Origin of the sequence: Enteractinococcus helveticum, from assembly GCF_001657475.1 — a bacterium.
GTDB lineage: Bacteria > Actinomycetota > Actinomycetes > Actinomycetales > Micrococcaceae > Yaniella > Yaniella helvetica.
The window spans coordinates 57,672-139,167 of sequence record NZ_LXEY01000015.1; the positions used below are offsets into that span (position 1 = coordinate 57,672).

69 protein-coding genes and 6 tRNA genes are annotated in these 81,496 nt (G+C 56.5%); 31 read left to right on the top strand and 44 right to left on the bottom strand.

Translation table 11 applies throughout. The features are described 5' to 3' along the window. Positions 1 to 193 precede the first annotated feature (193 nt). From A6F49_RS05185 to A6F49_RS05200, 4 genes are all read right to left on the bottom strand, one after another. Positions 194 to 955: an SDR family oxidoreductase gene (locus tag A6F49_RS05185; protein ID WP_043057349.1), complete on the bottom strand. Its 762-nt coding sequence runs from the start codon at positions 953 to 955 to the stop codon at positions 194 to 196. 63 nt (positions 956 to 1,018) lie between these two features. Then, a complete protein-coding gene (locus A6F49_RS05190) occupies positions 1,019 to 3,046 on the bottom strand; it encodes an acetoacetate--CoA ligase (RefSeq protein ID WP_043057348.1) in 2,028 nt (675 codons plus the stop codon). Positions 3,047 to 3,110: 64 nt separating this feature from the next. Further along, positions 3,111 to 4,472, bottom strand: coding sequence for an MFS transporter (locus tag A6F49_RS05195; protein ID WP_043057347.1), 1,362 nt, complete (start codon positions 4,470 to 4,472; stop codon positions 3,111 to 3,113). 232 nt (positions 4,473 to 4,704) lie between these two features. After that, positions 4,705 to 5,517 (bottom strand): IclR family transcriptional regulator, encoded by an 813-nt coding sequence (locus tag A6F49_RS05200; protein ID WP_043057346.1) that lies wholly within the window; start codon positions 5,515 to 5,517, stop codon positions 4,705 to 4,707. Positions 5,518 to 6,290: 773 nt separating this feature from the next. Between A6F49_RS05200 and A6F49_RS05205 the strand changes: the two genes are divergently transcribed. The 6 genes from A6F49_RS05205 to A6F49_RS05225 all read left to right on the top strand — a co-directional run bounded on the left by A6F49_RS05205 (position 6,291) and on the right by A6F49_RS05225 (position 12,344). Continuing rightward, the gene (locus A6F49_RS05205; protein WP_456072987.1) at positions 6,291 to 7,574 is read left to right on the top strand and encodes an L-lactate MFS transporter; all 1,284 of its coding nucleotides are present in this window, start codon (positions 6,291 to 6,293) and stop codon (positions 7,572 to 7,574) included. A gap of 8 nt (positions 7,575 to 7,582) precedes the next feature. Further along, a complete protein-coding gene (locus tag A6F49_RS17990; protein WP_161485772.1) occupies positions 7,583 to 7,738 on the top strand; it encodes a hypothetical protein in 156 nt (51 codons plus the stop codon). A 47-nt stretch (positions 7,739 to 7,785) separates the two neighbouring features. Then, a complete protein-coding gene (locus A6F49_RS05210) occupies positions 7,786 to 9,075 on the top strand; it encodes an amidase family protein (RefSeq protein ID WP_067605624.1) in 1,290 nt (429 codons plus the stop codon). A gap of 26 nt (positions 9,076 to 9,101) precedes the next feature. Then, on the top strand, positions 9,102 to 10,184 hold the full coding sequence (locus A6F49_RS05215; RefSeq protein ID WP_043057345.1) for a YdcF family protein: 1,083 nt from the start codon (positions 9,102 to 9,104) through the stop codon (positions 10,182 to 10,184). Between the two features lie 96 nt (positions 10,185 to 10,280). Further along, positions 10,281 to 11,381 carry a Fic family protein gene (locus tag A6F49_RS05220; RefSeq protein WP_082911605.1) on the top strand — a complete coding sequence of 367 codons (1,101 nt, stop codon included), beginning with the start codon at positions 10,281 to 10,283 and terminating at the stop codon, positions 11,379 to 11,381. Positions 11,382 to 11,450: 69 nt separating this feature from the next. After that, entirely contained in the window at positions 11,451 to 12,344 is an 894-nt protein-coding gene (locus A6F49_RS05225; protein ID WP_043057344.1) for a fibroblast growth factor, read from the top strand. A 292-nt stretch (positions 12,345 to 12,636) separates the two neighbouring features. Here the strand turns inward: A6F49_RS05225 and A6F49_RS05230 are convergent, their stop codons facing one another. Further along, complete coding sequence (locus A6F49_RS05230; RefSeq protein ID WP_052504761.1) at positions 12,637 to 13,386, bottom strand: DUF1345 domain-containing protein; 750 nt, start codon at positions 13,384 to 13,386, stop codon at positions 12,637 to 12,639. A 215-nt stretch (positions 13,387 to 13,601) separates the two neighbouring features. Continuing rightward, entirely contained in the window at positions 13,602 to 15,563 is a 1,962-nt protein-coding gene (locus A6F49_RS05235; protein ID WP_043057341.1) for an FAD-dependent monooxygenase, read from the bottom strand. A 159-nt stretch (positions 15,564 to 15,722) separates the two neighbouring features. On the opposite strand from A6F49_RS05235, the gene A6F49_RS05240 reads away from it, so the two are divergent. After that, positions 15,723 to 16,394 (top strand): IclR family transcriptional regulator, encoded by a 672-nt coding sequence (locus A6F49_RS05240; protein ID WP_043057340.1) that lies wholly within the window; start codon positions 15,723 to 15,725, stop codon positions 16,392 to 16,394. Here the strand turns inward: A6F49_RS05240 and A6F49_RS05245 are convergent. Together A6F49_RS05245 and A6F49_RS05250 are read right to left on the bottom strand one after the other, a co-directional pair. Beyond that, on the bottom strand, positions 16,391 to 16,771 hold the full coding sequence (locus A6F49_RS05245) for a RidA family protein (protein WP_235604871.1): 381 nt from the start codon (positions 16,769 to 16,771) through the stop codon (positions 16,391 to 16,393). The two genes, A6F49_RS05240 and A6F49_RS05245, sit on opposite strands and share 4 nt — an antisense overlap. A 23-nt stretch (positions 16,772 to 16,794) precedes the next feature. After that, positions 16,795 to 17,424 (bottom strand): PaaI family thioesterase, encoded by a 630-nt coding sequence (locus tag A6F49_RS05250; RefSeq protein ID WP_052504760.1) that lies wholly within the window; start codon positions 17,422 to 17,424, stop codon positions 16,795 to 16,797. A 244-nt stretch (positions 17,425 to 17,668) separates the two neighbouring features. Here A6F49_RS05250 and A6F49_RS18395 point away from each other — a divergent pair, with 244 nt between their 5' ends. Next, positions 17,669 to 19,228 (top strand): helix-turn-helix transcriptional regulator, encoded by a 1,560-nt coding sequence (locus A6F49_RS18395; RefSeq protein ID WP_043057338.1) that lies wholly within the window; start codon positions 17,669 to 17,671, stop codon positions 19,226 to 19,228. 23 nt (positions 19,229 to 19,251) lie between these two features. Here the strand turns inward: A6F49_RS18395 and A6F49_RS05260 are convergent. The 3 genes from A6F49_RS05260 to A6F49_RS05270 all read right to left on the bottom strand — a co-directional run bounded on the left by A6F49_RS05260 (position 19,252) and on the right by A6F49_RS05270 (position 19,573). After that, positions 19,252 to 19,324: transfer RNA gene (locus tag A6F49_RS05260), tRNA-Phe, on the bottom strand. A gap of 64 nt (positions 19,325 to 19,388) precedes the next feature. Further along, positions 19,389 to 19,462: transfer RNA gene (locus A6F49_RS05265), tRNA-Asp, on the bottom strand. A gap of 38 nt (positions 19,463 to 19,500) precedes the next feature. Continuing rightward, a tRNA-Glu gene (locus A6F49_RS05270) sits at positions 19,501 to 19,573 on the bottom strand. 399 nt (positions 19,574 to 19,972) lie between these two features. On the opposite strand from A6F49_RS05270, the gene A6F49_RS05275 reads away from it, so the two are divergent. The 3 genes from A6F49_RS05275 (at position 19,973) to A6F49_RS05285 (ending at position 23,190) form a co-directional block, all read left to right on the top strand. Continuing rightward, complete coding sequence (locus A6F49_RS05275) at positions 19,973 to 21,526, top strand: response regulator transcription factor (protein ID WP_043057337.1); 1,554 nt, start codon at positions 19,973 to 19,975, stop codon at positions 21,524 to 21,526. Between the two features lie 350 nt (positions 21,527 to 21,876). Beyond that, positions 21,877 to 22,020: a hypothetical protein gene (locus tag A6F49_RS17995; RefSeq protein ID WP_161485773.1), complete on the top strand. Its 144-nt coding sequence runs from the start codon at positions 21,877 to 21,879 to the stop codon at positions 22,018 to 22,020. A gap of 621 nt (positions 22,021 to 22,641) precedes the next feature. Beyond that, positions 22,642 to 23,190 carry a helix-turn-helix transcriptional regulator gene (locus tag A6F49_RS05285; protein ID WP_067605629.1) on the top strand — a complete coding sequence of 183 codons (549 nt, stop codon included), beginning with the start codon at positions 22,642 to 22,644 and terminating at the stop codon, positions 23,188 to 23,190. A gap of 116 nt (positions 23,191 to 23,306) precedes the next feature. On the opposite strand, the gene A6F49_RS05290 is transcribed toward A6F49_RS05285, so the two are convergent. Then, positions 23,307 to 29,324 (bottom strand): SdrD B-like domain-containing protein, encoded by a 6,018-nt coding sequence (locus A6F49_RS05290; RefSeq protein ID WP_161485774.1) that lies wholly within the window; start codon positions 29,322 to 29,324, stop codon positions 23,307 to 23,309. A gap of 529 nt (positions 29,325 to 29,853) precedes the next feature. On the opposite strand from A6F49_RS05290, the gene A6F49_RS05295 reads away from it, so the two are divergent. Continuing rightward, positions 29,854 to 31,140, top strand: coding sequence for an MFS transporter (locus A6F49_RS05295; protein ID WP_043057334.1), 1,287 nt, complete (start codon positions 29,854 to 29,856; stop codon positions 31,138 to 31,140). A gap of 130 nt (positions 31,141 to 31,270) precedes the next feature. Here A6F49_RS05295 and A6F49_RS05300 read toward each other — a convergent pair whose 3' ends face one another. The 4 genes from A6F49_RS05300 to A6F49_RS05315 all read right to left on the bottom strand — a co-directional run bounded on the left by A6F49_RS05300 (position 31,271) and on the right by A6F49_RS05315 (position 32,556). Further along, a complete protein-coding gene (locus tag A6F49_RS05300; protein ID WP_043057333.1) occupies positions 31,271 to 32,011 on the bottom strand; it encodes an SRPBCC family protein in 741 nt (246 codons plus the stop codon). Positions 32,012 to 32,232: 221 nt separating this feature from the next. Continuing rightward, positions 32,233 to 32,305: transfer RNA gene (locus A6F49_RS05305), tRNA-Phe, on the bottom strand. 62 nt (positions 32,306 to 32,367) lie between these two features. Further along, positions 32,368 to 32,441: transfer RNA gene (locus tag A6F49_RS05310), tRNA-Asp, on the bottom strand. 42 nt (positions 32,442 to 32,483) lie between these two features. Beyond that, positions 32,484 to 32,556, bottom strand: a tRNA-Glu gene (locus A6F49_RS05315). Between the two features lie 307 nt (positions 32,557 to 32,863). Here A6F49_RS05315 and A6F49_RS05320 point away from each other — a divergent pair. Together A6F49_RS05320 and A6F49_RS18000 are read left to right on the top strand one after the other, a co-directional pair. Beyond that, positions 32,864 to 33,628, top strand: coding sequence for a GntR family transcriptional regulator (locus A6F49_RS05320; protein ID WP_052504759.1), 765 nt, complete (start codon positions 32,864 to 32,866; stop codon positions 33,626 to 33,628). A 297-nt stretch (positions 33,629 to 33,925) separates the two neighbouring features. Continuing rightward, positions 33,926 to 35,443, top strand: coding sequence for a C40 family peptidase (locus tag A6F49_RS18000; RefSeq protein WP_052504758.1), 1,518 nt, complete (start codon positions 33,926 to 33,928; stop codon positions 35,441 to 35,443). A 133-nt stretch (positions 35,444 to 35,576) separates the two neighbouring features. On the opposite strand, the gene A6F49_RS05330 is transcribed toward A6F49_RS18000, so the two are convergent. The 4 genes from A6F49_RS05330 to A6F49_RS05345 form a co-directional block, all read right to left on the bottom strand. Beyond that, complete coding sequence (locus A6F49_RS05330) at positions 35,577 to 36,593, bottom strand: universal stress protein (protein WP_043057332.1); 1,017 nt, start codon at positions 36,591 to 36,593, stop codon at positions 35,577 to 35,579. 96 nt (positions 36,594 to 36,689) lie between these two features. Further along, positions 36,690 to 37,577, bottom strand: a complete 888-nt coding sequence (locus tag A6F49_RS05335; RefSeq protein WP_043057331.1) for a spermidine synthase — start codon at positions 37,575 to 37,577, stop codon at positions 36,690 to 36,692. Continuing rightward, positions 37,574 to 38,134, bottom strand: coding sequence for a hypothetical protein (locus tag A6F49_RS05340; RefSeq protein ID WP_052504757.1), 561 nt, complete (start codon positions 38,132 to 38,134; stop codon positions 37,574 to 37,576). The genes A6F49_RS05335 and A6F49_RS05340 overlap by 4 nt, the downstream gene beginning before the upstream one ends. After that, complete coding sequence (locus A6F49_RS05345; protein ID WP_043057330.1) at positions 38,131 to 38,484, bottom strand: thiamine-binding protein; 354 nt, start codon at positions 38,482 to 38,484, stop codon at positions 38,131 to 38,133. Before A6F49_RS05345 ends, A6F49_RS05340 begins: the two co-directional genes overlap by 4 nt. Before the next feature lie 274 nt (positions 38,485 to 38,758). Between A6F49_RS05345 and pta the strand changes: the two genes are divergently transcribed. The 5 genes from pta to A6F49_RS05370 all read left to right on the top strand — a co-directional run bounded on the left by pta (position 38,759) and on the right by A6F49_RS05370 (position 45,880). Continuing rightward, a complete protein-coding gene (gene pta, locus A6F49_RS05350; RefSeq protein WP_043057329.1) occupies positions 38,759 to 40,831 on the top strand; it encodes a phosphate acetyltransferase in 2,073 nt (690 codons plus the stop codon). A gap of 22 nt (positions 40,832 to 40,853) precedes the next feature. Then, entirely contained in the window at positions 40,854 to 42,035 is a 1,182-nt protein-coding gene (locus tag A6F49_RS05355) for an acetate/propionate family kinase (protein ID WP_043057328.1), read from the top strand. A 282-nt stretch (positions 42,036 to 42,317) separates the two neighbouring features. After that, on the top strand, positions 42,318 to 43,232 hold the full coding sequence (locus A6F49_RS05360) for a proline dehydrogenase family protein (RefSeq protein WP_043057327.1): 915 nt from the start codon (positions 42,318 to 42,320) through the stop codon (positions 43,230 to 43,232). Between the two features lie 148 nt (positions 43,233 to 43,380). Then, positions 43,381 to 45,006, top strand: a complete 1,626-nt coding sequence (pruA, locus tag A6F49_RS05365) for an L-glutamate gamma-semialdehyde dehydrogenase (RefSeq protein ID WP_043057402.1) — start codon at positions 43,381 to 43,383, stop codon at positions 45,004 to 45,006. A gap of 142 nt (positions 45,007 to 45,148) precedes the next feature. Beyond that, entirely contained in the window at positions 45,149 to 45,880 is a 732-nt protein-coding gene (locus A6F49_RS05370; RefSeq protein WP_043057326.1) for a GntR family transcriptional regulator, read from the top strand. 66 nt (positions 45,881 to 45,946) lie between these two features. On the opposite strand, the gene A6F49_RS05375 is transcribed toward A6F49_RS05370, so the two are convergent. The 3 genes from A6F49_RS05375 to ku form a co-directional block, all read right to left on the bottom strand. After that, complete coding sequence (locus A6F49_RS05375) at positions 45,947 to 46,270, bottom strand: hypothetical protein (protein ID WP_052504756.1); 324 nt, start codon at positions 46,268 to 46,270, stop codon at positions 45,947 to 45,949. A gap of 2 nt (positions 46,271 to 46,272) precedes the next feature. Continuing rightward, positions 46,273 to 46,473, bottom strand: coding sequence for a hypothetical protein (locus tag A6F49_RS17670; protein ID WP_052504755.1), 201 nt, complete (start codon positions 46,471 to 46,473; stop codon positions 46,273 to 46,275). Between the two features lie 124 nt (positions 46,474 to 46,597). Continuing rightward, complete coding sequence (gene ku / locus A6F49_RS05380) at positions 46,598 to 47,440, bottom strand: non-homologous end joining protein Ku (protein WP_235604872.1); 843 nt, start codon at positions 47,438 to 47,440, stop codon at positions 46,598 to 46,600. A gap of 157 nt (positions 47,441 to 47,597) precedes the next feature. Between ku and A6F49_RS05385 the strand changes: the two genes are divergently transcribed. Then, the gene (locus A6F49_RS05385) at positions 47,598 to 50,117 is read left to right on the top strand and encodes an ATP-dependent DNA ligase (protein ID WP_043057324.1); all 2,520 of its coding nucleotides are present in this window, start codon (positions 47,598 to 47,600) and stop codon (positions 50,115 to 50,117) included. Between the two features lie 64 nt (positions 50,118 to 50,181). Here the strand turns inward: A6F49_RS05385 and A6F49_RS18005 are convergent, their stop codons facing one another. From A6F49_RS18005 to pdxS, 6 genes are all read right to left on the bottom strand, one after another. After that, entirely contained in the window at positions 50,182 to 51,081 is a 900-nt protein-coding gene (locus tag A6F49_RS18005; protein ID WP_052504754.1) for a hypothetical protein, read from the bottom strand. 2 nt (positions 51,082 to 51,083) lie between these two features. After that, positions 51,084 to 51,701, bottom strand: coding sequence for an alpha/beta hydrolase (locus A6F49_RS05395; protein WP_052504753.1), 618 nt, complete (start codon positions 51,699 to 51,701; stop codon positions 51,084 to 51,086). Between the two features lie 13 nt (positions 51,702 to 51,714). Next, complete coding sequence (locus A6F49_RS05400; protein ID WP_235604873.1) at positions 51,715 to 52,212, bottom strand: DUF456 domain-containing protein; 498 nt, start codon at positions 52,210 to 52,212, stop codon at positions 51,715 to 51,717. Positions 52,213 to 52,221: 9 nt separating this feature from the next. Beyond that, the gene (locus A6F49_RS05405) at positions 52,222 to 53,580 is read right to left on the bottom strand and encodes an endonuclease/exonuclease/phosphatase family protein (RefSeq protein WP_150119402.1); all 1,359 of its coding nucleotides are present in this window, start codon (positions 53,578 to 53,580) and stop codon (positions 52,222 to 52,224) included. A 403-nt stretch (positions 53,581 to 53,983) separates the two neighbouring features. Beyond that, positions 53,984 to 54,916 (bottom strand): EamA family transporter, encoded by a 933-nt coding sequence (locus A6F49_RS05410; RefSeq protein ID WP_052504751.1) that lies wholly within the window; start codon positions 54,914 to 54,916, stop codon positions 53,984 to 53,986. Positions 54,917 to 54,946: 30 nt separating this feature from the next. Then, positions 54,947 to 55,825 (bottom strand): pyridoxal 5'-phosphate synthase lyase subunit PdxS, encoded by an 879-nt coding sequence (pdxS, locus tag A6F49_RS05415; RefSeq protein ID WP_043057323.1) that lies wholly within the window; start codon positions 55,823 to 55,825, stop codon positions 54,947 to 54,949. A gap of 128 nt (positions 55,826 to 55,953) precedes the next feature. Here pdxS and A6F49_RS05420 point away from each other — a divergent pair, with 128 nt between their 5' ends. The 4 genes from A6F49_RS05420 (at position 55,954) to A6F49_RS05435 (ending at position 59,259) form a co-directional block, all read left to right on the top strand. Further along, on the top strand, positions 55,954 to 56,688 hold the full coding sequence (locus A6F49_RS05420; RefSeq protein ID WP_043057322.1) for an AzlC family ABC transporter permease: 735 nt from the start codon (positions 55,954 to 55,956) through the stop codon (positions 56,686 to 56,688). Further along, entirely contained in the window at positions 56,669 to 57,028 is a 360-nt protein-coding gene (locus A6F49_RS05425) for a branched-chain amino acid transporter permease (RefSeq protein WP_043057321.1), read from the top strand. Before A6F49_RS05420 ends, A6F49_RS05425 begins: the two co-directional genes overlap by 20 nt. Positions 57,029 to 57,100: 72 nt before the next feature. Continuing rightward, entirely contained in the window at positions 57,101 to 58,324 is a 1,224-nt protein-coding gene (locus A6F49_RS05430) for an MFS transporter (protein ID WP_043057320.1), read from the top strand. 176 nt (positions 58,325 to 58,500) lie between these two features. After that, on the top strand, positions 58,501 to 59,259 hold the full coding sequence (locus tag A6F49_RS05435; RefSeq protein ID WP_043057319.1) for an SDR family NAD(P)-dependent oxidoreductase: 759 nt from the start codon (positions 58,501 to 58,503) through the stop codon (positions 59,257 to 59,259). 250 nt (positions 59,260 to 59,509) lie between these two features. Here the strand turns inward: A6F49_RS05435 and A6F49_RS05440 are convergent, their stop codons facing one another. The 3 genes from A6F49_RS05440 to A6F49_RS05450 form a co-directional block, all read right to left on the bottom strand. Then, entirely contained in the window at positions 59,510 to 61,228 is a 1,719-nt protein-coding gene (locus A6F49_RS05440; RefSeq protein ID WP_043057318.1) for a DUF5635 domain-containing protein, read from the bottom strand. A gap of 227 nt (positions 61,229 to 61,455) precedes the next feature. Then, positions 61,456 to 62,118, bottom strand: coding sequence for a 4a-hydroxytetrahydrobiopterin dehydratase (locus tag A6F49_RS05445; RefSeq protein WP_043057317.1), 663 nt, complete (start codon positions 62,116 to 62,118; stop codon positions 61,456 to 61,458). A 162-nt stretch (positions 62,119 to 62,280) separates the two neighbouring features. Beyond that, positions 62,281 to 62,715 (bottom strand): LPXTG cell wall anchor domain-containing protein, encoded by a 435-nt coding sequence (locus tag A6F49_RS05450; protein WP_043057316.1) that lies wholly within the window; start codon positions 62,713 to 62,715, stop codon positions 62,281 to 62,283. A 264-nt stretch (positions 62,716 to 62,979) separates the two neighbouring features. Between A6F49_RS05450 and A6F49_RS05455 the strand changes: the two genes are divergently transcribed. Beyond that, on the top strand, positions 62,980 to 64,629 hold the full coding sequence (locus tag A6F49_RS05455) for an ABC-F family ATP-binding cassette domain-containing protein (RefSeq protein ID WP_043057315.1): 1,650 nt from the start codon (positions 62,980 to 62,982) through the stop codon (positions 64,627 to 64,629). Between the two features lie 58 nt (positions 64,630 to 64,687). Here A6F49_RS05455 and A6F49_RS05460 read toward each other — a convergent pair whose 3' ends face one another. The 5 genes from A6F49_RS05460 to A6F49_RS05480 form a co-directional block, all read right to left on the bottom strand. Continuing rightward, positions 64,688 to 65,419 (bottom strand): hypothetical protein, encoded by a 732-nt coding sequence (locus A6F49_RS05460; RefSeq protein ID WP_052504750.1) that lies wholly within the window; start codon positions 65,417 to 65,419, stop codon positions 64,688 to 64,690. Then, entirely contained in the window at positions 65,419 to 66,042 is a 624-nt protein-coding gene (locus tag A6F49_RS05465; RefSeq protein ID WP_043057314.1) for a SatD family protein, read from the bottom strand. The genes A6F49_RS05460 and A6F49_RS05465 overlap by 1 nt, the downstream gene beginning before the upstream one ends. Before the next feature lie 58 nt (positions 66,043 to 66,100). Beyond that, entirely contained in the window at positions 66,101 to 67,546 is a 1,446-nt protein-coding gene (locus A6F49_RS05470; protein WP_235604874.1) for an L-lactate permease, read from the bottom strand. Between the two features lie 241 nt (positions 67,547 to 67,787). Beyond that, complete coding sequence (locus A6F49_RS05475) at positions 67,788 to 69,641, bottom strand: hypothetical protein (protein WP_043057312.1); 1,854 nt, start codon at positions 69,639 to 69,641, stop codon at positions 67,788 to 67,790. Positions 69,642 to 69,702: 61 nt separating this feature from the next. Then, positions 69,703 to 70,269, bottom strand: coding sequence for a hypothetical protein (locus tag A6F49_RS05480; protein ID WP_043057393.1), 567 nt, complete (start codon positions 70,267 to 70,269; stop codon positions 69,703 to 69,705). Between the two features lie 121 nt (positions 70,270 to 70,390). Here A6F49_RS05480 and A6F49_RS05485 point away from each other — a divergent pair, with 121 nt between their 5' ends. Further along, positions 70,391 to 71,083, top strand: a complete 693-nt coding sequence (locus A6F49_RS05485; protein ID WP_052504749.1) for an HD domain-containing protein — start codon at positions 70,391 to 70,393, stop codon at positions 71,081 to 71,083. On the opposite strand, the gene A6F49_RS05490 is transcribed toward A6F49_RS05485, so the two are convergent. The 3 genes from A6F49_RS05490 to A6F49_RS05500 form a co-directional block, all read right to left on the bottom strand. Next, on the bottom strand, positions 71,080 to 71,349 hold the full coding sequence (locus A6F49_RS05490; RefSeq protein WP_043057311.1) for a DUF6480 family protein: 270 nt from the start codon (positions 71,347 to 71,349) through the stop codon (positions 71,080 to 71,082). The genes A6F49_RS05485 and A6F49_RS05490 overlap by 4 nt on opposite strands. Positions 71,350 to 71,501: 152 nt before the next feature. After that, positions 71,502 to 72,542, bottom strand: a complete 1,041-nt coding sequence (locus tag A6F49_RS05495; RefSeq protein ID WP_043057310.1) for an LLM class flavin-dependent oxidoreductase — start codon at positions 72,540 to 72,542, stop codon at positions 71,502 to 71,504. A gap of 27 nt (positions 72,543 to 72,569) precedes the next feature. After that, complete coding sequence (locus A6F49_RS05500; protein ID WP_235604875.1) at positions 72,570 to 73,232, bottom strand: NADPH-dependent F420 reductase; 663 nt, start codon at positions 73,230 to 73,232, stop codon at positions 72,570 to 72,572. Positions 73,233 to 73,350: 118 nt separating this feature from the next. On the opposite strand from A6F49_RS05500, the gene A6F49_RS05505 reads away from it, so the two are divergent. Then, positions 73,351 to 73,860, top strand: a complete 510-nt coding sequence (locus A6F49_RS05505; protein WP_043057309.1) for a MarR family winged helix-turn-helix transcriptional regulator — start codon at positions 73,351 to 73,353, stop codon at positions 73,858 to 73,860. 74 nt (positions 73,861 to 73,934) lie between these two features. Here A6F49_RS05505 and A6F49_RS05510 read toward each other — a convergent pair whose 3' ends face one another. Further along, complete coding sequence (locus tag A6F49_RS05510) at positions 73,935 to 74,198, bottom strand: hypothetical protein (protein ID WP_043057308.1); 264 nt, start codon at positions 74,196 to 74,198, stop codon at positions 73,935 to 73,937. Between the two features lie 346 nt (positions 74,199 to 74,544). On the opposite strand from A6F49_RS05510, the gene A6F49_RS05515 reads away from it, so the two are divergent. Then, positions 74,545 to 75,939, top strand: coding sequence for a short-chain fatty acid transporter (locus tag A6F49_RS05515; RefSeq protein ID WP_082911611.1), 1,395 nt, complete (start codon positions 74,545 to 74,547; stop codon positions 75,937 to 75,939). Here the strand turns inward: A6F49_RS05515 and A6F49_RS05520 are convergent. The 3 genes from A6F49_RS05520 to A6F49_RS05530 are packed head-to-tail and all read right to left on the bottom strand — an operon-like array spanning position 75,936 to position 77,619. After that, a complete protein-coding gene (locus A6F49_RS05520) occupies positions 75,936 to 76,319 on the bottom strand; it encodes a nuclear transport factor 2 family protein (protein ID WP_043057390.1) in 384 nt (127 codons plus the stop codon). The genes A6F49_RS05515 and A6F49_RS05520 overlap by 4 nt on opposite strands. A gap of 49 nt (positions 76,320 to 76,368) precedes the next feature. Continuing rightward, a complete protein-coding gene (gene aroQ, locus A6F49_RS05525) occupies positions 76,369 to 76,821 on the bottom strand; it encodes a type II 3-dehydroquinate dehydratase (RefSeq protein ID WP_043057306.1) in 453 nt (150 codons plus the stop codon). Between the two features lie 30 nt (positions 76,822 to 76,851). Beyond that, on the bottom strand, positions 76,852 to 77,619 hold the full coding sequence (locus tag A6F49_RS05530) for an IclR family transcriptional regulator (protein WP_043057305.1): 768 nt from the start codon (positions 77,617 to 77,619) through the stop codon (positions 76,852 to 76,854). A gap of 160 nt (positions 77,620 to 77,779) precedes the next feature. Here A6F49_RS05530 and A6F49_RS05535 point away from each other — a divergent pair, with 160 nt between their 5' ends. From A6F49_RS05535 to A6F49_RS05545, 3 genes are read left to right on the top strand one after another with little or no spacing between them, the layout of a single operon-like run. Next, a complete protein-coding gene (locus A6F49_RS05535; RefSeq protein ID WP_043057304.1) occupies positions 77,780 to 79,156 on the top strand; it encodes an MFS transporter in 1,377 nt (458 codons plus the stop codon). Continuing rightward, the gene (locus A6F49_RS05540; protein WP_043057303.1) at positions 79,153 to 80,049 is read left to right on the top strand and encodes a shikimate dehydrogenase; all 897 of its coding nucleotides are present in this window, start codon (positions 79,153 to 79,155) and stop codon (positions 80,047 to 80,049) included. The genes A6F49_RS05535 and A6F49_RS05540 overlap by 4 nt, the downstream gene beginning before the upstream one ends. Beyond that, the gene (locus A6F49_RS05545; protein ID WP_052504748.1) at positions 80,046 to 81,374 is read left to right on the top strand and encodes a sugar phosphate isomerase/epimerase and 4-hydroxyphenylpyruvate domain-containing protein; all 1,329 of its coding nucleotides are present in this window, start codon (positions 80,046 to 80,048) and stop codon (positions 81,372 to 81,374) included. The genes A6F49_RS05540 and A6F49_RS05545 overlap by 4 nt, the downstream gene beginning before the upstream one ends. The last annotated feature ends 122 nt before the right edge of the window (positions 81,375 to 81,496 follow it).

Below are 81,496 nucleotides of genomic sequence, written 5' to 3' on the forward strand. Positions count from 1 at the left end.
GCGTCCTGGGTTTTATTCCAGTCGGATATGAGAATCTGGTAGGACATGACTTAAAGGAACCGGTCTTATGCCATGTCAGGACCGATGCGGCAACGACATGTCTGGCTTCCGATAATGACCTTATGCCAGCCGTGGAGCTCGTCAGGTGCCGTTAGGCATCTGGTGGGATTGCAATACGAAATAGCTAGAAGTTCTATTGTGCAGCTTTGGAATCTCCATCGATCGAGAACTGCTGACCCGAGATTGTTCGAGCGTGCGGACCACAGAGGAACACTGCGAGTGCACCGATGTCCGCAGGGTTTGTAAACGATTTGATCGCCTGGTTCTCTAACCCCGCGGCTTTCTCATCCTCGACACTGCGCCCCGAGAGTTGGGCACGGCCCTCAAACACCTGCTCCAGACGGTTGCCTTCTACTGCCCCGGGGTGGATCGAGTTGACCGTAATGTCATGGGGCCCCAGTTCCAGCGACAGCGTTTTGGTAAATCCGACTAACCCCCACTTGGTGGTGGAGTAGGCGACGCGGTTTGGATAGCCGAAGCGGCCGGCGAGTGAAGACATGATCAAGATGGAGCCACCACCATTTTTCTTTAGCAGCGGCACGACCCGATGAGCCACATTGAAGGAGCCGTTGAGGTTGACATCGACCACCGATTTCCAGGCGGCGAAATCATAGTCCTCTACTGGGGCGGTGGGACCGGCGATACCAGCATTGCTAACCAGAACATCAAGCCCGTTCCACCTGTCGTCCAGGTTTTGGGCCAATTGGGCAACATCCTCTGTGGAGGTCACGTCGCCGACGCTGCCGCTGAGGTTCGAGTCAGTGTCTAGAGCCTTTTCCATGGCATCTTGATCGAGGTCAAAGAGGTGTACTTTGCTTCCTTGAGCCAGGAATGCCTTAGCGATCGCCCATCCGATTCCGCTGGCACCAGCTGTGATTAGGACTCGCTGGGTCATAATTTTCTACTCCAAATCTGAAGGTATTGGTGAACCGTCCCCATCGGACGAATACTCTGCTACTTATCCGCGACGGCGTGACTGCGCGAAATTCCGGAACCAGTCCAGGGCTTTCGGATTTTTCACCGAGTCACGGTTGATCAGATTGTCACTCGGACCCCAGCTAAACATCCGTTTCAATGGCACCTCAAGACGTTTCATCGTCTGGGTCACAGGGATCTCCGGGGCCTCAATAATCTCGTCGGGGACGTGTCGAGCGCTCGCCCTGTTGCGCAGCGTGTCACGGATACGATCCCGCAAGGCGTCATCTAGAACGGCGTCCTCTGCAAGGACGACAAACAGCGGCATCCAGTAACCACCGTTTTCCTCCTCCACTCCCAGCACCATGCAGTCCTCGATTTCTTTGACAGCCTGCAAAGCATCATAGATGTCGGAGGGGCCAATGCGAACGCCCTGCCGGTTCAACGTGGCATCCGCACGCCCATGGACGACGTAACGCCCCTCTGCTGTGCGGGTGATCCAATCACCGTGCATCCAGATACCTGGTTGCGCAGTGAAATAGGACGAACGGTAGCGCTTCCCGGATTCATCGCCCCAGAAGAAGAGCGGCATCGACGGTAGCGGCCTTGTCACCGCCATCTCTCCGACCTCTCCCACGAGTGGCTTCCCATTCTCGTTGTGGGCCTCCGCGGCGACCCCCAGCAGGGGGCCCTGTAAGTATCCGAGATGCACCGGCTCCATCGGATTGGAACCTAAGAAGCCGCCGCAGATGTCGGTACCACCGGAATCCGAGCCCAAATGGACGTCCTGTTTGATCGCGGCGTGAACCCACAGCCAGGTACTCGATGGCAACGGCGAGCCGGTCGAGAGAATGGAACGAAGGGTTGAAAGATCACGTCCACGCTGGGGATCGAGGCCGGACTTCTCCACCATGGTCAGATATGCTGCTCCGGTGGCAAATTGGGTGACCTTCAGGTCCGAGATGATCTGGAAATGATGGTCCTTGTCCGTCGCCTTCGGTGACCCGGCGTAGGTGACAACGCTTGCGCCGGCAAGCAGGTTGTGAACTAGCGTGTTCCACACCATCCAAGAGGTATTGGCGGCCACGTAGTAGACATCGCCTGGGCCCATGTCCTGATGCAACGCGATGCCCTTGAGTCCGTCGAGTGTCATACCGCCGTGACCGTGCACGATCCCCTTCGGTTCTCCGGTGGTGCCGGAGGAGAACAAGATCCACAGTGGAGCGCTGAAGGGCACCCGTTCGTACTGTGCCGCAGTCGGGGTGCACTCGGCCTCATCGAAGGCTATCCGCGGGCGCCCCCCATGGCTCGGACCATGCATCTCACCGGCCGCGCGGCTCGGTTGCAAAGTACGGACCAGCACAGTGGCTACCAGCGACGGCAGGTTTGTCTCGATCTCTGCGGTATGTGTTCGTCGCTCCTGCTCCTTGCCGTTAAAAACATAACCATCGCAGGTGACGAGGACTTTTGGTTCTAGCTGCTCAACTCGCCTCACACTCGCCTCTGCGGAGAGATCTGGGGAGTTGATGGTCCACACCGCGCCTATCGAGGCCGCCGCCAGCAAACCGATGATGGCCTCTGGGATATTCGGCAGTACCGCGGCCACACGGTCGCCCGGCTCCACCCCCAATTCACGGAAGGTCTGTGCTAGGGAGGCGACGCGAGCCTCCAACTCGGACCAGGTGACCGGCGTTTGGCTGCCGTCTTCGCGCACGTCCACGATGGCCTCATGATGGCGCAGCGCAGGGTTGGCAGCATGGCGCAGCACGTTCTCGGCAAAGTTCAATCGTGCATCCGGAAACCACGTGGCAAACGGCATGGAATCATCCACCAGCACGGGACTCTCGTCGAAACCGTCGCCCAGAACATCGAAGTACTCCGGGATCGCTCGCCAGAACTCGTCGGTTTGTGTAACGGACCAGTCCCACAAGGCGCGGAAATCCGGCAGCGTGCGTTCAAAACGCTGCTCGGACCATCGCGCGAAGCGACTCATCTGACAGTTCTCGAGTTGTTGCTCGGTCGGTGACCAAGTGACGGGGGCATCATGTGAGGTATCGATGGAAGTAGACATGGTTTCCTCCGGAAAGGGGTAGGCATACGAGAACGATTTCAACAAGGGACATCCCAGTTGGGGGTTAGCCGGCCATGGTGGCAGTCCGGCGCCCGATCAACAGGGACACAGCGGCCGCGCCGGCGATGATTAACGGCACCGCGAACGCGATAAAGACCCGTTCGGGCGGCATCCCGGTGGCTAGAATGTAGCCGACCAGGATCGGTGCGGCGACAGATACCAGTCGACCAAGGCCGATCATCCAGCCGATGCCGGAAGCCCGCGCCCGCGCGGAATAGATAGTCGGGGCGACCGCGTAGAAACCGGCGATGGCGGCCGTAGTCAGCATACCGAGCAGGAACCCGACGACAACGGCGACGGGAACGATGCTGAAGATCAGCCCAAACAGCAAATACGCACCGGCTGCGGCGAACAGCGTCAGATACAACAGAGTACGACCACTGAAGCGGGTGGCGAGGACGGCGAAAATGAAGCACCCCAACACACCACCGAGATTGGCACCAATGCCCATGATGTTGCCCAGCTGCGGGTCACCGCTGGCATTGGTCAGAATGGTCGGGATCCAGGTGTTAGCAAAGTAGTAGGAGGCAGTGAGTAACCCATAACCAACCCAGAGGGCTATGGTGAGGCGTAGTACCGGCGGGGTGAGGACTTCGCGGATGGCTCCCTTGTTTTCGGCTGAGCCTGAACCAACACGATCCTCCACCGGCAGGTCAGCCAGCTGCTCTAGATGCATCCTGTCGAGGATCCTGTTAGTGCGATTCAGGGCATTGGTAGGGCGCCGCCCCAGCAAATAATCGAGAGACTCTGGCAGCAGTACCCAGGCAGCGAGCAACGCGCCAGCGGCCAATATAGTGCCTACGATGAATATCGACCGCCACCCGAACAGGGGGATCAACGGTCCAGCAACGACGCCGGCGATAGTGGCGCCGATAGGATAACCAGCAGCGTAGATTGCGATGGCAGTGGTGCGACGAGCGTCGGAGGAGTATTCTGCTACCAGTGCATTGAGGTTAGCCATCATCCCGCCGATACCAAGACCGGTCAGCACTCGCCACACGATTAGCATCCCGGCATTCGGGGCTGTAATGGTGAGCCCCATACCGAGCACGATCAAAATCAACATCGCCAGGGTCAGAGGACGGCGGCCGAAGCGGTCAGCAAGCGGGGTCAGGAAGATCGAGCCGATCGCCATGCCGAACAGGCTGGCGCTTAAAACGTAGCCTAGGACATCGGGGCTGATCGCCATCTGCTCCTGGATTTCTGGGGCGGCAAATGCCATTATGCCGACCTCGAAGCCATCCAAGATCACAAGTAGCAGTGCGATGGAGACCGCCGTAATCTGGAATCGAGACATCCGGCCCTGCCGGACGTCAGCGAGGACCTCCGCTGGTCCCCGATTTGAGCGTTGGGTGTTGATTGTCATTGGTACCTTCCGTTAAAACCAGAATGCGACTGCTTACTGTCCCATCCCTATGGCGTGATATGGACCATATTGAGGTCCGCGTCACGCAGTCAACGTTTTTGTGGAAGATTCCTCCTAGAGGAATACCAAGTCTTTCACCACGCCCACTTAAGGGGTATGCAGTCATTTTTCCGCCACAAACTAAAGACGCTTCATCCCCAGCGATGAAAACTCGCTGCTGACTATTCCGCACTCAGGAATGTCTGACAGAACTGGATCCGAATAGTTCGTCTTGGACGCGTTGTGCGGCGGCTTGCAGCGCAGCCACGTATTCCGGTACCAGAGCTCGCCGAAAGCGCGCACTCGGGATCGCGATAGTCAGCGCACCCACCGGCCGGGCGTCAGGCCCGACCACACTTACCCCGACACCGGCAACCCCCTGCTCGGTCTCTTCCGCGCTTAGAGCGTAGCCTCTCTGGCGCACCTGGGTTAACATCCGCTTAAGCATTTGCATGGTCTGCACGCGCCGCGTGGGCCAGGCCATCAAGCCCCGGCGATAGATCTCCTCCACCTCCTGATTGGACAATCGGCCGAGGATTGCTTTGCCACCGGCGGAGACAAATGCGGGCATTTCATCGTCGACGCGCCTACTCACACGCAGGACCGCCTCCGGCTCCAGTCCGTCGAGGAATCGGATGTTGCCACCACGCAGCACCATAACCTGCACGGTTTCACCCACTCTCGCCTGCAGCTCCGCCAATGGCTGCTCAGCAGCTGCCACAAGCATGGACCCAGTTACCCGCCCCGGGTCTTCGATCGACAGCGCCGTCCCCATCCGGTAACGACGTGCGAAGTCTTGGACGATGAATTTTCGACGTATGAGAGTCGACAGCAGCCGGTGCGCCGTTGAGGCTGCGATACCAAGATGTGCGGCAGCCTCCTTCACCGAGATCGAGTCATGATCGCGCAGATACAGCAGGAGACGGAGCGCACGGTCAACTGATTCCACGGGGGCCGGCGACTCTTCGGCGAGTTCCCCCGATGGCCCGCTGTCCCAGGATGACATAGGTGCTCGACCCTTCCATTTGCCAGACAACATGAGGGGACTTGAGCATGTGCAAGCCCCGACAAGCTCAACACTACCTCTACAACCAAGCCGTCATCGCCCTCGCCAGGCGCAGATCAGACGTGCTCTTGGGCCCCTTCGCCCTGCTCCGAGATGGCGCTTTCTACGAATCTCGCCAGCCCAACTAGCTCCAGCTTGACGAACACTATAGAAGCACCCCCCACACACACGCTCGACAGTGCTAAGCCACCTGTTGGGGCGTGCAGGCGGGTTCTTCTCACCGGCCTGCACCACTGCCATGGGAAACATGTCCGGCTCAATCCATTCTGGTGCCAGGATCATCATGCTCCACGGCCACTGGGACTTATCGCGCGCCGTGATAAAAACGTTCATGTCGTGTGCCCACCACAAACCTTCTCATGGGGGGGACGACGTCGTCGCGCCCCAATTCGCGTGTAGATGCAAACTTCATTTTGCAGGCCACGATGGCGCCACGCGGAGCGTGCTGATTCCATTGTGACAGAATCCGCCACATTCCAGCAGTTGCCGCTTGGAGGCTGCACCGCTCGGGTAAGGTTTGACTGTTCTTTGATATTTTTGTGACGAACTCTACGAACTATATGAGTGTTGACACATGTATGTGGCTAAAATATGCTCAGTTTGTTTGACGATTCAAGCTGATGACTTTCATACTCGCAGCGAGAGGACCCATATGGCCAGCGTTTTAGACAAATCCGGCAATAGTAGCGCCAAAGAAATTTAATCGGTGGTTCATTCCTGCCGCCGCCTTGGCCATCCACTTATGTATCGGCCAAGTCTATGCCTTCAGTGTCTTCAAAATCCCCCTGATGTCGCGGTTTGACGTCGGCGAGGTGTCTGTCGGCTGGATCTTCTCGGTAGCCATAGCCATGCTGGGGCTGTCGGCAGCCTTTGGTGGCACCTGGGTTGAAAAAGCCGGACCCCGCAAGTCAATGATCGTCGCCGGGACCGCATGGGTCGTGGGTTTCTTCGTCGCAGCACTCGGCATTGCGACTGGCCAGTTATGGATGGTCTACTTCGGTTACGGGTTCATCGGCGGTATCGGACTGGGCATCGGCTACATTGCCCCGGTCTCCACGCTCATGAAATGGTTCCCGGACCGTCCCGGGCTGGCCACGGGCCTTGCCATCATGGGCTTTGGTGGCGGAGCGCTGATCGCAAGCCCCATGTCCAACTCACTGATGGCACTATTCGGTGGCGGAACCGAAACCGAAAACCTTGCCGCCGGCCTGGTGCCAACGTTTATCACCCTGGCCATTAGCTACGCATTCATTATCGCTGCCGGAGCCTACGTCATCCGTCTACCCCACCCCGACTGGAAACCCGAGGGCTGGGACCCAGCAGCTGCCGAAGCCGCCCCAATGCAAACCAACCTCAACGTCTCGGCCAACCAGGCGCTGAAGACCCCACAGTTCTGGTTCTTGTGGATCATGCTGTTTACCAACGTCACCGCAGGCATCGGCATCTTGGAAAACGCCGCCCCCATGATCCAGGACTACTTCCCCGGCGTCACCGCAGCAGCCGCCGCCGGCTTCGTAGGCATCCTGTCGCTTGCCAACATGGCCGGCCGCTTCGTCTGGTCCACCGCCTCCGACTACATCGGACGCAAAAACATCTACCTGCTCTACCTAGGCGTCGGCGTCCTATTCTACCTACTCATCGCCTTTGTCGGCAACAGCTCGCTGATCATCTTCATCCTCTCCGCAATCTTCATCCTGTCCTTCTACGGCGGCGGCTTCTCCACCATGCCCGCCTACCTGCGCGACATGTTCGGCTACTACCAAGTCGGCGCCATCCACGGTCGCATCCTCACCGCCTGGGCCGCCGCCGGCATCGCCGGACCACTGATCGTCAACAGCGTGGTCGAATCCCAAGCCACCGCAGGCGCCCAAGGCCCCGACCTCTACACCGTATCTATGTACATCATGGTCGGCCTCCTGGCCATCGGGCTGATCGCCAACATTTTGATGCGCCCGGTCGCCGAAAAACACACCATCGAATACGACCTACACCACTAGGAGTCCCCATGAGCACCTCACCACAATTCACCGAAGCCTCCACCACCGAAGTCAGCCAGACCTACCGCACCATCGCCGTCGTGCTGGCCCTGATCGTCATCATGGGCCTGGGCTACGGCCTCGTCGACACCGCCATCAAAGCCGGCGCGTTATTCACAGAGTAAACACATCCGCCGACGACGACGCCGCCCTTGTGCCTATACTTCAGGACATGGCTGCCTCGAACTACCTGGTAACGAATCCCACCGACGGCGTCTGGATCCAAGTCGCCAATGAGTACCAGATCCAAAAACAACTCGATGCACTGGCAGCCAGGAATCCAGCCCATACACCCCGGAGCCTGGCGGTCAAAGCCTATATTGGGGTAGATGGGTTGTCCCGGTCGGCCGGGTGCCAAGCGCTATTCTTCGACCTGCCCGACGCCGATGCACCCGTAGTTGCCGCCCTGAAAAACGCCGGGCACGTGGTCGTGGGCATGACCAACATGCACGAACTGGCCTTCGGTATCACCTCGGAAAACGCCGCCTACGGTCCCGTGCGACTGCCCGGCCATCCGGATCGCTCCGCCGGCGGATCCTCGGGCGGCAGTGCCGCCGCCGTTGCCGAAGGTACCGTCGATATTGCACTGGGTACCGACACGGGCGGGTCCGTTTCCATTCCCGCCAGCCACTGCGGTGTCTACGGCTTCCGGCCCTCCACCGGCCGCTGGCCTACCGCCGAAATCACCGGGTTATCGTGGACCCGCGACACCCCGGGCATCTTCGCCCGCACCTTCGAAGACATCACAGACATTGACACGCTCATCACCGGTCAGCCGCAGCCCACCTCCGCGACACCACTACGGATCGGGGTACCCAAACAATTGCATCAGGCATTGGACCCCCACACAAAACGTGCCGTTGATGACGCGTTGTGCCAGCTCGAAAACCACGCCACGGTCATCGAGGTGGACTACCGGGCACTGCTGGAACTCACCAATCCCGTCGAAGCACCGATCGTCTGGTGGGAAGCGCCCCGACTGTTGGCCGCCACCGCCGCACCCGTTTTCGACACCACCCCCGACGACGCGCTGGAACAGCTGGCCGAAGAAGTTGACAGCCCAGATGTCGCCGACGCATTGGCCGCCGCCCTGGCCGATCCGGTCACCGCCGCCGACTATGCGACAGCCCAGCAAGACGTCGTCACGGCCCGAAATCTCTATGCTGCGCTGCTTGTCCAGCACAACCTTGATGCGCTGGTCTTTCCGGCAACACCTGCTCCTGCTCCGGTCATCGGGTCACAAGGTGTGGTCACTCATCTGGGCCAACCCACCGCCGTCTTCCCGCTCTATACTCGCAATACAGTTCAAGGCACCGTGCTCGGTGCACCGATGGCAACCCTCCCGCTGCCCGTCGCCACCGGCGAGCTGCCCGTGGGCCTGACAGTACAAGGTGCTCGCTTTGCCGACCCACAGCTCCTGACCACAGCACAACACCTTCAGAGCGTATTAAACTTCAGCTAAAACTCCTAGACAGTACACTGACGTCCATGACCATAATCACGGTAGTCACGGCCGTATTCGGCATCCTGGGCCTGTTGGCAACCGGCCTCGGAATCAACCGCATTTCCAACGATCCCCGTCGCATCGCCGCCTACAGTTACACCATCATCGGCACCGGCGCCACGCTCTTGGCCGCAGGCCTCCTGCTGTACCTGCTCGCCAACTGGCCCATCCTGTTGGTCATCACCCTGGGCGCCTCGCTCATTGCCATCGGACTGGGCACCGCTCTCGGCTACCCGCTGCTTGTGGGCTTCCTGTTGTGGGCCGGGATCACCACCCTGCGCCGTGAATCCCGCAGCCTGGGCAACATGCTCTCGCTGCTTGCCGGCCTTGCGCTTTTCTTCCTGCCCACCGCCCTAGCGTTGATTGAACCCGCCGAAATCGTCCGCGATGACCTGGCCTACCACCTGCAATACGGCATCTACACAGCCCTGCTCCTGCTCATCACCTACATCGCCAGCTGCTTCGCCGCATTCATTATCGCTTCCCTGGCCTACCGCTGGCGCAAACCAAAACACCCGTCCACCGCCGTCATTGTCCTGGGCGCCGGGCTGCTCAACGGCAAAGTTCCACCATTGCTGGCCTCCCGGTTGAAACGTGGAATCAGAGCACAGCACGACGACGCCGGCGAACCCATCATGATCACTTCGGGTGGCAAAGGCGACGACGAACCCGTGGCCGAAGGTGTTGCTATGCGTGACTATGTCATTGAACAAGGTGTTGCCCCCGACGACGTCGTCGCCGAAGACCAATCAACCAATACCGAAGAAAACCTGCAGTTTTCGCGCAAGCTACTGCCCGATACCAGCGCACCCGTCACGGTAGTGACCAGCAGCTATCATGTCTTCCGTGCCGCACTGTTAACTCGCGAACTCGGACTGCGAGCGCATGTCATCGGTGCACCCACCGCCTGGTATTACCTGCCCAGTGCGATCATTCGGGAGTTTATTGCCGTGATGCGCGATCATTTGAAAGTTCATCTGGTCGCAACCGTCGGCATCATCGTGCTGACTATTGCATTTACCATCTGGGTCGTACCGGCGATGGTTCTGCCCACCGGTGCAGTCTGACAGAGTATCCACATTCCAAAAGGAGCTTGAGCCACTGGTGAGAAAAATGGTCTAGATTTTCTCACCAGTAGGTAGTTTCACAAAAGGAAGACCACCATGGCGTCGAGTTGGCCAGTAGTAGCTCAAGAACTGAGATCACGATCTACCGTGGTGCCGGCCATCAGCACCCAACGGATACCGCCGCTTGGAAGTCTTGGCCAGCACATTCGTGCAACGCTAGAACGTCTCGAGCGGTTCAATACACAATATCGTCAGACTGCTCTGCCTGCTTTGATGATCTGGTGTGAAGCCTCAGCAAGCTCGGCACTCGAGCATCTGCATGCGCCATTTCAACATATCGCGATCGCACGGCTGGCGGCACAATCACAACCGACGGCAAGTTTAATCGTTGACAATATTGATGCCGTAGAAGCTGCTTTACAGCACCCTGCACCACTGAGCCTTGATGCCCTGTTGGCCACCCATCATGTGCTGATGCGAAACACCGTGCCTACGCAGGCCGGTCGTGTTCGGAACCAAGCTGTCTGGTTGGGCGGGACCAATCCGCAGACCGCCGCATTTGTTCCACCACCTTGTACTCAAGTGCCAGCCGCGCTGGCTGATCTGAAGAATTTTCTGCAACGCACCGACATCGATCCACTGACGCAAGCCGCCATCGCCCACGCACAATACGAAACCATCCATCCCCACACCGATGGCAACGGCAGAACGGGCAGGGCGCTGATCGCCAGTGTCCTGAAAGCTCGTGGGACGTCGCCAGAATTTGTGCTGCCGATATCCTCCGGTCTGTTAGGGAGCCGCTTCTCATATGTGGATGCTTTGACTCAATACCGCCGTGGGGATCCTCTTGACATCATTGAGCTGATCGCCGTTGCTGCGCATCGCGCTATCAGCAACGCAAAATTGCTCCACCAAGATCTTCAAGCACTCGAAGAATCAATCTACGCCGCAGCATCTCGGGTGAGTTCGAATTTTCAGATCGTGACACAACTTTGTCTTCGCGAACCGGTCTTTACCGCTGCACGAGCCCAACAACTTGGTGTGCCACTATCCACTGCCTATCGCATTATTCAACGCCTCGAGACACAAGAGGTGCTGGCAGTGGAAGAAAAGATCCGTGGACAATCCGTGTGGTCGGTGAAAGGACTCACACAAGCTCTCGACGCGTTTCTTCGAAGAGCACGCCGACCCTACTAGACCCGGACACCACCATCGACATGACGATATGGTGAAGCTAATCCCAAGCCCCGCTGTCAGGAGTGTGTCATGGTTCAACTACTCGCTTTAGCCCGCGATGAGCACCGCATTGAAATGATCGACGTAACAACCGGCACCCACCGGACGATTATCACCGACACCGGGCTACACCCAGATGGCATTGTGTGCGATGGCACCACCATTTATTGGACCACGATGGGTGAGGGCACCGGCACCAACGCGTTCGGCGAAGCGATCTACGCCAATGATGACGGCGGAGTGCACGCCACCAATGTGGATAGCACGAATCGACGCGACATCATTCCGGTTGGTGGCACCACCACCGGCAAACAGTTGGCGATGGATAGCCGTGGCAATTTGTACTGGGGCAACCGTGAAGGCTTCGCGCTGACTACCGCTAAGAAAGATGGCAGCCAACAACGCGATCTCGTGAAATACGACGGGTCTGGACAGGAACGTGACTGGATTCTCGGAGTCGCTATAGATGAGGCCAATGGGTATGTCTACTGGTCACAGAAGGGCTCATCTGAGGGTGGCGACGGGAAGATTCTGCGTGCCCGTCTGGAGATACCGACGGGTGAGACTGCGGAAAACCGCACCGATATTCAGGTCGTTTGGGATGATCTGCCTGCACCGATTGATCTCGAGCTGGAGGGTGATCGCTTATTTTGGACCGACCGAGGACGCCAACCCGGCGGGGATTCTTTGAACCGGGCTCCCCTGCCACCATCCGGTGAACGCGGTGAAGATCCAGAAGTGCTCACCGATGCGTTTCAAGATCCCATCGGTCTGGCGGTCGATGCTGAAGCCTCCCTGGCGTATGTTGCTGACTTGGCTGGTCGCATATGGGTAGTCCCGGGACCTGGTCGCAAGGATATGACCACGCACATCGCCGTCGATCTGGGCTTTCCGCTCACCGGGCTGAACCTGATTCGGGATTAACCACAGCTTTGTAGTGGGCCCGATCGATGCGAAACCTAATGGGGTAGCTACCCTGGTCGCAGTCTGGGACGCAAGCTGAAATGTGTCTTACCGAGAGCTTCCCACTCAGCTTCCTACTTAACATCCCACAGTGGGAAGTAAGTGGGATGTTAAGTAGGAAGCTCGGTGTGAGACCACCAGCATCCTGCGGCTGACAAGGGTTAAGCAGCGTCATCCTTACGAAGGAAATCATCACCCCGGGTGTCACGGCATAGCCCCTTTCAAGGATGCGGGCACATTCTGCGCCAGGTGCTTAGGTTGAGAGCATGAGGGTTGCCAGTGATGCGATGACCATCGAGTTAAATGCGAAACTCACCAACGCGTGCCAGCGGACGGTCGTTCGGACGCGTCGACCCTTTAACTGGGCATCTGCTGGTCCAAGCATGGTCGAGATACCCAGGGCCAGAGAAAAGTAGTCACCCCAGACCGCATCTGTGGTCCCCGCAAATCGAACGGCGGCACCGCCGATATCTTGTGCTTGAACTCGCGCATACGCCAGCGTCTGCGTGACAACCACGGCCACCCAGTTGCTAAACGAGACAAGCAAAGCGATCACTTTCATCATAAATTCGCCTCGGAAATCAGGGACCGTCATGACGACCACGGTAAAGACGAGCGCCAGCAAGGACATCTGCAGCGAGATGGACATGGTACCATCCGATCGGATGACCGCCGTGGACAGTTTCCGTCGCTCATGAACTCCACGAGAGGTGGTGCGCAGTTTTTCATGGAACGGCACCGAGGCTAAGCGGGAAAACCACCAGATCGTGATCGCACAGTAAAACACCGTGTAAATGAACCAGTACACGCCCATATAGATGACCACAAACAGCGGACTGATGCCATCGGGTCGCAACATATCGGAAAACCGGTCGGTCACCATTGTGTTGAGCGGGAAGCTCAGCGGAAAGAACATCAGGAATGAAAACAACGCCACCAGGGTGATGCGGCCGTTATCGGAATCCAATGCCCGCCGGGTCCAGGTTTGGATTGTGGTTCGCACGCTCATGTTGTATTAGGTACTCGGTTCAACCCTGGACTGACGTTGTACTACCTCAATACCACTTCTTAGTGGGAAAATCCGTTGAGATTTTCCCACTAAGAAGCGGTTCTTTAAAATGCAAAGCGGTGCGACACCCAACAGGTCCATGGGCGTCGCACCGCTTTGTGGATGAGGTCCTGATAGTAATCAGGACACGTTGTTATGCGTCGTCGTTATTAGTCTTCGACGTGGATAGCCAGCGCGGCACGCTCAGCGATTTCGAGGTCGTTGATATATTCGGCTGGAGCAGTTTCTTCTGCTTCGATCATGTTGTTAGCAAAGAATTCAACGAGTTCTTCGCGAGCATCCAGCGGCAGCACACCAGCAACGTACTGATCTGGGCGCACGATGACAATCGCGCCGTTACTGCTGATTTCACGCTCGCGGAAAATATCGCGACCATGACCGGCAGCATAGATCTGATTGATATCGATCAGACCGTATGGCACCTTGACCGGTTGGAACGCAGCTGGCACGTTGTAGTGTTCCACTTCGGTGTAGTCCTGCTGGTAGATCACCTTGGTGTCGAAGACCGCGTCGGTGTCACCATTGGCTGGGGTGTAGACCACGCGTGGTGAGGCTGGGTCCTCTTGCCACCAGTTGGCGAACTCGGCAGTTGGCGTGCCTTCCAGTGCAGGAGCGGCCGAATCAGCAAAGACATAGACGCGCCAGCGACCATCGGCTTCGTGGAAGTGGCCCAGGTGGCGCCAGCGGTTATCCGCACGACGGATAACTTCGGCGGACTTGAAGCGCTTACCCACCGGGAAACCTGCTGCCAGCTCCTGGTGCTGGGTGCCCAGAGTGACCTGGTTTTCGGTGTATTCGGTCATGAAGCCGGCGGGGAATTCGAAGGTCTTGGTGTAGAACTCTTCAACCTCGGAGGAGTCATCGCCCTGGGTTGCCATGATGCTGGACCACTGCTTATCGAAGTTGATCAGATCATGTGCGACAACGGAGCGCTCTTCGGCGTAGGTGTTCAGCAGGCTGGCTGGTGCGCGGTTTTCGAGCACGGCACCCAGTTTCCACCCGAGGTTGAACCCGTCCTGCATGGACACGTTCATACCCTGACCGGCCTTGGCCGAGTGGGTGTGGCAGGCATCGCCCATGATGAAGGCATGCGGGGTGCGGGTATCGCGTTCGCCCTCTGGGACGTCGTCGAACCCGGTGGCAACGCGGTGGGCAACCTCGTACACCGACCACCAGGCAACCGATTTCACATCCAAGGTGTACGGGCTCAACACGGCGTTGGCGGTGTCAATAATGTCCTGGACCGGCGTCGAACGAATGGTTTTGGCATTGGCTTCGGTGACTTCACCCAGGTCAACGTACATGCGCACCAGGTAGCCACCCTCACGTGGGATCAACAGGATGTTGCCCTTATCGTGCGACTGGATCGAGCACTTGAGCTGAATGTCTGGGAAGTCGGTGTTGGCCATGATGTCAATGACGCCCCAGGCGTGCATCGAGGCGTCACCCTCAAGGCGGTGGCCAAGGGTCTTGCGCACGGTTGACCGGGCGCCGTCGCCACCAACCAGGTACTTGGCTTTCACGGTGCGTTCTTCACCCAGGCGCTCACCGGCAACATAGCGGATGGTTGCGGTGACGGGGTATACGGCGTCCGGATCAATTTGCGCGGTGACAAATTCCACGCCGTAGTCCGGGGTGGCACGGCCTGGTGCACGCTCGGCGTCACGCAGGAAGTAGTCCAGAATGCGCGACTGGTTCACATAGATGTGTGGGAATTCGGAGATACCGGTGGCATCGTCGGGGCTGCGCGAGGAACGCACAATCTTGGTTGGGTCCTCTTTATCCGGTGCCCAGAACGCCATCTCAACGTTGCGATAGGACTCAGCAATCACCTCTTCGGCGAAACCGAATGCCTGGAAGGTCTCAACCGAGCGGGCCTGAATACCATCAGCCTGACCGACCTCGAGACGTCCCGGGCGCTTTTCAATCGCGCGCACGTTAATTGATGGGAAACGTGACAGCTGTGCCAGCACAACGGCCGCAGCGGGGCCGGTACCCACGATCAGGACATCCATCTCATCTGGGATCTCCTCCGGGCGGTCTACACCGTAACCGGCTGCCGGTTTAATACGTGGGTCTTCAGAGTTGTAACCCCGGTAATGAAATTGCATCGACTACTCCTTGTGAACACACTGACACGGCGGACGCCGTCGTGGGCGGAGGCTTGCACCCAACCCCACCTGTCTCTATAGTTGAGACATCATTCTATTTATAGATACAAGAATAGCGATGTGGCGTTGAACGCGCAACATTTTAACGAGGATCACAGCATGACGAGCACTACCAAACAGACTACGGGCGGATCGCAGACGCTAGCTCGCGGCCTGCATGCCCTGGCATTGATCGGTGAGTCAAATACGCCCTTGACAGTTCCCGAAGTCGCCGAGCAGCTGGGGATCCATCGCTCAATGGCCTACCGGTTAGTGCGCACCTTACAAGACTTTGGTTTTGTTGAACGCGATCCCACCGGGCGCCTCGAAATCGGTGTGCGCATGGCCACCTTGACCCGCAGCATCGCTCGAGATCTGCAAGCCGCCGCCAGCCCCGAGCTCGTGGCATTGGCCAACTCCTTGGGCATGACCGCTTTTATTGTTGCCTACGACGGCGAACAGGCCGTTACGCTGCTGGCCGTGGAACCCCAAAACGCCGTCACCACGGTGGCCCAGCGCCCGGGCAGTCGCCACCCGATTGATCACGGCGCCCCGGGCAGAGTGATTCGATCCCAGTTGAAACCCGACGCATTCCCGGCCAAACGTTACGAGTTTAGCCAGGACGAAGTGTTCTCTGGCTTATCGTCGATCGCGGTGCCGTTGCGTACCGCAGATGAGCGCCCGGCGTCGTTAGCCATTCTGTACGTCATGAGTGACCTGGACGTCGAAGAAGTTGCCAATAAACTGGAAGAATCGGCTGGCCGAATCGAGAGCTTATTGACCACGCACTAACGCGCCTCGTCGATGATCGCCAATAGGTCAGCCTGGATCAGGGCACCACGGTCCAGTGTTGCCGCCATGACCTGGCGCGCCGGACGCGAGGCAGGATCCGGAAACATCCGCTGCCAGTGTTCATTGAGTGCCGCCCGGTTGCGATATTCGACCATGTGGACGTTGAGTTTTAAAATATCATCCGGGCTGCCGCCAGCCGCCTGCATCACGTTGCGAATGTGGGTAAACACGTTGGCAACCTGGGAGTCCAAATCGGCGGGCAGCTGCTGCGTGTCAGGATCGCGGCCGGTCAACACTCCTGAGGCAAGATAGGGGCCAATTTTACTGGCCACTGGGATCGGATTGTCATGACCGAAGCCTTCGGTATAGATACTCACGCGCGACGCCATAGGGCCCTCCCCTACTGGTGACCCGAACGCACCGCAACAAACAGTGCATCGGCTTCGGCACACAGGGTTTCGCCGTGCAAAATCTGCGCGGACACGAACCGCTTGCGTCCCTCAACCAACTCCAGCCGGGCACGTAATTCCAATCGCACATCAACCGGGGCGACATTGCGATACTGCGTCTTCAGATACGCCGTGCGACACGGAATACCCTGGGGACCTGCGGCCATGCGGCCCATCGCCGAGTCAAAGATCAGCGAAATCACCCCACCGTGCATCGCCTGGTTCATGCCCATGGCAAACTGGCCGGGCTGAAAGTGGGCGCGGAGTTCGTCTTCGTCAAAATGATCCACGGTCAGCGGTGGGACCAGGGCTTGCGACGGCGAAATTCCCATGTCACCCAGCGCATACAGCCGCTCGTGCTCCGGTACCTCAAGCGTGGTCAGCAGCTCGGTGAGTTCAGCCAGCTTGGCCTGAATCAACTGCGCCTGAGCAACGTCCGGATTGGCCGCCACCAGGGCGTCTTGGAATTGCCGGACCTGCGTCATCATTTCCAGATAGGCCGTCGCCTGGTCGGTTTCAGGGAACGGGCGACGACGATGCTGAGTCATTTCAATGGCATCCATGCGCTGTGAAGTGGTCATTGCACCAGGATAGCAAGCCTGCCCCGAAATACTGCCGCTGCAACCGCCCAGCCAGCATGGGCTACCAAGACCCCGGCCAGTCAGCACTTTACGGCACCATGTTTCGGTCCACATCAACCACAAATTCATGGCTGAAGTATTTCTAATCTGTAACACTATACGAAACTTGAGAGGCAACGTATGATGAACACAACGAACACTTTTTAACAGCAAAGCCAGTCGGTTTAGTGCAATTGAGTGAGGTATGCAAGACGTCGATGACCTTCTTCCCGATGAAGGTGAACCATCTTCTCTAGACGGGCTTGCTCAGTTCGTCTACCAGGTGGAAGATGTGCTTGCTCAGAAGGATTATGCCACAGCTGCCTCCCTCGTCGAAGAGAACATCGCTGCAGCCTGGTTTGGCTTTGAACCTGCACGCATCTCAGAAATTCTCAAACTCCTGGCATACGAAGTCGGTGATGCAGCGCCCTTAGTCACTGCAGCCTACAAAATCCTCTCCGCTTCCAAAGCCGGACTCACTAACACCCAAGCACTGCAGGACCAGCTCGACAGTGACGACCCAAAGCAAATGTTTGTGCTGGCAATGTTTCGGATGAGTGACTACCGGGTGCATGGGATGATCAGTCGGGCACTCGAACAAGCCGATGTGATCGAGACCTATCTGGCCAAAATGCGACCGAGCCTGACCCCACGCGGCGGCTGGTTGTTACAAGCCCCCGGGCAAATCGGCATTACCGCCATGCTAGCCGGAGATTTTTCACGGGCGCTGAGTTCGTTGATGCATGCACAATTACGACCTGCCAATCCAAAGTTCGTTTTTCTGGAGCGCGAAGCACTCGTAAAATCGGCCCTGATTCACGCTACATTTGGCAATGCTGCCACTGCGACGGGGCTTCTGACTCGGGCCGCTCAGGTTCCCCGCACGTCCAGTTGGGTTGAACAGCGTGTTGATGTCCAAGCGGAATTCGCCGACATCCTGTTAGACCAGGGCGATTTAGAAGACATGATCGACCGGCTTGAAGTCATCAGCCTGCATGAAGTGGGAGAAATGTGGCCCTTTTATGTCGTCGCGCTGCACCGCCTGTTGGTGGCAGCTGGGCACCACGATGAAGTTGAGCATCGACTTGAAATGCTTGATTCACTACCGCTGCCACGAATAGACGGAGAAGGATTTACCGGTAGCGTGCTTCCACTGAAGCGAGCGCTGGTAGCGCTCAGCGTTGGGCGCGGTTCGGAAGCTGTGCGACCACTGGAGCGGGCTGACCATTCCCTAACCTATACAAAGCTGGTCAGTGCCGCAGCCGACCTGTATGTGGGACGCTTACACCACGCGTTGGACCATATCAGGGGCTTACAATATGCGACGCGGGGCTTTCGACTTCTGGAAATCCGTAGGCTCTCGGTGCTCGCCGCCGCCCAGTACATGCTGGGCCATACTGATGAAAGTATTGCTGCGTTGAAACATGCCGCTGAGATGCCACGAGGTTTGACCCCGCAAGAAAAATTGCTCTTCGGTGAAGAAATCCAACAGTTTGCCGAAAAGCATGTGCCCTCATGGCCCAAAGAATCTAACGGCAAAGCGATCTTCTTACCGCAGTTGCCACAACGCGGTCACTCACTGACCCAGAGAGAAATTGAAATTCTCGAGCACCTTGCGCTGGGCCTGACCAGAGTAGAGATTGCAGAGCGGTTGTTCGTCAGTCTCAGTACGGTCAAGACCCAACTGCAGTCGATCTACAGAAAACTTGAAGTGTCTTCGGCAGCGGACGCAGTATTTGAAGGAGAGCGACGGGGCATCATTTAGCCCATGATGTTGCGGCAGCGTTGTGGTCCCGACCGGCGTCGATCCGGTGACCTTTCGATTTTCAGTCGAACGCTCTACCAACTGAGCTAGAGGACCTGACGAGCCTGCAGCTCATCATGGACAAAGAGCCCGTCCGTATGGACAGGCTCTTCAAAATCCGCGACCCTGACGGGACTTGAACCCGCGACCTCCGCCGTGACAGGGCGGCGCGCTAACCAACTGCGCTACAGGGCCATGAGAAAAACATCTTCCTCAAGCCAATAAGTGGCTTGTACCCCCAACGGGATTCGAACCCGTGCCGCCGCCGTGAAAGGGCGGTGTCCTAGGCCACTAGACGATGGGGGCCTTTCTAATCTCGAGCACCAAACCGGCTCGAAGTTAGAACCACAATCATAAAGGCAACTGCCCACCATAATCAAATCACTCAAAAATCGCTCCGGTTGTCACATATCGCAGCAACTTCAACCTCCTTAACGTGTCATGACATAACCCACCCCCGACTCGACCGACATCTCCCTAGTCCACACCGACACTACTATCGACACAAGACCTAATGACCTCAATGCGGTCGGAAGAGTGGGCGCGTCTAGACATTTCCTCTTGTTCAAGCATATAATCTAGACTTTCGTCGAGAACGGTCCAGTGCTTCTTCTAGACACACAGGCATTATCCGCCTAGTTACCGGTTAGTATTACCTTGAAGCATTCCCATGGTGGGTAGAAAGTCAAGCAGAAAGGGAAGGCCATGTCTGACCAGATGCATTCCGGCCAGCATATTTCCTTTCGTACTGATGACCTCTCGTTGCTCGCCGAGGAAATTGAAACTACTCTAGCGCGGCAAGAGTTTGATGAAACTGCCAAGCTCCTCGCGCGCGACGTTACATCCACCTGGTTTGCGCTGCGCCCATCGAGGGCCCTGGAAATCATCCAGATCCTGGCAGCAAAAGATCCTGCCCCCTCGCCTTTTCTCAAAGCCGCATTGAAAGTCTTCTCTGAAGACACTCCGGGCACGATTGACTCACCTACGGCCCTGTCCGGCATCCGGCTCAATGAGCCACGCGATATGTACGTACTATCCCTGTTACGCGTGGGCGATTTCAGGCTCAAGGGGCGCAGTCGTGACGCATTGCAGCAAAGCTTCGAAATGGAAAAGCATCTGGGCAAGATGCAGCCGCTGCTTGATTCACATGATGGATGGACGCTGAACACCTCCGTGCAAGTTGGTGTCTCAGCAATGCTTGCTGGTGACTTTACCCGTGCCCTGACGAACTTCACGCGAGCACAGATGCACGTCCCGGTGCCGAAGTTTGCCTTCCTTACCCGCGACGCCCTAGCTAAGTCTGCGTTGATTCACGCATGTTTTGGTAATGCGACGACAGCGAAATCACTCATCCAACGAGCTGACCGCATTTCGCGCACCTCGAGCTGGACTGAATCACACATCGACTCACACCGGGACTTCGCCAACGTGCTCGTCTCATTTGAAAATTATGAAGAAGCACTAGAGCAACTGGAAGCCATTAGCCTGCACGACATCGGCGAAATGTGGCCTTTCTATATCCTGGCCGTCCACCGCGTTCTGGAAGGCGGCGGGTATCATGATGAGCTAGAACATCGTCTGGAAATGTTCGACACGATGCCCTTTCCTCGCCTGGATGGCGATGGATTCACTGGCAGTATCATTCCGCTAAAGCGCGCCATGCTAGCAATGAAAGCCGGTCGTGGTACTGAAGCACATGATTTCTTAGAGCGAGCCGATCAAAGCCTGCCCTACACCCAACTGTTCCAGGCCGCATCGAATATATATGCTGGCCGCACCCAGCAGGCGATCCAACAGGTCTCTCGACTGAGAACAGATACCCGCGGCTTTCGCATGATGGAGGTGCGTCGGCTTTCTATTTTGGCGGCGGCACAGTATCAGTCTGATGAGAATGAAGAGTGCATCGATACTCTCAAACGTGCCGCAGAGCTTCCTCGAGGGCTAACTCAAACGGAAGTCCAGCTGTTTAGTCCCGAGACTCGTGAACTTGCTGCAAAACATGTGCCGAATTGGCCGGCTGATAATCACGGTCCGTCCGCGTTTCTTACCGGGTTACCCAAGCCCGGCCTGGCACTGACTGACCGCGAAGTTGAAATCATTAAACACCTTGCCGAAGGGCACACGCGGGCCAAGATGGCAGAAGCGATGTTCATCTCACTGAACACCTTGAAGACTCACCTAAAATCGATCTATAAAAAGCTTGATGTGTCTTCTGCCGATGACGCAATTCTCGGAGCCCAGCGGCGCGGCCTTATTTGATGGCCTGACTGCAACGGAAACTCTAACCGTGTCTGTGCCAATGACTATTTATTGACACTGAACTTGAAGTCTAAACCTTGCTGATTTTTCAACTGCGACTGGTGAGCCAGTAGGAGCCTTAACATCAATGTTGTACCAAGCCAGTATCCGCCACGATAGGTTGGCTACCGTCGCAGAAGAAATGAATCGGGCATACGACGAGGCCGACTATGAACGCATCCATCGCCTGATCATCACGGAGACCTCCCGCGGTATGGTTCGGTCTGGAAACCGAACGTTTCTTCCACATCATACGAGCGCTCATCAAACATTATCCAGCCACCGATATTTTGATCCGAACCTGTTATGAGATGCTGGCTGCTCGTGGACCGGGCGGTTTCGATAAGGCCGAGATCGTCGACTCGCTGGATCCTGATAATCCAACGCAGATGTTCTTCTTGACCCTTTTCGCATGTTTGAGTATCGGCTGCATGGCCACCCAGTCCAAGCATTAGAACAAAGCCAAATCCTACGCCGGCATCTTGGCAAAATGCATCCCTTTGCTGTTAGCAGGGCTGGGTGGAAACTTCATGTTCCCGTTCAGGTAGGTGTTTCCGGAATTCTAGCGGGTGATTTCACTTGCGCTCTGACGGCCTTTACCGAAGCACAACTCCACCCGCCTCTTCCCGCGTTTTCTTTCTTGTCACGAGATGCCCTTGTGAAAACTGCGCTCATTCATGCCGCTTTCGGTAACGTCACTACCGCAAAAGCGCATCTTGAGCGTGCTGACCAGCTGCCGAGGACCTCAAGCTGGATTGAGTCCCAAATTGATGCGCACCACGACTTCGCATCTCTCCTGTCAGAAGTCGATGCACAACACCAGCCGTTAGAATCACTGCAGAGTATTAATCTTCACGACGTCGGAGAAATGTGGCCGTTTTACGTGCTCGCCACATCCCAGTTATGTCAATCCTTCGGCCAGTATGACGAGCTAGAACATCGTCTCAACATGTTGGATGCCATGTCGTTTCCCAAAGTCGACGGGGAAGGCTTCTCCGGCAGTATCATCCCTCTCGAAAAAGCTCTGCTTGCGATGCGTAGCGGGCGGGTAGCTGAAGCCCAAGAACTCATTAATCGTGGCAGATACGCAATTTGCTTATGCTCAACTCGTCCAGGCCGCGCTGTATCTCTATGCCGGGCACCCGAAACGGGCCATCCAAGAGGCCCTGCAGCTCCACGAGGAAACCCGCGGGTTCAGGAAAATCGAACTGCGAAGATTATGCATTCTTGCCCCAGCTCATCACCAGACAAACGATACAAAAAGTGCCACAGACGTCTTGGCATATGCTGCTGACTTCCCTGGGGGCTTATTGACGAATGAAGCCACATTCTTTAGTCCAGAATGTCGTGAACTAGCGCAGGAAGAAGTACCTCAATGGCCAGCTGAAAATCCTGCGGCATCCGTGTTTTTGACGAACCTTCCAAAACCGGGATTGGCGCTGACGGACCGAGAAATCGAAGTAGTCGCCCAACTTGCTGCCGGTCATACACGATCAACCATCGCAGAGAACTTGTCCATCTCACTCAACACATTGAAAACCCAACTGCGATCAATTTACCGAAAACTCAATGTGTCTTCTCGAGAGGATGCCGTCCATGGTGCTCAGCGCCGAGGGCTCATCTAGGTTTCTACGACGACAATATCGGCGTTCAGCGCATGAATCTTGTCGTTAAAGCACTCGGCGCTGGCAACCACAATTCTTGTGACTGCCAGCGCCTTGCGCATTTAGCTACCTAATATTTAGGATTCGTTGCTCTTACGGTGACGCGCGTAGAGAGCACCGCCGGTTCCAAGCAACAGCAGACCAATCATGCCGAAGATCTGTGCAAAGTTCGCACCGGTTCTCGACAGTTCGCCGTCCTTGTCTCCAGGGCTTTCCTCGCTCGGATCTTTCGGATCCGATGGATCAGAGGCGTCTGGAGTCTCACCGGGTTTGGTTGGTTCCGATGGAGTTGGAGTCGGATCTACTGGCTTCTCAGGTATCAGTACAACACCAGCATCCCAGGTCGGGTCGATACCTAGAGCTGCTCCGAATTCTTGATACTCATAGTCGAGAGTCAAGTTTTGGTTATCCGATCCCAGAGCGAATACTCCAGAGAAGCCCAGGTAGCCAGCGTTGGAATCAACCTTGCTGTCCGAGCCCTCACGGAGTTTGGTGAATTCATAGAGTTCTGCCTGTTCCTCCGTCAAAATGAAGCGCACTTCGTAGTCACCAGCGTTGAGGTAGTCGAAGAGATAACGACCGTTCTCATCAGTGGTTGTACGTGCGATCTCGTTGGTGTCACCGTCATACAGAATAACGGTTACACCTTCAAGAGGTTCTTCGCCTTCATCCTGGATCCCGTCGCGGTTGGTATCAATCCAGACGTAGTCACCGATGGCATACGGTTTCAGCTGTACACCAGCGTCCCAAGTTGGGTCGATGCCTTCCGATGCTTCAACGGTGTTGAACTCGTAGTCATTGTCGGAAACCAGCGGGTTATCAGGGCCCAGAGTGAATATCGCTGAACGGCCGTTTTCACCGGCATTGGAGTCCAAAGCAGGATCGTCGCCTTCAGTGTAAGACGTGAAGTTGTACTGACGATTCTGTTCCTCAGTCAGTTCGAAACCAACCTGGTAATCACCAGACGGCAGGTTGTCGAAAATGTAACGACCGTTCTCATCGGTAGTGGTGCGATCAATTTCCTCGCCGTCACCGTCATATAGAACAACAGTCACATCTGCCAGAGGATTCTCGCCCTCATCCTGGACACCATCACGGTCTTCGTCAACCCAAACGTAGTCACCAATGGCGTAGGTTTTCTCTACGACACCAGCGTCCCAGGTTGGGTCGATGCCTTCCGATGCTTCAACGGTGTTGAACTCGTAGTCATCATCTGACGTCAGCGGGCTGTCTTCACCAAGGGTAAAGACTGCTGAGCGACCGTTTTCACCAGCGTTGGAGTCCGAAGCAGGATCGTCGCCTTCAGTGTAAGACGTGAAGTTGTATTGACGTTCCTGTTCCTCAGTCAGTTCGAAACCAACCTGGTAATCACCTGATGGCAGGTTATCGAAGATGTAACGACCATTCTCGTCGGTGGTGGTGCGATAGATTTCTTCGCCCTCACCGTCATACAGCACAACAGTCACATCTGCTAGAGGATTCTCGTTCTCATCCTGGATACCGTCGCGGTTGGTGTCAACCCAGACGTAGTCACCGATCGCATATGTCGGATCAGCGTGGTACGTGGTTGGGTCTTCGTCTTCCACTGGGTCACCAGAGATGACCCCGTTTGCATCGACCACTACGTTGTCGCGGTGGGTCTGACCAGCGTCTACCTGGACCACACCATTGACGGTGTATGAGTCGCCTGGTTCAAGAACCAGGTCGGTCAAACCGGCTAGATCCTCTTCATTCCAAACAACGTCATGGCCATCTTCGGTGGTGTCTTCGAACGCGAAGTCTTCAAGTGCTTCATTACCAGCATTGGTAACGGTGACTACGACATCATGTTCACCTGCGACTACCTGGTGCTCGTCATCGCCTGCTTCGTTCTTAGCGACATCAAGTTCAGGATTGAGGATCTCTACGACTCCGGCATCCCAGGTTGGGTCAATACCCTCGGTTGCCTGAACAGTGTTGTGCTCGTAGTTCTCATTCGATGTCAAGAACTCGTTGTCCTCACCAAGAATGATCACGCCTGAACGTCCTTGTTCACCCGCGTCAGAATCAACTTCGACATCTTCTTCAGCAGTGTACAAGGTGAACTCGTAGCGTTCAGCCTGTTCCTCAGTCAATTCGAAGCCAACAGAGTATTCGCCAGCTTCGAGGTTGTCGAAGATGTAACGACCAGCTGCGTTAGTGGTGGTGCGATCAAGTTCTTCGCCCGCACTGTCGTAGAGCACAACGGTCACGTCATTCAGTGGCGACTCATCGTCGTCCTGAATGCCGTCACGGTTGGTGTCAATCCAGACGTAGTCACCGATAGCGTAGGTTGGCTCTTCCGGTACTGGAAGCAGGACAACGCCAGCATCCCAGGTTGGGTCGATACCTTCGGTGGCTTCAACGGTGAAATGCTCGTAGTTCTCATTCGAGGTTAGGAACGCATTGTCCTCACCCAGCGTGGTGGTGGACGAGAAACCGTTGAATCCGGCGTCAGAGTCGACTTCAACGTCGTCTCCAACTGTGGAGTCGGTGAACTCGTAGATGGCGGCCTGTTCATCGGTCAGGATGAAGCGGACCTGGTAGTCACCAGCTTCGAGGTTGTCGAAGATGTAACGACCATCAGAGTTGGTTTCGGTGCGATCGATTTCGCTGCCTTCACCATCGAAGAGCACGACGGTCACGTCAGCAAGAGGTTCTTCTCCGTCGTCTTGCACACCATTATTATTGGCGTCAATCCAGACGTAGTCACCAATAGCGTAGGTGCGCTGTTCTGGTGGAGTCGCGTTGTATGGATCGTCGTCTTCAACTGGAGTACCTGAAGCTGCACCGGCAGCATCAACCGATGCCAGGTTCGTGTGCAGTTCTTCACCCGCAGCAAGAGTCAACGTTGCCACACCGGTGATTGTGTCACCAACAGCCCAGGGGCCATCCCATGCAGCAGTCAACACACCATCTTCATCAGTAGTTGCCTCGATGGTGTCACCGTTTGGCAACGTCCACACCAGGTTTTCGATGTCAGAACCGGACTGCGTTTCATCAGTCAGGACCACATCAACCAGATCCTCGTTACCAGTGTTTTCGACAGTGATCACAATGTCACGAGTTTCCCCGTCCGCATAGGCCACTGCATCATCTTCGGTATTGGCATCATTCTCAATAGTGCCAGCCTCAGCGTCACCATCGCCCTTGACAATTGATACCGCAGGCTCAGGATCCTCTTGTTCCTCAGTTGGGACGTTCGGGAATGTCACGTGTGAAGATGAACCGTCTTCGTTCACAGTTACCTGGATGCGTTGTTCAGAAAGTTCGTAACCTTCAGGAGCTACGGTTTCTTCAACGTAGTAGATTCCTGGTTCGCGAACAACCAGCCCTGTGACATTACCTTGTTCGGTGAGTGCACGGAGTTGTCCATTCTCAACGAAGACGTTTTCAATGACAACGTTATCTTCTGAGTCAAGGACACGGAAGCGCGAGTTGGGATCGTCAATTACAACTTCGTCGTCTTCAGAGTCAACCTTTGCGATGGAAATTGGGTATCCATCGGAAGGGGTGTAGATCGTCGAAGAATTACCGAAAAAGTTGGCTACAGGCACATCCTCTTCGAATTTGACAATTCGGACCAGCACGTTAGCGCTGATGTTCGGTTGCTGTTCTAGGAGAGTGCCGTCCTTTTGCTGGACGGTGACCGTGTGAGTATCTGCATCGTATACAGCTTCAAGGTTACCGCCGATATCCTGGGGACCTTCGACTGGATTGTCGCCGCTATCTACGTTGTCGTTAGTTACGAAACCTAGGAACTCGACTTCGTCCGGCAATTCGTCCAGCACAGGGCTGATGGTTACCGCAGAGTAATTCCCGTGCGGAATAAATGCCAGGTTATAAACGTATTCATCTTGGATGAGTTCGCCGTCTTCACCGATTTCAACACGGAGGTTTTGTGTCCACTCTCCGTTTGCCGAATCGCGGATACTCTTGCGAACCTCTGCTTCGTTACCGAATGAACTGGCTTCGCTTGTGGTTTCCGACCAGTAGAGTGCTTCATCGTCCGAGCCATACAGCGTTGCATGGTTTTTGATGTTGACAGTTTGTTTGCTATCAAATTCAACGGTGGTCAATGGCAGATTCACTACCAGACGACCATTGAAGCCTTCACCGACCATGTCAACACCATCGTCACTGAGCCGCACGACTAGGTTGCCGTCTTCGTTGACGCTAACGTCAAAGTGCTCGGAACCCATATTCACCCACCAGCTGTGCTGACCGGTGATACTTTCTTGGATTTCGGCAAGCGTTGCTTCGTCTGAGAAGTCGAAGATATTTCCATCGCGTTCATCGACGATGTAGCTGTTCGTGACATCTACACCCTCGACGATGAACTGGTAATCGATGGTCAGTGACTCACCGATATCGACGTATTCAATGCCATCGGACTGAGCATTTTTCGAGAAACGATTGGGATCGTTCACTCCACCGGAAGTGTCGCCCCGATCGACGAGATTTACTTCGTGCTCATCGGTATGTGGATTCCCGTCTGAGTAGGTAAATGTCGCCGAGTTTTTCAAAGCATAGAAAATGAACCCGGTGTTGGGCTGTTCCCACGGCCAAATGCCGTCGAGCGTGGTGATCAGTGCTTTCGCGGAAACCGTTGCGTTCGTATCGGCGGATTGACCAACGTTGATGTATAGGCTTTGCCCGACGACTGCATACTGGCTTACGTACTCGTCGGCGGCAAAAGCTGCAGCGTCACCATCGAAGCCAGCTGCTTCCGTTAGTTCCATACCTTCCACAGTGATGAAATCATCAGAAGATGTGTTCCATTCAACCTGAGCTGGAAGGCGGTCACTGATGACAACATTACGGTCGAGCTCAAAGTCTTCGTGGTTGTCGTGGCCTTCTGCAGCTTCCCCATTCCACTGGGATAGGTTCGCAGTGAAGGAGTAGGTAATGTCCAGAGGTGATTCAAGACTGCCGTCTTCAGCAGGCTCAATGTTCTGCTGTGCCCAGTCACCAGATTTTCCGAAAGCCTGACCTATATTTGGTCCTGGGGCTGGTGCTGGTTCAGTAATACTTCCACCGACATTGACGTTGGCCTCACGAGAGCCGGCATCACCAAAGATTGCGGTGTTGCCAAGTTGGACGCTGTAGTTGCCGTAGCCACCTTCAAGAGCTTCGTACTGAGTTTGTAGTGCCGCGCGGAAATCATCCAGCGCGTCGGGAGAAACGGAAGCCGAGTAGGTGACCCTCAGCTGAGAAGGATTCGGCAAGTCAATGGACGCGCTGAAGGCGTTTCCAGAAATCGTTGGGGCGAAGTCGAAATTCTCAGTGGTTTGGTTCCAACCGTTTTCATCCCACGTGGTAATTTGAGCTGAAAAGTCGGCATTATAATCGAGGTATGGGGAAATCTCATCGGAAATTTCAAAAGCCGAACGTTCTGTGTTGCGATCGGTATTGACGTTGAGCGTGTAGTTAATTTTCTGTTCGGTGATGTTATTACCCAGAACAACATTGCCGTCCTCGTCAACACTGACGTACTGGTTCAGGTTGACCCAACCAGCGCTCTTGTTGATCGAATTTGAGACGTTCTCATTGTTATCACCGGGAACACGGACTACGACGTCCAAGGTTGTTGGATCGCCGTTGATCGTCCACTCGATTTGCTGGGACTCGGTGTACTCGACGGAGTCGAAAGCAAATTTGAGGTCCCAGACACCTTGGTTTACGTCACCCCATTCTTCGGTGTCGTAAAAGGTGATGTTGATATTTCCGTCAACCAGTGAGATGTCCTGGATCGCGGTATTGCCTGCGGGGACTTCCAACGATGAGTCGTCAAGGGTCACCCCGGTCGGCAGTCCAACCACAATCGGGCTACTGGCATCAACGGCGTCGTTGTACTGCACCCTCAGCGTGAAGGTATCGCCTGGCTCAACGACTGCACCGTCAGACACAGGACTGTTGTTGTGCAGCGAGGTCACGCTGATACCGGGGGTTGCTGCATAAGCTGCTGGCCCCAGTGCTACTAACCCTGCGACAGATAAGACTGCGGCAAGAATACTTGCGATGAAGCGTGAGAGCACTGATTTGTTTCTTGGTGACTCTGCAGTTTCGCTATACAACGGACCCCCTCCTTCCAAAGTGTGTTGATTCATTTCCGTTCCTTGTAATCAAGTGATGAGTCCGGAACGATCAAATCACCCGGAGGCGAAAGGGTCCCGGAGTTCCCGCATTGTGGGCATGGCTAGGCCAAACGCCAAAATATGGGGATAACCGGTCCCTACCCTAGGCTGGGGTTTCAGCGGACTTCGGAGTTAATTGCAAAAATCACCCTCCCCTTCACCCGTTCCTGCTCCGTCTTCATGTCATGACACCCTCTCGCAGGGAAAACTGGATGCTGACATACTTATTCTTGAGGTCTTCGATGTGCGCTCCGGCACTCATCATCTCGCGGAGTGTACGTGGTATGGATTATTTCCCAACAAATAGCCCGTGTAGTTAGCACCAATCATCCTGACGCCGATGCGGTCTGGGTCATGACACTGTCAAAGGACAAATGAAACAGGTAGATAAAAACTCTCGGTCAACAAGGCAACAGAGGCGACCAACACTCCAAGCGATGCCGGACTGCTGGACTCACAGGACGCAACGATGATCAACCAGCAAACCTCAAAACATATTGCTATCGCGGTTAATCTTGCAAAACTTATGGTGCTAGCGGCCCTAGCTCCCCCGGTCGTTGCTGGGATAGCCCAACGTGCATCTGAACTCGGCCAAGGCTTCGACGTTCCAACGCTCGTTGCGCAGACAGTGAGTCTTGGTTCCGTGGCTGGTGTCGTGGGCGCATTAGGATTCGGAGCGCTTGCAGACTGGAACCATCCGACGTTGAAATCCCGGTGGATTTGGATAGCCACAACAACGATCCTGGGTACCAGCGGGCTAGTGATCCTTGCTCTTGGTGAATCACGACTCATGCTTATCGGCGGTTGGATGTGTGCCCAACTGGGTTACTCCGGTGCCATAGCGGTGCTTCGTGCCGTTCTTGCATTATCGACGACGACTCACCGTCAACGAGGCGCAGTGGTGACAGTGCTTGGCGGCTACGCGGGCGCGTTCATCCCACTAGTCATTCTTTTCATATTTCCAATGGCAATTTGGCACACCACCTTTGGGCTGGCGTTACTCAGCCTGGCAGTACCGGTGGTTTTTCTTCTCATCACACCCAGCCACATCATGCGCACTCCTACGAACAGCACACCAGATCCTGCCCAAAGTGACGACGCTCCCCCACCATCGTCTGCCATTCCGACGATTTCACGCGGATGGATACTCGCCATCCAATGGGCCGCGAGCGTGGTCATCGCCATTTTCTTGAGCTATCATGCACTCGAGTTGGCCGAACGAGCCAGCGACGACGCAGCTTTTCCTGTGCGGACAACTATGTTAGTTGTTGCCGCAGCCCTGCTCGGTCTGATCGCCGCCTCAATATTCCTATTACGCAAGCCCCACCTGCTGAGCTACAGTCTTCAGGTGATCGCGCTTGCCGGCTTCATGCTGGCGGCATCACTGGTTTTCCGGGCTTTCACCGACCACCTTGCCGTCATTGTGGGTGCAGCAATTCTCAGCGGTGCAGCAGTTGGGTTGAATACTTCTGCACTATTCGCCTCAGCTCTGGAAAATGCGCGACAGCGCGCAGGTGGACGCCTCATGGGAGCTTATAGCGCGGCAGCCGCACTCGGACAATTACTCGGACCAATGATCGCACTTGGCATCCTGCGCTTGACAGCGGATCTAACGTGGATCCCCTCTGATGAGGCTGGCTACCGAACCCTATTTCTCGTCGTAGCGATCGTCCCAGCAGGCTGGGCTACCGTTGCGTCAGCCAGGGCACGTGTACTGAAGCCCACGAACACACTAGGAAAATTCCCACTCGCTTGACATCGAAGTGCTAGCTACTTGTCCAGTTCTATAACGAAGCTGGGTTCATGACCCCGACGGGTACTACGCACCGGACATGATGCGGATCCAGAAGATATGGGCGCTCGTTAAAAAATTTACTTGGCGACGATTACGCAAAGACGTTTTGCAGCCACGCCTGCCATGCTTGCTCCTCGGTTTTCCGCTGTTCCTCGTCGAGTGGTTGAAGGGCAGCGCCGTAGCGGTAGTGTCCGAGCGCAACCGGCATCCCGATTCGTTCCAAGCTATGGAAACGATATAGACCATCTTGAGAACGCACGGCGAGGAAGTCCTCACCTGGTTCTACATAATCAATGATGCCTTCGATTACCGACAGCCCTGAGGGTTCGAGCCGAATTTCATCGCCGACGGTAAATTGTGCAGATCCGTCTGGCAATCCGAGAGCCTGTTCAAGCTGTTGCCACGCTTGATGTGTATTGGCATGATCTGGAGCTTGAGCTGCAACATACACTGCTGGGCGACCAGCAAAATACGTGAGGTATTGCTTCAGAGTGTGCATGTAAAGATTCCAGCCGTAACCGGTAATCTCTGCATAATCGAAATCCGATTGCCAGTCATTGCCTAGATCGCCGCTATGAATAAATGTGAGCCTCGAGCCTTCGTCTAGCGGCTGGATTTGGTATTCAAAGGCATGGAAGGCCCCATGAGCATCTTCAGGAGTTCGGACTACAAAACGAGAGGGTCGCTCCTCAACGATGTCAAGGTCTTCCGATTCCATGTATGGATCTGGGGACCATCCGGCTTGACCTTCAGGGGTAGCTACCGCGTGCCACACCTGTTCTGGCGATACAGGGAGATCGACGTCTTTGCGAATTTCGAAGCTGTTAGTCACTTTTGGTCATCCGATTTCTTCCGATTCCAAGCGGCCACACCGATCGGAATGACCAACACGATCTCAATTATGCCCCAACCCAATCCAGAGTTGAATGCTGATATTCTACGCTGGCCCACCGCCATACGAGCAACACGGTGAGCTGTCTACGTAGGGACTTTACGGACGACACAACGAAAATAAAAGAACCCCCGCGATGTAGAAGCTACGCGAGGGTTCAGTGGTCCCGACCGGCGTCGATCCGGTGACCTTTCGATTTTCAGTCGAACGCTCTACCAACTGAGCTACAGGACCAAAACTATCTTCAGTTTGTCTGGGAAAAAGAGCCCGTCCACATGGACAGGCTCTCAAATCCGCGACCCTGACGGGACTTGAACCCGCGACCTCCGCCGTGACAGGGCGGCGCGCTAACCAACTGCGCTACAGGGCCATGAGAAACTATTACATCTCTCAAAGCCATTTGACTGACTTGTACCCCCAACGGGATTCGAACCCGTGCCGCCGCCGTGAAAGGGCGGTGTCCTAGGCCACTAGACGATGGGGGCCTGACGCTCGCAGAGTGTTTGCACTCGTTTGTGCGATCGACCTAGATCATCATAGACCTAAACGTTTTTCAAAAGCAAATCAGCCGAAGCGCCGCAGAGGAACGAAGCCTGGGAGAATCCGACAAGCCAGCACAGAAACCCCTGTGCATTCACAACGGACGGAGCCTCAAAGGATGGCATAACAGCAAGTCAAACGCCACTATTTCCTGAGAGACCGATGCAACTGCTGCCAATAGACCGCGTGCAGACAAATCTCAATTTCCAGTGATATTGTGAGATTCAGCACTCTTAGTTAGTAGGAGATCTGATGGACAAGCCTATGATGCCAGAGCTTTCACTGCTAAGCAGCGACGGCGAAGACGATCCGCTCCACGCCCACACGCCGACACGAATCGCAGCGGCATTGCGCGCGCATATCTGCAAAGGTGCCTTAAGCCCCGGCACGAAGCTGTCGGAAGAGATGATTGCAGCAGAATTTGAGGTCTCTCGCAACACACTGCGTGAGGCATTCACCGTACTGGCAGGTGAAGATCTTGTATACAAGGTTCCCAACCGTGGTGTTTTTGTCATTGACCCTGGGCCGCATGACATTCGCGAGATCTATCAAACGCGAAGGTTTATCGAACCTTCAGCCATCCTGTGGGGCAAGCTCACGCCGGAACTGACCGAGACATTCAATCACGTTGCCGACCGCACTCGTCGTGGTGTCGCACAAGAAGATTTCTCAGCCATTGTCGAAGCCGATCGGAGCTTCCACGTTGCTGTGGTCGCACTGGCCGGCTCGGAGACCATGTCTCAAGCTCTTGAGCGGCTCTTGACTCGCCTACGTCTAGCGTTCAACGGGCTTCGAATCAGCACTCCCATTCACGGCACGTTCGCACAGCAGAACCTGGCGATCATCACTCGTATTCTGGCCGGTGAACGCATCGAAGCCTCAAGAGGCCTCCATCGATACCTGGGTTTGGCCGAAAATATGATCATGCAGCATGTCACCGGTGCAGGACAGCCGGCAACTGACAGAAAACAACCTGTCGACCCTCTCAACGATGGACAAGAGATCCACCCGAACTAAACAAAAATAACAGTCACAGCTACATTAAGTGGCGTCTGAAACGGTATCGTTTCAGACGCCACTTTTTCTTAAGTCAAGCACCAAATGCGCATCTGTGAAACAAATTTATAAATCGGCAATACTGCAAGGATCCCGATGATTACAGGCGTGTCGCGAGAATTACACCATTGTGGTTTATGTTCACCCAAGTGCCAGGTGTTGCAGATGTGACAACAGTACAGATAAAGTCATTGCTTGTGGTAAAGATGGTTGTAACAAAACCATAAAACTGGACTAGCCACAGAATGAGGAAGAATCGTGAAATCACGAAGTGTGAAAGGGGCAGCCGCCGGCGTCGCCCTTGTTACGGTCGCAGCGATGTCTGCCACCGCAATGCCACAGATCTTCTCAGATTCCGACAGTGTTTTCGCCAAATCGACGAACGAACCAGAAGCTCCACTTACTGAGGTACCTGCTCTCCCAGACGAAGCCACGATCGCAGAGGCCAAGGATAATCCTTCCGCCCAAGCGAAACTGCGTGAAGACCTGAAAGAGATCCTCGACAAGAGCAACCAGCGTTTGGCCGATGCCGAAGGTGAGACGCTTTCTGCCAATGAAAAGGCTCGTGAACTTGGCGAGACCGCAGCAGAAGCTCGTCGTGAAGCTGAGACCGCTACTCAACAGGCTCAACTTGCAGCCGAACAACATGAACTCGCTCAGGAAGAAGCTGGGGAAGCCGTTGCGGACATGTATCGCAACGGAGGCTTAACTACTGAAGAGTTCTTGCTTGGCGACGAAGATGCGTTGGCACAGGATGCGACCGAACAACAACTGGCTAACTCATTGGCCGGAGACGTCGATACGGCTCAGATCAACCAAAACGCAGCTGAACACCTTGAAGGCGAACAGACCAACCGGTCCGAGGCGCTAGCTGAGGCAGCCAAAAAAGCTGAAGAAAAAGCCGCCGAGGAAGAACGCAAGAAACGCGAACAGGAAGAGCTCCGCGAGCGGTTAGAGCAACAGCGCCGTGACGAGGCCGAAGCTGCCGCGCAAGCCGCCGCCGCTGCAGCCGCCGCCGCAGAAGAAGCCGGAATGGACTCAGCCGCACTCGCAGAAGAAGTACGCGATGAGGCTGCAAACCGAAATACCGGTGGAGATACCACCTCACCTGAGGCTTCCGCCACGAGCACTGAAGCTGCAGCGCAGGCACCGGTAACTCCAACGGAGGAGCCGACACCAACGGCAGCATCAACGCCGTCGTCGTCACCGACTCAGAGTGCTTCACCAACGCCAACCGCGACACCGACTCCAACGGCGACGCGCACGGCTACACCAACTCCGACGCCTACCCCGACTCAGACTCGCACGTCGACACCGACGCCGACTCCGACGAAGACTCAGGCACCAAAGCCGAAGCCAACCCCGTCCAAGACGGTGGCCCCAGCCTCGACTGGCTCGAATATGTCGGCTGCGGTCAATTGGGCGGTCAACAAGACCAATGAAGCCGGCACCTCATACGTATGGGGCGGTAATGGTCCAAAGGGCTATGACTGCTCGGGCTTCACGGTTGCAGCATTTGCGCAATCCGGTAAGTCTCTGCCACGTACTTCCAGCGCTCAATACGGCGCTGCCAAGCAGTACGTCTCACTGAATAACCTGCAGCCTGGCGACCTGGTGTACTGGTCAAATAACGGTCAACAGTCCGGTGTTTACCACGTTGCAATTTACATCGGCAACGGCCAGATTGCTCATGCTCGCAACCCATCGACCGGTATCACGGTCACCGGGTTGCACTACTCACCATGGAATATGATGTCCGTTGGTGGTCGGTACTAGTTTCTAGGATCCTCGAAGGGTTCGGAGTCCGGGGAAGTTCTCCGGACCCTTGGAGGTAATAATTCAATAGCACGACAACTGAGGGCCTGCACACCGTTTGGTATGCAGGCCCTCAGGCTTTAAGTGGTGGTTGTTAGTCTTCTGGATCCTGGTTGATCATTGGACCGTATTCTGGGCGGTCGTGGAGGCGTGGATCGTCGTGGTATGGAACGATCATGACCGGGCCACGTGCGTGGGCGGCGATACCTTGGGAGGTCGAGCCAAGCAGTGCGCCGGTGAATCCACCCAGGCCGCGGGTGCCAACGACGGTCAGGCGGGCGGATTCGGATTCAGCAACCACTGCATCCACGGGGACGCCGTCAATGACTTCGGATTCAATGTTGAGATTCGGGAAGTAGGATTGCAGCCAGGCGACACCGGCGTCGACCTTCTCGCGTAGCTCGTCGAACATGGCTCGTTCGTCCACGGTGGATGGTAGCCATTCAACGGCGGAGGATACCGGTGCCATGGCGGTGATGACGCGCAGGCGGCAGGTTGGGCTGCGGCGGATGGTTTCTTCCGCGGCGCGCAGCATGGCTACACGGCCCTGTTCGGAACCGTCCGAGGCGACAACAACCGGGGCATCGGTTGCGGCCCGGGATTCTTCTGCACCGCGGGGCACCAGCACGACCGGGCACTTGGCGTGTGCTGGCAGGCCACGGGACACCGAGCCGACCAGTAGGCCGAGGAAGCCGCCGCGACCTCGCGGACCGGCCACGAGCATGTCGGCGTCGTGAGAATAATCGACCAGCACCGTGCCTGGGTCGCCGAGTTCCACGTTGCTGCGCACATCGACGCCTTCGGTGTCACCGAGTTCGGCTTTGGTGGCTTCCAGAATCTGGCGGCACGACTGGGCCAGGGCGGAGTCTTCGTGGCCACCGGTTGCAGCATCCACGGCAACCGATGGGAAGATTGGCAGGGTGTAGGCCGAGACCATGGTCAGCGGGGCACTGATGCGTTTGGCTTCGCGCAGTGCCCAGATGGCTGCTGCCAGTGACCGTTTGGATCCATCCACACCGACGACGACGCCGTGTTTTTTCTTGGTTGGGTTTGCAGGCAGACCGTTGTCTGCGTTCACCTTTTTGGCTGGGTCATGGAATTGTTCGGTCATGGCAGTCTTCCCTCCGTACGGTCATTTCGCCTCCGAGGAGCGGATGCGAAGTTCCTATTTCCATTCTAACGCCGAAGTCCAGGCTGATAAGCCCTTCTACGGCTGTTCTTGTCGTAAGAGCAGTGGTGTGAGCGACGGCGGGGTGCCGGCGATAAAGTTTGCGGTTGCGGCTCCAAATTTCGCCTGAGCCGGTAGGGGTTCGGCGCGTAGGGCCGCGGTGAAAGCGTCCATGCCGCCAAGATCCGGATTGGCCAGCGGGGTTTGAGTCCCGACCATGACGATGTTACCGCGGCGTCGTCCTTTAAACATCGTGGCGTCTGAAATGAGCGTGACGTGTTTGAAAGCTTGGGCCAGGGCTGCGGCTTCTTCGCGCGCCGGATTCAGGTTCGGCGACCCGCCATAGTTAATAAGGTAAGCACCATTGGGTCCGACGGCGCTGGCGGCTTTTTCGGCGGCTTCCAGTCCGGTCAGGTGCATGGGCGTGATGTGGTCGCCGCGGGTGGTGCCGATAAAAACGTCGCGGATGATGACATCCCAACTCTCGGGGCGGGTTTCGGCCAGGACTTCTCCCGCTTCGGCCACACGCATCTTGACAATTGGGGCGCGCGGCAACCCGAAGTTATTGCGGGCCAGTTCGGTGAGTTTGGCGTCCATTTCCACGGTGGTGTGGCGCGAATTTGGGTAGCGGTCGGCACCCCAGCGGGCCAGGGTCGCTGCGGCACCACCCAGGTGTAAGAATCGCAAGTTAGCGTCTTGGGGATAGCGGAAGCCCAACGCGATGGCGATCCAACGCATGTATTCAAACCCCAGGCGCTGCGGTTCATCGGGGATGATCTGGGAGGATTGCACACCGTTGAGCAGCAGCACCCAGGCACCCGGGGTGAATGGGTCGGGTTTGATCTCTGCGGTGCCCGAATCAATCTCATAGATGCCGGGTTCAATGTTGACCGCAGATTGTTTCTGGTTACGCCGCTGTTTACTCATGCTCGAACCATAGCCTGTCGCACCACGCCGTGCCACGGTTCTGCCGCCGGGTCGACCGGTTCGCCAAGTTCCTCAAACCCAGCATCGCGCAGGCTTTGGACTACCAGTGGCGCGTCCCCCGAGACCCAGGTGATGGCCGGGGTCTCCCCCACCGCTTGTTTAATCAGCGCTTGACCAATGGTGGCGTTGGCATTATTTGCCAAGTAAAAGTACCGGATTTCCTTGACTTCACCCAGGCTGTAGAGCTCAACGAATTCGGCGGTGTGCTCGCTATGTTTGGTTGTGGCGTGAATAGTCCCGATCATCCGGTCGCGCAAATCCTCAGCAATCCAGACCTTATCGCCCTTGGTAATGCGAGATTGCCAGAACTTCACCTGCTCATCCGTCGTCGCCTCCGCCTGGGCAAAGAACGCTTCATCTTTGAGTTGACCATATATGGCTCGCCAGGCGAGGTGTTTGAAATTCACCAGCGCTCGGGCGTCGGCCACTGCGGCGTCACGAATATAAAACTCGGCACCAGTTTCGGTTGTGGTTTTGCGTTTGAACGGCCAGATCACTGGGTCTCGCCGTCCAGCAGCGAATTGACCCGATCAATCTTGGCGTCCAGCTGCCCATCGGATTTTGCCGGGCGAATGTCAGCCTTCATCGTGATCGAAATCCGCGCGCCAAAGGGTTCCACAGCGTCCACGCACTGTTTCAGGACGCCCATGACCTCATCCCAGTCACCTTCAATTTCGGTAAACATCGACGACAACCGGTGCGGCAAACCCGAGTTGCGTACGACGTCGTAGGCCGCTGCCACCGCGCGGGCAACCGAGCCAGTCGCGGCGTCTTCGGGGCTGTTGGCGGCCGCGTTTTCGCCGAGTTCACCGATACCTGATACAGAAATAGAGAATGCAAGAATCATATTTCCATCGTAACTGGAGCGGCAACATTGAAGCCTCCGGCTGGTGGGGAGTCGATGGTATTAATCTGCGGAGTGCCTGCTAATGGGAAAATCGGGTGTGATTTTCCCATGAGGCGGACAATGCCAATGACAGGACCACCGCGCCGTAGAGGTGAAGACATCTGCTCGATGCTGCCAAACGCAGACTATAGCTTCCCATCGTAAACATGAACCAGACCCACGACTATAGTTGGTTAGGGTGCACCCATCCGTTGATGAAGAAAGGGACGTGAGCATGGCCCAAGGTATTTACATCACTACGACGACGATGCGAGCCGGCAAGACCCTGGTCTCGATGGGACTGGCTGACGCCCTGAACCGGCACACCGGCCGGGTGGGGTATTTCCGCCCGATCGTTCCCGGCGACGACGTGGCCTCCGATTCGATGGTGCAGCTGATGCGCCAAACCTTTGAGCTGGATGAGCACTCCGCCACCGGCGGGGTCACCGATGCCTACGCCCGTGCGATGATCACCTCGGGCAAACAAGACGAGCTCTATGCCGAACTCGTGGTCGCCTATGAGGCCGTGGCCGCCAACGTCAACGCGGTGGTTATTGAAGGCACCGACCTGGCCAACGGTGACACCGGATTCGAACGCGAAATCGACACCGATCTTGCCCTACACTTCAACGCGCCCGTCCTCGCCGTCGTCTCCGCCCAAGGGCTGACCGCCGAGGAGGCGTCGGAGGCAGTGGAACTGACCCGCTCGAATCTGCGCGATGCAGGCTCTGAACTGCTCTCCATTGTGGTCAACCGTGCTCAACCATCGCTACTCGAAGACATGGCCAAGACCATCAAGCCGGGCACCAACCAGCGCAAGGTCTACATCATCCCCGAACTGGCAGAGCTGCGCCACCCAACCGTTGGCGAAGTCGCCTCAGCCCTGAGTCTGGACTGGGTGGCCGGCTCCGAGCAGCTTGACCGCGATGTCTCTGAGGTCAAAGCGGTCTCGATGGAGGGCGGCAACTTCTTACAGGTCCTCAACGACGGCGCACTCGTGATCGTATCCGGGGATCGTTCCGATGCGATCCTGGCAACGCTGGCCGCCGCCCGCACCGCCGACTTCCCGGTACCTGCCGGCATGATCCTGACCAACGGGATTGAGCCCAACCCGATGATCCAGCGGCTGTACTCTGATGCGCCGTTCCCGGTGTTCGTGTCATTTGCGGATACCTTCACAATGGCTCGCACCGTGGCCGCGGTACCAGCCAGCCTGTCGGCCGCCCAAACCCGCAAAACCGCCGCGGTACTGGGTGCCTGGAATAACCACGTTGATGAAGACGAACTGCTGTCCCGCATCGAACTGGCACGCCCCACCGCCATGACGCCGGTGCGCTTCTTACACCAGCTAACGGCTCGCGCCTCGGCGGATCGCAAACGCATTGTGCTGCCTGAGGGCCAGGATCCTCGCATCCTGCGTGCCGCGGAAATTCTGCGCCGTCGTGGGGTGTGTGACCTGACAATTTTGGGGGATGTCGATGCGATCCACGAAACCGCATCCAAACTCGGCGTGGACCTAACCGGCATTGAGCTGATTAACCCAGCCGAATCCCCCGACCGTGAGCCCTACGCGCAGGCCTATGCGCAGGCGCGGGCACACCGCGGCGTCAAAATCGAATTCGCGCGTGAAATGATGCTGGACGCCACCTACTTCGGCACCATGATGGTCCAACAGGGCCACGTTGACGGCATGGTCTCCGGTGCAATTAACACCACCGCGCACACCATTCGCCCGGCCCTGGAGTTTGTGAAAACCAAGCCCGGCACCAAGATCGTCTCCTCGGTGTTTTTCATGCTGCTGCCCGACCGCGCCCTGGTCTATGGTGACTGCGCGGTCAACACCGACCCGAACGCCGAACAATTAGCCGATATCGCCGCCGCCTCTGCCGCCACTGCGGCCCAATTCGGCGTCGAACCGCGCGTGGCCATGCTGTCGTACTCCACCGGCGACTCCGGCTCGGGCGAAGCCGTGGATAAAGTCCGCCAAGCTACCCAGCTCGTCAAAACAGCAAACCCGGAACTCAAAGTTGATGGCCCGCTGCAGTACGACGCCGCGGTCTCAGCCTCGGTCGCAGCCTCCAAAATGCCCAACTCAGAAGTCGCCGGTAACGCTTCCGTGTTCATCTTCCCGGACCTCAACACCGGCAACAACACGTATAAGGCCGTACAGCAATCGGCCGGTGCGGTCGCCGTCGGGCCGGTTCTGCAGGGCCTGAATAAACCCGTCAACGATCTCTCCCGCGGCACCACGGTCGATGACATCGTCAACACCGTGGCCATCACCGCTATCCAGGCCCAGGCCAACTAGCCCACGCGCAAAGGACTCCATCATGCTCATTCTGGTGATCAACTCGGGCTCTTCCTCGCTGAAATACCAGCTGCGGGAACTCAACGACGACGGCACCGATACTTTCAATCCCATTCAGGCTTCCGGGCTGATCGAACGCATCGGTGTGCCCGGTGCAGAAATCGCCAACCACACCGAGGCATTGGACGTCGTCGCCAAGGAACTCGACGAGGTGCTCAACGGCCGCACCATTGATGCCACCGGACACCGCGTGGTCCACGGTGGCGAACGTTTCAAGGCGCCGGCGCTCGTGGATGCCGAAGTCATCCGCGCCATCGACCGGCTGGCTCCACTGGCTCCGCTGCACAACCCGCCGGCCGCCGAAGGCCTGCGCGCGATCAGCGACAAGTGGCCCGATATGCCCCAGGTCGTCATCTTTGACACCTCATTCCACCAAACCATGCCACCTCAGGCCTGGCGTTATGCCATCCCAAACTCCTGGTACACCGACTACGGCATCCGCCGGTACGGCTTCCACGGCACCAGCCACGACCTGGTCGCCGGCAAGACCGCTACCCTGATGGGAGTCGACCGTGAGGATTTCAGCGGCATCATCCTGCACCTAGGCAACGGCGCCTCGGCCACGGCAATCAAAAACGGTCAATCCGTGGACACCTCCATGGGCTACACCCCCCTGGCCGGGCTGGTTATGGGCACCCGATCGGGCGATATTGACCCCTCGATCATCTCGCATCTGGGGGCCTCCCACGGTTTTACCGCCAACGATGTTGACCGCGTGCTCAACCACGAATCCGGGCTGTTGGGCATGACCGGGCACTCCGATATGCGCCAGGTCTTAGAGACAGCCGCTGCTGGACACCGCGATGCCCAAGTGGCGCTTGATGTAGCAACGTATCGGTTGGCGAAATATATCGGTGGTTACCATGTGGCCGTCGACGGCGCGCAGGCCATTACCTTCACCGCAGGGATCGGCGAAAACTCAGCCCCATTCCGCGCCCGGGTCCTGGACCGCCTCGGCATCCTCGGCGTCAAATACGATGCCGCGCTCAACGAAGCGCGTTCCGATGAGTCACGCCTGATCTCCACCGAAGGCTCCGCAATCGCGGTGGCCGTGGTGCCGACCGATGAGGAAATGGCCATCGCTCAAGACACCTTCTACCTGGTCGATGAAGCCAATGCGTGGGGCCGCGGCGTCGGCGTCTAGCACTTACTGAAATAAAAACTGCTCCCTGCGATGCCTTCGCGGGGAGCAGTTTTTTCGTTGCCTTCTGTAGCGCCGCGAAACGCACCCAACAGTGCGAGATCAGAAGAACCTGCAAGATCCACCAGATGGCGCGCAACAAGATGCCTGCAACGTACGTCAAAACCTCTTGCTCAACCCTGTTGTTTTATTTGTTATCACATATTACAGTGGCTCTCACAACAACTAAAGTGCCCCACGTCACATCGCCGAGCGATGCGGTCTGATGTAAGAGGAGGTTCTGAAATGCCAAATAAACTGTTATTGGCCGCAGCTGACAGCAAGAAATTGGAACAATTCGCAACGAACAACAAGATGAGCCGCGCGATCGTCGATCGGTACGTTGCAGGTAAAGTCCTCAACGACGCTCGCCAAGCAGCCGAAGGCCTGGCCTCGAAGGGCATCGATACCTGTCTGAATCCGTTGGGCGAATCCGTCAGCAACATTAACGACTGCGCTCGAGCAACTCAAGACTATATCGATGGCATCAATATGCTCCAGCAGCACATCCCCAATGCCAGCGTTTCCGTCAAACCATCTCAGCTTGGCATGACGGTCAACCCGCAACTGTGCACCGACAACCTGCGAAAAATTCTCGAAGCCGGAAAAGAGCACGATGTTGGCGTCGAAGTCGACATGGAACACAGCTCAATTCACGACCAAACCGTTGCCATGGTCCATGAGCTCTTGGCCGACTTCCCCGAAACTCGCATGGCGGTGCAGTCCTATAGCCGCGCGGCAGCCGATGTCCTACACAGCTTCCAAGACAAAGGTCTGCGCATCCGTTTGGTCAAAGGCGCATTCGAAGAAGATGTTGACACCGCGATTCAGAATCCCAAAGATGTCACCTCGCAGTACAACTACCAGGCTGCTTGGGCGCTGCGGAATCTTCCGGAGCCTGCCTTCGGAACCCACGATGACCGATGCATCGATTTCATCAAAGCCCAAGCAGCACAATTTGGCTTGGCCAAGACGGATTTCGAATTCCAAATGCTCTATGGCATTCGGCCAGAACTCCAGGAACAATTGGCTCAACAGGGGCACCGCGTACGGGTCTACTTACCCTACGGGGACCAGTGGTATCCCTATCTGATGCGTCGAATGGCCGAACGGCCAGCCAACCTTTTGGTCTTTCTCCGCTCGCTCATCACCCGCAGCTAACCGAGGCCTCACAACCAGGCGAGGCGATTTACCGTCATAGCCCTAGACATCCAGATTTCCAGACCAGTACACGTTATCTCCGAAGAAGATTCAGCACTTGGTTTGTCACCAAACCATAAGAGAGGACGAGATGCCACACTCCATCAGCATGACCGGAAACTTCCGTGTCCCGTACCCAAAAAACCAGCCAGAACGCTCATTTGCCCCAGGATCTGAGGAAGCCGAAAGCGTTCGCAGTCTCATTAGAGGAATGTCCTCATCCACCAAGGATCTTTCCCACTATATTGGTGGAGAATGGCTGGTCGAAGGCGAAACCAAACCGTTAGTCGCACCCCATGATCATCAGCGCGTGTTGGCGAATCTTCCCTACGCGACAGACCAGACCGTCAATAAGGCCACCGATGCGGCACTGAGCGTTCAGGATTCTTGGGCCCGAACCCCGTGGTGGGAGCGGATCGCAATTTTCCTCAAAGCAGCAGAGCTGGCCAGCGGCAAATACGCCAACGAACTTGTTGCCGCGACCATGCTCGGTCAGTCTAAGACCTTCCACCAGGCTGAAATCGACGCCCCTTGCGAGCTGGCAGACTTCTTTCGCTACAACGCCTACAACGCATCCCAAATCTTCGACGACCAGCCACGAGCGGTTGAAGGCAAGGGAACCTACCTGGACCAGCGCCCGCTCGAAGGTTTTGTGCTGGCCATGACGCCGTTCAACTTCACCGCAATCGCCAGCAACCTGCCCACCACCGCAGCGATGATGGGCAACGTGGTGGTATGGAAGCCATCCGAAAAATCTGCTTACAGCAACGACGTCATCATGCGACTACTCATCGAAGCCGGACTACCCGAAGGTGTCATCAACCTCGTCCACGGCGACGGGCAGCTGGTTTCCGACGTGGCCATGCAGCATCGCGACTTCGCGGGCCTATCCTTCACCGGATCTTCGGCGGTATTCCGCAACCTGTTTAGCAAAGCCGGACAGCACATGGAAAACTACCGCTCTTTCCCGCGCCTGGTCGGCGAAACCGGGGGCAAGAACGCCATCGTCGTCCACCCGACCGCTGATCTCGATGCCGTGCATACCGCTCTGGTTCGCGGTGCATTCGAGTTCCAAGGTCAGAAATGCTCGGCCGCTTCACGAGCTTATGTGCCAAAATCCTTGTGGCCAGAATTGAAAGAACGCCTCGTAGCGACCACCAAGACGCTCAAAGTCGGCGACCCATCCGACCACGACACATTTGTCACCGCCGTGATTGACCAGAAGGCCGCTGAACGCATGGAAAATGCGTTCGAAAAAGCCAAACAGCTCGACAGCCACACGCTGTTGGTGGGCGGCTCGGTCGACACATCGAGAGGGTGGTTCGTCGAGCCAACTGTTTTCGAAACCACTGATCCCAAGGCATTCACTATGGAACAAGAATTCTTCGGTCCCATGGTCGTTGTCCACCCGTACGACGACGAGCAGTGGTCCCAGACCCTGGAGCTCGTGGAATCCACCAGCAATTATGCACTGACGTTGTCGGTCTTTAGCCGCGACCGAGCAGCCATCCAAGAATCCCTAAACACCCTGCGCAATGCCGCGGGCATGATGTACATCAATGAGAAACCCACCGGGGCGATGATGGGACAGGTCAACTTCGGCGGCGGCCGTGGATCGGGTACCAACGATAAGACCGGTTCGCGCTTGTCACTACAGCGCTGGCTGTCCGGTCGCTTCATTCAAGAAACGTACGTGCCGGCAACCAACTGGACCTATGACTACATGGGCTGCTAGCAAACCAACACGATAAAACCACGACGGATGGGGTCTCTGATGCATAGCGATCAGAGACCCTTTGGCTGCAGCACGATGCAGCTTCTTTAGAATGGGCTATACCGTAGTGACCGATTCACACGCATTGTGAGGGAGACGTAGCATGTCAGAAAACCCGTTGGGTATTGCAGTAACCAAAAAATTGGTAGCCGACCAGGTGTATGACATCCTGGAAGCCTCAATTTTCGACGGTCGCCTGCAAGCTGGCGCGTCCCTGAAAGTCCGCGACATTGCGAAGATGGTCGGCACCAGTGTGATGCCGGTGCGCGATGCCCTGCGCAAATTGGAAGACGTCGGGCTGGTTGCCATGCAACCGCATAAGGGCGCGGTTGTGCGGACCTTTACCACCGAAGAACTCATCAACATGTACGACCTGCGCATGGTGTTAGAAAAATACGCGGCAGCCCAAGGAACTCCGAATGTCACGGAAGCGAAAGTCGAAGGTATGGAGCGCAGCTACCGTGAGATGTGGGAAGCGGTGGAGCGTGAGGACGTCGCGATGGCCTTAGATAAAGATGAAGAGATCTTAGCTGCCGTCTACGAAGCGGCCGAGAATCCTTTCGTTATGGAAATGATCGAAAGCCTCTGGATGCGCACGCGGGCTTTCAAAGTCATCGGGGCTCGCGAAGCGTTTAAAAATAAGGATGAAACCCTGTGGCTGCCTCAGAAGCGTCTCATCGAGGCGGCGAGGAAGCACGATGTCGAAGAAGCGGTCTCGATGACCAACGATTCATTGCAGAGCGCGCGTCGTCGTCTCGAGACAAAAATCGACAGTGACGAGACTACGACCGGGCAGAACGATCTCGTTCAAGTACGCACCGAAAGCACAGATTGAAGCCCGTGGTTACCCTTAGCGGGTCATTGATGGGGGCGGAACGTTTCGATCTTTCGCCATATCTCCTCAGGGGCGTTCCACCAATTGGCTATCGTCAATCCAATCCACCGGTTCATCACCGAGACCGGCCGCAATGGCATTAGCGGTTTCTTGCCACGACGTCAGCGTCGACAATGCTATATGTGCTTGGCCGGTTGAGAGGCTGGCCCTGGCGGCATGAAGTACTTCCCTAGAACAGGTTCTCTGATCTGCAGGACTCAAAGCCAACATCCATGGAAACTGTTCGCTCATAGACCCGCCCCGATCGTCGTCCTGAACGTTGGGAATGCTGATGAGCTTAGAAGCAAGTCTCAGCAACTCGCCGCGGGCATGATCCTCATGTTCCGACATCGCTACCAGAGGTCCCCTATCTCGTCGTAATCTGCAGCGACGGCAGCAATCTTGGCAATATGTTTTCGGGACCATTGCGCGACGTCCGTCGCGACGTGATGAACCTCGTGCTCGGTCACATAGCGCTGCGAAAGCTGGAGTAGGTCGTGGTACAGGTCCATCTCAGACTGGTGCACTGCAACTAACACCGTGCCAATTTTCATTGGGATCCCTCCCGGATGCCGACTGGAACTCGCTCATCGGTGTCGGAACTGGCCCACCAAATAGCTGCCGCGGCGGTCTTGAATATTGGTTGTTTCGACGCCGGATCCAGTTGGTTGTTACCAATCAGCTGGCTTTCTTCTTGGAGGTCGAGCGTTTCGAGCCTGACTTCTTTTTCGTGTCAGTTCTTGTACTCGACGATTTCTTGGAACCGGATTTTTTAGCTTCGCGTGACGTATTCACCGACTGCCGCAGAGCCTCCATCAGGTCCACAACTTCGCCACCGGTATCTTCGTCTTCCTCCTCATCTGGGAAGGTCTCTTCAAGATCCAACGCCTCACCGGCTTCGATCTTTGCGTCAATAAGCTTGCGCAGCTCGACCTGATAGTCGTCCTGAAATTCTTCTGACTCAAAGTCCTGCGAATAGGACTCGACCAGTGTCGCAGCCATGTCCAGTTCCTTCTTGCCGATCTTGGCCTTGGAATTGACACCGTTAAAATCAACGTCGCGAATCTCATCGGCCCAGCGCAGGGTTTGGATCATCAACATTTTGCCGCAGGTCCTCAAAATGGCCAGCCGGGTTCGAGTGCGCAGGGTGATTTTCACAATCGCTGTCCGCTCGGTGTCCTCTAGCGTTTGCCGCAACAACAGATAGGCCTTCGGTGTCTTGGAGGTGGGTTCTAAGAAATAGGACTTTTCGAGCATGATCGAATCGATCTGATCGGAGGGGACGAACTGCAAAACCTCAATGTCGTCATCATCCTCGGCCGGCAACGCCTCAATGTCGTCTTTGGTGATGATCACCCGGTGATCGCCGTCGTCATACGCTTTTTCAATTTCGGAATATTCAACAATCTCGCCGCACTCTTCGCAGCGGCGTTGATACCGGATGCGGCCACCGTCTTTGTCATGCACCTGATGCATGTCGACGTCGTGACTCTCGGTGGCGGAGTACAACTTAACGGGCACGTTCACGAGTCCAAAGGCGATGGAACCTGACCAGATTGCTCTCATGGCCCCCATTAAAACGTACGAAATGACACCTGGCTAGGGGTAAAACTCACAACCCAAGCCCCTATGCGCAGCCCGGGTGGCTCCGGTAGCATGCACGGCACAGGAGGTCTGCATGTCGCGCGACGAACAGAAAGTCTCAATTGACGGCCACCGATTGACCCTGACAAATCTGGACAAGGTCTACTATCCGCAAACCGGCACGACCAAAGGTGAAGTGCTGGATTATTATGCCCGGATCGGACCGATTTTTATTCGGCATGCTGCGGATCGGATTGCCACCCGCAAGCGCTGGGTCGACGGCGTGGGCACACCCGAGAAGCCGGGCCAAGTGTTCTTTGAAAAAGACCTGCCCGACCATGCACCGGACTGGATTGAGGCCCGCGAAATCGAGCACGGTACCGGGACCAAGCGCTACCCGTTGGTCCAAGATCAGGCCACCCTGACGTATCTGGCTCAGTTGGGGTCGTTGGAAATACATATTCCCCAGTGGCGGGTGCTCTCCGCGGGCTCGGATCCGCGCACGATCACCTCAGATTCGCGCTACCCCGACCGCATGGTCTTCGACTTGGACCCCGGCGAGGGCCGCGGATTGGCCGACTGTGTTGAGGTTGCCCACCTGGTCCGGGAGTTACTCAATGGCATGGGCCTGGATGCATACCCGTTGACCAGTGGTTCCAAGGGCGTACACATGTATGCGCCACTGGACGGTTCGGCCACCAGTCAGCAGGTCTCGGATGTCGCCAAGGAGCTGGCACGCAGCCTCGAGGCCGATCATCCCGAGCTGATTGTGTCCAAGATGAAGAAGAAACTGCGCAAGCACAAGGTGTTCATCGACTGGTCGCAAAACTCCGCATCCAAGACCACGGTTGCCCCATATTCACTGCGGGGACGCTTCCTGCCAACCGTTGCCGCCCCGAGAACATGGGACGAGTTGGCAGACCCTGCGACTGTTGAACATCTGCGCTTCGAAGAGGTCCTGGGGCGCCTGGAGGATCTCGGCGATCTGCTGGAACCATTGGCCCAGCGTGCCGGAGCATCGGATGCAGCCTCGGTGACCGACGCCGCACCGGCCGATGCACCCAAGGATCGGTTGGTCACATACCGGTCCATGCGAGACCCCAAGAAAACCCCCGAACCGGTGCCGGAGCGTCACGGCCGCAGTGGCGACGAACTAACCTTTGTGATTCAAGAACATCACGCGCGTGCCCTGCACTGGGATTTTCGACTCGAACACGACGGCGTTCTGGTGTCCTGGGCGCTGCCGAAAGGTCCGCCGACGGACCCGGCACGCAACCACCTAGCAATCCAGACCGAAGATCACCCCATGGAATACGCCACGTTCGAGGGCACCATTCCCAAAGGCGAGTACGGCGGTGGCGAGGTGACCATTTGGGATTCGGGCACCTATGAGCTCAAAAAATGGCGCGACGGCAAGGAAGTCACCGCGGTGCTGCACGGCCAACCCGACGGCGGTCTGGGTGGCATCAAGGAATTCGCGCTGTTTAATACCGGCAAGCACGGGCCAAATGAGGATCCCGCCAAAAACTGGATGATCCATCTCAAAGAACATTCCCCCGACGACGCTGAGGCTGAGCCAAAGCAGCAGAAAACCGGCAGGAGGCAGGCATCTCAAGACTCGTCGTCTGGCAATGACGCCGTTGAGCCAGCGAGCTATTCACCCATGCTGGCAACGATCGGTGAGGTCGAGACCGTGGAACACGATGAGCACGCGTGGGCATTTGAAATGAAGTGGGATGGTATTCGTGCCATCGCCACCGTTCGTGCTGCTACTGACGATGCGCCCGGTGCCGTAACGCTCATCAGTCGCAACGACATCGATATGACCGTCACGTATCCAGAACTTGCCGAACTCGCCACGTGTGTCACCACCGATTGTGTGCTTGACGGAGAGATCGTCGCACTCGGGCCATCGGGGCGACCGGAATTTGGCAGGCTCCAACAACGCATGGGTCTCAAGAAGGCCTCCGATGTCGAGGAGGAACGCGCCAAGACGCCGGTTTATTTGATGGTCTTCGACCTCTTGGAAGTCGACGGCGAATCACTGCTGCGCGTTGACTATGAGCAGCGTAGGAAACGGTTATTCGAGGTGGCCTCGGAAGGTGAGCATGTGTATGTGCCCGAGGCGTTTGATGGCTCTGTTGAAGATGCCATGGCATCCAGTAAACAGCTGAAGCTGGAAGGGGTCATGGCCAAAAAGAAGACCAGTGTCTATATGCCAGGCAAGCGCACCAAAACCTGGCTCAAGCTCAAGCACGCTGCTACCCGCGAAGTGTTAATCATCGGTTGGCGCACCGGTAATGGCGGCCGCGCTCAGACCTTGGGTTCGTTGCTCGTGGGTGCACACGGGCCTGATGGTCTGGTCTACTTGGGCCGGGTTGGAACCGGTTTTGATCAGGATCAATTGGAAATGCTGCGCGATAGGCTGGATGCGATGCCGCGCAAAACGCCACCGGCAGAGGTTCCTGCCGAACAACGCAAAGATGCCCATTGGGTGACGCCCAAACTTGTGGGTGATGTGGAATTCGGGGGTATTACCGAGGCGGGTCGCCTACGCCATCCCGTATGGCGGGGATTGCGCGAGGATATCGATCCTGAGGATGTCACGATATAACCGCCGGGATTTGAGGGCATCGCATTCATTCATACTTGACCGGCGAACCCCAGCATGGGTTGAGTTATTCGTCTGTGCTATTTATATCCGCTGGAGCTGCCGATTCAATGGCCGCGCGTTCTTTCCCGGCTTTGAGCCGTTTGGGCTTGCGCTCTCGTTTGGCATTGAGTTCAGCAAACAGATCGGGCAGTTCATACCACTGTGGAAGTTGTCCAAAGGTTTCTTGTGTTTGCGTCACCACCTGACGAGCCAGAGCGCGATTGGCGAATCCACCAATGCCAGCGCCAATACCAAACGGTACGAGGCGACCAAAGAAGCGCAGGGTCTCACCGCGCAGCAGAGTTTTCATGAATCGGTTGGCCAAAGAATTGAAGGCCCGTTCGGTGATGCCTGAGATTCCCGAGGCGATCCAGGCGGTAGGACCAAGTGTCCCAAAGCGCGTACCGGGTTGTGCGCTGGCGGCTTGTTTGAGGAGTTCACGACCTTCTTCGCCCAACAGGATCGTCATGACCAGTGCTTTCGATTCCTTGGAATCCTTGGTGTCCAGTCCAGCAAGCTCCGCTACCGCCTGTGCATATAGTGCCGTGAATTCCAAGAAACCTAGGGCTGCGCCAAAGGATGCACCAAGGCTTGCGGCCGTACCGATTCCGGGCACACCTCCTACTCCACCTGCTGCGGCACCAGTTGTGGTCAACGATGCGATGTAGCGCCGAGACAGCCGATCAGCGAGTTCGCCTGGGCTATCCTGTGGGTATTTCTTGGTTAGTCGTCGCAATTCTGCGATAACCAACGGGCGCTGCACGTTGATGGCCCCGAGAACTGCACGTTGAAATGCCGGGGTGGGGCGGCCTTTCGCATCAACAGCTTTGCCCAGCATTTTTTGCGCATTGCGGGCGGCTTTATCGCGTCGGGCACTTTTGGTTTTGGTATTTTTTGGTTTTGGAATTTCGTTGTTTTCCGGCAAAATCAGCTCACATTCTGTATGAGAAACGGTGTGATGGCCGAGGTGGTTTTAGCTTCAACGAATTGGGTGTGGGTTGTCAACCAATTTTTTGAGAATTCAGCGGAGGGGTGGTCCGGTTCCTCACCGAAAGTGATCCACAAAACCCGCTTTGATTGGGCGTCATGTTCAGGGGTATCAAGTGCTGCCAGCATCGGGTTATCAATCACGTAACCGTTGAGGCCGACGACGCCGCTGAAGGCTTCGGGGCGTACTCGTAGCAACGTGGTGGCCAGTGCTGCACCTTGGCCGATGCCGATGGCCTGGATGCTGGTGTAGGCGGTGGTGCCGTATTCGTCGTCGTCAATAGCATCAAAGACTCGGTGGGCTGCCGAGAGGACTTCTGGGAAGTTGGAATTTTGGTGGTCTTGGCTGGTGAACCAGTTGTGGCCGAAGGCCGCGTTGAAGCCAGCTTGAAGCGCCAGGCCGGTGGTCCCGGTGGGTAAGTGGGAGAAATAGTGTTCGGCGACGGTTTCAGGAGTGGAGCCGGCGTCATGGAAGATGAGCACCAGCTTGGTGGTGCGCAGGTGTTGGGGCAGAGACCAGATGGCTCGGTGGCCGGTGGCAAGCGTTTCAGCGTACATGCCATTACTCTAGTCAAGCTGCGGTCAGAAAGTGGATGAGAACGCCCACACCGAAGACTGCGATTGCCGTGATGATGCAGCCGAGTTCCACCAGCATGCCGATGCCCATTGCTTTGAGTGCTTCCAGCGAGGAGCGGAAGGCGGCCATGGCATCGCGGCGTCGGTAGTATTCGGCACCGAACAGGCCAAGGGCAAAGCCGATGAAAATACCGAAAAATGGGATGACAAACAGTCCGACGATCGCGGCGGCTGTTGCGATCAGGATCGGGGTGTTGGGGATGCGTTCACGGCGCATCGTGCGCCCGGTAAGGACCAGGGAGGCGCTCCAGCCCATGAGCGCCAGGGCGGCGGCGACGATTCCGGTGGCCCAGGAGGCGGTGGAGCCGATGATCCAGGCCCAAGCGATCATGGTGATGATGGCGACCGGTGAGCCGGGCAGTATGGGAAAGATGATGCCCGCCAGGGCGACGAGCATCAGGAGGGCTGCAACGACTGTGACAATGACTTCCACAGTGTCAGATTACTTGCCGATGGCGATGTCTGCCCAAACCATGTGGTGCAAGTTGTCGCTGGATGGGATACCGAAGTAGCCGCGGTAGACGTCATTATGTGCGGTACCGGTTTCCAGTACGCCAGCGTCGGTCACCGACAGGTCGGCGCCGGGCAGGACGTAGTCGGCACGGTAGGTTTCGCCGTCGGTGTCTGGGTCAGGTGCCGTGTGATATTCGGCGTCAGGGTTATTGGGTAGTACGCCGCGGCCTAGGGCAGTGGGCGGCAGGGTGCGTTCTTGCTGCGGATCAACAATGGCATCGGATTTCAGCAGCTCGGAGATGGCTTTCGGCTCGGCAGGGCCGTGGCCTTGAGGGTCGGCTTTCAGTGAGCCTGCGATGACAAAGGCTGCATCATCTTCTAGTGGGCCACGGTTGCCGCGATGGTCCAGGATGTATTCGGTGTCGGATTCCAGGTAGTCCTGCCAGAACCGAATTTGGTCATCATTGCGGGCTTGTCCGTGCGGGGTGGCGGAGACGTCTTCGGTTGCTGAGGCCAGCACGTGGAGGGTTTCGCCGTCAATTTCAATGGGGACGTCCCAGTGGGCGACCGACGATAGCGGCAGAATATCGCGTTCCAGTTCCGTGAAATCTTCTGGAATACTGTTGTCGGGCACACTCTTCCATGGCAAGGAAGAGAAGTCTCGGATTTGGGCTGTATCAATGGGGTACTTGGAGTACACGATCATGGATGACTGACCCGGGAAGTCCCCGTAGCCCAGGGCGTCACCTGGTCCGCCGATCGTGCCGTCGCGGTCAAGGTCAGCGCCCGATTCCACCCCAGCGTTGGTCTGATGGGTGTAGAAATATGGGTAGGTGACGCCGGTACGGTCTTCGCCACCCACAGCCAGATAGTTGGTATTAAAAGCCTTTGCGAGGTTCTCGCCGGCATCAGCGTCAATACCAGTCAGTACGAGAACGTCTGGTCGAACGGTTTGAATTATTCGTGCCACCTCGGTGGCATCTTCGGTGCCGGGAGCTGACAGCTCTTCGAATAGGTCCCCGGCGGAGTCACGGCTCAGTGCTGCGTTATAGGTCGCCACGCGCAACGAGTTGTCTTGTGTGCCTGCCAGAACTGGCACGCTGTTAGCTGGCAGAACCTCTTCAGTGGATTCGGCTGCCGCGGCTTCGTCACCCAGCATGCCCCCCTGTGCACTATCTGCCACGACTTCAGATCCCGGCCGCGGACAATATCCAAGGTCGGGTTCCGTGCTGGTGTCATCTGCTGTCGCTGCCTGAATTGGAGTCGCAAAGCTCAGCGCAAGACATCCGGCCGCAGCCGCGATGAGCGCTGGTTTTTGCACTCGAAAAACAGGGCGATAATTATGCACAACGGCTAGCTTAGACGCGAAGTGAACCCGGCAAAAGCTGCGGTTAGATCCCCGAAACTTACTCCAAATCCTTCAAATTTCACACAACCGCATGGCCATGCGGATCGGGCCGGTTACCGCTGAGTACAACTAATTCTTACGCTACACATTCTTGATCAGACTGTAATCATTCCGTGACCTAAGTCGAGAGCCTGAGCCATTCCACATGTCAAGATTCGTCGCCTGACCAGGCCATATATTGTGACATGAATCACGCGCCTTGCTGATCGAATTCCTGGAATCTCCGCTCAACCTTCTCAGTAAAATCTCCGGGGAATCCAGGCGAAACAGCCTGTCGGGGAATTTCGTTGAACAAAACAATTTTTGACGACAGCATCTAGGGGAAACTCGCTCTGACCGGGCGTTATTCTGACTTGACTTCGTCTTCGCGCTCTTCACGTACGCGCGCTTGATGCTGCTCGACGACCTCACGACTCAATCGTGCTGCGCTGACCGTCATACCGATCGTCGCGCCGATGATGAGGACAATTGCCAAACTTCGCAGCAACCCGAAGGTTTGATCAAGCAACACCCAGCCGATGAGGGCTGCAAATACGGGCTCGAGGCTCAGCAGGATAGAAAACGCGTTTCGTGGTACGCGGCGCAGCGCAGCCATCTCAAAGGACACCGGAATCACCGTGGACAGCACGGCCATCGCCAGGGCCACCCAGTAGACCTCCGGGGCGAGGAGCAATTCCACCATGCCGCTAAACCCAACGGGCAGCAACACAATGGCTGCCACGATGGTGGCCATCGGCAGCCCCTCTAGCCCAGGCAGTTGCCGCCCGACTCGAGCGCTGAACAGAATGTAGAACGCCCAGGATATCCCCGCCAGCACAGCAAATAGGATGCCGAGCAAATCGAAGGTGACGTCTGCCGCCAGGGACTCAACCCCCAGCGCCACCAGGCCCAGGCCGGCCATGCCGATCCAGATGAGGTCGCGCCGACTCGTGGATAGGATCACCGCTAGCGCCAGCGGCCCCACGAACTCGATGGCCACTGCCACGCCCAGCGGGATACGCTCCACTGCGGCATAGAAGAAGCCGTTGAGCCCGGCCAGCGTTATGCCAAACAGCACCACGTCGCGCCAGGCGGTTTTACTCCACCGCCACGGCGTCGGGCGGGCCAAGAGGATTAAGAATACTGAGGCGAGCATGAGGCGTACCGCAGAAACGCCCCATGCCCCGCCGATGGGAAACAGTTGGGTGGCAACGGCTGCCCCGAGCGGTAGCGCAAGGGTTGCAGCCATCACCAAGACCACACCGGTTATTGATATCCCGCGGGCGCGATCCCCCAACGTGTTCCTCCTGTAATACTTAGCGGCGCATTACCACCCGCGTTCTGCCAGACGGTGTGGTGCCGGAATCTCGGATACACTCAAGCCCACCATCGCATCACCAATGCCGCGTGAGGCATCGGTGATCGCTTGTGGGTCGTTGTAATTTTGGACGGCGCTGACAATCGCCTTTGCGCGCGCGGTGGGGTTGTCGGAGTGGAAAATACCGGAACCAACGAACACACCATCGGCACCCATTTGCATCATCATCGCCGCATCGGCCGGGGTTGCGATACCACCGGCGGTAAACAGTCCAACTGGCAGTTTACCGTCTTTGGCAATCTGCTTCACGAGCTCATATGGCGCCTGGAGTTCTTTGGCTGCCACGAACAGTTCGTTTTCGTCCAGGGATGTCAGCGCTGCAATTTCTGCATTCAGGGTGCGAATATGCTTCATTGCCTCTGAGACGTCGCCGGTACCGGCTTCACCCTTGGAGCGAATCATGGCGGCACCCTCGGTGATACGACGCAGCGCTTCACCCAGATTGGTTGCACCGCACACAAATGGGGTTTCGAAATCCCACTTATTGACGTGGTGCACGTAGTCGGCTGGCGACAACACCTCAGACTCGTCAATAAAGTCGACGCCTAGGGTTTCCAGAATTTGTGCTTCAACGAAGTGGCCGATGCGAACCTTGGCCATGACCGGAACATCTACGGCCTCAATTATCGATTCGATCAATTCCGGTGCCGAGCTGCGAGCAATGCCACCTTCTGCGCGAATGTCTGCGGGCACTCGCTCCAGTGCCATCACGGCGGTCGCGCCGGCATCTTCGGCAATGCGAGCTTGTTCTGCGGTGACCACATCCATGATCACTCCCCCGCGGAATTGATCGGTCAGTCCTGTTTTTATGGTGGCTTGCGCGCTCATAGCGTCCTTTCGTCTTTGGCCTAGGCCATACTTTTGACCTAGGCCAAAGATTAGCTTAAGTTGCAGGCAAAACCTAGCTGATTCGCAATACAACTCACCAAGCCCGCACTTCCTGGAATTATGGAGCTATGCACAAGGAGTCACCGGCCGCCACGCCGCCCATGGATCGCCGCCAAGAAATTCTTGCCGGCCTGAGACTTGGTGTCGGCCCCGGCCTCGGCCTCTTTCCCATGGGCCTGGCCTTAGGGCTGCTGGCCATCCAATCGGGGTTGCCCGGTTGGGCCGTGCCCGCCCTGTCGATTTTTGGCTACGCCGGCTCCCTGGAATTCCTCATGATCGACCTGTTGATGACCGGCACCGGACTGGTGACCATCGCGGTCACCACATTTTTTGTGAACTTCCGCCACATCTTCTACGCGTTTTCTTTCCCGCTGCACGTTGTGAAAAACCCGATCGCGAAGTTCTATTCGATGCACGCGCTCATTGACGAGGCCTATGCCGTGGCAGCGGCGAATCCCACGGGGTGGACAGGGCCACGGCTCCTAGCCATGCAAATCTCCATGCAGCTCTACTGGGTCAGCGGCGGCATAGTCGGGGTGCTGGTGGCATGGGCCATCCCCGGCACGATCGAAGGCTTAGACTTCGCGCTGCTCGCCCTGTTCATCACCCTGACCCTGGATGCGGTCCGCACTCGTGAGCAACTGCCCTCACTGATCATCGCAACAATCGCCTTCTTCGCGGCCCTCTTCATTACGCCCGACCAGATCATCTTCGCCGGCATGATCATCTTCATGGCGCTGCTGACCATCCGCTACTTCACGGCGAAACGAAAGGGTGGGCTCTATGATCCTGCTCGTAACTAGCACTGCCACCCCACCGGCCACGTGGTACATCATTGCCGCCGTCGCGATCATGTTCGTGGTGACCTTCGCGCTGCGTGCCCTGCCGTTTGCCATCCTGGCGAAACTCCGTGACTCGAAATTCGTCAACATCATGGCCCTGTGGATGCCTGCCGGGATCCTTGGTCTACTGGCCATCGTGATTTTCTATTCGACTGCTGCCGCCCCCGACACGGTGCTGTGGAAATTACTCGTCGCCGTGGCCGTGACCATCGCATCGCATTTATGCTTAGGACGACGTACGCTCGTCTCCATCGGGCTAGGGACCGTGACCTATGTCGTACTGGTCAATTTCATAGCATAAATGTTGTCAAACTAACTTCGAAGTCCATGGGTTGTGACTACACTTAGCCAAAGTTGAACCGGAAGGACATCGATGCGCAATATCACCCCGTGGCTGTTGGCCGTGCCGTCCTTATTTTTCATGGCCTGGGGTGGCAACCACTTCACGCCGCTACTGCCGCTTTACGACGAGGTCGCCGACCTCATTCCGTGGCAAACCAACATGCTGCTGGGCACCTACGTCTTCGGGCTGATCCCCGGCCTACTCGTGGCTGCCGCGCTCTCCGATGTCTACGGACGTAAACCCATCACGCTGGCCGGGCTCATTTCCTCGGGGATCGGCAACCTGCTGATCCTTCTGGGACCATTCTCGCTGTCAATGCTCTACACCGGCCGCTTCTTCGCCGGCCTTGCCGTGGGTATTGGCATGTCCGTGGGAACCTCCTGGATCAAAGAGCTCTCATCTCCCGACTGGGATCCCAAAGCAACCGTCGGCGCGGGTGCTCGGCGTCCATCACTGACTATGACCTTGGGTTTCGGCATGGGAGCCGCCGTCACCGGCGTGTTGGCTCAATGGGCACCACATCCCACCCTTATCCCGTTCATCGTTACCATCACCCTGTTAGTCCTGACGATCATTCCGACGGCGCTTGCCCCCGAAACCGTGGGGCCCAACGCGCGCCAACTGCCACCACAGACTTCTTGGGTGGGGCAACTACGCACACCCAGTGCAGCGCATCCGGACTTTCTCATCAAGGTCGCCACCGCTGCCCCGTGGGTGTTCGGCGCCGGCGGTATTGCGTATGGTTTGATGCCGCAGATCATGGCCGATGCGACCGGAGACTTCACGACCATCTACGCCACCACCCTGGCGGTGCTCACCCTTGGCATCGGCGCGTTTGTGCAACCGTTTGCCCAGAAACTCGACCGCAAACTCGACGGCCGAGGCTTGCCATTGGGACTGGCGCTCGTCGTCATTGGAATATGCACCGCCTCCATGGCAGCACTGCACGCCGGTCCGATCACCGGCATCATCGCAGCCATCGTGCTCGGTCTTGCCTACGGCACGGTGTTGGTGACCGGACTGACTCGCGTCCAGAAGATTGCCCCACCGCGCGATCTGGCTGGCCTGACCGGTATTTTCTACGCCTTGACCTACGTTGGGTTCCTCTTCCCAACTGTGATTGCCGCACTGCTGCCGGTCATGCCGTACAGCACCACACTGCTGATCTTTGCTGGACTGGCGCTGATTTCGATGATCATTGCGTTCGGGCGCATCCGCCGGGTGCGCGGCCCCTGGTATAAAGGCCGCAGTTAGTCCCCCATCGGTGGCACCCATTGCCCGGATTTCCCTGCCGGAGAAGGATGAATGTGCATCACCTAACAGCTATTTCAAATTTGAAACAGTAGAGTGGCTGGTGAAGACAGAACTTCGCGCTTGACGTGAGTACGACCATCCCGTTGGGCACTCGACAACGAAGGGAATGAGCACACATGGCACTGTTTTCAGATCGCACAGCACTGGTTACCGGAGCAGGCTCAGGTATTGGTGAAACCGTAGCGAAGCAGCTGGCAGCACAAGGCGCCAACGTCGTCGTCTCCGATATTGATTTGGATGCCGCCAAGCGCGTGGCTTCCGAAATCGAACAAGCCGGCGGCAAGGCATCGGCATTCAAAGCCGACACCGCGTCCAAAGACGACAACAAGGCCGCCGTGGATTACGCCGTTGAGACCTATGGTGGTCTGCACCTGGCAGTGAATAACGCAGGTATTGGCGGCAAGTCTGCACCAGTTGGTGAACTTGATCTGGACGATTGGGATCGCGTGATCAACATCAACCTCAACGGGGTGTTGTACGGCATGCACTATCAGATTCCAGCAATGCTGGAGGCTGGCGCGCAGAAGGCCGCGATTGTAAATATTTCATCAATCCACGGTTCGGTTGCCGCTCCAAATAATGCCGCATATACCGCCGCCAAACACGGTGTGATTGGTCTGACCAAGAATGCCGCCGCCGAATACGGTCCACAGAATCTGCGCATCAACGCTGTTGGCCCGGGCTATATTCGTACACCGCTGCTCGATAAATCCCTGGACGAAGCGACGATGACCGCCCTGGCAGAAAAGCACACCCTGCACCGCCTGGGCACCGCCGAGGAAGTCTCCAACCTGGTGATCTTCCTGCTGAGCGATCAGGCATCGTTCATCACTGGCTCTTACCATCTAGTTGATGGTGGCTACACCGCCATCTAAGGTCGCATAAGGCACTCCATATAAAACTGGCAGAACGGTTCTTCAATTCGTTCTGCCAGTTTTTGCGTTGCATTTTGTCAGTTGACATCTCGAATCAGAAGTTTTCCTCCGAACCGACGCACGGGGCTAATCTGACAGTTTTCGGAGGATTTCAGAAAATTGACAGATTAGAGGGGTCGCTAATCTGTCAACTTATGGAGAGAACCCAAAAATTGGCAGATACTGCCCATCGCAACAGTGCGAGTCCGCATTAGGGGCGCTCGTAACGGCTGGCCCGTCCGGAACCTTTCTGTATAAGTGCACCGTCGTCCACCATCTCATCAAGTCTCCTGCGCGCGGTACCTCGGGCGCTTCCAGTCAGGACCATTAGATCACCGGTCGTGATAGTCCCAAGGCGATCCATCCAGTAGTCCACAACAGCAGTTTGCTGCTCACTGTCAGCATTCAAATACGCCACAACGTCGTAGATACCCGAGGGGTCCTTGGTAGAACTGACAATTTTCCTTGCACCTTCGCCTAATATCCATACGTCTTTATGCGGGGCAATCAGAGGCACCCCATCTACAGTGGTCTGACGCGCCATGGCAATAGCTGCCCGAGCTGCCTCATCCGCTGATTGCATGATCTCTGCGACGTCACTGACCTCGACAAACGGTTTATGCAGTAGCAAGTACAGTACTAGCGCCATTCGATAGTCATGTCGGCGTGTAGCGGGGACAAACGCCTGTACGCAGTCCAATACTGGGTAAACGGGCTCTCCACCGTATAGATTGCACTCAACGTACGGTCCAGCGACTTCTTCAATATGCGGCGGCTGGTGCCCCAGAATGATCATGTCTCGATACATCCGATCAACCCCAACGCCCTGTTGGTCTACCAGCCCAATAGCACGAAATAGATCTGCCAGTGCAGGGTATCTTGATTGACGGGCACTTAAAATATTCTGTGCGGTGATTTCACCTGGGAAAGCCCCCGGACTCCGAACAGTCAACGAGCTGTCCGCTTCAATCCAGCGGATATCTGTTGGCTCTGCTCTGTTCCAATCTCTGTGGATAATTCCGTTGAGCAATGCTTCACGAACCGAGCTTTCTGGAACATGCCGAATTTGTTCATGCACAAGCCCTGTTTGACGGGTCGTTGCGTGATTGACAGATTTCAGGAATGCTTCGACCTGAAACAATTGTTCCACGAGCCCTAGGCCGGGTTCAGGTACGAACCGGTTCCTTACCTGACCAGCGGGAACATCAAACACTGTGGCTTCCAACTGTGCTCGAGATTGGCCGGTGAATAGCAGCGCACCAGCATTGGACAAATATCCGTCAGAACGTAGGGCACCTGTTTGCCGTAAGTACTCTTCAACGGTAGAAGTAGCCCCCGTGTGGTATTGACGTGAACGTTCCACGGCTTCGACTCGAACGTTTTCGATTGTCATGTCGGAACGCTGCATCATCGGATCGAAATCAAACTGCTGGTCGCGCTGCTCCCACCATTTCGCTCGGTCAATGGGCACACAGTTTGAACCGACGCGCCATCGGAGCTGTCCGCTTGTATTTTCCACTGGTTCTCGTGCAGGCGGTATATAAAGCACCAGGAGTCGCTGACCAGCAACGATGTGAATCGCAATATCAGGTGCGACTGTCACTGCACGATAAATTCTATGGCGGAGCCAATCTACGTCGAGCTCGGTGCCGATAATATTTCCAGTGCGATCTTCGACCCCAAGGATCAGCACACCACCGCCGGGCGTATTGGCCATGCACGCAACTTCATCCGCAAGGGCTTTGGCAGCTTCCGGATTCTCCGAGTGGCCGGGTTCTATCGATCCACGAACTCGTCGCCCGGCCTCTTCCTTGAAGTCGATCGGCTCCGTTTCAATGGATGAAGTGATTCGACCACCTTCTTCGGAGGCCAAAATCTTCTCAACCTCATCCACAAACATGTTCTTGTTGAAAATACCGGCGAAAACCATGCACTGCTCCGCATTCCCATAGCAAAATCGCAGAGTTTTATTAATAAACCCTGGTGATGACCTCGAATCAACACCTGACTTTACAGCACGGAGAGCATGATTGACAGATTAAGGGGGTGCCTAATCTGTCAATATTTACGAAATATCGGAAAATTGACAGATTAGAGGGGTCGCTAATCTGTCAATCTCTGGAGAAAACCGAAAAAGTGACAGATTAAGAGGCTGCTTTATTGATCGGTGCGTAGTAAAACGCGGTTGCCGTCTTTATCGGCCAATTCCCATTGGTCAGTTGCGTTAGCGTCACTCAGCAATTTTCCGCCGGCCTCGAGTGCGGCTTGCAGCCGGTCTTTTGCTAAGGACGAGGGCACAAATACCTCGAAGTGCACGTTGCCTGGTGCGGGAGTGGCATTGTCGTCGCCGTCAGAAACCGGGGCGTTTGATAAGTGGTGGAAACGAATCGGCGGCAGCACATCGGAGCGGTCGGTCAGGAACTGGTCATTTTTGGCAGCTTTGAAATCAAAAATCACTTGCCAGAACGGTTTAATCGCATCAACATTGGCACTCACGAGAACGACATGGCTGCGGGTGATCTTTTCAGGCTGGCGTTTGAGCCCCATTTCCTCGATGAGCACGTTAACAGCGGTGGCGAAGTTTATGTCCCGGTCGGTGAGTCCGCCGACGTCGTGGCTGACCACGCGCATACGGATGGTGTTATAGCGGATATCGAAATCGGGGTGATGGTTTTGGGCTTCGGCCAGGTTGGTGAAGCGGTTGACGAACTCGATGGCTTGCACAAAATCTTTGGCGCGCACGCTGATTTCTAAACGTCCGTCAACGACGGTCCAGTCTGACAGCTGTTCTTGGGCTTGGGATGAGGTCACGTTGGTCATGGTAGGCCTCCTGACGTCGTAGACACCGGGTCGTATTTCCACCTCAAGTCTGGCAGCTGGGTACGGCAGTGTCGAGTGTTGTTGAATACACAGACCGACCCCTTCCGCGATTGCAGAAGAGGCCGGTCTGGTGATGCGTTATGAAGTTTTATTGACTATCGGTTAGGCGCTGCGCCCGAAGAGGCGTTGACGGTTAGCAAATGCAACGAATGCCGCACCAGCCAACAGCAGGCCGCCAGCCAGGAAGCCAAGCTGGATGCCGTTGGCGCCGGTTTGAGCCAGACCGCTGGCACCGTTGATGTCAACCGGGGCGGATGAGCCGCGGTCATCGTCGTCACCATCTGAGCCGCCACCGGTGGAGTCGTCATCACCGTCGACCACGGTGAAGCTTCCACTCAAGGTCTGAGTTTCGCCAGCATCATCAACATAGGTGACGACGGTGTTGTATTCACCGAGGTAAACGGCTGGATCGGCAACGTCGTATCCATGGATAACGAATGAGGCGACGCCGTCTTCGTCAACGTCGGCGGTACTTTGGTAGTCGTTGACGTATTCCGAACCGGAATTCGCTGGCCACTTACCTTGTCTTGCAGGCATCTAGCGAAAGCGCCCAAGTTTGAGGCCGTTTCCCCTGAATCTTTAAGGGTCGGATGGAAAATTGATGAGCAACTGGTCAACAACATGACACTTCGTTACACTGTGGGCATGGCATTACAGCAACTCCTTTATCTCTAGAGCAGCCGACCGGCCTTCCGTGCTCGACACATTCTGATTCGAGCCGATGGTGGCAATTTTTCCTGACCAAGCTGGTCGCTGTTCATTTTTCGTGCCCTTTTTGCACGAGACTTTCAAGGACTTTTTATGCCTTTCGAATCTAAACATCCGGCGCATTCTGGCGCCCAAATTACCCTGCACGCAATCGAACTGACACTCGGCGGCAAGCGCATTCTGCACAACGTCGACCTCACCGTCACACCGTCCTCCCGGATCGGCATTGTCGGTGAAAACGGTCGCGGCAAAACTACCCTGTTACATGTTCTTGCCGGCAGGTTGACCCCAGATGCGGGAACCGTGACGCGTCACGGCAGCATCGCAGTGGCAGAACAAGAGATGCACGCCGACGACGCTCGTACCGTCGGCGATGCGATAGCAGAAACTATTTCGTCCGCAGTCGCAGCATTAGCGGAATTAGATACCGCTTCGGAAGCACTTGCTGCAGGAGAAACCGGTGCTGAGGAACGGTTTGCTGTTGCGCTCGAATTCGCTCAGGCCATTGATGCTTGGGATGCTGAGCGTCGCGTGACTCAAGCTTTGGAAGCACTCGATGCCGAGACCGATCGTGAGGTCGTACTGAGCGATCTTTCGGTGGGGCAACGGTATCGTGTGCGATTGGCCTGTCTGCTGGGCGGGCATCACGATTTCCTCTTATTAGATGAGCCCACGAACCATTTAGACCGCCGTGGGTTGGATTTTCTGACCCAGAGTCTGCGCGACCGCAATGGCGGCGTCGTTGTGGTTAGCCACGACCGTGCGCTGCTGGCAGATATTGCTGAAACAGTTCTGAGTCTGGACCCAACACCGGATGACCGACCCAGGCTCTACGGTGACGGTTATGCGGGATATCGGGAGCGCTCTCGAGCTGAGCGTATTCAATGGGAGCAAGAGTATGCTCGTCAGCAGGTTGAGCACGCCAAACTTCAGGATGACCTGCAGGCTGCACAAGACCGGTTGGTCAGTGGCTGGCGTCCACCCAAGGGCACGGGCAAACATGCTCGTGCCACTCGTGCGGCTTCAACCGTCCGCAACGTTCAGCGACGCCAGGATGCTTTGGAAGCACACACGCTTAGCGTTCCTGAGCCTCCCTTGCAGTTAAAGTTCCCAGAGGTGCAGAGCAGATCAAGCGCCACGGTCCTGTCTGCAGAAGACGTCAGCGTAGCTGATCGACTGACCTCAACAGTTTCACTGAAGATGTCCGGTGGCGATCGCCTGGTTGTGACCGGCCCAAATGGGGCAGGCAAGTCAACGCTCTTGCAGGTCCTGGCCAAAAAATTGGAACCAACAACCGGCAGCGTGCAGCATCACGCTTCAGCTCGGGTTGCTTTGCTCGAGCAGGAATCCGTGCTGCAACCACAGCAACGCGTTGGCGCGTTTTTTGAGGCGCACGTCCAACGGCTTATTGCACGCAATGTCGTGTCCGAGCGGCAGGGTGTCTCACTTCGAGATCTCGGTCTGCTTGGAACCTCGGAGATGCGGCTGCGCGTGGGTGAGCTGTCGATGGGACAACAACGTCGGTTAGAACTCGCCCTGGTATTGGCAATGCGCCCGAATGTGTTGCTGCTAGATGAGCCGACGAACCATTTATCAATTCGACTCGTCGACGAGCTGACGGAGGCTCTCGAAATCACAGGGGCTGCCGTCATTATGGCAACCCATGATCGACAGCTGCTGCGGGATACCGACCATTGGCCGTCTCTGGCATTGGAGAATACGTCGGTGGCCGCCACCTCGTAATTTCACCCCTCCATGGCGCAAAACCCCTTATATTAATTTCGATATAAGGGGTTTTGTGCTACAACAGGATGCTTGCCAGGAGGCCCGCGCCGCCAGCCAATCCCCAACTGGCAAGACTGCCGACGAGAAACTCTTCGGCTTTTGTTCCGGTTTGGACCGGATCTTCCCGCTTTGCATCGGCAGAAATCTCGGGAAAACGAACAATACCCTTTGCTGCCATAAGTGCAGCAACCACATGATAGGCACCGACGACGGCCAGCACCATAATGAAGATGCGCTCCAAGGGGCCGATGACGCGGCCACCTTTCAGCCGACTCCCCGGAACCGCCCCGGCAGCTTGCCCATCGGCACCGAGATCTCGCCCCGAAAGCAACAGGACGGCGCGAGTGATGCGATTGCCGCTTTGAGTCAGAAATATCGCCAGGGCGAGCCACATCAACCCGGTTGGAACGGCTGCGCTGAGCACCGTAATATCCAACCTCGCAAAGCCGGCCAGAATGACCACCAGCCCCACCGCAGACCAAGCGAACAGTTCGGGTGCCGACCGGGTGTCGCCGTCATTTTCGATGGGTCCGTTCATGCGTTCGGCAATGAAATACCAGGCCGCGGCAACCAGTGCGGCCACCGCTCCGGCCCAACCTTCGGGGCGGACCCAAAAAGCCGCCGCCACCGTGACAACCAACCACCAGACCAATTGCACATAGCGCACGGTTTGAATCGGCAAACGAGCTTGAGCCAGGCCGATGAGGTCGGTGACCCCTACCGCCAAAATCGTCAGAACGACCAACATCAGGACCCCCTTTTCAGCACGCCATCTGCGTCCAATAATGCCATGGCTCCGGATCGATGCAAGGCTTGCGAAACCGCGGCTTGGGAAATGCTCTCGGCGCGCGCGGCATCTTCTTGGGTGACACCGGTCAGTAGGGCTGCAAAAAGTCGTCGTTCTCGTGCCTTCATTCGCCCGACAATGTGGTCGCGCAATACTAACTGGGTGGTGATGGCGGCGGTGAGTTCGGGATCATCACCGTGAAATCCGGTGAGCACCTCATCGCGCCGGTGCTGCTGTTTTTCCACATGTTCAATGGCTTGGCGTGCGTTAAGCCAGGCGGTGCCATCTTGAATCGGTCCAGCTTCACCCTCATCGATAGTGTTAATCTCACCAACGCCGATGCCGAATCGCAAGCGCAGATCCTCGGGCAACAATGCTTGGACGCGTATGGTGATGCGCAAGGCATCTTGCCACGTAGCGGCGATCAGTTGAAACTCGTCGCCGACCGTAGCCCAAGCCTGGCGCACAACTGGCACGGAGGATTCGGCACTCTCAAACGCCTCGAGGATGGCACGCTGAGCCGCGGCACGATCGGTGAGATCACGCGAGCCAACGATGTCTGCAATAATTCCAGCTACCTGCATCACGTCTCCACAATAACACTTATAAACAAACAAATATAAGCATTTTTGCCATCACGTTCTAGCCAGTCATCGGCAAGAAGACGACGGCGATAATTCCCCACAGCCCCAAGCTCAAGAGTACGAGAGGCAACAGAACTTTCAGCAGTGCACCGCGTGAAACTGCCGGTCCCGGGGTCTCGGATCGCTGGTAGACATTGGCAACGCGATAGGCCAACTCAATACGCGCAGGGCCGGCGATGATCGCCCAACCGGCAGCAGAGTTCTGCAAACCCATTGCCCATGGTGGGGAGACGCCAAGTCCCTGGGCTGCAGCCACTTGGGTCGCACCAAACATCGCGTTCGCCCCGGTTCCGGATGCCGTAATGTAGCCCGATAGTCCTGCCACGAAAGGCAGTAAAAATAAATACACTGGCCCTAGAACCACCAGACTGCCAGCGATGACATCGGCCAGACCCCCGCCTGCGATGACAACGCCAAACAAAATGTATAACGCGGTTGGCATGGCAGCATTCCACCACATTCGCATCGACGCTCCCGGCAAAGCCCGCAGACTCTCGGCCTCTATCGGCAAGAACGTCAAAGAGACCAGTGCGCCGGTGATCGACCACAACGCTGGCGAGGCCAGCACTTCACCCATGACCCCGAGATCATAGGTACGGTAGATCACTTGGCCAGCAATCGTGCCCACCATCAAGATCAGATACGGCACCAGCGACAGTCCCGGGCTTGGAGTGAGCCGCCCACGACGGATAAATAACAGCCACATGATCGACGTGATCAACGTGGCGACCGCCCCAGCCACGGGAGTGCCTAAGAGCAGATTCGCTAGCATCGTCAGGCCCCACAACATGATCCCGGAACCTGCGCCAACCGCCGCCCAGCCAATCCGTTGGCCGCGCGATAATTTATGTTCGATCAGTCCATTGCCTGCCAGAATCGATACTGCAATGCCAGAAGCGATAAATGGCAGGAGGTTCCACCACCCGGAGATCAAGCCCATGTCGGTCAATGATGAGCCGGCAGCATCGGCGGCGATTAACGTCCCCGGGCCCATCGAACCCCACGGTCCAATCATCAGTCCCAACAACGTCAGCAATGCTGCTCGATACGGGGTGAAGCCCAGCGACAGCAATAGCGGTAGCCCAATCAGCACTGGAATGCCGAAACCGGTGACCGTTTCTAAAAATGGCACAACCCCGTGAGCCATGAGCAGTGCGGCGGCAATCGTGGGACCACCGTCCGAGAGCCAATTGGCAAGTTTCCGCTGGGCACCAGTCCGGTCCATGACACCGGACAACAGCACTCCACCACCTATGATTGCCAAGACTTTTATCAGAGTCCAAAAGTTGGCATTCCACGCCGTGATCAAGTCTTGAGCAGGAGCTGCAAAATACCACAGCGCGATTCCGGCTGCACCGAGCGTTCCGAGCAAAGGCGGCAGTGTTCCCGGTATGCGAGGTAACGCTAACAATCCCAGGGTCAGGAGCACAGGCAAGATCGCCATGAAAAACCCCATATGCTGATGACCCTTCTGTCCGGCGAACGCAAACCTCTAGCATAGCCGCTTCACGCCTGATCAGCGTGGGTATTGACCCTTGGGTGGTTTAGGGCAAAAAATAAGCTTCAAAGAGTGGATTCGTAAACGTTCTTGCGAATGCCTGTGTCGCGTGGCGGACCGCCGCGAATCTTGGCGTCCATCGCGTAGAACGCGGCACCCGGCATTTCTTGAACAACAACGGCAGCTGCTATTCAAAGTCCGTCAACAGTTCGGTGACTTGCTGAACAGCCGTTGACAACCCAAGTACAACTGGCCGGTGCAATGTTGCTGGCACATGTAATAGCCCATCTTGAATTTGCACCAGTCCCATGTCATGCAAATATCGCAGGCTTCTGCAGTATGAAACATTCGTGATGCGAACGCCGATATCCACGTCAGGATTGGGTTCAATTAGTGGAATGGCTGCACCCGACATGGCGCTGGTCAGGTGGTTAATAACAAGCGCTGCCGCAGGGGCTTCATAGTGCGTTCGGTCAAAATAATGCAACAGCACATTCGCGATCCACATCCCAGCGATGTGTTCGGCATTTTCTAACGACAAGTCTTCACCAATAAATGCCTCGGCATTAGGACCTTGCTTGACCCTTGAGGCGGTTAACTCGATGATTTCCAGCACTTCCAGCGCGGTCCACCATGACATGAGTTCCGGAATCTCCAACGCCGATTGAACACTGTACGTCTTCGTGCGGTCTGGCACGTACGGCATCTGGGGATTCGGCGCGGTTGACGAGCTGGCCATGAGATCTTCAAACGCCGACGGCTCATACTGCAGCTCCGGTTTTGTGGCAACACCGACAGCCTGGATACCGATCATATCGGCAAGGCGTTGGATATCGGCCCGCCGAGGCACCTGACTTGTAGTCACGGGTTTCGAGGTAGCCAACCACTGGCCCAGTTCACGCAACCCGTCGACGATTGGCAACTGACAAATAGCAGCAAGTCGATCGCCCATCGGCACCTTATCCGCAGCATCGATGATGCCACGGAACTGCTCAGCAAGCGGATCCTCACCGACACCGGTTTCAAATGACTCTAGCAATTCAAGCCACGGGGACGGATCTATCGAATTTTCGACACGGTATGCGACATAGCTTGAAATGGCATGCACACTTTCCATGACGTCCTGGTAGTCGAGCGAAAATTGGACGGATGCTAACCATGGGTGGATGGCATGTGGATCGTCCGGTTCAAGACCAGCTTCTAAAGCCTGCAAAACGCGTTCGATGAAGAGCTCATAAATTTCGTCAGCGTCCTCATCGTCATAGTGGTCAATCAACCAAAAACGAAAGTCCTCATAGCGCTCTTCTTCAGCAATCCACTGTTCAACTTCAGGCGCGACCGGGATGTTATCAATATGCTCTTTTGACAGCGGCTTATTGGGTAAAAACTCTGTGAGGGCGTCGTTTACAGCCAGCTGCCGCCCGGCGGCTATCGCTGCAATAGACACATAGATCAAGTAGGCGCCGGCACGGGCCAGCTCCAGTCCGCCGTGGCTGACCAGTAGATTGCTATAGGACTGGAAAGCACGGCCTTTTCGAGCCAGTACCTGGAGATCCTCAGCTGCTGCGCGGGTTTCCGCGTAACCAAACGCTAGCGTGGCATGCTGCAAGCTGTCTGCAAGCGACGAATCGGTGTACCACTTGTCCAGCGTCTCCATGGCCACACCGGTGAGGTGACCCGCGCTTGGCCGCATGTGCGTGGGTTCTGGACCGATCGAAGCGAAGATTTTCTGCAGCTGCTCCTCGGTTCCGCTGTCCAGAGCATAGACGATGCTGTAGAGCGTCAAAATCGTCACTGCTTCGCGATCACCGGCCGGGGTGATGAGCTCCATATTTCGTCGCTCGATGGCGCGGGCCATTGCGGCGTTGAGTTCATCAAGATCCACGTCGTCAAGATTGGTGAGATCGATGCCATCTGCTGCCAGGAGTGGGGCGATTTCTCGCATGAGTTGATCAGCCATTCCTGGCTGATGCGCAATCCTGGCGTCTGCTGGAAGTCCGAAATATTTTGGATCGTCAAATGGCATGTTCCGATCGGTCATGCCACAAAAATACCAGCCGACAGTGCCCTAGGAATAGTCACTGGCGGCCTTTTGTGGATATCTAAAACGGCAGCGGCTCATAATCTGGGGTGACGATCAGAATCCCGACCACACGCTGTTGTTCATCGACTGCGACCCGGCCCATCATTTCACCGGCTTCGTGCTGAATTGCTGTCACACCGACCACGTTGCCCAGCATGGCGGTATCTTCTTCCACTCGTTCACCACCAGGCAGCACGACATGGGTATCGCTATAGGACTCTTTGGCGCCAACTTCGGCTAGGACTGACGCCCACGTCTCAGCGATGAGCGAGGCGGGCAATTCTTCGCGGACTTCGGGGTGCATCAGTTGCTCGAGCTCTTCATACTTTGCTTCGGCAATCAGATCGAAAACTTTTTCCGTGAGTTGTTGGATAACTGCAATAGACATCGGGACTCCTGTTATGCGTTGGCCGTTGGCCGGGTTGATGACTTCACCAAAGCGTTTGAATGCTGCCTGTCGGCTAATGCCTAGCACCTCGCCAATATCCGCCCAGGTTCGGCCCGCTGCTCGGGCTTGTTGGACAGCGGCGTGAAGGTGTGCTTTCGCTTTGTCGATTTCTTCTTGAGCTTGCAAGATCGGATCCATGGAATCAGTAAACCAAAAGTTGACACAAGTTGTCAGCCAAAGGATGACGATCACCTTTTGGTTTCCATCCACCGGAAACCGATTGTGGCGATTATGCTGCCGGTCACCTAGCGTGGCGGGCATGTACCAAAAACTGCAGGCGCGCCAGAATGATTTGGGTCGCGACATCAGCGACAAGATCCCCGACACCGATTCACTGACCGGCTTGCCCAGTTTGAGTGCCTTTGAACAACGCGTCTGGCAGCTGGCTGCGCCCCATCTAAAAACTCGGCGCAACGATAACCACTCACTGTTTGCTTACGGTATTGCCTCAGCGTTATTACAGTCCTACCCGGACGCCAACCCCGACGTCGTGTTGCCGGCAATCTTGTTACATGACACCGGGTGGTCAAAAATTCCCGACGACGAAGTTCTTGAGGCGATCGCCCCGGGTGGTGGCCGCAAAGATCTCGTATTGCTGCATGAACAAGAAGGTGCCCGCATCGCTCAGGAAATCCTGACGGAGCTGGGCTTCCCCAAACCGCTCATTGATGAGATCACCGAGATCATTGACGGGCACGATTCACGCATGGAAGCACTATCGCTCAATGATGCCATCGTCAAAGACGCCGATAAGATCTGGCGGGTGACTCCGGCTGGGCTCGACGTCATTATGGATTGGTTTGGGCTCAGCCGCCCCGAAGCTCTGCGCTTGAGTACCTCGCGAGTACACGGTTATTTGCTCACCAATTACGGCGCAGCGATGGCCATGGCCATGACCTGCCTGGAGTCCATGGCCACCACCGATGAAGTGAAAGCAACGCTACGGCCCTAACCCCACAGGCCAATGCCGTAAGCGACGAAAATCAGCACCAAGATGACGACCAGGATGATCAGCACGATCAGTGTCGTTTTTGACCGTGGTGGCCGCGCTTCTGGCGCATGAGGCGGGGTTGAGGTTGCTGAATGAGAATCTGGTGGAGTATGCCCTGGCTTCACGCCGCCACCGGGCTCCAAGTCCGCATCGCCGGTAGTGCTTGGATCAAGATTGGGATTTCTTGGTTCGTGATCTTCTGGACGTCCCGATTGTTGGTTCGACACTGTGACTCACCTCCGATGAGCTGCCTGAAATCTTGAGGCTTCAAGCATGGGGTCTATCGTCAGCGTAAAGGCCGCTGCAAGCGCTGGCAAGGTCACTCAAAACATCATCGAAACGCGTCTCAGCCGAGAAGAATCAGGCAGCGACAAGCGTCTTACTGACGATCCAGCAGTCGTTGAACCCGTGGTTTCACTTCGGTTGCTAGCAGCGTGATCGATTCCATCAGATGTTCATGCGGAATGCCGCCAATATCCATCTGTAAGAAGTGTCGCATATGCCCCATGTACCCGTGCAGGTGGACGATGCGCTCTGCAACGTCATCCGGGTCGCCAATGTAGTAGGCGCCGGGTGCCTCGGCCTGAGCTAGGTAGGCGCGCTGATCGGGTTCTGACCAGCCGCGTCGCTTGCCCATCTCAACGTTGAGGTTGTACCACCCCGGATAGAAGCGGTCTAGTGCTTCCTGTTTGGTCCGGGCAACCATGCCCAGGGCTGCCACCGAAACTTTGATGTTCGAGACAGGGTGTCCTGCCGCGTCTGCAGATTTTCGATACAGCTGCGCCAGTGGAGCAAACCGGGCCGGCGCTCCCCCAATAATGCCGTACGAGATAGGCAATCCGAGCTGTCCTGCTCGAGCCGACGATCCCGCGTTACCACCGGTGGCAAGCCAGATCGGCATCCGACTGTTATACGGGCGCGGCACAACGTCCAGTCCTGGAATGTCCGGACGCCGCGCTCCTTGCCAAGTGACCTGGGGCGATGAGCTGTCGTTGATGGTCATCAGTAGATCTAGCTTATTGGCGTACAGTTCGTCGTAGTCGGCTAGGTCGTAGCCAAATAATGGGAAGGTTTCGACCGAGGAGCCGCGTCCTGCGGTGATTTCTACCCTGCCACCAGAGATCGCGTCCGCAGTGGCAAACTGCTGGTACACCCGCACCGGATCATCGGTGCTGATAATACTCGCGCCACTGCCAAGTGTGATCTGCTTGGTCGCACCGGCTGCGGCAGCAATGACGGCGCCCGGCGAAGATGCCGGCATCGACATCGTATGGTGCTCACCAACACCAAAGTAATCTAACCCTACCGCATCCGCGTGCACAATGGCTTCATGCAGGTTGCGTATTGCACCGGCGGTATCTGTCTGTTGGCCGTTTTCGTCGAGCTGGGTGTCGCCGAAGCTGTAGGCACCGATTTCCATGAGGCTCCAATATTCAGGTGGGAAGAATTAAACGTGTGAGGGCTGCAGTGCAGCCTCCAGCAATGCACTCAGCTGTTCGGCACTGTGGGAGCCATTAAAAATGTCGGTACCCGGTTGATACGCGCGGCCAGCGGCAAGCGGTCCGGCATCAATGGCGTCATAACCAAGCCGGTCAATAAATTCTGCAACCACCGCTTTCGACCGTGCATCGTCACCGGCCAGTGCAAGCGCACGGCGACCTTGGGCACCCGATGGTTGATCGTCTTCTTCCAACTCGTGGTAGCCAATGTGGTTCAAAGATTTCACAACGTGCGACTCGGCGAGATATTGCTGGATAACCTCACTGCTCCCCAGGTCTGCCTGTTCAAAGTCAGCGATGACGCCATCAACCGGCGCCCAATAATTCATGACGTCGATGACCGTACGACCAGCCAGGAGTTCTGGGTCGACGGTGCGGTATTTATGCAGCGGCACGGCGAGTATGACCAGCTCTTGGCTCGCGGCTTCAGACGCCTCCACGGCTTGGGCGCCTGGCGTGACAATGTCAACGATCATCCTGATTTCTTCGGCAGGTTTTGCGGTAGCGATTTTGACGTCGTAGCCGGCTTTCATAGCCTGACGAGCTACGGCAGTGCCCACCCTGCCGGCACCGAGAATCCCAATGGTTGTCAGTGTGTTCGAATCGCTCACGCTGGATCTCCTTTGCTGTCGAGGGCACACATCAGCTCCCCGACAAATTATGTTGCACGACAGATGATATTGCAGACAGAACATATTTGCAACAACATATATGTAGTACGATGGGAGCATGCAATCCGAAGCTCGAACCGCCGTATCAGCTATCCCAACGCAGCAGCCTGGTGACCTTGGCTGGGACCTGGGTATGATCTTGCGCGGGTATCAGAAGCGCCTTGATGAAGCCATCGAAGGCATGCCGGAAGGGTTTCGTGGATTTCAAGTGCTTTCAACAGTGGTACATCGGGATCCGCCGAATCAACAGGCACTGTCAGCACACTTATCCATTGATCGAACGGTGTTGACCTACCTCTTAGATACGCTGGTTGAGGCGGACGTCGTCGAACGAATTCCAGCCCCTGAAGATCGGCGCTCACGCAAAATTATTCCCACGAAGGTAGGCAAAAAGTTGCTGACAACATACGAAAAACGCGTGGCTGCAGCAGAGCTAGAGCTCTTGACCGGGCTAGAGGAACAAGGTCAAGACTCCAAGGTCTTTCGTCGGCTCGTAGGATTATTAGCGATGACTATTCATCAGGCAGATCCGAATTCAGACCCCTGTGCGGCCATCGACCATTTATAAAGACGAAGGACCGGAGAGCATCGCATGATACTCACCGGTCCCCTCGCGTTCTAGCGGACGTAGCGCGCTAGTAGCTAATATTTTTCCTTACCTGTGGCGATCTTTCTAATGCGTACCACCGCGAAAACCACAAGTGCTGCGGCAAGTACGAATGCCACATACCCGACTGCATCGGGCTGACCTGACACCGTGATAAACCGAACGCCCACACCGATAAGTAAGACGGCGCCGACGAGACTGACTGGGACCATGAAAAATCCCATGCGAGTTGGGGACTTCCCATGTTCGGGGTCCGGCTGTTGGGGTTGCTGATCCGGAAGTTTCTCTTGAGGATTCATAACGACTCCTTTCATCCTTCGATTCGAGGATGCTATACCTCCACGCTAGTGGTCCTAAGGCAGCGATGTAAGGGCTTCTAGCCGCAAGAAAACTTACAAAATAGCTTGAAAACCCTGAAGATCAGCGACACAGCCGGGATCTCCGCAAAACCTCAAGTTTTTTCAGATGATTCAACAAACCCTCCGTTTGTGACACAACCCATCGACTGCAACTTGAGACCAACATCATGAGGCAGCGTCTCAAGACGCCATGGAGTGTACTCTTCTTCCCCATGTCAGACTGCCGTAACATCCAGGGCACGGAGTGTGCACCGGGTACGCCCCTTGAACTTGAGGAGTCTTTAACATGTCATCCCCCAATTCACGTTCAAGTACCGCCACAGCGCAGAAGAAGGACGGCACTCCCCTGTCGCGGGCGATGCGGCCGCTGAATAACGTCGTCGAACGGTTCATCCCGTCGGCTTTGGTGTTCTCGATTCTGCTGACCTTCGTCGTTGTGATTCTGGCGCTGATCCTCACTGACACCGCACCCGGCGATCTGGTCTTGCACTGGGGCAACGGGCTTGCCGGACTCTTAGATTTCATCACGCAGATGGCGCTGATCCTGTTATTCGGGCACATGTTGGCCAACACCGGCCCGGTCCAGCGTGGGTTGGCGTTTCTGGGGAGTGTTCCGCGCACCGAACTGGCCGCCTACGTTTTCGTGTTTCTGGTTGCCGCGATTGCCAGCCTGATCACCTGGGGTCTTGGACTGGTTGTTGGCGGACTCCTGGCCCGCGAAGTCGCCTATCAGGGTGGTCAACGCGGACTGAAACTGCACTTCCCAATGCTCGTAGCCTCGGGCTTTGCCGGGTTTGTCGTGTGGCACATGGGGTATTCAGCCTCTGGGCCCCTCACGGCTGCCACGCCGGATTCATTCCTCGCCGAATCGCTGGGTGGCCAGACGGTGCCGATCAGCCAGACCGTGTTCTCCGGTTGGAACATGATCGCCGCCGTCGTGACTATTCTGGTGGTTGGGCTGTCGCTATACCTGGTGGCACCACGCAAGGGCGACAAAATCACCGAGCTCAAGATCGACACTCGCCAAAAAGTTGACGACGGGCAAGAAGAAGTCGTCACGCCAGCAGATCGGTTGGATGCCAGCCGCATCGTGACCTTATTGCTGGGCCTGATGCTGGTCGCATACCTCGTACTGCACTTCGTCCAGGGCGGCACCCTCACCCTGGATACCGTCAACTGGTCGTTTTTGGCACTGATTTTGCTGCTGGTTCGCAACCCATTTGAGCTCATCGCGTTGACCAAGAATGCGGCAGCCAATGTCGGCGAAATTCTGCTGCAGTTCCCACTGTATGCGGGCATCCTGGGGCTGATGACCGGGTCTGGACTGATTCAAATCTTTTCGGATGCCTTCGTGTCGATTTCCAATCCAGTCACCTTTGGTCTGTTGGCTTTCCTATCGGCCGGTCTGGTGAACTTCTTCGTGCCGTCCGGCGGTGGACAATTCGCTGTACAGGGCCCGATCATGCTGTCGGCCGGCGCCGAGCTGGGTGTCGCACCAGAAATTACCATCATGGCCGTGGCTTACGGCGACCAGTGGACCAATATGATTCAACCGTTCTGGGCGATCCCGCTGTTGGCGATTGCAGGCCTGAAGATGCGCGACATCCTGGGCTACACCACGATCGTGCTGATCGCTTCGGGCCTCGTCTTTGGTGCCACGCTGCTGTTAGTGTCCCTCTAGTCGCTTGGCGTGGAAATCGGCACCGGGGTCTGTTGGTAGTGGACCAGGCGCCACGCGTCGTCGTGGCGAATATAGATGCTGGCCATCAGGGCTACGAAATCTGGTTCGCCGTGCCGTCGGCCGGTGCCGGTGTAGCGCAAGATCGCCTGGTCCGGCCCCAACGAAATCACGACTGGGTCGGTAATTTCATAACTATCCCAGGTGGGCGCGTGTTCCAGCGACTCCACGACTGCCTTACGGTCAAATGCGTAACCGTGGGCAAGGATCATGACACCGGCGTCGCTCATCAGCTCACCATAGAAAGCGCCTCCAGTGCCATCGCACAGCGCTTGCCACCCTTGATGCTCCAGCTGCAGTAATTGTTGTTGTGTCTGGCTCATACACGACACGGTACTCGGCATGGATGACCCGCGGCCAGATCACACCATTTTATTCTTCAGCCAGGTGCGCAAGCGCCTGCATACCGAGCTCATAACCATAGGAGCCAAGACCAACGATCACCCCGGCAGCAACCGGCGATAGGTAGGAATGACCACGGAAAGCTTCCCGAGCATGAACATTGGAAATATGCACTTCAATCGTTGGAACGAAAGCACCGGAAATCGCATCGGCTAGAGCCACAGAAGTATGCGTATAAGCTCCAGCATTCAGAACAACGCCCACGCTGTTCGCCTCGGCAACTTCAACACCCGCTTCGTGAATCCAATCGACGAGTTCGCCCTCGTGGTTACTCTGGCGAAAAACCAGTTCCAGTCCAAGCCGGTCAGCGACTTTTTGACAGTTCGACTCAATATCAGCCAGGGTTTGTGTGCCGTAGGTTGCAGGGTCACGCATGCCCAGCAAATTCAGATTCGGTCCGTTCAGTACGTAGATAGTTTTCATAATATTCCTCATCGTACAATCGCAGCTGAGTTAGCCGCGTGGTTGGATCGTGGTTAAGGCGATCGCGAGCCGATATGCAGCGGTGTCCAGCGCTTCGCGGTGTTGTATTAGATCTGTTTTGGTCGCACGGAATAATGGTGCGGCAATGGCAACGGCTCCCAGCACGTTGCCGTTGGGATCAATAACTGGTGCCCCGATAGCATTCATCCCCAGATCCACTTCTTCGGATTGGTAGACGTATCCGACCTTGCGTCCCTGAGCAATTTGATTGCGTAACGCGGCGGCACTTGAGACCGTTCGCTCAGTGCGGGGTTCAAATGTCAGCTGTTCAATGAGCTCATCGGCCTCGTCTTCTGGCAGACCAGCCAAAATCGCTTTGCCCATCGAAGACACGTGCAATGGCAGTCGGTCACCCGGGTCAGTGGTCTGCCGAAATTCCGGACCATCCACCGTATGCACCGTCACTGTATCCAGCCCGTCACGGACGGCGAAAAGGCACGACTCATTCGTAGCATCGGATAACTGTTGCAACACCGGAAGCACCGTGCCGTCGTAGCCACGAGCTGAAGCAACCTTTGAGCTGAGCTCAAAAATCGCCAGTCCGGGCCGATACTGCTTCGTGTCGGCATCAAACTCTGCAAAACCGCTAGCGACTAGGGAGTTCAGCAGCCGGTAGGCGGTAGAAAAGGGGAGCTCAGAGTCTTTGGCGATGACCGCAGCAGGCGCGCCTGAGGGATACCGGCCCATCAGGCGTAGTACATCAAGTCCCTTCAGAAGGGTTGAACTTCCTGAACTCATTGCCGCTCCTTATTCCCTAGCAACTTCGCTTACAGTAATCCAGCGGTCATTTACGTGTCGCTTGACACGCTGGTGTGTGGTGGCCCATTCTTAACGAGTTATCAATATTCAACAACAATTGCCAAATAATGGCAACACGAGATGAAGGTCGGGTGATCTTATGTCTGCAGCGGCAGCTAAGGTCCAAGCAGCTACCGAAGGTCAGCTGCCAGAACGCACGCCCAAACGCGCTGCGTTAGCTAGCTGGATCGGTTCAGCCCTGGAGTACTATGATTTCGCGGTCTACGGCACTGCCGCAGCATTAGTGCTCAACACATTGTTTTTCCCAGAAGACACTTCACCGGGAATTGCTGTGCTGCTTGCCATGGGCACCGTAGGCGTCGCCTATATCGTGCGACCTTTTGGTGCTTTGGTCATGGGGCCGCTCGCAGACCGGTTGGGGCGTCGCTTCGTGTTGATGCTGACCCTCTTCCTCATGGGTGGTGCGACATTCGCGATCGGATTCTTACCCACCTACGAAGATGTCGGTTTTCTAGCACCCGCGTTATTAGTCCTTTGCCGCATCATTCAAGGACTCTCGGCATCCGGGGAACAAGCTTCAGCCATCTCAGTGTCACTTGAGCACTCAGATGACAACCGTCGTGCCCTGACCTCCTCCTGGACGCTGCACGGCACCCAAGCCGGCACCCTGTTGGCCACCGGTATTTTCATTCCACTGACCACTTTCCTGACCGACGAACAGCTCTACTCGTGGGGCTGGCGCATCCCCTTCTGGATCTCAGCAATCGTCGTTGTCGTCGCCTGGTTGATCCGTCGTCACCTGGAAGAACCGCCGTCATTTGAAGCCCGACGCCGCGAGACCGTCGCACTCACCCCGTTGACGCAGACCCTTCGATTCCACTGGCGCGCCGTGCTTCGTGTCACGGTGTGCGCCTTGATCAACACCATCAACATTTACATCACTGTGTGGGCAATTTCGTTTGCCACCAACGGTCACGGCTTGGATCGTTCCACCATGCTGTGGGTGCCGGTCTTAGCGAACCTGTTGGCCCTGGTGGCCATTCCATTTGCAGGACAGTTGGCAGACCGGATCGGACGCAAGAAAGTCTTCATCTTCGGAGCCCTGGGCTCTGCGGTCTTTGTCTACCCGTACCTGTACTTCATTGCTCAAGGCAACATGGTCGCACTGTTTATCTGTGGCGTTCTGATGTCCGGTGCCATGTACTCTGCAGCCAATGCGATCTGGCCATCCTTCTATGCCGAGCAATTCCCCACCCGAGTGCGCGCTACCGGCCTGGCCTTGGGCACCCAACTTGGATTCGCCCTGTCCGGTGGTCTAGTTCCGGTGGTTGCGACTCTGCTTGCCGGTGATCAGCAGACCAACTGGTTCCCACCGGCCGTCTTTGCCACCGTGGTCTGTGTGATTGTCGCGCTGACCGCGATGACAGCCAAAGAAACCTACGCCGCCACTCTGGACGAAATCGACGACATGCACACCACCGATAAGGAACGTGCCGCGTTAGCAGGACAACGATGAACACACCCAGTTATCTCATGGGACTGATCGGTGAAGGCGTCCGACCATCACTGACACCACCAATGCACGAACGCGAGGCCACCGCACAGAATCTTCGATTCGTGTATCGGCCCATTGACCTATTAGAGCTGAAACTGCCCGCCACGGCGATCGGTGACCTGCTCTCAGCTGGCATCAACCTGGGCTTCAACGCATTCAATGTCACCCACCCGTGCAAACAACTCGTCCTGGAATATCTCGATGACATTGACCCGGCAGCCAAACGGCTAGGCGCCTGCAACACCGTGATCATTGAGAACGGCAAACTCGTAGGCTACAACACCGACCGCTCCGGATTCGCCTCCGCACTTGCCCTGGAACTGCCCGATGCGAATCTCGCCGACGTCGTCCTACTGGGCGCCGGTGGCGCTGGCTCAGCCGTGGCCGATGCGCTCATAGGGGCCGGCACGCAGCGGTTATCCATCATCGACCCGCAGCCTCAGCGAGCCCAAGCGCTGGCAGAGCAAGTCCAACATGCCCAGCCGGCGGACTCGACAGTTGAGATTCGGATCGGCTCTGCAGCCGATGGCACCCAGTGGATCCCGCAGGCCACCGGATTGGTCAACGCCAGCCCGATCGGCATGTTCTCACATCCCGGACTGCCCGTGGATGTCAGCTTGCTCCACTCCGAGATGTGGGTGGCCGATATCGTCTATCGACCCGCGGTGACCGAACTCATCGAGCAGGCAAGCGCACTGGGTTGCGCGGTGATGCCCGGCAAAGCGATGGCGGTTGGCCAAGCGGCTGATACCTTTGCATTGGTGACCGGCCTCGTGCCGGATCGCAACCGTATGTACGCTCACCTCAATGAACTCGTGGAGCTGGAACAGCTACAACTCAAGGAGAACGTATGAAAACCTCCATTGCCACGGTGTGTCTGGCCGGCACCCTTGAAGAAAAATTGCAGGCCTGCGCTCGAGCCGGATTCGACGGCATCGAGATCTTTGAACAAGACCTTGTCGTCTCCCCGTCCTCGCCGGCCGAAATCAAAGCGCTGGCCGATCGCCTGGATCTCACCCTGGACCTCTACCAGCCGTTCCGCGATTTGGAGGGCGTCACTGAGGAACTATTCCAGGCCAATCTGCACCGGTTGGAAGCCAAATTCGTACTGATGCAAGAACTCGGTATGGACATGATCCTGGTCCCTTCCAACGTGGCCACAGCCACCATCGACGACGACGCCGTGGTTGCCGAGCAGCTGCACCGTGCCGCGGAACTTGCTGCCCGTTATGACATGCGCATTGCCTACGAGGCCCTGGCATGGGGAACCTATGTCAATACGTATTGGCATAGCTGGGAACTGGTCCAGGCCGCGAATCACCCCAACCTCGGGGTGTGTCTCGACTCGTTTCACATCCTGTCCAAAAATGATGATCCTTCCCGGATTCTTCAGATCCCGGGCGAGAAAATATTCTTCGTGCAACTGGCAGATGCCCCAGAACTCGGCATGGACTTACTGCCGTGGTCGCGCCACCATCGGGTCTTCCCCGGCGAGGGCAGCTTCGCCATGTTCGAATTCATGGCCTATCTTGCCCAGGCCGGCTACCAGGGGCCCTTGTCGTTGGAGATCTTCAACGATGTGTTCCGCGAGACCAACCCGAATATCACCGCCGTCGATGGGCTGCGGTCATTGCGCTGGGTCCAACAGGGTGCCCGCGGACTGGTCCCCAAAGATCATCCGTGCCGTGCCCTGCTGACACCCATGCCCAAGGTCGAGCCGATTGAAGTCATCGATCACATCGAAATCAGTACCGACGCACCAGATCACTGCGGCGCGCTCCTGGGCTCATTGGGATTCACCTTCGTTGGTCAGCATCGCAGAAAAACCGCCCAACTGTTTATGTGCGGAGAGGTCAAAGTCGTGCTGTCCGCCAACCGCGGTGATGGCACGTATATCGCCTCGGTTGCTGTGCAAGTCACCAACAGTACCGAGGCCTTGGCCCGCGCAGAGGCCCTGGGCGCCACCCGGGTCTCGCGTCCAGTGATCACCGATGAGGCCCGGCTTGATGGGGTGGTTGGTCCCAGCGGCATGCAGGTCTTCTTTATCGACGACGACGCTGCCGCCTGGCCGGAGGAATTCGGGCTGAACGCAGCGACCCCGGCAGTCTCCGCGGGTTCCGTGCGCTTGGATCACCTCAACGTGCCAGAAGCTCGCGACCATTTCGGCGCTTCAGCCTGACTTGCACAAGTTTAGTGACCCGTTTTAGGTTGTGAGCTTGAGTCGGTCCAGGATGTGGGCTGCGCCGGGGGTGATGTCTGGCGGGAAGGTGATTTCGTGGTCGCCGATGCGGCCGGTGAATT

Bases quoted from the DNA above. Each gene is read 5' to 3' on its own strand.
- A6F49_RS05185 (WP_043057349.1), bottom strand. From the start codon at position 955: ATGACCCAGCGAGTCCTAATCACAGCTGGTGCCAGCGGAATCGGATGG.
- A6F49_RS05190 (WP_043057348.1), bottom strand. From the start codon at position 3,046: ATGTCTACTTCCATCGATACCTCACATGATGCCCCCGTCACTTGGTCA.
- A6F49_RS05195 (WP_043057347.1), bottom strand. From the start codon at position 4,472: ATGACAATCAACACCCAACGCTCAAATCGGGGACCAGCGGAGGTCCTC.
- A6F49_RS05200 (WP_043057346.1), bottom strand. From the start codon at position 5,517: ATGTCATCCTGGGACAGCGGGCCATCGGGGGAACTCGCCGAAGAGTCG.
- A6F49_RS17990 (WP_161485772.1), top strand. From the start codon at position 7,583: ATGAGCACCTCACCACAATTCACCGAAGCCTCCACCACCGAAGTCAGC.
- A6F49_RS05210 (WP_067605624.1), top strand. From the start codon at position 7,786: ATGGCTGCCTCGAACTACCTGGTAACGAATCCCACCGACGGCGTCTGG.
- A6F49_RS05215 (WP_043057345.1), top strand. From the start codon at position 9,102: ATGACCATAATCACGGTAGTCACGGCCGTATTCGGCATCCTGGGCCTG.
- A6F49_RS05220 (WP_082911605.1), top strand. From the start codon at position 10,281: ATGGCGTCGAGTTGGCCAGTAGTAGCTCAAGAACTGAGATCACGATCT.
- A6F49_RS05225 (WP_043057344.1), top strand. From the start codon at position 11,451: ATGGTTCAACTACTCGCTTTAGCCCGCGATGAGCACCGCATTGAAATG.
- A6F49_RS05235 (WP_043057341.1), bottom strand. From the start codon at position 15,563: ATGCAATTTCATTACCGGGGTTACAACTCTGAAGACCCACGTATTAAA.
- A6F49_RS05240 (WP_043057340.1), top strand. From the start codon at position 15,723: ATGACGAGCACTACCAAACAGACTACGGGCGGATCGCAGACGCTAGCT.
- A6F49_RS05250 (WP_052504760.1), bottom strand. From the start codon at position 17,424: ATGACCACTTCACAGCGCATGGATGCCATTGAAATGACTCAGCATCGT.
- A6F49_RS18395 (WP_043057338.1), top strand. From the start codon at position 17,669: ATGCAAGACGTCGATGACCTTCTTCCCGATGAAGGTGAACCATCTTCT.
- A6F49_RS05275 (WP_043057337.1), top strand. From the start codon at position 19,973: ATGTCTGACCAGATGCATTCCGGCCAGCATATTTCCTTTCGTACTGAT.
- A6F49_RS17995 (WP_161485773.1), top strand. From the start codon at position 21,877: ATGCTGGCTGCTCGTGGACCGGGCGGTTTCGATAAGGCCGAGATCGTC.
- A6F49_RS05295 (WP_043057334.1), top strand. From the start codon at position 29,854: ATGATCAACCAGCAAACCTCAAAACATATTGCTATCGCGGTTAATCTT.
- A6F49_RS05320 (WP_052504759.1), top strand. From the start codon at position 32,864: ATGGACAAGCCTATGATGCCAGAGCTTTCACTGCTAAGCAGCGACGGC.
- A6F49_RS05330 (WP_043057332.1), bottom strand. From the start codon at position 36,593: ATGACCGAACAATTCCATGACCCAGCCAAAAAGGTGAACGCAGACAAC.
- A6F49_RS05335 (WP_043057331.1), bottom strand. From the start codon at position 37,577: ATGAGTAAACAGCGGCGTAACCAGAAACAATCTGCGGTCAACATTGAA.
- A6F49_RS05345 (WP_043057330.1), bottom strand. From the start codon at position 38,484: ATGATTCTTGCATTCTCTATTTCTGTATCAGGTATCGGTGAACTCGGC.
- pta (WP_043057329.1), top strand. From the start codon at position 38,759: ATGGCCCAAGGTATTTACATCACTACGACGACGATGCGAGCCGGCAAG.
- A6F49_RS05355 (WP_043057328.1), top strand. From the start codon at position 40,854: ATGCTCATTCTGGTGATCAACTCGGGCTCTTCCTCGCTGAAATACCAG.
- A6F49_RS05360 (WP_043057327.1), top strand. From the start codon at position 42,318: ATGCCAAATAAACTGTTATTGGCCGCAGCTGACAGCAAGAAATTGGAA.
- pruA (WP_043057402.1), top strand. From the start codon at position 43,381: ATGACCGGAAACTTCCGTGTCCCGTACCCAAAAAACCAGCCAGAACGC.
- A6F49_RS05370 (WP_043057326.1), top strand. From the start codon at position 45,149: ATGTCAGAAAACCCGTTGGGTATTGCAGTAACCAAAAAATTGGTAGCC.
- A6F49_RS05375 (WP_052504756.1), bottom strand. From the start codon at position 46,270: ATGTCGGAACATGAGGATCATGCCCGCGGCGAGTTGCTGAGACTTGCT.
- A6F49_RS17670 (WP_052504755.1), bottom strand. From the start codon at position 46,473: ATGAAAATTGGCACGGTGTTAGTTGCAGTGCACCAGTCTGAGATGGAC.
- A6F49_RS05385 (WP_043057324.1), top strand. From the start codon at position 47,598: ATGTCGCGCGACGAACAGAAAGTCTCAATTGACGGCCACCGATTGACC.
- A6F49_RS05395 (WP_052504753.1), bottom strand. From the start codon at position 51,701: ATGTACGCTGAAACGCTTGCCACCGGCCACCGAGCCATCTGGTCTCTG.
- pdxS (WP_043057323.1), bottom strand. From the start codon at position 55,825: ATGAGCGCGCAAGCCACCATAAAAACAGGACTGACCGATCAATTCCGC.
- A6F49_RS05420 (WP_043057322.1), top strand. From the start codon at position 55,954: ATGCACAAGGAGTCACCGGCCGCCACGCCGCCCATGGATCGCCGCCAA.
- A6F49_RS05425 (WP_043057321.1), top strand. From the start codon at position 56,669: ATGATCCTGCTCGTAACTAGCACTGCCACCCCACCGGCCACGTGGTAC.
- A6F49_RS05430 (WP_043057320.1), top strand. From the start codon at position 57,101: ATGCGCAATATCACCCCGTGGCTGTTGGCCGTGCCGTCCTTATTTTTC.
- A6F49_RS05435 (WP_043057319.1), top strand. From the start codon at position 58,501: ATGGCACTGTTTTCAGATCGCACAGCACTGGTTACCGGAGCAGGCTCA.
- A6F49_RS05440 (WP_043057318.1), bottom strand. From the start codon at position 61,228: ATGGTTTTCGCCGGTATTTTCAACAAGAACATGTTTGTGGATGAGGTT.
- A6F49_RS05445 (WP_043057317.1), bottom strand. From the start codon at position 62,118: ATGACCAACGTGACCTCATCCCAAGCCCAAGAACAGCTGTCAGACTGG.
- A6F49_RS05450 (WP_043057316.1), bottom strand. From the start codon at position 62,715: ATGCCTGCAAGACAAGGTAAGTGGCCAGCGAATTCCGGTTCGGAATAC.
- A6F49_RS05455 (WP_043057315.1), top strand. From the start codon at position 62,980: ATGCCTTTCGAATCTAAACATCCGGCGCATTCTGGCGCCCAAATTACC.
- A6F49_RS05460 (WP_052504750.1), bottom strand. From the start codon at position 65,419: ATGTTGGTCGTTCTGACGATTTTGGCGGTAGGGGTCACCGACCTCATC.
- A6F49_RS05465 (WP_043057314.1), bottom strand. From the start codon at position 66,042: ATGCAGGTAGCTGGAATTATTGCAGACATCGTTGGCTCGCGTGATCTC.
- A6F49_RS05470 (WP_235604874.1), bottom strand. From the start codon at position 67,546: ATGGCGATCTTGCCTGTGCTCCTGACCCTGGGATTGTTAGCGTTACCT.
- A6F49_RS05475 (WP_043057312.1), bottom strand. From the start codon at position 69,641: ATGACCGATCGGAACATGCCATTTGACGATCCAAAATATTTCGGACTT.
- A6F49_RS05480 (WP_043057393.1), bottom strand. From the start codon at position 70,269: ATGGATCCGATCTTGCAAGCTCAAGAAGAAATCGACAAAGCGAAAGCA.
- A6F49_RS05485 (WP_052504749.1), top strand. From the start codon at position 70,391: ATGTACCAAAAACTGCAGGCGCGCCAGAATGATTTGGGTCGCGACATC.
- A6F49_RS05495 (WP_043057310.1), bottom strand. From the start codon at position 72,542: ATGGAAATCGGTGCCTACAGCTTCGGCGACACCCAGCTCGACGAAAAC.
- A6F49_RS05505 (WP_043057309.1), top strand. From the start codon at position 73,351: ATGCAATCCGAAGCTCGAACCGCCGTATCAGCTATCCCAACGCAGCAG.
- A6F49_RS05510 (WP_043057308.1), bottom strand. From the start codon at position 74,198: ATGAATCCTCAAGAGAAACTTCCGGATCAGCAACCCCAACAGCCGGAC.
- A6F49_RS05515 (WP_082911611.1), top strand. From the start codon at position 74,545: ATGTCATCCCCCAATTCACGTTCAAGTACCGCCACAGCGCAGAAGAAG.
- A6F49_RS05520 (WP_043057390.1), bottom strand. From the start codon at position 76,319: ATGAGCCAGACACAACAACAATTACTGCAGCTGGAGCATCAAGGGTGG.
- aroQ (WP_043057306.1), bottom strand. From the start codon at position 76,821: ATGAAAACTATCTACGTACTGAACGGACCGAATCTGAATTTGCTGGGC.
- A6F49_RS05530 (WP_043057305.1), bottom strand. From the start codon at position 77,619: ATGAGTTCAGGAAGTTCAACCCTTCTGAAGGGACTTGATGTACTACGC.
- A6F49_RS05535 (WP_043057304.1), top strand. From the start codon at position 77,780: ATGTCTGCAGCGGCAGCTAAGGTCCAAGCAGCTACCGAAGGTCAGCTG.
- A6F49_RS05540 (WP_043057303.1), top strand. From the start codon at position 79,153: ATGAACACACCCAGTTATCTCATGGGACTGATCGGTGAAGGCGTCCGA.
- A6F49_RS05545 (WP_052504748.1), top strand. From the start codon at position 80,046: ATGAAAACCTCCATTGCCACGGTGTGTCTGGCCGGCACCCTTGAAGAA.